This window comes from Klebsiella sp. 10982 (genome assembly GCF_048589245.1).
Taxonomy (GTDB): domain Bacteria; phylum Pseudomonadota; class Gammaproteobacteria; order Enterobacterales; family Enterobacteriaceae; genus Klebsiella; species Klebsiella quasivariicola.
Genome location: NZ_JBMAXV010000003.1, coordinates 113,003 through 224,810 on the forward strand (window position 1 = coordinate 113,003; position 111,808 = coordinate 224,810).

Sequence of the window (111,808 nt, forward strand, 5' to 3'; positions counted from 1 at the left end):
CAATCTGCTCATCGTCTTTTAATTCAATGTTATAGCGCAGGTAGCGCGACAAATTAAAAATAAGCTGGCGCGCGGTGTCTGGATTAAGGCGAATCGAGGAGGAGATCGCGTTGAGAGCATTAAATAAAAAATGCGGGTTAATCTTGCTTTGCAGCGCGCGCAATTCCGCTTTGTTGGCCATCTCCCGCAGCTGTTCGGCGCGGGAGACTTCCAGCTGGGTGGAGATAATTTGCGACAGGCCTATCGCCATCTCCTGCAGCGTCGAAGTGATGCGATGGGCGTGGCAGTAGTAGATTTTTAGCGTGCCGGTCACCACCCCTTTTTCCCACAGCGGGATCACCATCAAGGAGTGGATCTCCGGCGTGCGGTGAGCTTCGTCATTGTTTTTTATGATGATTTTTCCATAACGAATCGCCTGGCGGGTGGTAGGACTGATCATATCGTCGTGGCGTTGATAGTTGGCTTCACCGACGCCCACGTAGGCCAGCACGTGTTCGGTATTAGTGATCGCCACCGCGTCGGCGGTAATATCGCGGCGGATAATCTCGCAAACCTGGCGCAGCGAGTCACTGTTGACATGCCGAAACAGTGGCAAGGTTTTGTTGGCAATGTCGAGCGCCAGTTTCGCCTGCCGCGCTGCGCTGGCCTCCTTTTCCCCTTCCACGCTCTGCACCAGCAACACGATAAAACCGATACAGACGCTGCCGAGGATCATCGGGATACCGATTTTCGAAACAATATCCACGCCGAGGCTCAGGGAAGGTGCCCACACCACCACCAGGATCATGGTCAGGGACTCACATACCATCCCGGCCAGAATGCCGATTTTCCAGCGTTGATCGCGGGCCACTTTGCGGTTAATCAACCCCGACATCAGACCGGCGACAATACTGGTGATAAAGCAGGGTACGGCGGTCACGCCGTCGATATCGATCAGATAGCGGTGTACGCCGGCAATCACCCCGACAATCGCTCCCACCCAGGGGCCAAACAGGATGCCGCCGGACATCACGGCAATAATGCGCACGTTGACCAGTGAACCCTCCACCGGGACGCCGGACCAGGTGCTGAACAGTGCGAACAGCGAGAAAATGGCGGTCACCGCCAGCAGCTCTTTCGGTGTATGGGCTGATTTGTGCAACAGTTCGCGGAACAGGCGCAGGCGAATGAGGAAAAACAGGCAAATAAGCATCAGGGCCGCACGATCATAGACCGCCAGCATCATAGTAAAGATTTCGTGCATGGGTGCGCCGCGTCAGTGGCCAGAAAAGGACATGATAAAAAACCTGACGGCAGAAGGCCAGCCGCAGAAAGATAATGCGGAAAAGGCGTACTTTTTAAAGGGGATTAATGGATGGGCACCGTGATAGCGGCAGTCACGTCTTTTAACGAAAAATATCTGTGAAAATAAAGATATCAACGTGTTATCACACTTATGCAACTCTGCATTATTCCGGCGATGCATTGCCGCATTTACTGCGGCCGAGACCCGTTTTTTCCGCCAGAGATTATTTTTTGTCAGGGCCCTCGACAACATGAATTTTTTCAGGTTATTTTCTAAACGAGCCGCAACAGCGGCAGCGTCGCTCGGACGGTCCGGGCGCTAACGTTAACCAGAGGAACCTATGGCTGAATCCAGTCCTGAACGTCGTTTTACGCGTATCGATCGTCTCCCTCCGTACGTTTTTAACATCACTGCTGAACTCAAAATGGCTGCGCGTCGGCGCGGCGAAGATATTATCGATTTCAGCATGGGCAATCCCGATGGCGCGACGCCGCCGCATATAGTGGAAAAACTCTGCACCGTCGCCCAGCGGCCAGACACCCATGGTTACTCTACCTCGCGGGGGATCCCACGCCTGCGTCGCGCCATTTCGCGCTGGTATGAAGAACGCTATAACGTCGATATCGATCCGGAATCGGAAGCGATTGTCACCATTGGTTCGAAAGAGGGGCTGGCGCACCTGATGCTGGCGACCCTGGATCATGGCGATACCGTCCTGGTGCCAAACCCCAGCTATCCTATCCATATCTATGGTGCGGTGATCGCCGGGGCGCAGGTGCGCTCGGTGCCGCTGGTGGAAGGGGTGGATTTCTTTAACGAGCTGGAACGCGCCATCCGCGAAAGTTATCCGAAGCCGAAGATGATGATCCTTGGCTTTCCCTCGAATCCGACCGCGCAGTGCGTGGAGCTGGATTTCTTTGAAAAGGTCGTTGCCCTGGCTAAGCAGTATGACATCCTGGTCGTCCACGATCTGGCCTATGCCGATATTGTGTATGACGGCTGGAAAGCGCCCTCCATCATGCAGGTGCCCGGCGCGCGGGATGTCGCCGTCGAGTTCTTTACCCTGTCGAAAAGCTATAACATGGCCGGCTGGCGGATTGGCTTTATGGTGGGTAATAAGACCCTGGTGAATGCCCTTGCTCGTATCAAAAGCTATCATGACTACGGCACGTTCACCCCGCTGCAGGTGGCGGCGATCGCGGCACTGGAGGGCGATCAGCAGTGCGTGCGTGATATTGCCGAACAGTATAAGCGCCGTCGTGATGTGCTGGTCAAAGGGCTCCATGAGGCCGGCTGGATGGTGGAGTGTCCGAAAGCGTCCATGTACGTCTGGGCGAAAATACCGGAACCTTATGCCGCGATGGGCTCGCTGGAGTTTGCGAAGAAGCTGCTGAATGAAGCGAAGGTCTGCGTCTCGCCGGGAATTGGCTTCGGCGATTATGGCGACACGCATGTCCGTTTCGCGTTAATCGAGAATCGGGATCGTACGCGTCAGGCGATCCGCGGCATCAAGGCGATGTTCCGCGCAGATGGTCTGCTGCCAGCCGCGAGCTAGCGGTTTGACGAACACGACATAACAAAAACGGGAGCCATCAGGCTCCCGTTTTTTTTGACACGGCTGCAGTCTAGATCATCAGGGCGAAAGTACCGGCCCAAACGATGACCATAAAAGAGAGACCCATAAAGAAGTATTTCACGACTCATCACTCCACGCGCTTATGCGACGTTCAAATGAATTAATTGTTCTGTTTTTCCGGAGCTGTCGCGGATGAAAAATCATGCTGCGGCAGCTCGCAATTCTGTGTGCTTTGTGCTCCAGATGGCGCTAATGTACGCCTAAAAAATGAGGGAGACAAGAGGCATTTTTTTATTAATTTTTAGTTACTTACGAGTGTCGTGATTCGGCGACACATTAATTTCACTCGGTAATAAATTTAGCGCCAGCGACGCGCGGAAAACGGCTTTAACGGGGATAAAGTGGGCGACGCGCGGCATCGGCTTCGCCACGCGCCGGTGCCGGTTCAGTGCAGGTCAGAGGTGCGCTGTTGCCACTCAGAGGGGTAGTGCGCTGGAATAAAACGCAGTGTAAGCGCCATGAGTAGCAGAACGCAGATCGCATGCCAGGACCAGTCAAGCGTGTAGTTCCCGCTCAGGCTACGCAACAGGCCGGAAAGCCAGGGGGAGAGGCCAGCGATGATAAATCCAATACCTTGCATAAAGGCTACCAGCCTGCCGGCTACCGCCGGTTGTCCGGCGTGATCCAGCGCCAGCACCAGACAAAGGGGAAAGGCGCCGCCCAGTCCCACGCCGCAGGCGATAGCCCAGAGTGCAGAGAAGTGCTCTGGCAGCCAGATGAAGCCGCAAAAGCCAGTTAACTGTAGCGCCAGAGCCAACAGAAGAAGCTGACGCCGGTCATCCTGGCGTGCCAGCGCCGGGAGCAGCAGGGCGCCGACAGTTTGCCCAACGGTGAGCAGCGCCAGCAGCGAGCCGCTGTCCTGGGCGCTGTCGCCAAGCTGAATATAGTACGGCGGTAGCCAGGCGATCAGGCTGGCGTAGCCCGCATTGATCAATCCGAAATAAAGTCCCAGCGTCCAGGCGCGGCGTTGTCGAAAAACGGCGACCCGGGGAAGCTCGTCATGCTGATGAGGAGCGCAGGGCAATTGCCGACAAATCGTCAGCCAGCTGACCAGCGCCAGCAGCGCAGGGAGCGCCCACCAGGCCAGCGCCTGGTGCCAGGCTGCGCTGTGTGATGCCATCCAGGGTGTGAGCGCAGCACCTAACCCCCCGCCGCCCATCAGTGCCGCCGACCATAACCCCATCACCAGAGGCGTCCGCCGGGTGAACAGTCGCTTAATCACCGCCGGGATGGCGGCCTGGATAATACCGATGCCAATTCCTCCGGCCAGGGCGCTGCTGAGCAGTAAGGCGCTGTGCGGGGCAATTTCCCGCAGCAGGGCGCCTACCGCGATAATCAGCAGACTCAGTGCAATACTGCGGTTTTGACCGATAAAACGATCGACCCAGCCGCCGGCCAGGGCCAGCACGCCCATCGCGATCACCGGCAGCGCGGTCAGGAGAGCGGCCAGGGTATAGCTCATCCCGCTGGCGGCGCGGATGTCCGGCAGCAAAGGGCCAATGGAGGTAAGCAGCGGCCGCATATTGATTCCAATCAGCACCAGGACTGCCAGCGTCAGGTTTTGTCGCAGCGCTGATTTCATGACTGCTGTTCCGCCCAGCGCTGATAAAGTGCCAGCCCCTCCGGCTGTGGGCGATGATGGATCGGTAATGTCTGTTGCGCCAGCGGTTGCTGCAACTGCTGATAAATCGCGGCGGTTGAGAGCTGAAAGGGTTCTCCATCCTGATTACTGTTGGCGAAAAACACTTCCCGTACGCCGGTTAAATAGAGTGCGCTGAGACACATCGGGCAGGGTTGCCCGCTGGCATAGATGACGCATTCGCGCAGCACCGCGCTTCCCAGCCTGGCGGCAATATCGCGAACAGCATTCAGTTCGGCGTGCGCCGTTGGGTCGCCGTTCAGATGAAAGGTATTGACGGCCTCGGCGACCATCTGGTCATGGCGCACCAGCACGGCACCGAAGGGGCGGCCGCCGTGGGTAACGTTTTGATCTGCCAGCGCTAAGGCGCGCTGGAGATAGCGATCGTGAGCGGACATTGTCACTCCTGCACAAGCTGTGATTGAAAGTGAAAATAAGGGGAATGATGTGGAGAGAGTACGCAACTTGTTTCATAAGTTAAAAGACTTATTTATGATGCACCCTATTGGAATTACTTATAGGTAAGCAAATGCTCTTGCGCCATCTTTCCTACTTCATCGCTGTGGCTGAACATCGCGGCTTTACCCGCGCCGCCGCAGCGCTGCATGTCTCACAGCCCGCGCTGTCACAGCAGATCCGCCAGCTGGAAGCAATGCTTGAGGTTCAGCTCTTCGATCGTTCAGGCCGCCATACCCGCTTAACTGATGCCGGAGAGATCTGGCTGGAGTATGCCCGACGCGCCTTACGCGATCTTGAGGAGGGACGTCGCGCCCTGCATGATGTGCAAGATCTCCAGCGGGGAAGACTACGCATCGCTATGACGCCGACTTTTACCACTTACCTGCTCGGGCCGCTGATGGGAGCATATTATCGACGCTACCCCGGAGTGAAAGTGCTTATTCAGGAAATGAACCAGGAACGGATGGAGGCGATGTTGCTGGAGGATGAAATTGATATAGGGATTGCCTTTGACGAAAGCCTCTCGCGGGATATTGTGGCTCAGCCGTTGCTGACTGAAACCCTCGCGCTGGTGGTGAGTCGTGCGCATCCGCTGGCACGAGAGAGCTACCTGCAGTTGCCGGCTCTCGACGCGCAGCCATTGATTTTACTCAGCAGCGAGTTTGCTACCCGCGAACAGATCGATCGTTATTGCCACCGTCATCGGCTCGAACCAGACGTGCGGATGGAGGCTAATTCGATTGGCGCCGTTCTGTCGATCATTCGATGCACGCCGCTTGCGACGCTGCTGCCGGCGACGATCGCCGGGCAGTATGATGATGTGGTGGCGCTTGAGCTAAGACCTGCGCTGCTACAACGAACGGCCTGTTTATTGCAGCGCCAGGGCGCCTGGCAGAGCGCCGCGTCGCGCGAATTCATCGCCATGGCGCAGCAGATTGCTGCCACGCTGGTTTGATGGTTGGCATCGCTAATAATGCTCACTGGACAGAGTATCTTCCCTGAGCATTCCTTCTTCTTTGAGTCTTTCCAGCACATGACGAAAGAGCTGGGCTTTGTCTGGCTCAGCCATATTCTGCAGCTTTTCATTAAATATGGTAGGAGACTGAATAATATAGTGAATAAACTCCAGTAATACCTCATTTTGCGGCAGCAAGGTTAATTCCTGTTGAATATAAGAGGAATGCTCGAGTAGTGGATTTTTTGTCACATCCATCGGTCGGGCACTAATACTGTGAGCGTATATTTTCTCAATAGCCTGGCTGGTGATATAGATACGGTTTAATGATATGGCGGGACGTTCATCTTCATCCGGAATGAAATGACAATAAACAAACGGTTTATCAGGCAACATCATGCTAAGTTTGCTTTCGCGAATAATATCATCCGGCGCTTCCAGCAAGGCCATTAAATTCCGGCAATGTGGATGCCAGAGTCCTGACGCGGATACCTTTACATTGAACTGCGTCACCGTATTTCCGCGCAGGGTTTCCATCATCGGAATATCTCCTTCAAGCCGCAGAATGCTGCGGATGTGGGAGTGGGGCGACCAGATAGTTTCCGCCGCCTCGGATGAGGAAAGCGGACTGAACGCGGTAGTGACGTCTTTTTCCTGATGAGAAAGGGCGGCGATTTTTAATGTGCCCCGCGTTGGGTTGAGCTTCAGACATAGATTGATCGCGCCAATATCATGCCAGTGAAGAATGTCTTCAAGTTCACAGTTTAATAATTTTTGCGCCCGCGCCAGGGAGCAGTACTCCATGGGCGGTAAATTATTTAGCTTCCAGATGTTCCGTTCTGTTATATTCATAAAATCATATGTCGATGAAAACATAAATGGCCATGGTCAGCAAACCTGAGCTGATTACAATCATTTATTCTTTTCGCTGACTTCCTTTACCTGTTGAATAAATCCATTCACATTGAGAATAATATAATGATTAATTGGCTATTGTTATTGTTTTACTGCTAAACACTTACTTTATCGCGTTATCTTATCATCTCTTAATCGTAGAGAAAAATAGTTTGCTGAATATAACTATTTCTCCACACAGCTGAAAAGTTGAGAACGACCGGTAGCGCGGTATGCAAGTGTTCTGTGTCTGTGGCAGATTTTGCGAACGATTGGGCAAATCAAACAGACGCCTGCGGCGTCCGTTTGATCGTGGCTTTTTATCGCGCAGAAGTTGGGAAACGGTCACCCGGTTGCGCGATGGCATACCATGCCATCATTTCTGCAGTGCCCGGCTGGCCTTCAGCTGGCGCCCAGGCCATGGTGTCCATTTCAGCAAGCGGCTGATAAGCGCCTTGTTTGACTTCAAACACCATTCCGCCAGCGTCCAGTGACAGCACCGTATGCCAGGTGCCAGCCTCCATTTCCAGCGCCGTACAGGTTTCACCCAGCACCACCCGGCTGGTGACCACGCCGTTGTCATCAAAATTCAGTACCACGAATCGGCCTTTCAGCGGCAGTAAAAGTTCGAAGGTATGTCTGTGCCGGTGCGGGCGGATATAGGTGCCAGGTTCCATGGCGATGGCCAGACGCTGTATCGGGTCGCTCAGTTCAGGATGAAAATTGCGATGCGCGCGCAAGCGTGGCGCATGGGCTGCCGCTTCGCTCTGCTGCTGCATATCGCTGAGGGTGATCTGTTTCATATCTACGTCTGGCTCCTGTATCGTCCAGAGAAGGTTACACTGGGGTAGTGGCTTGTGACTGTTTAAGCCAAGGGGCATTGTACGCGGAATTGCGAGACATGTGTCTACATTATCGGTAACAGATGATACCGTCACATCGTTACATCATGAAGGTGGTTGTAGAAATGTGAAAGTAAGTCTTTTTTTGCTGAGTATTAGTGTAAATGCGTTCAATACATCTTTTGTTATAACTCTTCATGCCGCAATATCAATAAATTTATTAATATTGACGCTCTTAATATATCAACCTTGATTTAAAACAAGTTTGTGCTGATTGATTAAGTCATTAAATGATAGTTTTATGGTGTGTAATTTTTTTTAATGTTATGGAATTTTTATCTTTAATGATTGATGTAATTATCATTCATTATTAATATGAATTATTGCTGTATTTGTATTGTAGTTATTACTAATAACTGGTGGCTTGCTGTTTTGTTCAGCGTTGTTTTATCATTGCCCCTAATTAAATATAAGGCGAAAATGCGTATGATAATTAACTAAGGAAAAAGACAAAAGTGGCTGATACGTTCCAGAATGAAGTCCCCAGGGCGCGCATTAATCTTAAATTATCTCTTCATACCGGCGGCGCGCAAAAGAAGGTTGAACTACCGCTCAAGCTGCTTACCATTGGCGATTTTAGTCATGGTAAGGAGAACCGGCCTTTGTCAGAAAGAGAAAAAATCAACGTCAATAAAAATAACTTTAACAGCGTACTTTCGGAATTTAGCCCGGAAGTAAACCTCTCGGTGCCAAATACGCTTGCCGGCAATGGCGAAGAGGAGAACGTCAGACTGCGCTTTACCGACATCAAAGATTTTGAACCGGAGCAGGTTGCCCGGCAAATTCCGCAACTCCGCGCCATGCTGGCGATGCGAAATTTATTACGCGATCTCAAATCCAATCTGCTCGATAACGCCACTTTCAGAAAAGAGCTTGAGGCAATTCTGAAAGATCCGGCGCTGTCCCAGGAATTACGCGACGAAATGAGTGCGCTTGCCCCGAAATAAGTGCAGGGCAAGTCTGTTAATGGATTAACCGGGAAAATGCTAATGTCTGTTACCACAGAAAACGCCCCTGTTCAGGGGCAAACCACGCTGCAGGAAAACAGGGCGGGCGAGGGCGTTTACGCCTCGCTGTTTGAAAAAATTAATCTCGCCCCGGCGTCTTGCCTCGGGGATATCAACGACTTTCTGGACGATGCCGCGCTCTCCGAAGCGCCGGCGGCGGAACGTCTCACCGCGGCGATGCAGGTGTTTATGGAGCGCATCCGTCAGTCCGGCCAGCGGGTGGAAAAGCTCGACAAAACGCTGATTGACCACCATATCGCTGAGCTGGATTTCCAGATAAGCCGTCAGCTGGACGCAGTGATGCACCACCAGGAGTTTCAGCAGGTCGAATCGCTTCCCGAAAATAGTGCTTCCTGAAAGCGATACATTAAACTTAATCATTGGGCGAGAAACCTGGCTCAAAGAAGAGCTTCCAACATCAGTCGAAGAGGCTGAGGTAGATAGCGTGGAAGATATAGAATCACTGGAGCCTGATACTGATTCGGATGATACCGAGACAGTAGAAGATCATACTTCTGCGCTAACAGAATCAATGATCGCAAAACTATTAAATTTAACTACGACAGGGTGATTTATGTTAAAGGAAATTTGGAAGTCTATTTTTTGCTTTATGATCGTGTTTTCTAGCTTTAGTGCATCTGCTACTTGCCTAAAGGAAGGGGATAAAGTAAGTCTGACAGGAGTTGTTAGCGAAAAATTATACTACGGCCCTCCTGGCTGGGGAGAGGATAAAGCGAATGATGAGAAGCTACATGAGTGGATATTGCATTTAAAACAGCCACTCACATGTGTAACAGACGCAGATACTGACAACCAAAATTGGAATCAGGACGTTCAGTTGATAATGCGTGATAGTAATGACTATAAAGCAAATAAAAGTCTTCTAGGAAAAGTTGTCAGTATTGATGGCGTAATATTTCTTGCAGAGACCGGATATCACATGACGCCTGTTTTATTGGATGATGCCAAGTTTGAAGTTGCAGGCAAATAGCAGAGAGGGTTAATTAAAATGCGCTTTATAAATGCTATTTATCATGCATCGACAAAAACGGTAGAATATGAGTCATCGAATGGCACAAGATTGTTAAAAACAGGGGGCTCACTGAATTGGCGATTCAATAACCCAGGAAATCTCATTTCTGTAAAAAACCAGCAAGGAAAAATCGGTATTGGAGTTGTCTACAATCCAGACAAACATTCATTCGCAATATTTTCTAGCATAGAAGCTGGTGATAATGCTAAACGATCTCTGCAAAAGAAAATATAAGGATTTTACTATTCCAGAAATGATGAAAAAATATGCGCCGGGGAATGATGGTAATAACCCTGAAGCTTATGCCAATTTTATCATGTCTGAAAGTGGGGTCGCTCAGGGGGAGAAAGTAGGAGATCTTGACGATACAAAATTCAGTAAGGTAATTAAAGCAATTAGCACAAAGGAAGGTGGCTTGAAGCCGGGCACCGAAAAATGGGTGTATGTGACAAATGTGACTGTTTCTGATGGCTCTCGACCAGTTGCTGATGTGCCATTTAAAGTGACGCTAGGAAACACTAGCTACGAGTGGAAAACAGATGCTTACGGTAAGCTCAAGACAATCATCCATACGAAACAAGGAATGACTATTGTTGTCAAATATATTAATTCTGCTGGAAAAGAGGATGTTGTTTATTCAGCAGTCGCTGGGGATGAAACGAAGAATATACTGCTCACGCGAAATTTTTCGCAATTCTCTGCAAAAACACTTGCCGAGACCCCAAAAACTCCACGTGCGAAGAGCACTCAAAAACCTATTGAGTATATATTCATGTCAGGTGACACTCTCTCGAAAATTGCCGAACGTTATAAGACAAGCGTTGATGAAATAGCCAAAAACAATAATATAAAAGATGTGAGTAAGATCTTTCCAGGTCAGAATTTGATGATATATGGTGTCAATGCTAATAGTCCTTCGATCTATACCGTAGCTCCAGGGGACACTTTGGCGAAGATCGCAGAAAAAAATGGTGTGAATGTTGAAGATATTGCCCGGCAGAATAATATATCAGATCCTAATAAAATATACCCAGGACAATCAATTTCTATAGACAAAAGTGGCAATATTACGTCTGGTCAGACTGAAAGGCCAGTTGAAAATCCGATAGCCTCAAAACCAGTTAATAAAAAAACTGAAAAAATAGTGTAATCAATACGAATAAAAAAGTACTGGATTCAGTCGGAGGGAAAAATTCTGGCAATCCGATTGCATTACTCCCTCATGATCAGAGAGAGGCCCCATGGATGGTGGTTGCAATTAAAGAAGCTCAAAAATGGAAAGGGGCAGATGAATCTATAATAACTAAAAAATCTAATTACCATCAGTTGATAGGTTATGGAAAAATGTTGCCAAACCTCGTTGGCAGCAATCACGCGTGGTGCGCATCATTTGTAAATTATTGTTTGCAAGAAGTGGGGTATGCTAAATCTCATTTTCCATTCAGAGCAAGATCATTCATCGGTGATAGTAATTTTTTCGAGATATCTAAGCCTGTTTACGGGGCTATTGCGACGTCTGGTCATCATGCTACCCTTGTTTATGGAGCTGCAAAGGGTGCCATCATTGGCTTGGGTGGTAACCAAGGCGGGTTATCAATTATAAATGGATCTGTATCTGCAGGGACGATTAAATTTTCCACTTATAAAGGGATGCGATATTTTTTACCTGTAACTTATAAAACATATTATAACGAGGCACAAAAACATAGCCTTCAACAATTTGATGTCAATGAATTGAACTCAAAGATGTTAAGTATGACCGTAAAGTCAAAAGGAAAAGAGAGTACACGATGAATTGGAAACTAGCTATCGCTTTTACGTTTGTATTATCCCAATCATCTTTTGCAAGTTCTGAAGCCTTCCAAAAGGTATGGAATGATAGTTCCGGTAAACATGTTTTAATTATAGATAAAAAACTTGATAGCAAAGACGGTGGAATGACCTTACTTGTCAAACAAGTCACAGGGAATAGTAACGATTGGACCCTCAAAGATTTTGTCCGAAACTGCGGCGAAGATATAAAATTAGATATTGCTCCTGATTCTGTCGAGGTGAATAAAATATTTTCTGATGGCGTAGGAACCGTTTTATTTGCCTACAAAATAGGGTGTGTTGGTGGGATTGACCCTGTAATTGTAAAATATTTTGCTTTTAAAAATGGTGTAAAATATTCGTTAAGGGGAGAAGAGCATATTATTGTCGGTAGTGAGGGTTTCGGTGGGGAGAAGGCTCCAGTGCCTGATTCCAATCTCAAGAATGACAAATCTCTTCTGAAGTACATGATGGGGAAATGGGATTCTATTTCCACAACAAAAATAAATTAAATCGTGTGGTTTCATGCCATAAATCTACTGAAGTTCCATCTAGCTTATAAATATTTTTAAGGAGAAATAGTGAGGTAGTTTATAGCGCTCATTATGCTTTCTGCGATTTCATGTAATGCGTACACTACCAAGATCAGCAGCAGGGTTGTATTCGGCACGTTCTGTAACAATCGCGTAGTGAAAAATCTCACTACAATGCTGGTGTACTTTGCTTGCAAGCTCAGGCGCTCCCCGCTTTTCTATTCGTTGTAATACGGACAAAAGCTCCAGTGGTTTTATTTCATTAACAGGCTGAGATCCTGGATAGGGGAAGACATTATTTATAAAAGCTCGCTTGACGTAATCAGCATAACTCTTTGACCAACCGGATACTTTTGCACTGTACCATTCGAGAGCTATTGCTTCAAATGTGTTGGTAACCGAGAGTTTTTAGCTAATTGCGTGGCTTTTTTGACCTCTCCGGGAGCCTTATCATTCGACAATACCTTTATTGTCTCATCTCGTTTAGTGCGAGCTTCCGCAAGCGAGATGCCCGGGTAGGTTCAGAATGAGAGCTTTTTCTCTTTCCCGGCAAATCGATATTTCATGCGCCAGTACTTTGAACCGTTAGTATTGACCATGAGATAGAGCCCTCTGCCATCAGCGAGCTTATAGGCTTTGTCTCTGGGCTTTGCAGTCTCGACCTGACGCGCATTTAAGGGCATTTGAGGGGGCTCGTGTTTCATTGAACAGGATAAGCCCCCACTAAGGTCCCCAAACGTTTATTGATTCACATTGAGATGGGTAGATATCGGTTGACGTCGCACAGCCAGAGCAGAGGGTTTATTACTGATTATAAGGGGATTTTATTGAATTCGGTAGGCGTCAGGAGAGTTGTATATGGTGTCCCCTGCAGGAATCGAACCTGCAACTAGCCCTTAGGAGGGGCTCGTTATATCCATTTAACTAAGGGGACAAGGCGGCACGAGTATAGCGTTTTTTGTCCGCCTGAGTAAGAGCCATACCGTCTGACTGCTTAAACCCTCGCCACTCAGGGCGCTTTTTTTATGCCCTGTCGGCGTTTTTGGCTTTCTCCTCCGACTGGGTGCGGGCTTCCGCTTTTCGCTTACTGCTCATGTCGTTACGGATCTGCGCATGGCTCAGCAGTGCGAAGATGAAGGTCCCGCCACAGATATTTCCCGCCAGCGTCGGCAGGGCGAACGGCCAGATAAAGTCCGTCCAGGGCAGGTTTCCGTTAAATACCAGATAAAGTATCTCGACCGATCCCACCACGATATGAGTTGTATCCGCCAGGGCGATAAGCCAGGTCATGAGAATAATCACCACGATTTTGGCGGCGCCGGCGACAGGAAACATCCAGACCATGGTGGCAACCAGCCAGCCGGAAATAATCGCATTAGCGAACATCTCTGTCGGGCTATTTTTCATGACGTCTTCGGCGATGCTAACAAAGGCCTGACGGGTTGGCTCATCAAATATAGGCATATAATTGAAGGCCCAGGCGGCCACTGCGGTGCCGATGAGATTGCCCGCCAGTACTACCGACCATAACCGCATCAGTAAACCGACGTTGCCGGGAGTAGGATTGTGCATCACCGGCAGAACGGCGGTGACCGTATTTTCAGTGAACAGCTGCTGGCGAGCCATAATCACAATAATAAAGCCAAAGGTGTATCCGAGGTTTTCCAGTAAAAAACCGCCCGGGATCCCCTCCAGTTTGACGTGAAAAATCCCCTTCGCCAGCAGGGAGGCTCCCATCGACAGACCGGCTGCAATCGCTGACCACAGCAGGGCCAGCGCATCGCGCTCCATCTCTTTTTCTCCTTCCTGGCGAATATGTTCATGGATCGCCATCGCCCGCGAGGGAAGGCGATCTTCATTCACTTCTATCTCTTCACCACGCTGATTTTCCTCACTTTCAACTTCTCGTTCGTCATCCTCTGGCTTTAATTTGTTATTGTCTAGTTCATCCATTTCGTGGTCCTCGCTATCAATCTGTATAGTAATAGCGTAGCGGCTTTCCCTGCCGTCTGGCTGGGTATACTCTGAAATCGCAAAAATGGTAACGTCAGATTTTTGTCGCTCCGGTAGAATAGGAGCCCCGCGATCTCGTTATTCCCAGGCTATGATCAAATCAACAACTTGGGTGATATAGACATCGTTCAACGTGCTGTTACAATCGCTCACATCTTTACGGGCGGAAGCGTTGTCTTTCCGTCATGGATGGCAACTCGCGATAGCCATAAAAACCAGGGAGACATCTATGAATTATCGCCTGTCGGCGCTTGCGCTTGGCGCCACATTGCTGGTGGGATGTGCCAGTTCCAGCTCTGGCGATCGGCCGCAGGGGCGTTCAGACCCGTTAGAAGGGTTTAACCGCACGATGTTCAATTTCAACTTTAACGTGGTTGATCCTTACGTGCTTCGCCCGGTAGCGGTGGCATGGCGTGACTATGTCCCGCAGCCGGCGCGCAATGGGTTAAGCAACTTTACCAGTAACCTGGAAGAGCCAGCGGTGATGGTGAACTACTTCCTGCAGGGCGATCCCTATAAAGGTATGGTGCATTTTACCCGCTTCTTCCTGAACACCATTCTCGGTATGGGTGGGCTTATCGATGTGGCCGGGATGGCGAATCCGCAGCTACAGCGCGTTGAGCCGCATCGTTTCGGCAGTACGCTTGGCCATTATGGCGTTGGCTATGGCCCGTATGTTCAGTTGCCGTTCTATGGAAGCTTTACCCTGCGCGATGAAGGCGGCGATATGGCCGATGGCCTGTATCCGGTGCTCTCCTGGCTGACCTGGCCGATGTCGATCGGTAAATGGGCGGTGGAAGGGATTGAGACGCGTGCTCAGTTGCTGGATTCCGACGGCCTGCTGCGCCAGTCTTCCGATCCTTACATTCTGATGCGTGAAGCCTACTTCCAGCGTCATGATTTTATCGCTAACGGCGGTAAGCTGACCCCGGCGGACAACCCGAATGCCCAGGCTATTCAGGATGAACTGAAAGATATCGATTCACAGTGATCGGCGAATGATAAAAAAAGGGTGAACATCATGTTCACCCTTTTTTGTTGTGCGAGGCTTATCAGAAGCGGTAGTTGAAGTTAGCGCCGTACAGCCAGGCGGTCCCTTCGGAACGGAAGGTATACGGGCCTTCCTTAATTTCAACATGCTGCCCATGCATATAGGATATCCCAACGTCAACTGACGCATCCTGGTTGAAGGCGTAAGTGGTACCCGCGCTCAGCCACAGACGATCCTGATCCGGAATGGAGATGGAGCGATTGCTGGCCGGTACCGGGCTGTCATCGAAGGCAATACCGGTACGGAAGGTCCAGTTATCGTCGTAATAATAGGTGGTCCCCAGCGCAAGACGATAGGCGTCTTTAAAGCCTTCCTCTTTATAGAACAGCGTCTGGCCGTTGCTGCCGGTCGCTTTCAGCTCCTGGAACTGACTCCAGCTGGTGTAGGTCAGGCTGTAGTGGACCGCCCACTGCGGTGCCACACGGTTATAACCCGACAGCTCCCACATTTCCGGCAGGTTAAGCGTCAATGAACCATTGGTGGTCTGACCGTTGGTTCCCGCGGGCAGGCCGAAGTTACCAAGGATCTGGTTATAAGCCGCCGGCAGGCTGCTGCGGTAGTTACCGTCGAAGTCGATCTTCACCTCGGAACGGTAGGTAAAACCGTAGCGGTTGTTCTTATCCAGCTCATAGAGGATACCGGCATTCCAGCCAAAGCCCCAGGCGTTGCCGTTAAGATGGGCGATCTGCGTGTCGGCAGGGATCTTCGCCACCTGGCCTGCCAGCGCCGGCGGCAGTGCGCCAGAACCAGCGACAATCTGACCCAGGTCACCCGCATAGCGCTCGATCTTCGCCTTGGCGTAGACCGCGTCAAAACCTAAGCCAAAGCTCCAGTTGCTGTCGAGACGGTAGGCGCCGCTCAGGTTGAAGTTCGCGGTGGTCAGGTCGGTTTTACCGCCCATGCTGCCAGCCGCATAGTCATCGTTGTATTCCGTTGCCAGGCCATAGTTAGAGGTGATGGACGCCCCCCAACCAAATTGATCGTTAATCGGCGCGACAAAGTGGAAGTTAGGCACCCACGCCGTCGGGGCAATATTGTCCGCATTCAGGCTTTTACCGGTGGGGGAGGTGCCCGAAACATTAACGCCCGGGTCGACAAAAACGGCGCCCGCCGACATGGTCGGGCGGTCAAACATCATAATTAATGCCGGGTTACGACTGGCATTACCAGCATCGTCAGCGATAGCCCCTTCACCGGAATAGGCGCGACCCAGCCCCGATGCAGAGAATTCGTTGAGCTGGAAGCCTGCTGACCAGGCTTGGGTGGAAACAAGTGCGACAGCCACTGCAAGGGCAGATTGGGTAAAGCGGGTTTTCTGGCTCATGCCCATAACCTCATTGAGTTATTTTTTTTTAAACTATGTTACATGCCGTAACAGAAGCGCGGGAGTGTAGGGTCTGCGGTACAACCAAGAAATCAGACCAGTGCGCTGAGTATAGGTCTGACCAGATGAGTTGTTGCAAGTTTGTTTATGAAGTTTTTCAATTGTGATAACAGAAACGCGATCCAGCTGGCAAAAATCCCGGAGAGAGCAAGGGGAACAGAAGGGGATTTTTGTTTTAGATCATTTTTAAGTGTGATTTCTGTCACTTAACGCCGCCAGGGCGATTCTCGGCTGGAGGCTCACCGGGGGCAGGGCTTAAAATAAACACATAATTTGTCTGGCACCGCAGGTGCATCTCCAGAGGAAATCCACGATGAGTAAATGTAGCGCTGATGAAACCCCGGTTTGCTGCTGTATGGATGTTGGCACGATTGTTGACAACACCGACTGCACCGCCTCATACAGTCGCGTATTCGCCAACCGCGCGGAAGCCGAGCAAACGCTCGCCGCGTTAAGCGAAAAAGCCCGCAATGTCGAATCTGAGCCGTGCAAAATTAACCCAACCTTTACTGACGTTGACGGCGGTGTGCAGCTGGATATCGATTTTGTTTTCAGCTGCGAAGCAGAATCGCTGATCTTCCAGCTGGGCTTACGTTAATTCCTCCTCCTGACGCCCCGAATACGGGGCGTTACCTTTTCTCTTCACTGTGTTTTGGCTCGCAATTTTGCGCTTCTCCGATTGGCTTAATGTAAAAAATTAGTTAAGAATGTTATCAGGTCAGACCACTTGGTTGTCTTGGTTAACAGGGGAGAGTTATGAGTCAGGCATTACCGCTTATCACCCGTCAGGGCGATCGCATTGCCATTGTCACGGGGTTACGCACGCCGTTTGCGCGTCAGGCAACGGCTTTTCATGGCGTTCCGGCCGTTGATTTAGGAAAAATGGTGGTTGGCGAGATGCTGGCGCGTAACGACATTCCTGCCGAAGTCATCGAGCAACTGGTCTTTGGCCAGGTGGTGCAGATGCCGGAAGCGCCGAACATCGCCAGAGAAATTGTGCTGGGTACCGGCATGAGCGTTCATACTGACGCCTATAGCGTCAGCCGCGCCTGCGCCACCAGTTTCCAGGCCGTGGCGAACGTCGCTGAAAGCCTGATGGCCGGCACCATCCGCGCCGGTATTGCCGGCGGCGCCGACTCCTCCTCGGTATTGCCCATTGGGGTCAGTAAAACACTGGCCCGCACGCTGGTGGATGCCAATAAGGCCCGCTCGCTGAGTCAGAAACTGAAGCTGTTTTCGCGTCTGCGGCCGCGCGACCTGTTACCGGTTCCTCCGGCGGTGGCGGAATATTCAACCGGTTTGCGGATGGGCGATACCGCCGAGCAGATGGCAAAAAGCTGGGGGATCACCCGGGAACAACAGGATGCACTGGCGCATCGTTCGCACCAGTTGGCGGCCAAAGCCTGGGAAGAGGGAAAGTTGTCGGCAGAGGTAATGACCGCCTATGCTCCCCCTTTTCGCGAGCCGCTGGAGCAGGATAATAACATTCGTAAAAATTCAACACTCGCTGATTATCAGAAGTTACGCCCGGCCTTCGACCGCAAACATGGCACCGTCACCGCCGCCAACAGTACGCCGCTGACGGACGGCGCGGCAGCGGTGATCCTGATGACCGAGTCCAGGGCCAAAGAGCTGGGGCTGAGGCCGCTGGGTTATCTGCGCAGCTACGCCTTTACCGCTATTGATGTCTGGCAGGATATGCTGCTGGGACCAGCGTGGTCCACGCCGCTGGCGCTGGAGAGAGCTGGCCTGACGCTGGCGGATCTGACGCTTATCGATATGCACGAAGCCTTCGCCGCGCAGACCCTGGCCAATCTCCAGTGTCTGGCAAGCGAACGCTTTGCCCGCGAGGTGCTGGGACGCACGCAGGCCACCGGCGAGGTAGAGGAGAGCAAGTTTAACGTCCTCGGCGGCTCTATCGCCTATGGGCACCCCTTTGCCGCCACCGGCGCGCGAATGATCAACCAGACGCTGCATGAACTGCGGCGGCGGGGCGGGGGATTTGGCCTGGTGACGGCCTGCGCGGCAGGTGGTCTGGGTGCGGCGATGATTCTGGAGGCTGAATAATGGATGCTGTTTCCGCTTTTAAGCTTGAGGTCCGTGAGGACAAGGTCGCGGTGATCACCATCGATGCCCCGGGTGAGAAAATGAATACCCTGAAAGCTGAGTTCGGCAATCAGGTGCGCGGCCTGATACGCCAGGTTCGTGATGATAAGTCATTGCGCGGCGTGGTGTTTATCTCCGCCAAAGCGGATAACTTTATCGCTGGCGCAGACATTAACATGATTGCCCGCTGCCAAAGCGTGCAGGAGGCGGAGTCGCTGGCGCGCCAGGGACAGCAGATTATGTCTGAGATCCATGGCTTATCGATCCCGGTGATTGCCGCCATCCACGGCGCCTGCCTTGGCGGTGGTCTGGAACTGGCGCTGGCCTGTCACGCCCGCATCTGTAGCGATGACGAAAAAACCCGACTCGGTTTGCCGGAAGTGCAGCTTGGCCTGCTGCCGGGTTCCGGCGGGACACAGCGTTTACCGCGGCTGATTGGCGTCAGCACCGCGCTGGATATGATGCTCACCGGCAGGCAGCTGCGTGCGCGACAGGCGCTGAAAGCCGGTCTGGTAGACGAGGTGGTGCCGCAGGCGATTTTACTGCAGGCGGCGGTGGAGCTGGCGCTGAAGGGGCGACCGGCCAGCCGGGATATGCCGGTACGCGAACGCGTGCTGGCGGGGCCTTTGGGCCGCCATCTGTTATTCCAGTTTGTCGGCAAACAAACGCAGCGTAAAACCCAGGGGAATTATCCGGCGGTGAAGCGAATTCTGCAGGTTGTCGAGAATGGTCTGGCCCACGGCTGCAGCAGCGGTTACGCCGAAGAAGCTCGCGCGTTTGGTGAACTGGCGATGACCCCGCAATCGCAGGCGCTTCGCTCAATCTTCTTTGCCAGTACCGATCTGAAAAAAGATCGTGGCGCCGAAGCAGAGCCCAGGCCGCTGACGAACATTGCGGTGCTGGGCGGCGGCCTGATGGGCGGGGGAATCGCCTATGTGACCGCCTGTAAGGGCGGGCTGCCGGTGCGCATTAAAGATATCCAGCCGCGTGGCATCAACCACGCCTTAAAGTACAGCTGGGATCTGTTGAATAAACAGGTTCGCCTGCGTCGTCTGCGCCCGGGCGAGCGCGATCGCCAGATGGCGTTGATCTCCGGCGCCACAGACTATCAGGGCTTTGCTCATCGCGACGTGGTGATTGAGGCGGTATTTGAGGACCTGGCTCTCAAACAGCGGATGGTCAGCGAAGTGGAACAATACGGTGGGAAGCAGACCATCTTTGCGTCGAACACCTCATCGTTACCGATCGGCGATATTGCCGCCCACGCCAGCCGTCCGGAGCAGGTAATCGGCCTGCATTTTTTTAGTCCGGTGGAGAAAATGCCGCTGGTGGAAGTGATCCCGCATAAGGGAACTGACCCGCAGACTATCGCCACCGTGGTGCAGCTGGCTAAACGGCAGGGAAAAACGCCGATTGTTGTCGCAGATAAAGCGGGCTTTTATGTGAATCGCATACTGGCGCCGTATATCAATGAAGCGATGCGCCTGCTGGTGGAAGGCGAACCGGTTGAGGTGATTGATAACGCGTTGGTTAAATTCGGTTTTCCGGTGGGGCCGATTCAACTGCTCGATGAGGTGGGTATCGATACCGGCACCAAAATTATCCCCGTGCTGGAGAGCGCGTTTGGAGAACGTTTTAGCCCGCCTGCAAACATCATTGACGCGATTTTGAAGGACGATCGCAAAGGTAGAAAAAATAATCGTGGTTTCTATCTTTATGAGACAAAAGGGCGTAAAAGCAAAAAACGGCCCGACCCGGCAGTCTATCCGCTGCTGGGCATCGACCGCTCCCCGTCGCGGCTCTCCGCGCAGCAGGTGGCGGAGCGCTGTGTGATGATGATGCTTAACGAGGCGGCGCGCTGCTTTGATGAGCAGATTATCCGTAGCGCGCGCGATGGCGATATCGGCGCCGTCTTTGGTATAGGGTTTCCGCCATTTCTTGGCGGCCCGTTCCGGTATATGGATACTATCGGCGCGGGTGAAGTTGCCGCGATCCTGCAGCGCCTGGCCGCCCAGTACGGCCCACGTTTTACACCCTGTGACACTTTATTACGCATGGCCGAACAGGGGACAACCTTTTGGCCAGCGGATGAACGGCTGACCTAAGTTGTGGTCAAAGAAGGTAAATCCGGCTACGGATGACGCTGTTGATTGGCTGTTTTGTAAACAATGATTGACTATACTTACGCCATTGAGGTAAAAAACAGCGTTTCATTCGTGGAATGGATCAGGCACAATGCCCGGCCACCGGGTCGCCTGCGTATTGTCTTCGCAGGCCAAACTACGGTGCTTCTGGTTAACAAAAGCGGTGCAATATGCAAGTTTTTATTATGCGTCACGGCGACGCTGCCCTCGATGCAGCCAGTGACTCGGTTCGTCCATTAACCGTATGCGGTTGTGATGAGTCTCGTCAGATGGCAACCTGGCTGAAAGGTCAAAAAGTGGATATTGAGCGCGTTCTTGTCAGTCCCTATCTGCGTGCAGAACAGACGCTGGATATTGTTGGGGAGTGTATGAACCTGCCAAAACATGTCGACGTGATGCCGGAACTCACGCCGTGCGGCGATGTGGGAATGGTGAGCGCCTATCTTCAGGCGCTGGCGAATGAAGGCGTGGCGACGGCGCTGGTCGTCTCTCACCTGCCGCTGGTGGGGTATCTGGTCTCAGAGCTGTGTCCGGGGGAAACGCCCCCGATGTTCACCACCTCGGCTATCGCCTGCGTGACGCTGGACGCCGACGGCAAAGGTGAGTTCCTCTGGCAGAAAAGCCCCTGCAACCTCAAGATGGCCAACGCCATCTGACGGCCCCCCGGAGCCCGCCGTTACGGCAGCTCCGGCGGTTGCCACTCCTCGACCTCAATCAATATCAGCAGTGCGGCGTCACCGCCGTACTCTTTGGGTGCCTGGTGAAACGCCATAATATGCGGGTGCTGCGCCAGCCACAGCGGGGTTTGCTGTTTGAGAATGTGTTTGCCGTGCCCGTGCATCACGCAGGCGCAAAACACATGTTCGCGACGGCAGGCGGCAATCAGTGCCCCCAGCTCCTGTTTGGCCTGCTGCTGAGTGAGCCCATGCAGATCGAGAAACAGCTCTGGCGAATAATCCCCACGGCGCAGCTTTTTTAACTCAAAATGGCTGACGTCGGCGCGGACATATTTCGTCGAGCCTTCGGTATTCAGCAACGGCTGAAACTCATCAGAGAAATAGTGGCTGTTATCGGCCTGTTCCTGCAGCAAACGCTTAGGAGCAACCTCGGTGATTTTCTTGCGCTGCGGGCGGTGAACGATGGTGTCCTGCTTGATCTTTCGTGTGCCGGTCATCAGCTGACGGAACAGCGCCTGATCCTCCTCGCTAAGCGATGTCTTCTTTTTCATTGTCCGCTCTCATGAATACTTTGCGCTAGTTTACCCGACTCAATATCCCTTCGGGCAAGGAAAACCTGTTTTTTCCCCGGCCACCCCACGCAAGAATGCTGATTTATCGCCGTCTTCATGGCACACTAGCCGCCGAATTTATAGCAGAGTGTGCCCTGGAGGATGTCGTGGATAAAATTTTTGTTGATGAGGCAGTCAATGAGCTGCATACCATTCAGGACATGCTGCGCTGGGCGGTCAGCCGTTTCAGCGCTGCTAACATCTGGTACGGTCACGGCACCGATAACCCGTGGGATGAGGCGGTTCAGCTGGTGCTGCCGTCCCTCTACCTGCCGCTTGATATCCCGGAAGATATGCGCACTGCGCGCCTGACCTCCAGCGAGAAACACCGCATTGTAGAGCGGGTGATCCGCCGCGTGAACGATCGTATTCCCGTCGCCTATCTGACCAACAAAGCGTGGTTCTGCGGTCATGAGTTTTACGTTGATGAGCGGGTGCTGGTGCCGCGCTCCCCGATTGGCGAACTGATCAATAACCAGTTTGCCGGGCTGATTAACCACAAACCGCAGCACATCCTTGATATGTGCACCGGCAGTGGCTGCATCGCCATCGCCTGCGCCTATGCCTTCCCCGAGGCGGAAGTCGATGCGGTGGATATCTCCCCGGACGCGCTGGCTGTCGCCGAGCACAACGTCGAGTCCCATGGCCTGATCCATCACGTGACGCCGATCCGCTCCGACCTGTTCCGCGATTTGCCGAAGCTGCAGTACGATCTGATCGTCACCAATCCGCCGTATGTGGATGAAGAGGACATGGCCGATCTGCCGGAAGAGTATGAGCATGAGCCGGTGCTGGGTCTGGCCTCCGGGAGCGATGGCCTGAAGCTGACGCGCCGCATCCTCGGCAATGCGCCGGATTATCTCAGCGACGACGGGGTTCTGATTTGTGAAGTCGGTAACAGCATGGTACATCTGATGGAGCAGTATCCGGACGTGCCGTTTACCTGGCTTGAGTTTGATAACGGCGGCGACGGTGTCTTTATGCTGACCAAACAGCAGCTAATTGACGCTCGTGCGTACTTCGGTATTTATAAAGACTAAAAAAACAACACGCCAACATAACGACAAAGAATGGAGCCGTGATGGCAGGAAATACAATTGGACAACTCTTTCGCGTCACTACCTTCGGCGAGTCGCACGGCCTGGCGCTGGGCTGCATCGTTGACGGTGTGCCGCCGGGCATCCCGCTGACCGAAGCCGACCTGCAGCACGATCTCGATCGTCGCCGCCCGGGCACCTCGCGTTACACCACGCAGCGTCGCGAGCCGGATCAGGTCAAAATCCTCTCCGGCGTCTTCGAAGGCGTTACCACCGGGACCAGTATCGGTCTGCTGATTGAGAACACCGATCAGCGTTCGCAGGATTACGGCGCGATCAAAGATCTGTTCCGTCCGGGCCACGCCGATTATACCTACGAGCAAAAGTATGGTCTGCGCGACTATCGCGGCGGCGGTCGTTCTTCTGCGCGCGAAACCGCGATGCGCGTGGCGGCCGGGGCGATTGCCAAAAAATTCCTCGCCGCGAAGTTCGGCATTGTCATTCGCGGCTGCCTGACACAGATGGGTGATATTCCGCTGGCTATCAAAGACTGGGATCAGGTTGAGCAGAATCCCTTCTTCTGCCCGGATCCAGATAAAATTGACGCCCTGGACGAGCTGATGCGCGGCCTGAAAAAAGAGGGTGACTCTATAGGCGCCAAAGTTACCGTCGTTGCCGACGGCGTACCGCCGGGTCTCGGCGAGCCGGTCTTCGATCGCCTTGACGCCGACATCGCCCACGCGCTGATGAGTATTAACGCGGTGAAAGGCGTGGAGATTGGCGACGGTTTCGAGGTGGTGAAGCTGCGCGGCAGCGAAAACCGCGATGAAATCACCAAAGCCGGATTCCAGAGCAACCACGCCGGCGGCATTCTTGGCGGCATCAGCAGCGGACAGCAGATCGTTGCCAACATCGCGCTGAAGCCTACCTCCAGTATTACCGTTCCCGGTCATACGATTAACCGCTTTGGCGAAGAGGTGGAGATGATCACCAAAGGGCGTCACGATCCGTGCGTCGGCATTCGCGCCGTACCGATCGCTGAGGCGATGCTGGCGATCGTTCTAATGGATCACTTTATGCGTCAGCGCGCGCAGAATGGCGACGTGACGACGACAATTCCACGCTGGTAACCATGAAAAACACCGTTATCGCCCTGCTGGCGCTGCTGGTCAGCGCCGGTAGCCTGGCCGCCACGCCGTGGCAGAAAATAACCCAGCCGATCGGCGGCAGCGCCCAGTCAATTGGTGCGTTTTCCAATGGCTGTATCGTTGGCGCCGAGGCGCTTCCTCTGAGTGCTACCGGCTATCAGGTGATGCGTACCGATCAGCGTCGTTACTTCGGTCATCCGGATCTGGTGCAGTTCATTCAGCGCCTGAGTAATCAGGTGCACAATAAAGGCATGGGAACCGTGCTGATTGGCGATATGGGGATGCCGGCGGGCGGGCGCTTTAACGGCGGCCACGCCAGTCACCAGACGGGGCTGGATGTCGATATCTTCCTCCAGCTGCCGCAAACGCGCTGGACATCGTCTCAGCTGTTGAAGCCGCAGGCGCTGGACCTGGTCGCCAGCGACGGCAAACGCGTGGTACCGTCGCTGTGGAGTCCACAAATCAGCCAGCTGATCAAGCTGGCGGCGGAAGATAGCGAGGTTACCCGTATTTTCGTCAACCCGGCGATTAAACAGCAGCTGTGCCTGGACGCGGGCAGCGACCGCCAGTGGCTGCGTAAAGTCCGTCCCTGGTTCCAGCATCGCGCCCATATGCATGTCCGTCTACGTTGTCCGGCGGGGAGCCTCGAGTGTGAAGATCAGGCACCGCCACCGCCTGGTGATGGCTGTGGGTCTGAGTTGCAGAGCTGGTTCGAACCTCCTAAACCTGGGTCTACCCCTCCTGTGAAGAAGACGCCGCCGCCGCTGCCGCCTTCCTGCCAGGCGCTACTGGATGAGCATGTGCTGTAATGGATAGTTTTATCGAATTATTTGCCGTATCGCCGCTGGTGCTGGTGGTACTCTTTTTTGTCGCCATCCTGGCCGGTTTTATTGACTCACTGGCGGGGGGCGGGGGCTTACTGACCGTGCCGGCGCTGATGGCGGCCGGAATGCCACCAGCCCAGGCGCTGGCCACTAACAAGCTGCAGGCCTGTGGCGGATCGCTCTCGGCGACCCTCTATTTTGTGCGGCGCAAGGTGGTCAGTCTCGCCGATCAGAAGCTGAATATTCTGATGACCTTTATTGGCTCGACCGCCGGGGCCCTGCTGGTCCAGCACGTCCAGTCCGATATTCTTAAGCAGATCCTGCCGTTGCTGGTGATCGGTATTGGCCTCTATTTCCTGCTGATGCCGAAACTGGGCGAAGCCGACCGGCAGCGTCGCCTGTACGGTTTGCCATTTGCCCTGGTCGCCGGCGGCAGCGTTGGATTTTACGACGGCTTTTTTGGCCCCGGCGCCGGTTCGTTTTATGCACTGGCTTTTGTCACCCTGGCCGGGTTTAATCTGGCGAAGTCGACGGCCCATGCCAAACTGCTGAACGCCACCTCAAACGTCGGCGGCCTGCTGCTGTTTATCATCGGTGGGAAAGTTATCTGGGCCACCGGCTTTGTGATGATGGCCGGACAGTTTATTGGCGCCCGCGCCGGCTCCCGGCTGGTGCTGAGTAAAGGGCAGTCGCTGATCCGGCCGATGATCGTCATCGTCTCGGCGGTGATGAGCGCGAAACTTCTCTTCGACAGCCACGGGGCGGAGATTTTGCAGTGGTTGGGAATTCATTAATGCAACAGCAACACCATTATCAGCAGCTGATTGACCTCTTCGACAGCTGCTTTGCCGAAGATTTTAATACTCGCCTGATTAAAGGCGACGATGAGCCGATCTATCTTCCGGCAGACGATGAAACGCCGTATCACCGTATCGTGTTTGCGCACGGATTTTTTGCCAGCGCCCTGCACGAGATTTCTCACTGGTGTATCGCTGGCAAAGCCCGCCGTGAGCTGGTGGATTTTGGTTACTGGTACTGCCCGGATGGCCGCGATGCGATGACCCAAAGCCAGTTTGAGAACGTTGAGGTCAAACCGCAGGCCTTCGACTGGCTGTTCTGCGTGGCGGCGGGATTTCCGTTTAACGTCAGCTGTGACAATCTGGAAGGGGACGTTGAGCCCGATCGCATCGCCTTCCAGCGCCGGGTGCATGCTCAGGTGATGACCTTGCTTGAACAAGGGATCCCCGAGCGTCCGGCGCGCTTTATTCGCGCATTACAACACTATTATCAAACGCCGCCATTGACGGCGGAACATTTTCCGTGGCCGGAAGACCTGCACTAAGGCCACACATGACATGACAAGAGGTAAGATGATGATCGCGGAGTTTGAATCACGCATTCTGGCGCTGATTGACAACATGGTAGACCACGCCAGTGATGATGAACTGTTTGCCGGCGGTTATCTGCGTGGCCACCTGACGCTGGCGGTGGCTGAGCTGGAAGGAGAGGGCGAGCATTCCGCTGAAGCCGTCAACAGCAAGGTCAGCCAGAGCCTGGAGAAAGCCATCAACGCTGGCGAACTGTCGCCGCCGGACCAAATTCTGGTGCAGGGGATGTGGCATAACCTGTATCAGCAGGCGAAAAATCAGGCCTGAGCCATGTTGTAGCCCGGGTCAGGCGTCAGCCGTACCCGGGAAATTGCCTGTCCTGATGGTTTTATTTCACCGCTTTTCCCTTCAGCAGTTTTCTCACCCACAGCCGATTCGGATTCAGTGCCGCCAGAGTATCGCTATCCAGCGGCAGCGGTTCACTGCTCATTTGCGCCGCCAGCAGCTCAGCGCTTAACGGCGCGGTGCACAGTCCCCGCGATCCGAGCGCGCCAAGCATAAACAGGTTGTGACAGACCGGCGCATTACCGGCGTGATCCTGTTGTTCGTGGAGGCTGGCATATTGCGTCAATGTTGCCTCATAGTCCGGTACATTGCCGACCATTGGCAGGTGATCGCGGGTGGCGCAGCGCACGCCGCAGCGGGCGTCATTGGCGCTGATGTCCACATCCTGTGGCCATTCTGCGCCAGGGAAGCAGTCGATCAACCGTTGCCGGTTGTGCTGCTGATCTTCTTCACTGAAGGTGATGTCGCTCCGCCCGCGATGGTAGCTGGCGCCAATGCAGTGCTGCTGATTGCGCGGATTTTGCGGCGTCAGGTAGCCGTCGTAGCACAGCACCTGGCGCAGGGCGGAAAGCAGCGGGGTGGTGGGAATATGGCTGACCTGGCCGCCAACAGGGTAGACCGGTAGCTGGGCGGTTTGTGCAAAATCCGCAATGCGGTGACCGTTGGCCAGCACCACCGCCTGATGATAGCGCTGCTGATTGAGCAGCCAGCCCTCGCCCTCCGCGCCCAGAGTATTAACCTGATAACCATAGTGCACGTGCAGACCGCGAGTGGCCGCCAGCGCCAGCAGTTCGGCGGTAAGCTGCTGCGGGCAGAGCCAGCCGCCGGCCGGATAGGCGACGCCGCCGCAGCCGGTATCAACGCCGGTCAGCTCGGCGACCTGCTCTGCTGTCACCGAGCAGGCGATCTCAGGGGGTAAATTGAGCGCCAGCATCTGGGCGATTTTGTGCGCGCTTTTCTCATCCCAGCCGAGCTGGGTGACACCGCACCATTCGTGATCGAACATCACCGGCAGCGCGTCATACATTCGGCGGGCGAAGGTAAAGGCAGCCGGGAAAAAGCGTGCCAGCGCCGGATCGTGCTGGCTTAACAGTGGGTACAGTGCGCCCTGGCGATTGCCGGAGGCGCCCTGCGCTGGAGCCTCATCGGCGCAGTAAAGGGTCACCTGCCAGCCGCGGCGCAGCAAGGCGAGTGAGAGCAGGGCGCTGGCGATCCCGCCGCCGATGATGGCTGCCTCGCGGGCATCGCTGCTACTGCGAGCGAACCAGGGGGTCTGCGCAGGAAAGCTCAGCGTTTGCGCCATCTCGCCGGTCAGCATCTCCCGCTTGCGGCCGAAGCCTTTGGTTTTACGCATGGTAAAGCCGGCCTCCTGCAGGCCGCGGCGGACAAAGCCGGCGGAGGTAAAGGTGGCCAGCGTCCCGCCGGGACGCGCCAGGCGCGCCATGGCGTTAAACAGATCCTGGGTCCACATGTCGGGATTTTTCGCCGGGGCAAAACCGTCGAGAAACCAGGCGTCCACCTGCTGGTTTAGCGAATCATCCAGCTCACTGGTCAGCTCATTAATATCGCCAAACCACAGATCGAGCGTCACCCGCCCGCCGTCGAGTAGCAAACGATGGCACCCGGCGAAGGCTGATGGCCATTGCGCCTGCAGCTGTTCCGCCCACGGGGCCAGCTCTGGCCAGCGCTGATGCGCCAGGTGCAGATCCTCAGCCTTCAGCGGAAATTTCTCAAAACTGATGAAATGTAACCTTTGCAGGGTAACGTCCGGGTTATCGCGAACAAAAACGTCAAAGGCCTGCCAGAGGGTGAGGAAATTGAGCCCGGTACCGAAGCCGCTCTCCGCGACGATCATCAACGGGCGAGGGTGGCTGACGAAGCGCTCCGGCAGGCGATTTCCACCGAGAAAAACGTAGCGCGTCTCTTCCAGACCGTTGTCATTGGAAAAGTAAACATCGTCGAAATCTCGGGAAACAGGTGTACCCTCAGCGTTGAATTCCAGGTTGGCTGGTTGTATGGCGTTTTGTTTCACGTAAGTTACTCGAATCACAAGGCGTAGCACGATCTTAACGATGTGTGCCTGAGGGCGCAAATTTATACATAAAATGTCTGATCGGACTTGTTCGGCGTACAAGTGTACGCTATTGTGCGACACGAAACTTAAAATAGTGCGACTTACAGAGGTATTTAATGAAACGTGCAGTGATTACTGGCTTGGGCATCGTTTCCAGCATCGGTAATAACCAGCAGGAAGTCCTGGCATCTCTGCGTGAAGGACGTTCAGGGATCACTTTCTCTCAGGAGCTTAAAGATTCAGGGATGCGCAGCCACGTATGGGGCAACGTCAAACTGGATACCACTGGCCTCATTGACCGCAAAGTAGTGCGCTTCATGAGCGACGCCTCCATCTATGCTTACCTGTCCATGGAACAGGCCGTTGCCGACGCAGGTCTGGCGCCGGAAGCATACCAGAATAACCCGCGTGTCGGTCTGATTGCAGGCTCCGGCGGCGGTTCCCCGAAATTCCAGGTCTTCGGCGCCGATGCCATGCGCAGCCCGCGTGGTCTGAAAGCCGTGGGCCCGTATGTGGTCACGAAAGCGATGGCTTCCGGCGTTTCCGCCTGCCTCGCCACGCCGTTCAAAATTCACGGCGTGAATTACTCCATCAGCTCGGCCTGCGCCACTTCCGCACACTGTATCGGTAACGCGGTAGAGCAGATCCAGCTGGGCAAACAGGACATCGTCTTTGCCGGCGGCGGCGAAGAGCTGTGCTGGGAAATGGCCTGCGAGTTCGACGCCATGGGCGCGCTGTCCACCAAATACAACGACACCCCGGAAAAAGCGTCCCGTACCTATGATGCTAACCGTGACGGCTTCGTTATCGCCGGCGGCGGCGGTATGGTCGTGGTGGAAGAGCTGGAACACGCCCTGGCGCGTGGCGCACATATCTATGCGGAAATCGTCGGCTACGGCGCAACCTCCGATGGCGCTGACATGGTCGCCCCGTCTGGCGAAGGCGCGGTGCGCTGCATGCAGATGGCGATGCACGGCGTTGATACGCCGATCGATTACCTGAACTCCCACGGTACGTCTACTCCGGTCGGCGACGTGAAAGAGCTGGGCGCCATTCGCGAAGTGTTCGGCGACAACAGCCCGGCTATCTCGGCAACCAAAGCGATGACCGGCCACTCGCTGGGCGCGGCGGGCGTACAGGAAGCTATCTACTCCCTGCTGATGCTGGAGCACGGTTTTATCGCGCCGAGCATCAACGTCGAAGAGCTGGACGAGCAGGCTGCCGGCCTGAACATCGTCACCAAACCGACTGACGCTAAGCTGACCACCGTGATGTCCAACAGCTTCGGCTTCGGTGGCACCAACGCCACGCTGGTAATGCGTAAATACCACGCCTAATCAGCACGCGATGCACAGAGGGGAGCCACCGGCTCCCCTTTTTTGTCATCTTGACAGGGTAAAGGCCCGCAGGCACACTGCTGGCGGATCCATTAGTCTCTCCACTAATGCGTAAGCGTTTAACGTCAACCAACGCGCCTTAACCCTGATAGTCAGGTGGAGGGGGCGTGTCGCTTTGCTCGCCTTACTCTGCAAATCTGGAGTAATGCATGTCCGCAGTTACTGAAACAACATCCAATTCATCGGCGAATTTTTCGCTGTTTCGTATTACGTTTGCCGTCTTTTTGACCTATATGACCGTCGGTTTGCCGCTGCCGGTGATCCCGCTGTTTGTCCACCAGGAGCTGGGTTTTGGTAACACCGTGGTCGGCGTAGCGGTGGGGATCCAGTTCCTCGCCACCGTTCTGACCCGCGGTTACGCCGGGCGCCTGGCCGACCAGTACGGCGCCAAACGCTCCGTCCTGCAAGGGATGCTGGCCTGTGCCCTGGCCGGGGCGGCATGGCTGGCCGCCGCGCTGCTGCCGCTGCCGGTGCTCGCCAGACTTGGCCTGCTGCTGTTGGGACGCTTGATCCTCGGGTTTGGCGAAAGTCAGCTGCTGACCGGTAATCTGAGCTGGGGAATGGGGCTTGTGGGACCCGCCCGCTCGGGCAAAGTGATGTCATGGAACGGCATGGCGATGTACGGTTCGCTGGCGGTCGGTGCCCCGCTGGGATTATTAATTTACAGCCAGTTTGGCGTGGCGGTCCTGGCCTGCGTCACCATGGGACTACCGCTCGTCGCCTGGCTTATCAACGGTAGCGTGCGTAAAGTGGCGGCCCACGGTGGCGAGCGACCTTCGCTGTGGGGCGTCATCGGTATGATCTGGCGGCCAGGTCTTGGCCTGGGCCTGCAGGGCGTCGGCTTTGCGGTGATCGGCACCTTCGTTTCGCTCTATTTTGCCAGTCATAGCTGGCCGATGGCCGGCTTTACCCTGACGGCGTTTGGCGGAGCCTTCGTGCTGATGCGGGTGCTGTTCGGCTGGATGCCAGATCGGTTCGGCGGCGTTAAGGTGGCGATGGTCTCGCTGCTGATAGAGGCGGTCGGTCTGACGCTGCTGGGGCTGGCGCCGGGCGTCTGGGTGGCGTTGGCCGGTGCGGCCCTGACCGGATGCGGCTGCTCCCTGATTTTCCCGTCGCTCGGCGTGGAGGTGGTCAAGCGCGTCCCGGCCCAGGTGCGCGGTACCGCGCTCGGCGGCTATGCGGCCTTTCAGGATATCTCCTATGGTCTGACCGGGCCGCTGACCGGTCTGCTGGCCACCTCGCTGGGCTACTCGTCGGTGTTCCTTGCCGGCGCCCTCTGCGCGGCGCTGGGGATCCTCGTCACCCTCATCTCTTTTCGCCGTCAGGGTTAGGTTATGGTCCGGTCTTGCCCGCGGGCAGGCCGGACGCCGTCTGCCGCGGCAGATAATACTTCACCTGGAACTCGAACATATTGGTATACAAAATGGAGTAATCGATAGGCTGGTGGTGTTCATCAATCGCCTGGGTCTGCATGCGAATAATCGGATCTTTAGCGCTGATATGCAGGAGGGTTGCCAGCTCAGGCGTCGGCAGTATCGGCACTATTGATTCGTAACATCCATTTATTCTTACTCCGCATTCGTTTTCTATATATGAAAACTTCGATTTCTTCATATGCGCGATGGTCAGGTCGGGAAAGCGGGTCGCTGACAGCCAGGTTTCCTCTAATTGCATCGCAATATTATCGATAAAACGCAATCTTTTAGCATAATATACCGCTTCACCGTGCTGCAATTGCAGCCCACGGGCAATTTCCTCCGAGGCGGGCTGTAACTCAAATTTTAGGATCTGGCTGGAGGGCGTTTTCCCCTGATTACGGGCAATTTCGGTAAAACTGTCTAAATGCGTCACCGACGCCTGGAAATGCTTATTTCTAATCCATGTGCCTGAGCCATGTCGGCGTTCGATTAAACCATCCTCTTCCAGGGTTTTCAGCGCCTTACGTAACGTATTGCGTGAAACATCATAAAGTTCTGCTAACTCTTTTTCGGCTGGCAGAAGATCGCCAATGTTGTAGAACGGGCTATTAATTTTGTTTTTAAGCAAATTGACGATATTTTTGTAAACCACTTTTGAACCTCCATAATCCCTTTGGAAACATGGGCTTGCTATCGTACGACGTTAAGTACAGGCCAAGACGTTCATTTTTTGCTTTACTTCTGCACCACTTCAGGATGGCTAACTGTGATCAAAACCGCGGTTAAGAAAATTAACAATTATTAAAGTGCTCGTCAATTGAGGTCATAAATTAAAAGGATGAGTTAATGCAAAATATATTGTTAGTGTGTGCAGCAGGAATGTCGACCAGTATGTTAGTGAAGCGAATGCAGGAGCAGGCGGCGAATATTAAGGTTTCGGTGAATATCAATGCTATGGCTATTTCTGAAGCCAAAGAAAAGATTAAGAACAACGAAGTGGATGTTTTGCTTTTAGGCCCGCAGGTGCGTTTTCAAAAAAATGAAATAGAAGAGGTGGCTCAGGGTAAAATGCCGGTAGCGGTGATTGATATGAAATATTATGGGCAGATGGACGGTAAAGCCGTTCTGGATAATGCACTGGCATTACTGGCAAAGCGTTAGTTTCTTCATTATTCCCCGTTATTGTGTGGCTATGTCATTCAGGCCATGGACAGCTGTGGCTAAAACATGGTGACGCTAATTAATTATTATGAATAAGGGTTCGTCATGAGTTTCATGGATACCTTTGAGCGTGGCATGGAAAAAATTCTCGTGCCTGTCGCGATTAAATTAAATTCTCAGATCCACGTTTCAGCGATTCGCGATGCGTTTATTCTTTCGTTTCCCATCGTAATGGCCAGTTCGCTGATTATTCTTATCAACTTTGCTATTTTATCGCCTGACGGATTTATCGCCAGTATTCTGCATTTAGGCTCGATATTCCCCAATCTGGCGGAAGCGCAGCAGATTTTCACCCCGGTAATGAACGGGTCGGTCAATATCATGGCGATATTGATCACCTTTCTGGTGGCGCGCAATATGGCGATCAGCTATCAACAGGACGATCTCCTGTGCGGCCTGACGGCGATCGGCGCCTTTTTTGTCGTCTACACCCCTTACACCATCATTGATGGCCAGGCCTATCTGGCGACTAAATATCTTGGCCCGCAGGGGTTGTTTGTGGCGATTATCGTTGCGCTGATTTCCAGCGAGGTCTTTTGTCGCCTGGCGCGTAACCCAAAAGTGACCATCACTATGCCTGCCGCGGTGCCGCCGGCGGTGGCGCGTTCATTTAAGGTGTTGTTGCCGATTTTCTTCGTGATGATCTTCTTTTCGATCCTCAATTATCTGTTGACGCGTATTTCTCCAAATGGCCTTAACGACCTGATTTATACCCTTATTCAGGCCCCGCTGAAGGATATGGGGACCAACATTGTTACCGTTCTGGTGCTGGGGCTGGTGGCGAATTTCCTCTGGGTACTGGGGATCCATGGGCCGAATACCGTGGCCGCTATCCGGGAGACTATTTTCTCGGAAGCCAATCTCGAAAACCTCTCCTATGCCGCCTCACATGGCAGCACCTGGGGAGCGCCGTATCCCATCACCTGGACCGGTATCAACGATGCGTTTGCTAACTGCGGTGGGTCGGGTATGACGCTGGGGTTGCTGCTGGCCATTTTTATCGCCTCCCGGCGTAAAGATTACCGTGATCTGGCAAAAATGGCCTTCGTGCCGGGCCTGTTTAACATCAATGAGCCGGTGATGTTTGGTCTGCCGATTGTGCTTAACCCCATCCTGGTGATCCCGTTCATTCTGGTGCCGTTTGTGAATTCATTGATTGGCTATTTCTTTATCAGCATGGAGTTTATTCCGCCGATTGCTTATGCCGTCCCGTGGACCACACCCGGGCCGCTTATCGCCTTCTTTGGCACGGGAGGCAACTGGCTGGCGCTGTTTGTCGGCATCCTGTGCCTCGCGGTTTCAACACTGATTTACTTACCGTTTGTGATTGCCGCTAACAAGGTCAATACCGCAGCGGCGGCGGAATAGAGAGGATAGCAATGTTTGCAGATGAAAGTACGGTCATGGAACTGCTGATCTATGCCGGTCAGGCGCGCTCAGACGCCATGGAGACGATAGCCGCGTCCCGACAGCGCGAGTGGGGGCGGGCTACGGAGTTGATGGCCAGCTCCGACGCGGCCTGCCGCGCCGCACATAAGATCCAAACGATGTTGATCGGTGAGGACGAAGGCTGTGGAAAAATAACCGTTAACCTTATTCTGGTACACGCGCAGGACCATTTAATGACGGCCATGCTATGTCAGGATCTCGCTAAAGAAATTATTGCCTTACGCAACGAACTCTCTGCCTGATTTATCCGCCTTCAGCCGTTCTGGCTGAAGGTGAATTATAACAATATGTAAAGGTACCCTATGTATTCAAGTCAATTGAAGGTGAGCTTATTGTCTTTATCGGTACTGCTGGCTATTTCGACAAATGATGTGATGGCGGCTAAATTAACCATTGAACAGCGTCTGGAATTACTGGAGTCAGAACTTTCGGCGAATAAAAAAGAGCTGCAAAAAACACAATCTCAATTATCGACCTATAAAGGCAAGGTAGCCGAATTACAAAAAAGCATTAAGGAGAATGAAAAACGTCAGCTCACTGCGGGTTATTCAACGGCAACGTCACCGGTGGCGGAAAATATTGCCAACGAGAATAATGAACTGAGTAAAAAAGCCGCCCCGGTGCAGGTGAAAGCCAGTCAGCAGGTGGCGGTTATCGATACCGACGGTCAGAAGCCGAAACTGGAAAGCGTCACCCTGAAGGACATCAGTAAATTTGTCAAAGACGATATTGGCTTTAGCTACCAGGGGTACTTCCGTTCCGGCTGGGGGACGTCAAACCATGGATCGTCACAGACCTATGCCCCCGGCTCGCTGGGCCGTTTTGGTAATGAAATGAGTGGCTGGTTCGACTTAACGCTGAATCAGCGGGTCTATAACCAGGATGGCAAAACGGCGAATGCCGTCGTGACATACGACGGCAACGTCGGCGAGCAGTATAACGACGCCTGGTTTGCCGGCCAGGATACCGACAGCATTTTGCAGTTTAGTGATATTTTCCTGACCACCAAAGGTTTCCTGCCGTTCGCGCCCGAGGCGGATTTCTGGGTCGGCAAACATAAACTGCCCGAGTATGAAATTCAGATGCTGGACTGGAAGTCACTGACCACCGACGTTGCGGCCGGGGTCGGGATCCAGAACTGGGCGCTGGGGGTGGGTCAGCTGGATGCTTCCGTCAGCCGGAACGACGTCGACGTGTACTCCCGTGATTTCACGCAAACCACCCAGATGAACACCAACTCCGTCGACCTGCGCTATCGCAATATTCCGCTGTGGCAGTCGGGGTCGCTGTCGTTAATGGGCAAATACGCGTTTGCTAATAAAAATGACGAGCAGGAGAGAAACGAAGATAACAACAGCTACTTCCGGTTCAAAGATACCTGGATGGCCACCGCTATTATTCGTCAGGAGCTGGAGCGTAAAGGCTTCAACGAATTTACGCTGCAGGTGGCGAATAACTCATACGCCAGCAGTTTCGCCAACTTCTCCGGCGCCAGTAACTCCATGGCCAGCGGACGCTATTACTATGGCGATCATACCAACGGCGTGGCCTGGCGTTTGATCTCGCAGGGAGAAATGTATCTTGCCGATCGTATTATCATGGCGAATTCGCTGGTATGGGCCCACGGTAACGATATCTATAGCTATGAAAGCGGGGCGCACAGCGATTTTGACAGCCTGCGCGCGGTGATCCGCCCGGCCTGGATATGGAATACCTGGAACCAGACCGGGGTTGAGCTGGGGTGGTTTACCCAGAAAAATACCACCAGCCAGAGCGGCGATCTGAAAGAGTCGGCGTATAAAACCACGCTGTACCATGCGCTCAAGGTCGGCCCGAGTCTGTTGGGGTCGCGGCCTGAAATTCGCTTCTATGGTACCTATATCAATATTCTTGATAACCAGCTGTCGCAATTCACCTTCAATGACGAAAGTAAAGATGAGTTTATGGTTGGCGTTCAGGCAGAGGTGTGGTGGTAACCGGTAAATCACCTACAGGCGCCCGCGCGATGCGGGCGTTCCGGGCTACAGCAGCCACCATAGCAGAAGCAGCAGGATCAGCACTCCGCCCAGCACCAGCTGCCACGGCTTAGCGGACCACATCCGCTTCGCCGCGGGTTCCTCCAGCGGGATGGCCAGCGTCTCCTGGGCACGGGCTACCCGCAGCACAAACACCTTATTCAGCAACGCCAGGATCTGCGCCGGACTCAGCGTGGTCTGCGGCGTGATCTGCCAGTTGCGACTGGCAAAGTCGACAATCTTTTGCCACTCCGCGGCTTCCAGCGGCTGCTTGAGCGCCCCCTGCAGCGAGGTGAGCGTGGGCGCGCTTTGCGCACTCAGCGTCTGCCGCGCCTGAAGCCAGTACGAAAGCGGCAGGAAGTGCGTCGCCGGGATCAGCTCCCCGGACTTGACGCCGCAAAGCTCCAGCATGGACTGCCAAATCAGTTTGCTTGGTTCACCGGTGGTGGCCGCCAGCTTAGTCACCAGCTGATTAAGCGTGTTGTGCTCGGCCGGCAACAGCGGGCGCAGGGTTGGCGGGCGCTGCTGTGGCTGCGGGATCGACAGCTGACCGCGCTGCAGCAGATGCAGAATATTCTCCAGCTGCGGCTGGCTGAGTGCGTGCAGCGCGGTTTGCCCATAATGCTGACGAATATAATCACTCACCGCCTGGCGGTTATTGCCCTGGCCAAGCAGATCGCTGAGCTGCGCCAGCGTCTGGCGGTGATGATGATTGTCCTGAGCCGTGGCTAAACGCTGATTGAGACTCGCCTCGGCGGCGTTGAAATGGCGGGCCAGCAGGGGCGTATCGCCTTTCAGGCCGAGGTCGTGTTTGACGCAGGCCCACACTTCCGCATTCTGCTGCGAGGTCAGCGCCACCAGGCGCGTGATCAGTCGCTCCAGGACGGTGCGTTGCTGCATGGAAAGTGAAGGTTCGCCGGTGGCGGCAGTGCCTGAAGGACCTCGCCCCGGAGGACGGTCTGGCATATCTGCAAGGGGGTGCGTCATGATTCATCCTTTCGATATCGCGGTGCTGGAACCAGGTGATGAGTATGCCTGGCGGCCAGATTATGGCACACTTCCCCGGTTAACTCTCGTTCTCAGACAGGTACTGAACTGTGAAAATCCTCGTTGATGAAAATATGCCCTATGCCCGTGAGCTTTTTAGCCGTTTAGGCGATGTGCAGGCGATCCCGGGCCGTCCGGTTCCGGCCGATGCCCTGACCGATGCAGACGCCTTAATGGTACGCTCGGTCACCCGGGTCAATGAAGCATTACTCGCCGGCAAGGCCATCAAGTTCGTCGGCACGGCGACCGCAGGCACCGATCACGTTGATCAAGCGTGGCTGCAGCAGGCGGGGATTGGTTTCTCCGCGGCGCCTGGCTGCAACGCCATTGCGGTGGTGGAGTACGTCTTTTCATCGCTGCTGATGCTGGCCGAACGTGACGGCTTTGCGCTGCGCGATCGCACCGTTGGGATCGTTGGCGTCGGCAACGTCGGCGGGCGGCTGCAAAAGCGCCTGGAAGCATTGGGGATCAAAACCCTGCTCTGCGACCCACCGCGCGCCGATCGCGGTGACGAAGGCGACTTCCGCTCCCTCGAGGCGCTGGTTAAGGAAGCCGATGTGCTGACCTTCCACACGCCTCTATATAAAGAAGGGCAATATAAAACCCTGCATCTGGCGGATGAGGCGCTGATTAGCCGCCTGAAGCCAGGAACGATTTTGATCAACGCCTGCCGCGGGCCGGTAGTGGATAACGCCGCGTTGCTGAAACGGCTGGAAGCCGGCCAGCCGCTGAGCGTGGTGCTCGACGTCTGGGAGCCGGAGCCGGATCTCAACGTTGAGCTTCTCAAGCGGGTGGATATCGGTACGGCGCATATCGCCGGTTACACCCTCGAAGGGAAGGCGCGCGGTACGACGCAGGTGTTTGAAGCCTATAGCGCGTTCATTGGCCATCCCCAGCAGGTGGCGCTGGATACTTTGCTGCCGGCCCCGGAGTTTGGCCGCATCACCCTGCATGGGCCGCTCGATCAGCCGACGCTGAAAAGACTGGTCCATTTGGTGTATGATGTGCGCCGCGATGATGCGCCGCTGCGAAAGGTAGCGGGCGTCGCCGGTGAATTCGACAAGCTGCGCAAAAATTATCAGGAACGCCGCGAATGGTCTTCGCTGTACGTACAGTGCAGCGATGCGCAGGCGGCGACGCTGTTGCGCCAGCTCGGTTTTAACGCTGTGCATCATCCTGTTCGTTAATGTCTTCTTAATGCCCCTGCCGGATACTCCGGCAGGGCCGCTTTATTTCTGGAGTAAACCACCATGTCTGAAGGCTGGAATATTGCCGTACTGGGCGCAACGGGCGCCGTAGGCGAAGCCCTGCTCGAAACTCTTGCTGAACGCCAGTTCCCGGTGGGGGAGATTTTTGCTCTGGCACGCAATGAAAGCGCGGGCGAACATCTGCGGTTTGGTGGCAAGTCGGTGATCGTCAGGGACGCCGCCGAATTTGACTGGACCCAGGCCCAGCTGGCCTTTTTCGCTGCCGGCGTCGAAGCCAGTGCAGCGTATATCGAAGACGCTACCAATGCTGGTTGTCTGGTTATCGATCTCAGCGGCCTGTTTGCGCTGGAGCCGGACGTACCGCTGGTGGTGCCGGATGTGAACCCGTTCGTATTAGGCGACTATCGCAACCGCAACCTGATTGCGGTGCCCAACAGCCTGACCAGCCAGCTGCTGACGGCGCTCAAGCCGCTTATCGATCAGGGCGGACTGTCGCGCATCAGCGTCACCAACCTGCTCTCCGCCTCGGGACAGGGGAAAAAAGCGGTGGATGCGCTGGCAGGGCAGAGCGCCAAGCTGCTGAACGGCATCCCTATCGATGAAGATGATTTCTTCGGCCGCCAGCTGGCGTTCAATATGCTGCCGTTGCTGCCGGATCGAGAAGGAAGCGTGCGCGAAGAGCGGCGTATCGTCGATGAAGCGCGCAAAGTTCTCCAGGATGACGGGCTGATGATCTCCGCCAGCGTCGTTCAGTCGCCGGTCTTCTACGGCCATGCGCAGATGGTGAGCTTCGAAGCGATGCGTCCACTGGCGGCAGAAGAGGCGCGCGACGCCTTTACCCGCGGCGAGGATATCGAGCTTTCTGAAGAGGGGGAATTCCCGACCCAGGTTGGCGATGCCTCCGGCAATGCCCGCCTCTCCATCGGCTGCGTGCATAACGATTACGGTATGCCGGAGCAGGTCCAGTTCTGGTCGGTGGCGGATAACGTCCGCTTCGGCGGCGCGCTGATGGCGGTGAAGATCGCCGAGAAGCTGATCGAGGAGTACCTGTACTGATGTCTGAGATGGAGCAACAGCCGGTCTGTAAAATCGCGCTGGGCATCGAGTACGACGGCAGCAAATATTACGGCTGGCAGCGGCAAAACGAAGTGCGCAGCGTGCAGGAGAAGCTGGAAAAGGCGCTCTCGCAGGTGGCGAACGAACCGATTATCGTTTTTTGCGCTGGCCGCACCGACGCCGGTGTTCATGGCACCGGCCAGGTGGTGCATTTCGAAACCCGGGCGCAGCGGAAAGATGCCGCCTGGACGCTGGGGGTAAATGCGAATTTACCTGGTGACATCGCGGTGCGTTGGGTCAAACATGTGCCGGCGGATTTTCACGCCCGGTTCAGCGCCACGGCGCGCCGCTATCGTTACGTTATCTATAATCATCGCCTGCGTCCGGCGGTGTTGAGCCAGGGCGTGACGCATTTTCACCAGCCGCTTGATGCCGCGCGTATGCAGCGCGCCGCGCAGTGTCTGCTGGGAGAGAATGATTTCACCTCGTTTCGCGCGGTGCAGTGTCAGTCGCGCACCCCGTGGCGCAACGTGATGCATATTAACGTTACCCGCTACGGCGCGTATGTGGTGGTGGATATCAAAGCGAATGCCTTTGTACATCATATGGTCAGGAATATCGTAGGCAGCCTGATGGAAGTCGGGGCCGGAAACCAGCCGGAGAGCTGGATGGCAGAACTGCTGGCAGCAAAAGACAGGACGCTCGCTGCGGCGACGGCAAAAGCGGAAGGGTTGTATCTGGTGTCGGTGGATTACCCGGCCCACTATGATTTACCGGTGCTGCCAATGGGCCCGCTGTTTCTGGCGGACTAATAGGGTCATTAAGGGTAAAGACGAATATGGACTTGATTCACTTTTTAATTGATTTCATCCTGCATATTGATGTGCACCTTGCCGAGCTGGTAGCCCAGTACGGCGTCTGGGTTTATGCCATTCTGTTTTTGATTCTGTTCTGCGAAACCGGGCTGGTGGTCACGCCGTTCCTGCCGGGGGATTCACTGCTGTTTGTGGCGGGGGCGCTCTCGGCTTTGCCGACGAACGATCTTAATGTTCACCTGATGGTATTGCTGATGGTCATCGCGGCTATCGTCGGCGATGCGGTCAACTACACCATTGGCCGACTGTTCGGCGAGAAGCTGTTCAGTAATCCGAACTCGAAGATTTTCCGTCGTAGCTATCTGGATAAAACCCATAGCTTCTATGAACGTCACGGCGGAAAAACCATTATCCTGGCGCGCTTTGTGCCGATAGTCCGAACCTTCGCACCGTTTGTGGCGGGAATGGGACATATGTCCTATCGTCATTTTGCGGCCTATAACGTGGTTGGGGCGCTGCTGTGGGTGCTGCTGTTTAGCTACGCTGGCTATCTCTTTGGCGACCTGCCGGTGGTGCAGGAGAACCTGAAGCTGCTGATAGTGGCGATCATCGTTCTCTCGGTTCTGCCGGGCGTGATTGAGATTATTCGCCATAAGCGGGCGGCGGCAAAGCAGGCTAAGTAGCCCGGCCTGCGCTGCGCGCAGCCGCGCATGACGGTCACGCGCAGCGGTTTGACCACTTTTTTATCCCATGTTCCGGGATGATATGATTTAATGTGCAACATTCATGGTCTGTAAGAGGCAAAAATGGCATTATGCGCCCCTTACGACAAAACTGGCATCGACCAGGTTCAGGCAGAAAGGTTATCAATGAGCTGGATTGAACGAATTAAAAGCAACATCACTCCCACCCGTAAGGCGAGCATTCCTGAGGGTGTATGGACCAAGTGCGACAGCTGCGGTCAGGTACTCTACCGCGCCGAGCTGGAGCGCAACCTGGAGGTTTGTCCTAAGTGCGATCACCATATGCGCATGTCGGCGCGTAATCGCCTGCATAGCCTGTTGGATGAAGGTTCTCTGGTAGAACTGGGTAGCGAACTTGAGCCAAAAGATGTGCTGAAGTTCCGCGATTCAAAAAAATACAAAGACCGCCTGGCATCCGCGCAGAAAGAGACGGGCGAGAAAGACGCGCTGGTGGTGATGAAAGGCACGCTGTACGCGATGCCGGTGGTTGCCGCTGCCTTTGAGTTCTCCTTTATGGGTGGCTCGATGGGGTCCGTCGTCGGCGCACGCTTTGTGCGCGCGGTGGAGCAGGCGCTGGAAGACAATTGCCCGCTGATCTGCTTCTCCGCCTCCGGTGGCGCCCGTATGCAGGAAGCGCTGATGTCGCTGATGCAGATGGCGAAAACCTCCGCCGCGCTGGCGAAAATGCAGGAGCGCGGATTACCGTACATCTCCGTGCTGACCGACCCAACGATGGGCGGCGTATCGGCGAGCTTTGCGATGCTGGGCGACCTGAACATTGCCGAGCCGAAAGCGCTGATCGGCTTTGCCGGTCCTCGCGTCATTGAGCAGACCGTACGCGAGAAGCTGCCGCCGGGATTCCAGCGCAGTGAGTTCCTGATTGAAAAAGGGGCGATCGATATGATCGTTCGCCGCCCGGAAATGCGTCTCAAGCTGGCCAGCATTCTGGCGAAGCTGATGAACCTGCCGGCGCCGGTTGCCGTTTCGGAAGCGCCGCATGAAGGCGTGGTGGTGCCGCCGGCACCGGATCAGGAACCCGAGGCCTGATAAAGCAGAGGGCAGGGCCTGGCGGCGCTGCCCTTTTTTATTCATACGCGTTAACCGTCAATTCTTGCGGGCATCATGGAAAAAGATCCTATTCCTCAGGCCACGTCGCCCCTGGCTACGTGGCTTTCTTATCTGGAACATCTGCACAGTAAAACCATCGACCTGGGGCTGGCGCGCGTCAGCGAGGTCGCACGGCAGATGGATATCGTTAAACCGGCGCCGTTTGTCTTTACCGTCGCGGGCACCAATGGCAAAGGCACCACCTGCCGCACGCTGGAAACCGTCCTGATGGCGGCCGGCTATAAAGTGGGGGTCTACAGCTCCCCGCACCTGGTGCGCTACACCGAACGCGTGCGCATTCAGGGGGCTGAACTGCCGGAGGCGGCGCATACGGCTTCGTTTGCTGAAATTGAAGCCGCGCGCGGTGACATCTCGTTGACCTATTTTGAGTACGGCACGCTCTCGGCGCTATGGCTGTTTAAGCAGGCGCAGCTCGATGTGGTGATCCTGGAGGTGGGCCTCGGCGGCCGTCTCGACGCCACCAACATCGTAGATGCCGACGTCGCGGTGGTCACCAGCATTGCGCTCGATCATACCGACTGGCTGGGGCCAGATCGCGAAAGTATTGGCCGGGAGAAAGCGGGTATCTTCCGCGCCGGTAAACCGGCGATAGTGGGTGAGCCGGATATGCCGCACACCATTGCTGACGTGGCGAGCGAGAAGGGCGCGCGGCTTCAGCGCCGCGGCGTCGACTGGCGCTATAAGGTGGAGGGTGAGACATGGTCCTTCCGCGACGCGGCCGGGGCGTTAAGCCACCTGCCGTTGCCTCAGGTGCCGTTGCCGAATGCGGCGACGGCCGTGGCGGCGCTGCGCGCCAGCGGGATTGCCGTGGATGACGCCATCCTGCGCGCGGGGATCCGCGACGCGATGTTGCCGGGGCGTTTTCAGATAATTAGCAACGCCCCGCGGGTGATCCTTGATGTGGCGCATAACCCGCACGCGGCGGCTTATCTCGCCGGGCGTCTCAAAACGTTAGCGAAAACGGGACGTGTGCTGGCGGTTATTGGTATGCTGCACGATAAGGACATTGCCGGTACGCTGGCCAATCTGGCGCCGGAAGTCGACGTCTGGTACTGCGCGCCGCTGGATGGGCCGCGCGGGGCGACGGCGGAACAGCTGGTGGAACATTTGCGTGGCGGCACAGTCTATAGCAGCGTGGCACAGGCGTGGCAGGCGGCCATGGCTGACGCTAAAGTGGAAGATACCGTGCTGGTGTGTGGTTCATTTCATACCGTAGCGCAGGTAATGGAAGAGATAGACGCGGGGAGAATCGGTGGCGAGTAAGTTTCAGAACCGTTTAGTCGGGACAATCATGCTGGTGGCGCTGGGGGTGATTATCCTGCCAGGGCTGCTGGACGGGCAGAAAAAGCATTACCAGGATGAGTTTGCCGCGATCCCGCTGGTGCCGAAACCGGGCGATCGCGATGAACCGGATATGCTGCCAGCGGCGACCCAGGCCCTGCCTTCGCAGCCGCCGGAAGGGGCGGCGGAAGAGGTGCGGGCTGGCGATGCCGCCGCGCCATCGTTAGATCCGTCGCGTATTCCGGTGAACAGCAACAGCTTCGATGATGTTCAGGAACCGGTAGTTGCCGCGAAACCGCAGCCTAAGCCGCAGCCAAAACCACAGCCGCAGCAGCAGGTCGCGACGCCGCCGCCGCCGCCGGCCAAGCCACAGCAGCAACAGCCCCCGCAGCAGCAGGCGGCCCTGCCGGCGCCGACCGGGAAAGCCTATGTGGTTCAGCTGGGTGCGCTGAAGAACGCCGATAAGGTGAATGAGATTGTCGGTAAACTGCGTGCCTCGGGTTTCAAAGTCTATACATCGCCTTCGACGCCGGTACAGGGTAAAATTACCCGCATCCTCGTCGGCCCGGATGCATCAAAAGATAAGCTGAAAGGCCAGCTGGGCGATCTGCAACAGATCTCCGGGCTTAGCGGGGTGGTGATGGGCTTTACCCCGAACTGATGGTTTTTTCCGCCATGCGGAGAGAACCTTGCGGGGCGAAATCCCCCGCAAACCCTGTCTCAGCCGCCCTGAAGAGGCGAAAGGCAGTCTGGCGTTGAATGTTTTTTCAGCGCCATTTTTATTTCTGTAGGGCAAGGAAATCCCTACGCAAACGTTTTCTTTTTCTGTTAGAATGCGCCCCGAACTGGACGACAGGGCGTAAATCGTGGGACGTATATGGTCTGGATTGATTACGCCATTATGGCGGTGCTGGGTCTTTCTTGCCTGGTCAGCCTGATCCGCGGCTTCGTTCGCGAAGCTTTATCGTTAGTCACGTGGGGTTGCGCATTTTATGTCGCCAGCCACTACTACGCTGACCTGTCTGTCTGGTTTACGGGCTTTGAGGATGAACGGGTTCGAAATGGGATTGCTATTGCGGCGCTGTTTATCGTGACGCTCATCGTTGGCGCTATCGTGAACTATGTGATAGGCCAGCTGGTGGAGAAGACCGGTTTGTCAGGAACCGACAGGGTATTGGGGATCTGCTTCGGCGCGCTACGTGGGGTGCTGATCATCGCCGCTATCTTGTTCTTCCTTGATACCTTTACCGGGATGGCGAAGAGCGATGACTGGCATCAGTCGCAGTTTATTCCCTATTTTACCCCCGTCATCAGATGGTTTTTTGAATACCTGCAAAGCTCGTCAAGTTTCTTGCCTAAAGTATAGACTTTGGGTCGTTGCTGAACGAGGAAAAGACGTATGTGCGGTATTGTCGGTATCGCCGGTGTTATGCCGGTTAACCAGTCGATTTATGATGCGCTAACGGTGCTCCAGCACCGTGGACAGGATGCCGCTGGCATCATCACCATTGATGCCAACAACTGCTTCCGGTTGCGTAAGGCTAACGGGCTGGTAAGCGACGTATTCGAAGCCCGCCATATGCAGCGTATGCAGGGCAATATGGGGATTGGCCACGTGCGTTACCCCACGGCGGGCAGCTCCAGCGCCTCCGAGGCGCAGCCGTTTTACGTAAACTCGCCGTATGGCATCACCTTGGCGCATAATGGCAATCTGACCAACGCGCACGAGCTGCGTAAAAAGCTGTTTGAAGAAAAACGCCGCCATATCAATACCACCTCTGATTCCGAAATCCTCCTCAATATTTTCGCCAGTGAGCTGGATAACTTCCGTCACTACCCGCTGGAAGCGGACAACATCTTCGCTGCGATTGCGGCGACCAACCGCCTGATCCGCGGCGCGTACGCGTGCGTGGCGATGATCATCGGTCATGGCATGGTGGCCTTCCGCGACCCCAACGGCATTCGTCCGCTGGTGCTGGGTAAACGCGACGTTGGCGATGGCCGCACCGAGTATATGGTGGCCTCGGAAAGCGTGGCGCTCGATACCCTCGGTTTTGAATTCCTGCGCGATGTCGCGCCGGGCGAAGCGGTCTATATTACCGAGAAAGGCCAGCTGTTTACCCGTCAGTGTGCCGATAATCCGGTCAGCAACCCGTGCCTGTTCGAGTACGTCTATTTTGCCCGTCCAGACTCGTTTATCGACAAAATTTCCGTCTACAGCGCCCGCGTCAATATGGGGACCAAGCTGGGCGAGAAGATTGCCCGCGAGTGGGAAGATCTGGATATTGACGTCGTTATTCCGATCCCGGAGACCTCCTGCGACATCGCTCTGGAAATCGCCCGCATTCTCGACAAGCCTTATCGTCAGGGCTTCGTGAAGAACCGCTACGTCGGCCGGACGTTTATCATGCCGGGCCAGCAGCTGCGTCGTAAATCTGTTCGCCGTAAGCTCAACGCCAACCGCGCGGAATTCCGCGATAAGAATGTGCTGCTGGTCGACGATTCCATTGTACGCGGCACCACCTCTGAGCAGATCATTGAGATGGCGCGCGAAGCCGGGGCGAAAAAAGTTTATCTGGCCTCTGCTGCACCGGAAATTCGCTTCCCGAACGTCTACGGTATCGATATGCCGACCGCCACCGAGCTGATTGCTCATGGCCGCGAAGTGGACGAGATCCGCCAGATCATCGGCGCCGACGGCCTGATTTTCCAGGATCTCAACGATCTGATCGACGCGGTGCGCGCGGAGAACCCGGATATTCAGCAGTTTGAATGCTCGGTGTTCAACGGCGTGTACGTCACACGGGATGTCGACCAGCAGTACCTCGACTACCTTGATTCTCTGCGTAACGATGATGCCAAAGCGGTGCAGCTGCAAAACGAAGTCGAAAACCTCGAGATGCACAACGAGGGCTAACCCGTTTGCGCGTCGCGGGCCCGCCGTTCCTGATGAACGGCGGGCTTTTTTTCGCCCATCAACTGTGCGTCAAAGGTTGCGCCACCGGCTATAATCCGGCAAAGTCTGCGGCACGATGCGCAAGGGGTAACAGAACGTGAAACGACTGATTATTGGCATTTCCGGCGCCAGCGGCGCCATCTATGGCGTGCGGATGCTGCAGGTGCTTCGGGATGTGCCGGATATTGAAACCCATCTTATCCTCAGCCAGGCGGCGCGACAGACGCTGGCCATGGAGACCGACTACTCCGTGCGCGACGTACAGGCGCTGGCCGATGTGGTCCACGACGCCCGCGATATCGCCGCCAGTATCTCTTCCGGTTCGTTTAAAACCGCCGGAATGGTGATTTTACCCTGCTCAATGAAAACGCTCTCTGGCATTGTCCATAGTTATACGGATGGCCTGCTGACGCGGGCCGCAGATGTGGTACTGAAGGAGCGGCGTCCGCTGGTGCTTTGCGTGCGGGAAACGCCGTTCCATCTCGGTCATCTGCGCCTGCTGGTGCAGGCCGCGGAGCTGGGGGCGGTGATTATGCCGCCGGTGCCGGCGTTCTACCACCGGCCGCAAAGCCTGGACGATGTCATCAATCAGACCGTCAACCGGGTGCTCGATCAGTTCGACATTAGCCTGGCAGAAGACTTGTTTACCCGCTGGCAAGGGAGTCCGGATTGCACTAAATAAGTGCATTGCCTGTACGCTCGCGCTGCGATGGTGCAAATTTGTCGTTCCGATCAAATCCTCGACATTTATTTTGTCTTTTTGCGCTCAGGCGCTGCGGTTTCGCCAGTAATGCTGGTATCTTCCCCTTTAAGACAATCCTGCAACTTAATTTTAACAAATTTAACCCTGTTCCCGGCACGCACCGGGAAGGTGGCACAAAAACTGCAGGATTGATCGGCAATCACCATAACAAGCAACGCACCACATCACGACACTTAAGGGTACTGTATGAAGAAGACGATTCTGGCTCTCTCTTTACTCGTGGGAATGAGCAGCACGGCTAGCGTGTTTGCTGCTCTGCCACAGAGCATTCGCATCGGCACTGACGCGACCTATGCGCCGTTTTCGTCGAAAGACGCAAAAGGGGACTTTGTTGGCTTTGATATCGATTTAGGCAATGAACTGTGCTCCCGTATTAAGGTGAAATGTACCTGGGTTGGCAGTGATTTTGACTCCCTGATCCCCTCCCTCAAGGCGAAGAAAATTGACGCCATCATCTCTTCTCTCTCCATCACCGAGAAACGCCAGCAAGAGATCGCCTTCTCTGACAAGCTTTATGCCGCCGACTCGCGCCTGATTGCTGCCAAAGGGTCGCCGATCCAGCCGACGCTGGAGGCGCTGAAAGGTAAGCATGTCGGCGTGCTGCAGGGTTCCACTCAGGAAGCCTATGCTAACGACCGCTGGCGCAGTCAGGGCGTTGACGTGGTGGCCTATCAGAACCAGGACCTGATCTATTCCGACCTCGCGGCTGGTCGTCTGGATGCGGCGCTGCAGGATGAAGTCGCGGCCAGCGAAGGCTTCCTGAAACAGCCTGCCGGAAAAGATTTCGCCTTTGCCGGCCCATCGGTGAAAGATAAAAAGTACTTTGGCGACGGCACCGGTATCGGTCTGCGTAAGGACGACGTCGAACTGAAAGCCGCGTTTGATAAAGCGCTGGGCGAGATGCGTAAAGACGGTACCTACGACAAAATGGCGAAGAAGTACTTCGATTTTAACGTATACGGCGACTAAGACTGCCGCAGGCCCGCACCGCACCGTGGCGTGGGCCTGCAGCCATGTTCGTATTATGCACTGAAAAGGTGCATCAAAGACGCTATGGATCATTTCAGTGCAAATGCAGCCGCTTTTTTGGCTAAAAAATGCATAGTTAAGCGTTTATGATGCAAAAAATCGGCTTTTCTGGTGCATAAATCTTTGCCCTCAAGGGGCGAATAATGGCACGATAACTGGCGTAAATAGTTCTAATAAACCCGTTAGAATGACAGTCTGTCGAGGATAGTTATGAAAAAACTGGCGTTGTCTCTCTCTTTAGCGCTGGCACTTTCCAGCGTTTCCACGGTCTTTGCCGCCATTCCGCAAAAAATTCGTATCGGCACCGATCCGACTTATGCCCCCTTTGAATCGAAGAATGCGCAGGGGGAATTGGTCGGTTTTGATATCGATCTGGCAAAAGAGCTGTGTAAGCGTATTAATACCCAATGTACCTTTGTGGAAAACCCGCTGGATGCGCTGATCCCTTCCTTAAAAGCGAAGAAAATCGACGCGATTATGTCTTCGCTGTCGATTACTGAAAAGCGCCAACAGGAAATCGCTTTCACCGACAAGCTGTACGCGGCGGATTCGCGTCTGGTAGTGAAAAAGGGTAGCCCGGTAACGCCGGATCTCGCCACCCTGAAAGGTAAGCGCGTGGGCGTGCTGCAGGGAACGACTCAGGAAACTTACGGTAACGAGCACTGGGCGCCGAAAGGTATTGAAATTGTCTCCTATCAGGGGCAGGACAATATCTATTCCGACCTGACCGCCGGGCGTATTGACGCCGCGTTCCAGGACGAGGTCGCGGCCAGCGAAGGGTTCCTGAAACAACCTATCGGTAAAGATTACCAGTTTGGCGGTCCGTCAATTAAAGATGAAAAACTGTTTGGCGTCGGCACCGGTATGGGGCTGCGTAAGGAAGATAACGAACTGCGTGAAGCGCTGAATAAGGCGTTTGCAGAGATGCGTAAGGACGGCACCTACGACAAGCTGGCAAAAAAATATTTCGATTTTAACGTATACGGCGAATAATTCTCACGCCTCACCATTGCGTGTGCGTTTCACACGCAATGGTGAATGACAGACAGGGTAGGCAGCATGCTGTATGGGTTTTCACAGGTTATTTTGCAGGGTGCGCTCGTCACTCTGGAGCTTGCGCTCAGCTCGGTCGTTCTCGCCGTTCTGATCGGGCTGGCAGGCGCTGGCGCAAAGCTATCGAGCAATCGTCCACTGGCGCTGGTGTTTGAAGGCTATACCACTCTGATCCGCGGCGTGCCCGATCTGGTGCTAATGCTGCTGATTTTCTACGGTCTGCAAATTGCGCTTAACAGCGTCACCGACGCGCTGGGAATGGCGCAGTTTGATATCGACCCGATGATCGCGGGGATTATTACCCTTGGCTTTATCTATGGCGCCTATTTTACGGAAACGTTCCGCGGCGCCTACCTTGCCGTACCAAAGGGACATATCGAAGCGGCTACCGCCTTTGGCTTTAGCGGCGGGCAAACGTTCCGGCGTATTCTGTTCCCGGCGATGATGCGCTACGCCCTGCCGGGGATCGGCAACAACTGGCAGGTTATCCTCAAGGCGACGGCGCTGGTCTCGCTGCTGGGGCTGGAAGATGTGGTCAAAGCCACGCAGCTGGCGGGGAAAAGCACCTGGCAGCCGTTCTACTTTGCTATCGTCTGCGGCCTGATTTATCTGGTGTTTACCACTCTTTCTAATGGCGTATTGCTGCTGCTCGAACGCCGCTATACCGTTGGCGTGAAGAGGGCTGACCTGTGATTGAAATTATTCAGGAGTACTGGAAATCACTGCTGTGGACCGATGGTTATCGCTTTACCGGCGTGGCGATTACCTTATGGCTGCTGATCGCCTCGGTGGTGATGGGCGGCATCCTGGCGGTGTTTCTGGCAATCGGCCGCGTCTCGAGCAATAAGTTTATCCAGTTTCCCATCTGGCTGTTCACGTACATATTTCGCGGTACGCCGCTGTATGTGCAGCTGCTGGTTTTCTACTCCGGCATGTACACCCTGGAAATTGTTAAAGGGACGGAACTGCTAAATGCCTTCTTCCGCAGTGGGCTTAACTGTACGGTGCTGGCGTTGACCCTCAACACCTGCGCCTATACCACCGAAATTTTCGCTGGCGCGATCCGCTCGGTTCCGGCAGGCGAAATTGAAGCGGCGCGGGCCTATGGCTTCTCTTCCGTCAAACTGTACCGTTGCATTATTCTGCCTTCCGCACTGCGTATTGCGCTGCCGGCCTACAGTAACGAAGTCATCCTGATGCTGCACTCCACTGCGCTGGCGTTTACCGCCACGGTGCCGGATCTGCTGAAAATCGCCCGCGATATCAACTCGGCGACCTATCAGCCCTTCACCGCCTTTGGCATCGCCGCAGTGCTCTATTTAATTATCTCGTATGTGCTGATTAGCTTGTTCCGTAAAGCGGAAAAGCGCTGGTTGCAGCATATCAAACCTTCTTCGACGCATTGAGAACGCCATGTCCGACAATAAATTAAACGTTATCGATCTGCATAAACGCTATGGGGAACATGAGGTGCTGAAGGGCGTTTCGCTGCAGGCGAAAGCCGGGGACGTTATCAGCATCATCGGCTCATCGGGCTCCGGAAAAAGTACTTTTTTGCGCTGCATTAACTTCCTGGAAAAACCGAGCGAAGGCACGATCGTCGTCAGCGGCCAGAATATTGGCCTGGTGCGGGATAAAGACGGCCAGCTAAAGGTGGCTGATAAGAACCAGTTGCGCCTGCTGCGCACCCGCCTGACCATGGTGTTCCAGCATTTCAATCTGTGGAGCCATATGACGGTGCTGGAGAACGTCATGGAGGCGCCGATTCAGGTGCTGGGCTTAAGCAAACAGGAAGCGCGCGAACGGGCGGTGAAATATCTGGCCAAGGTCGGGATTGACGAACGTCAGCAGGTGAAATACCCGGTGCATCTCTCTGGTGGCCAGCAGCAGCGTGTCTCGATTGCCCGCGCGCTGGCGATGGAGCCGGAAGTATTGCTGTTTGATGAACCGACTTCCGCGCTGGATCCCGAGCTGGTGGGCGAAGTGTTACGCATCATGCAGCAACTGGCCGAAGAGGGAAAAACCATGGTGGTGGTGACCCACGAAATGGGCTTTGCCCGCCACGTCTCTTCGCATGTCATTTTCCTGCATCAGGGGAAAATTGAAGAAGAAGGGCATCCGGATGCGTTGTTTGGCGCGCCAAAAAGCCCGCGTTTGCAGCAGTTTCTGAAAGGTTCGCTGAAATAAACGGTTCACCCGACGCCGGGAGGCGTCGGGTATACTTCCCGCTCCAGCCGATAGATCCAGTCATCGTAATCAACACCGTTCAGATGATAGGCTTTCTCCAGCACCTGGGTGCGCACAAAGCCTTGCTTCTCCAGCAGCCGCGATGAGCCATGATTTTCACCCAGCACCCAGGCATTGATGGCCTGCACCCCCAGGGTGCTGAAACCATAATTGCAGATTGCCCGCAGCGCTTCGCTGGCGTAGCCTTTACCCTGAGCCTGCGGCAGCAGCGCATAGCCGACGTCGGCTTCGTGCGGGTTTTTAGGACTGATGCGAAGCCCGATATCACCCAGCGCGACGCCGCGTTTATCACGTAAAACAAACACGCCAGGATCGGCACAGCGACTGACGAAGACGCTGCGCAGCGCCGCCTCGCTTAACACTTCCCCCATAAAACGCATCACCTGCGGATCCTGGCGCAGGCGCAGGAAAAACGGCCAGTCATCGGTAACAAAGCGGGTTAAGGTAAGGCGCGGTGTGGTTATTGTCGTCATAAAGCAGTCAATACGTAGAAAGGAAGGCCCACCTTACCACTTTGCTTCGCCAGGTTACACCGGCGATGGACCCAGGTGTTTCAGGTGTCCCTGTACCCGCTGGTTGCCAGGGATAGTGCGACGCTGCAGCGCCAGGTGGAGGCTATCCGGGCGTTGAGCATGAGCCATCAGAGTGGGATCAGGGGAGCCAATGCTCCCCCGTCTCAGCGATTAACTCAGCACATCCTTAAGCGCTTCGTCGAGATCGTACCAGCGAAAAGCGAACCCGGCGGCTTCCAGCCGTTTAGGCAGCGCGCGCTGGCCGCCAAGCACCAGAACGGCGGATTCCCCCATCAGCAGGCGGATAGCGGCGGCGGGAACGCGGAAAATGGCCGGTCGATTAAGCGCGTGACCCAGCGCGTGGGCGAACTGTTCGTTATGTACCGGATAGGGCGAAACCATATTAAACGGGCCGCGCAGATCGTTATCCAGCAGCCACAAAATACCGTTAACCATATCGTCGATATGGATCCAGGCCAGATACTGTCTGCCACTGCCGATTGGCCCGCCGAGGCCAAGTTTAAAGGCCGGGGTCATTTTACCGAGAATACCGCCCCGCGGGGCCAATACCACACCGGTACGCAGCAGGCAGACGCGGGTGCGCTCGCTTTGCGCTTCGCAGGCAATTTGCTCCCAGCGGGCGCACAGCTTATGGGTAAATTCATTGTGCGGTGGTTCTTCTTCGGTGACCACCACCTCGCCAAGGTCGCCATAATAGCCGGTGGCCGAGCCGCTGATCAGCACGGAAGGCGGGGTATCGCTGGCGCGGATCAGGCCTACCAGCCGCTGAGTGAGATCCCAGCGGCTATGGCATAAGCGCTGTTTCTGTTCGGCCGTCCAGCGTTTATCGGCGATGGGTTCGCCTGCCAGATTAATGACGGCATCAATATCATTGAGGTGGTGATGGCCCTCGAAATCACGCCACAGCGTGACGCGCGGATCGAGGCGCGCGCGTGCGGTATCCGGATGACGCGTGGAGACCGTGACGCTATGCCCAAGTTCCAGCAACCGGGGAATCAGATGTCGGCCAATCAGGCCAGTGCCACCCGTAAGCAGGATCTTCATACCACCTCCCTGACATGATTAGCGCCGCCAGCTCATGGTCATGGATACCGAGTCGGCATAGCGCAGCGCGTGAAGTTTATCGATCTCCACTTCAGCATATGTGACCCAGTGATGTTCGCATGCGATATTCAGCACATCCTGAGTTAATTTTTCCAGCAGTGAGAAACGGTTATTCTCCAGATGGCTGATGATGCGCTTGGTGATGGTGCGGTAGTTCAGCGCATCATTGATGTCTTCGCTATCGCGCGCCTTGTCGGCGGGGTAGTGAATCGCCACATTCACCACCACGTCCTGGCGGTTGGCGATCTCTTCCTCTTTAATACCAATAAAAGTACGCAGGCGCAGGTTCTTAATACGAATAATGGCGTCTGGTTGAGACATTGCAGGCTTCCTCCGTGGTGTTAGTCCCGCAATCATACAACAAAGCGCGACGGGCGAGCAGGGGGTTAATAAGACTGTATTTTTTGCATCGCTGCAATGGTTGCCGGCCGTTGTCGAATCCGCTCATACCAGTTGTGCACCGCCGGATAATTCGCCAGATCGATACGCTGGCGGACATGGTTATTCACCCACGGCCAGGCGGCGATATCGGCAATGCTGTAATGTTCCCCGCCAAGCCACGGGCTGGTTCCCAGGCGGTGATTCAGTACTCCGTACAGACGTTGGGTTTCCACCTGAAAGCGTTCAATAGCGTAGGGCACCGTTTGCGGCGCTGCGTGGGAAAAATGCTGATTTTGTCCCAGCATCGGTCCCAGCCCCCCCACCTGCCAGAACAACCACTGTAATGTGGCGTAGCGCGCCCGAAGCTCACCGCTCAGCAGCTTGCCGCTTTTTTCCGCCAGATAGAGCAGGATGGCGCCGGACTCGAAGACGCTCAACGGCGCGCCACCGTCAACTGGCATGTGGTCGACGATAGCCGGGATTTTGTTATTCGGCGATATCGCGAGAAACTGTGGATGGAACTGCTCTCCTTTGCTGATATCGACGCGGATCAGCCGATAGGCCAGCTGCGCCTCTTCGAGAAACAGGGTGATTTTGTGGCCGTTTGGGGTGGGTGTATAGTAGAGATCGATCATAATATTTCCCGCCGTCGTGGGTCGCAAACTGTTCGAGTATAGGTGAAGCTGCGCGACCCGGGAGAAAATCCGTGACAGCGCCTGCTTTCTGGTTATCGCCAACGGCTTACGCTGGAGAGCAGTGACATCCCCTGCCAGCCAGGCTATGTTGGCGTATTGCCTGTCTATCAATCTTGAGGATGCTATGAATCAGCCCGTGATTACCCTGTGGTCCGATGCGGATTTTTTCTCACCGTACGTGATGTCTGTCTATGTCGCGCTGCAGGAAAAAAGCCTGCCTTTTCGTCTTAAAACCGTTGATCTGAACCGCGGTGAACATCTGCAGGCCGGCTGGACGGGGTATACGGCCACGCGTCGTGTACCGCTACTGGAAGTAGACGATTTCACACTGAGCGAGTCCTCGGCGATAACCGAATATCTTGATGAGCGTTTCGCCCCGCCGGAATGGGAGCGACTTTATCCGCATGACCTGCAAAAACGAGCCCGTGCCCGGCAGATCCAGGCCTGGCTGCGCAGCGATCTGGTGCCCATCCGCGAAGAGCGGTCCACTGCGGTCGTGTTTGGTGGGGAGAAAATGCCGGCGCTCAGCAACGCAGGGAAGCAGTCGGCGGAAAAATTGTTTGCCACTGCCACCACGCTGCTGGCGCACGGCGGGCAAAATTTATTCGGTGAATGGTCTATTGCCGATGCCGACCTGGCGCTGATGCTCAATCGACTGGTCCTCAATGGCGATGACGTACCGGAATCGCTGGCCGATTATGCGACTTTCCAGTGGCAGCGGGCTTCGATCCAGCGTTACGCCGCGCTTTCCGCCAAACGCGCAGGCTGATAACCCGTCGCGCTTCCGTTATCATAGTGGCATCGTAACCTGTGGAGATAAAATCTATGAAGCTCATGTTTGCCTCCGATATTCATGGTTCGCTGCCCGCTACGGAACGCGTGCTTGAACGGTTCGCGCAAAGCGGGGCCAGGTGGCTCGTTGTTCTTGGGGATGTGCTCAATCACGGGCCGCGTAACGCGCTGCCGGAGGGGTATGCGCCGGCTGAGGTGGCTGAGCGGTTAAATAGCGTGGCGGAACGTATCATTGCCGTTCGTGGCAACTGTGACAGCGAAGTGGACCAGATGCTGCTTCGTTTTCCCATCACCGCGCCCTGGCAGCAGGTGCTCAGCGAACGCTACCGCCTGTTTCTGACTCACGGTCATCTGTATAGCCCCGAAAATTTGCCCCCACTTGCCGCTGGCGATGTGCTGGCTTACGGCCATACTCATATACCGGTCGCAGAAAAACGCGGTGAGGTTTACCTCTTTAATCCTGGCTCAGTGAGTATCCCGAAAGGGGGTTATACCGCCAGCTATGGGCTGCTGGATGAGGGACGTCTGCAGGTTTTAGCACTCAATGATAATCAGGTTATTGCAGAGGTCGCAATTTACCCGTAATTTAGCCTTCAATCATAAAGACGCGCCGCGAGAGCGCTTTTAAAGTAAGGTTTCCTGATGGCGGAACAGAATCATTTGGCAAGCACAGAATGGGTCGATATTGTTAATGAAAACAATGAGGTGATAGCGCAGTCCAGCCGCGAACAGATGCGTGCGCAGTGCCTGCGTCACCGGGCGACCTATATCGTCGTTCACGACGGAATGGGGAAAATTCTGGTGCAGCGACGCACCGAGACGAAAGACTTTCATCCTGGGATGCTGGATGCCACCGCCGGTGGTGTCGTTCAGGCTGATGAACAGTTACTGGAGTCGGCCCGTCGCGAGGCCGAAGAAGAGTTAGGCATCGCCGGGGTGCCGTTTGCCGATCACGGCCAGTTCTATTACGAAGATAAATTCTGCCGCGTCTGGGGAAGCCTGTTCAGCTGCGTCTCGCACGGGCCGTTTGCCCTGCAGGAAGAAGAGGTGAGCGAGGTGTGCTGGTTAACGCCGGAAGAGATCACCGCCCGCTGCGATGAGTTCACGCCGGACTCCCTGAAAGCGCTGGCGCTGTGGATGACCCGCAATGCGGGTAACGAATATGATGAGGCAGAAGAGAGCGAGCGCGAGTAATCGCGCCATCACACGGCAGCCACAACGGCTCGCCCGTGACGAAAAAAGGCAGCCTTTGGCTGCCTTTTGTTTTATCTCAGCGGGAGATTACTTCTGCTGCTGAGCAGACTGGATCGCGGTCAGAGCGATGGTGTAGACGATATCATCTACCAGCGCGCCACGAGACAGGTCGTTGACCGGCTTACGCATACCCTGCAGCATCGGCCCGATGGAGATCAGGTCGGCAGAACGCTGTACGGCTTTATAAGTGGTGTTACCGGTGTTCAGATCCGGGAAGATGAACACGGTCGCGCGGCCAGCTACCGGTGAGTTCGGCGCTTTGGACTTCGCTACGTCAGCCATCACCGCGGCGTCATACTGCAGCGGGCCGTCGATCATCAGGTCAGGACGTTTTTCCTGCGCCAGACGCGTTGCTTCACGAACTTTCTCGACATCGCTACCCGCGCCGGAGGTACCGGTGGAGTAGGAGAGCATCGCTACGCGCGGTTCAATACCGAAGGCAATCGCCGAGTCAGCGGACTGAATGGCGATTTCCGCCAGCTGTTCTGCGGTCGGATCCGGGTTGATCGCGCAGTCACCGTAAACGTATACCTGTTCCGGCAGCAGCATGAAGAACACGGAAGAGACCAGCGAGCTGCCCGGAGCGGTTTTGATCAGCTGCAGCGGCGGACGAATGGTGTTGGCGGTGGTGTGAACCGCGCCGGACACCAGGCCGTCAACTTCATCCTGTTCCAGCATCAGGGTGCCGAGAACCACATTGTCTTCCAGCTGTTCGCGGGCGACCGCTTCGGTCATGCCTTTGTTCTTACGCAGTTCGACCAGGCGACCCACATAGCTTTCACGCACTACTTCCGGATCGACGATTTCGATACCCGCGCCCAGCTCAACGCCCTGGGCTGCGGCAACGCGATTGATTTCATCCGGGTTACCCAGCAGGACGCAGGTCGCGATCCCGCGTTCGGCGCAGATTGCGGCCGCTTTCACGGTACGCGGTTCGTCGCCTTCCGGCAGAACGACGCGTTTGCCGGCTTTGCGCGCCAGCTCGGTCAGCTGGTAGCGGAAGGCTGGCGGGGAGAGACGACGGCTGCGCTCGGAGGTCGCGGTCAGCGATTCGATCCAGTCGGCGTTAATGTAGTTGGCTACATATTCCTGAACTTTCTCGATGCGCTCGTGATCGTCAACCGGTACTTCGAGGTTGAAGCTCTGCAGGCTCAGGGAGGTCTGCCAGGTGTTGGTGTTGACCATGAATACCGGCAGGCCGGTCGCGAAAGCACGTTCGCACAGCTTGCTGATACGCGCGTCCATTTCATAGCCGCCGGTCAGCAGGATGGCGCCGATTTCCACGCCGTTCATCGCGGCCAGGCAGGCTGCGACCAGTACGTCAGGACGGTCGGCGGAAGTGACCAGCAGCGAGCCTGCGCGGAAGTGCTCCAGCATGTGCGGGATGCTGCGTGCGCAGAAGGTCACAGATTTCACGCGGCGGGTGTTGATATCGCCTTCGTTGATGATGGTCGCATTCAGGTGATGGGCCATGTCGATCGCACGGGTAGCGATCAGATCAAAGCTCCACGGTACCGCGCCCAGCACCGGCAGAGAACTGCCTTTCTGCAGCTGAGCCGGATCAACCTTCACCACTTTCGCTTTCGAAGAGTCGTCGAAGATTTCCGACAGATCAGGACGGGTGCGGCCCTGATCGTCGACCGGCGCATTCAGTTTGTTGATGATAACGCCAGTGATGCTGGTGTTTTTTGCGCCGCCAAAGCTGTTGCGGGTCAGTTCAATACGCTCGTTCAGCTGTTCTGGCGTATCGGTACCCTGAGACATCACGAAGACGATCTCTGCGTTCAGCGTTTTAGCGATCTCAAAGTTCAGCGCCTGGGCGAACTGATGCTTACGGGTCGGTACCAGACCTTCCACCAGAACCACTTCCGCGTCCTGAGTGTTCGCATGGTAGTTGGCGATGATCTCTTCCATCAGCACATCTTTCTGATTGCTGGAGAGCAGAGATTCCACGTGGCTCATCTTCAGCGGTTCAGCCGCGGTGGTGGTGGAGGAGCTGGCGCGAACGATGGTGGTCGTCTGGTCCGGGGCATCGCCACCGGAGCGCGGCTGGGCGATAGGTTTAAAGACGCTCAGACGAACGCCTTTGCGTTCCATAGCGCGGATCACACCGAGGCTGACGCTGGTCAGGCCTACGCTGGTACCGGTAGGAATTAACATGATAGTACGGGACACGGTATATCCTCTTTCGTTACCGCCAGTATCAGGCGGGATACAAAACAGCACCACCAGCTACCCGTTATATTTCAAGTTGCACGTGCGTTGGCTCTACTTGCTCACCCCGATCGCGTACGCGATGTACGCGCCGGGGATTTGCTGTGTCGCCGCCTTCCTGCAGCTCGAATTATTGCGGGTCAGGGCTGGCGGTGTGGAATTAAGCGGTCAGACGGCTGGCGTCTTGCGCGATGACCAGTTCTTCGTTGGTCGGGATAACCACGGCAGGACGGGTGCCTTCTTTGTTGATGAAGCCAGACTTGCCGAAACGAGCAGCCAGGTTACGTTCATGGTCAACTTCGAAGCCCAGTACGCCCAGTTTGCCCAGCGACAGTTCACGCACCATCGCGGCGTTTTCACCGATACCACCGGTGAAGATAACAGCGTCGAGACGACCGTCCATCAGCGCGGTGTAGGAGCCGATGTATTTCGCCAGGCGGTGGCAGTATACGTCCATCGCGCGTTTAGCGTCGGCTTTTTCCTTGTAGTTGTCTTCTACGTAGCGGCAGTCGCTGGTGACTTCGGTCAGACCCAGCAGGCCGGACTCTTTGGTCAGCATTTTGTTGATGGCGTCAACGCTCATGCCCAGGGTGTCGTGCAGATGGAAGATGATGGCCGGATCGATGTCACCGGAACGGGTACCCATCACCAGGCCTTCCAGCGGGGTCAGACCCATGGAGGTATCAACGCATTTGCCGTTACGGATTGCCGATACAGAACCACCGTTGCCGAGGTGGCAGGTGATGATGTTCAGCTCTTCTACCGGCTTGTTCAGGATTTTAGCGGCTTCCTGGGTCACATAGAAGTGGCTGGTGCCGTGTGCGCCGTAGCGACGAACGCCATGCTCTTTGTACAGGCTGTACGGCAGGGCATAGAGGTAAGATTCTTCCGGCATAGTCTGATGGAACGCCGTATCGAATACCGCCACGTTTTTGTCTTTCAGATGCGGGAAAGATTTCAGCGCTTCAGCGATGCCGATCAGGTGTGCCGGGTTGTGCAGCGGTGCGAAGGACGCAGCGTCTTTAATGCCCTGAATCACAGATTCGTCAATCACCACGGAGCTGGTGTATTTTTCGCCGCCATGGACGATACGGTGGCCGATTGCGGTCAGTTGAGCAGACAGTTCTGGTTTTTGTGCCAGAATAGTGTTAACGATAAAGTTCAGTGCTTCACTGTGCGCAGCGCCCGCGCCTAATTCGGCTTCGTGTTTGCCGCCGTCAATTTTCCATTTGATACGGGCTTCCGGCAGGTGGAAGCATTCCGCTAAACCGGACAGGTATTCGTCGCCGTTAACGGCGTCAAGGATAGCAAATTTCAGAGAGGAGCTACCGCAGTTCAGAACCAGTACTAACTTACTCGACATGGAAGTACCTTTTTATGATACGTGGCTAAAAAAACGTCAGGGTGTCATTAGCGTAGCGCAGGATGACCTCGACATTTATGATTAACATCATGCCTTGTTCTGTTTTCGGGCACGATGAGAGAAGTACATTTGATTTTATGCCATTTTGCATATTTTTCAGCCAATGGCAGAATATGCGATAATTTGACTAGCCTGGCAAAAGAGTCTATCCGCCCTTTCAGGCGGGCACAGGATACCTGATTGCGGCATCCTTTGCCAAAATCTTTTGAACGTTGTCATGCATAGTTGGTGTTTTGCACGAATTTTTTAAGTTTTATATGTAAAGTTGAGGTAAAGCCATGTCGACCCCCGAGAAACGCCCCGTTAGCTTCTTTAGCTTGTTCAACCGTGGGCAGCACTATGCCAGGACCTGGCCTCTCGACAAGCGCCTCGCGCCGGTATTTATTGAAAACCGCATCATTCGAGCTACCCGCTATGCCATCCGCATTATGCCGCCGATCGCTATTTTTACCCTGTGCTGGCAGATAGCCCTTGGCGGACAGCTGGGTCCTGCCGTGGCCACCGCGCTGTTTGCGCTGAGCCTGCCGATGCAAGGATTATGGTGGTTGGGTAAGCGGTCGGTGACGCCGCTGCCGCCGTCCATTCTTAACTGGTTCTATGAAGTGCGTGGCAAACTGCAGGAGGCAGGGCAGGCGTTGGCCCCCGTCGACGGCAAGCCCGATTATCAGGCGCTGGCTGACACGCTTAAGCGCGCCTTCAAACAACTGGATAAAACTTTCCTTGATGATTTGTAATTCACTACGGAAAACGCATATAAAAGAAGGCGCATGATTTATGCGCCTTCTTTATTTCACGCCCTACCGTGCTACAGGAGTCACAACATGGAAATGACCAATGCGCAGCGTCTGATTTTATCCAATCAGTACAAAATGATGACGATGCTCGACCCGGACAACGCGGAACGCTACCGTCGTCTGCAAACCATTATTGAGCGTGGGTATGGGCTGCAGATGCGAGAGCTGGACCGCGAGTTCGGCCAGCTGACGGAAGAAACCTGCCGTACCGTTATCGATATCATGGAGATGTACCATGCGCTACATGTCTCCTGGACTAACCTGAAGGATGCGGCCGGTATCGACGAGCGTCGCGTCACCTTCCTCGGCTTTGATGCCGCTACCGAAGCGCGTTTTCTCGGCTACGTGCGCTTTATGGTCAATGTCGAAGGCCGCTACAGTCATTTTGACGCCGGCACCCATGGCTTTAACTCGCAGACCCCAATGTGGGAGAAATACCAGCGAATGCTGAGCGTCTGGCACGCCTGCCCGCGCCAGTATCACCTGAGCAGTAATGAAATTAACCAAATTATTAATGCCTGAGGGAGGTGCCCGTGCAGTGTAAAGGTTTCCTGTTCGATTTAGACGGGACGCTGGTGGATTCCTTGCCGGTGGTGGAGCGTTCATGGTGTAAGTGGGGGGATCGTTTCGCCATTGATCATGATGAAATACTCAATTTTATTCACGGCAAGCAGGCTATTACCTCCATTCGCCATTTTATGCCGGGTCGCAGCGAGGAAGATATTCAGGCCGAATTTCGCTACCTCGAGCAGATGGAAGCCACTGACATCGAGGGCGTCGTCGCCCTGCCGGGGGCGTTAGCCCTGCTGAATACGCTCAATGAAGCCGGCATCCCGTGGGCGATTGTGACCTCGGGGTCGATTCCGGTTGCCCATGCGCGTCACCGCGCGGCGGGGCTGCCAATGCCGGAGGTGTTTGTCACCGCTGAGCAGGTGAAACACGGCAAGCCAGCGCCGGATGCCTATCTGCTGGGCGCCGAGCGGCTGGGGTTGCCGGCTGAGCAGTGCGCCGTGGTGGAAGACGCGCCTGCGGGACTGCTCTCCGGACTGGCGGCGGGCTGTCGCACCATCGCGGTCAACGTGCCTGCCGATGCTCCTCGTCTGGATGAAGCTGACCTCGTGTTGAGCAGCCTGGAAGATCTGCTGGTAGAACGCCAGGCGAACGGCTTTGTTAATGTGCGTCTTAAAGCGTAAACGTATGATTTCCCCCCGCGTTGTCGGGGCTTTTTTATGCCACTATGTCGACTCCCTCTTCTGACAAGGAAACGTTGTGAACGGTGAATTGATTTGGGTTTTATCCCTCCTGGCCATCGCGGTTGTGCTGTTTGCTACCGGCAAGGTGCGCATGGATGCTATTGCCCTGATGGTTATTGTCGCCTTCGTCCTCAGCGGCACGCTGACGCTGAATGAGGCTTTTTCCGGATTCAGCGATCCTAACGTGATCCTCATTGCCGCCTTGTTTATTATCGGTGACGGCCTGGTGCGCACCGGGGTGGCTACCAAGATGGGGGCCTGGCTGGTGAGCGTGGCTGGCAGCAGCGAAACCAAGATGCTGATCTACCTGATGCTCACCGTCGCCGGGTTGGGCGCCTTCATGAGTTCAACCGGCGTGGTTGCTATTTTCATCCCGGTGGTGCTCAGCGTGTCGGCGCGGATGAATACCTCACCCTCGCGGCTGATGATGCCGCTGAGCTTCGCCGGGCTTATCAGTGGGATGATGACCCTGGTCGCAACGCCGCCCAACCTGGTGGTCAACAGTGAACTGCTGCGCGAAGGGCTGCACGGCTTCATTTTTTTCAGCGTTACGCCGATTGGCCTGGTGGTGCTGATCCTTGGCATCGTCTATATGCTGGCTGTGCGCTTTATGCTGAAAACAGATAATGGCGAATCCGCGCGTGATGGCCGCAAAAGAAGCACATTTCGCGATCTGATCCGCGAATATCACCTCACCGGCCGCGCCCGCCGCCTGGCGATCCGTCCCGGTTCGCCAATGATCGGCCAGCGGCTGGATGATTTAAAACTGCGTGAGCGCTACTGCGCCAACGTCATCGGCGTTGAACGCTGGCGGCGGTTCCGTCGGGTGATTGTTAACGTCAACGGGGTATCGGAATTCCGCGCCCGTGACGTCCTGCTGATCGATATGTCCGCCTCCGATGTCGATTTACGCCAGTTCTGTGGTGAGCAGATGCTCGAGCCGATGGTGCTGCGCGGCGAGTATTTTGCCGATCAGGCGCTGGACGTGGGTATGGCGGAGGTGGCGCTGATCCCGGACTCAGAGATGATGGGTAAAACGGTGCGTGAGATAGCGTTCCGCACCCGGTTTGGTCTCAATATCGTCGGCATGAAACGTGATGGCAAGGCGATGGATGGATCCGTGGTCGATGAGCCGCTGCAGCTCGGCGATATTCTGCTGGTGGTCGGCAACTGGCGGCAAATTGCCCTGCTGGCGAAGCGTGGGCGTGATTTCGTGGTGCTCAATATGCCGGTTGAGGTCGATGACGCTTCGCCGGCACACAGCCAGGCTCCGCACGCGATTTTCTGTCTGGTGCTGATGGTAGCCTTGATGCTCACCGATGAAATTCCCAACCCGATTGCCGCGATCATCGCCTGCCTGCTGATGGGCAAATTCCGCTGCATCAACGCTGAAAGCGCCTATAAGGCGATCCACTGGCCAAGCATTATTCTGATCGTCGGGATGATGCCTTTTGCGCAGGCGCTGCAGAAAACCGGCGGGGTGGATCTGGTGGTCAAGGGGCTGATGGACGTCGCCGGAGGCGAGGGGCCTTATCTGATGCTCGGCTGCCTGTTTGTGATGTGCGCGACGATAGGCCTGTTTATTTCTAATACCGCGACCGCGGTGCTGATGGCGCCTATCGCCTTAGCGGCGGCGAAGTCGATGGGCGTATCGCCGTATCCCTTTGCCATGGTGGTAGCGATGGCGGCATCGGCGGCATTTATGACCCCGGTTTCCTCGCCCGTCAACACCCTGGTGCTTGGCCCGGGTAAGTATTCCTTCAGCGACTTTGTGAAGATTGGCGTCCCTTTCACTGTGCTGGTGATGGTGGTCTGCGTGCTGCTGATTCCGGTACTCTTCCCGTTTTAAGCTATACAGGCAGGCCGGGCAACCGCTGCCCGGCCTGCCTGTTACAGCGGCGAATCCTGGCTAATTTCATCCAGCGATAGCTGGAAGCTTGGGACAAATACCTGCATAAAGTAATCCATCTCCGCGCTGCGCCGTGATTCCAGGGTCTTTTCCAGACGGCCTTTAGCGAGCAGAAATTCGTTGTTGCCTGCAGACAGTTCTTCGAGGCATTTCAGGTAGGCGCAAAGGGCGTCAGCCTGTTTGACGATCGACTGCTCTTCCTCGCTGTAGTGGTGCTCGTCAATCAGCGGTTCGAAAATATCCCGCAGCTCGTCAGGGACCATATCCACCAGTTTTTGCTGCGCAATCTTTTCAATCGCCTTATATTCCTGGGCAATCTGTGAATTGAAGTATTTCACCGGGGTAGGCAGATCGCCGGTGAGCACTTCGGAGGCATCGTGGTACATCGCCAGCAGAGCGATACGTTCGGCGTTGACCTGGCCGCCAAATTTGCGGTTTTTAATCGCCGCCAGCGCGTGGGCAACCATTGCCACCTGCAGACTGTGCTCGGAAACATTTTCGGTGCGCACGTTGCGCATCAGTGGCCAGCGGTTGATAAGTTTCAGGCGGGAGAGGTGGGCAAAGAAATGACTCTGACTCATAGGAACCCTTAATCAGTGACAACATCGGCTTCCATTGTGCGCAGGGAACGCCGCCGGATGCAAATGCCGGCGGCGGAGCGATTAAAGCTGGTGGTAGCCGGAGAGGAAGCGGCCAAAGCGGGAGATCGCCATCTCCAGGTCGTCTTCGCGAGGCAGGGTCACGATGCGCACATGATCCGGCCACGGCCAGTTAAAGGCGGTTCCCTGTACCAACAGGACTTTTTCCTGCAGCAGGAAATCAAGCACCATTTTCTGGTCGTCGTGAATATTAAAGCGCTTCGCGTCGATTTTCGGGAACATATACAGCGCGCCTTTTGGCTTCATGCAGGAAACGCCCGGGATATCGTTGATCAGCTCCCAGGCGCGATTGCGTTGTTCATACAGACGCCCGCCGGGAATAATAAATTCGCTGATACTCTGATAGCCGCCGAGCGCGGTTTGAATGGCATGCTGGGCCGGGACGTTGGCGCACAGGCGCATCGACGCCAGCATCTCCAGCCCTTCAATATAGCCCTTCGCGTGTTTTTTCGGCCCATTCAGCACCATCCAGCCCTGACGGAAGCCGGCAACGCGGTAGGTTTTTGACAGCCCGTTGAAGGTCACGGTCAGCAGGTCAGGCGCGAGAGCGGCAATCGAATGATGCTCGGCGTCGTCGTAGAGGATCTTATCGTAGATTTCATCGGCGAAAATGATCAGGTTATGCTGGCGGGCGATCTCGACGATCTCCTGCAGCAGTTCTTTGGAGTAGACGGCGCCGGTGGGGTTGTTAGGGTTAATGATCACGATCCCGCGCGTGCGCGGGGTGATTTTCGCGCGGATATCGTCAAGATCCGGGAACCAGTCAGAGGATTCGTCGCACAGGTAGTGTACCGCCTTGCCGCTGGAAAGCGACACCGCCGCTGTCCACAGCGGGTAATCGGGGGCGGGAACCAGCATCTCATCGCCGCTGTTTAACAGCGCCTGCATTGCCTGCACAATCAGCTCAGAAACGCCATTACCAATGTAGATATCTTCCACCGTGACATCGCGCATTCCCCGCGCCTGGTAATGCTGCATGATGGCTTTACGCGCCGAGTACAATCCTTTCGAATCGCAGTACCCCTGGGCGGTAGGGAGATTGCGGATGACGTCGACGAGGATCTCGTCGGGGGCCTCGAAGCCGAACGGCGCCGGGTTACCGATGTTCAGTTTCAGAACCTTATTGCCTTCTTCTTCAAGACGTTTCGCTTCTTTCAGAACCGGGCCGCGGATGTCATAACAGACGTTCTCTAACTTGCTGGATTTTTCGATGGGGGACATGAATCTTGACCTTTTTAGCTGTTATTGCCACTCCCTGCCGTGGAAGTCAGCACGGAACAATGTACTCCGCATCCCCGCTGTTTTGAAGGCTTTGCAGGAGAAGATTTTGCTAATACAGGATTTTAAGCGTAATTGATTTATCTATCATGTGGGGATTTAATCTATAGCTTATGCCTGTTTATGTCTATTTTTCGGTCGTATATGTAACCGTAATGTCATTTTAACCAACATTTATCTGGTTTCTTTGTGTGGTAAGAGAGAACGCAAGAAAGAGCGGTAAGCGAAAAAAGCTATCCTTAAGGTAATTAAGCGTTGATTTGTGATTTTGATGTTAAATATTTTTAATAAAAAACAGCACTCGCCCACAATATTCTTATTTTTGACAGGTAATAATCTGAGGTTTGTTAATTTATATAAAATGTTGAAAAAAATTTAAAATTACCTGAGTTAATCCTTATTAAGGCTTATAAAAAGGATGGATATCGGTTAGAATATCGCCGTTAATATCAGCGTTAATCCGCGGTTTTGCGGTGAAATTGATGATTAATATATTGTTATTACAGGATTTTATTGTTCCTTTTCTCTTTAGTAAAAGCACGGCAAAGACAGGCTTTCTGGTAACAACCGCCCGCGTCATTGCAGCGACGCATGAAGGCCGGCAGATCGTGGCAATAAATAACGATGAGAAATACGAGCAATATATTACTCCGTGGTTCTGCGCATTTGCCCAGACGAGTACTTTGACATGTAATAACGTTCGTCCAGTTGTTTATCCGCCATCGAAAGGGTGAGCACGAGGCTCAGGGATTAGCTGGAAACCTGGCGTGAAGCATCAACAAGGCAGGTCGGCGTTAGCTGCCTGTAAGTGAACAACATGATTAATACCAATCGTCCGATACTCAACCTCGATCTCGATCTGCTTCGCACCTTCGTGGCGGTCGCCGATCTGAACACCTTCGCCGCCGCCGCCGCCGCGGTGTGCCGTACCCAGTCCGCAGTCAGCCAGCAAATGCAACGCCTGGAGCAGCTGGTGGGTAAAGAGCTTTTCGCCCGCCATGGGCGCAACAAACTACTGACCGAACAGGGCATCCAGCTGCTGGGTTATGCCCGTAAAATCCTGCGTTTTAACGATGAGGCCTGCCTGTCGTTGATGTATGGCAGCCTGCAGGGAGGGATGACCATTGGTGCGTCGGAAGAGACGGCCGATACCATCCTGCCGTTTCTGTTAAACCGCATCGGTTGCTTCTATCCCCGAATGACGCTGGAGATTAAAGTGCATCCGCATGCCGCGATCATGGAGATGCTCGCCGAAGGGGGAGTGGATCTGGCATTGTCCACGCATCAGCCTGATGGTTTTAGCTCTTTTACTCTGCGAACGTCGCCCACGCTCTGGTACTGTGCGGCGGAATACGTGCTGGCAAAAGGGGAGTCGATTCCCCTTATCCTGCTGGAGGAGCCGGGTCCGTTCCGTCAGGACATTATTACCGCGCTGGAAGCCGCCCATGTCTCGTGGCATCTGGCCCATGCCGCCTCTTCGCTGTCCGGGGTAAAAGCGGCAGTGAAAGCCGGGCTGGGCGTCACGGCGCGGCCGGTTGAAATGATGAGCGCTGACCTGCGGGTGGCTGGCATCAGCGATGGTTTACCCCTTCTACCTGATACCCGATATGTCGTTAGCTGTAATCCGCAGACGGTGAGCGAACTACCGCAGGCGATTTTCCAGTCTCTGAGTCAGGAGAATTCCCCCTGGTGCACCGGGTCAGCGCTTACTCCGGAAGAGGGAGGAAACACCCTGGTTTTGTGAGGGCAATAATGCTAACAAAGATCACAAAAACTAGTAACAGAATGTAAGTTCAAAAAAAGAGCCTCAGAGGTGGTTTTCCCCCCTGCTGGCTCTTTTTTGCCACAATCATTGATGGTTTGAATATTTTTTTTATTTCTTTCAAGAAAAATCAGCAACCTGGCGTGACATAGCGCTCACCTTGTCGACTTTTTACGGCACTTTCAACACTTCCTGCTAATGTTAAAAAACCGGACGGATTGTTGCCGTTTTCCAGATGTAATTAACAAAAGCGTGTCACAGATCAAGAAAATACCCCTCTTTGGGGGGAGGAATCGAGGCTAAATCCTGTCAAAATGGATGGGTACTTTTGATTTACGACGGAAACGGACACGATTCAACAACACTAAAACCGAACAGTATGCAAGGTTATTCCGCATAAAAGGGCATTTAATGTTAATGAAAAGATTCCAATGTAAATTAATGTTGTGAAAACTTTTGTTAAAGTTGACAAAAGGTTAAAGAAAGGGGTAAAAAGCCACGGCATCTGGGCTTCTCACATCTACCAGGGACGCTTTTTTGCACGGTTATTTTTTATTCCTCCCGTGAAACGCTGTGGCGTTCATCTGCCAGTAAGAGCAGAGGGTTTTGGCGCTACACTTTTTTGGTTAAGCAATGCGTATGTCAACATCCACTGAAGTCATCGCTCATCATTGGGCATTCGCTATATTTCTCATCATCGCTATCGGCCTGTGCTGCCTCATGCTCGTTGGCGGCTGGTACCTTGGCGGTCGCGCGCGCGCGCGCAGCAAAAACACGCCGTTTGAATCGGGGATCGACTCCGTTGGTTCGGCCCGCTTACGTCTTTCTGCGAAGTTTTATCTGGTTGCCATGTTCTTCGTTATCTTCGACGTGGAAGCCCTGTATCTCTACGCATGGTCGACTTCTATCCGCGAGAGCGGCTGGGTCGGCTTTGTGGAAGCCGCAATTTTCATTTTAGTGCTACTGGCTGGTCTGGTTTATCTCGTTCGCATCGGCGCACTGGACTGGACGCCCGCGCGTTCCCGTCGCACGCTGGTTAACCCGGAAACAGACAGTCCCACTAACCGTCATATGCAGTAAAAGCGAGGCAATAAGATGGATTATACGCTCACCCGCATAGATCCTAACGGTGAGAACGACCGTTACCCCCTGCAAAAACAGGAGATCGTCACCGACCCCCTGGAGCAGGAAGTCAATAAAAGCGTGTATATGGGGAAACTCGAACACGCGCTGCATGACATGGTGAACTGGGGCCGTAAGAACTCAATTTGGCCGTATAACTTCGGCCTTTCTTGCTGTTATGTGGAAATGGTGACGTCATTCACTGCGGTGCATGACGTTGCGCGTTTTGGTGCAGAAGTTCTGCGTGCCTCCCCGCGTCAGGCGGATCTGATGGTGGTTGCCGGCACCTGCTTTACCAAAATGGCACCGGTTATTCAGCGTCTTTACGATCAGATGCTGGAGCCGAAGTGGGTGATCTCCATGGGGGCCTGTGCAAACTCCGGCGGCATGTACGACATCTATTCGGTGGTGCAGGGTGTGGACAAATTTATTCCGGTCGATGTGTACATCCCGGGTTGTCCGCCGCGTCCGGAGGCCTATATGCAGGCGCTGATGCTGCTGCAGGAGTCCATTGGTAAAGAGCGCCGCCCGCTTTCATGGGTGGTTGGCGATCAGGGCGTTTATCGCGCCAATATGCAGTCGGAACGCGAGCGTAAACGCGGCGAACGTATTGCAGTGACCAATCTGCGGACGCCGGACGAGATTTAATTTGCGCCTGCGGGCGGGATTACCACTTCGCAAATCAATCTACAACAGCGCGAAGTCTCGCCCGGCAGTCACCACGGACCTTTTGCAATGGTGAACAATATGACCGATTTAACCGCGCATGACGCCGCACCAGCCTGGCAAACCCGCGATCACCTCGATGACCCAGTGATCGGCGAACTGCGCAACCGCTTTGGGCCGGATGCCTTTACCGTTCAGCCTACCCGTACCGGCGTACCGGTGGTATGGGTGAAGCGTGAACAGCTGCTTGAGGTGGGGGATTTCCTGAAGAAATTGCCGAAGCCTTACGTGATGCTGTTTGACCTGCACGGCATGGACGAACGTCTGCGCACGCACCGCGATGGCCTGCCCGCCGCGGATTTTTCCGTTTTCTATCATCTGATTTCCATCGACCGCAACCGCGACATCATGCTCAAGGTGGCGCTGTCAGAAAACGATCTGCATCTGCCGACTTTCACCAAACTGTTCCCTAACGCCAACTGGTATGAGCGTGAAACCTGGGAAATGTTTGGCATTACCTTCGATGGTCACCCGAACCTGCGCCGCATCATGATGCCGCCGACCTGGGAAGGCCACCCGCTGCGTAAAGACTACCCGGCGCGCGCCACCGAATTCGATCCGTTTGAGCTGACCAAAGCCAAGCAGGATCTGGAGATGGAAGCGTTAACCTTCAAGCCGGAAGAGTGGGGCATGAAGCGCGGGACCGAAAACGAGGACTTTATGTTCCTCAACCTTGGCCCGAACCACCCCTCCGCCCACGGTGCGTTCCGCATTATCCTGCAGCTGGACGGCGAAGAGATCGTCGACTGCGTGCCGGATATCGGCTATCACCATCGCGGCGCCGAGAAGATGGGCGAGCGTCAGTCCTGGCACAGCTATATCCCGTACACTGATCGTATCGAATACCTCGGCGGCTGCGTCAACGAGATGCCGTACGTGCTGGCGGTGGAAAAACTGGCCGGGATCACCGTGCCGGATCGCGTCAACGTGATCCGCGTGATGCTCTCCGAACTGTTCCGTATTAACAGCCACCTGCTGTATATCTCGACCTTTATTCAGGACGTCGGCGCGATGACGCCGGTCTTCTTCGCCTTTACCGACCGTCAGAAAATCTACGATCTGGTGGAAGCGATTACCGGTTTCCGTATGCACCCGGCGTGGTTCCGCATCGGCGGCGTCGCCCACGATCTGCCGCGTGGCTGGGATCGTCTGCTGCGTGAATTCCTCGAGAGGATGCCGAAGCGTCTCGACTCTTATGAGAAAGCCGCCCTGCGCAACACCATTCTGAAAGGCCGTTCCGTCGGCGTGGCCGCCTACACCGCGAAAGAAGCGCTGGAATGGGGCACCACCGGCGCAGGCCTGCGCGCCACCGGTATCGGCTTCGACGTGCGTAAATGGCGTCCTTACTCTGGTTATGAAAACTTCGACTTCGAAGTCCCGACCGGCGGTGGCGTTTCTGACTGCTACACCCGCGTGATGCTGAAAGTCGAAGAACTGCGCCAGAGCCTGCGCATTCTTCAGCAGTGCCTCGACAATATGCCGGAAGGCCCGTTCAAAGCGGATCACCCGCTGACGACGCCGCCGCCGAAAGAGCGCACGCTGCAGCATATCGAAACCCTGATCACCCACTTCCTGCAGGTATCGTGGGGCCCGGTGATGCCGGCCAACGAGTCCTTCCAGATGATTGAGGCGACCAAAGGGATTAACAGTTACTACCTGACCAGCGACGGCAGCACCATGAGCTACCGTACCCGCGTCCGTACGCCGAGCTTTGCGCACCTGCAGCAAATCCCGTCGGCTATTCGCGGCAGCCTGGTATCCGACCTGATTGTCTATCTGGGTAGTATCGATTTTGTTATGTCAGACGTGGACCGCTAATTATGCACGAGAATCAACAACCACAAACCGAGGCTTTTGAGCTGAGTGCGGCAGAACGTGAGGCTATTGAGCACGAGAAGCACCACTACGAAGACCCGCGTGCGGCGTCCATCGAAGCGCTGAAAATCGTTCAGAAACAGCGCGGCTGGGTGCCGGATGGCGCGATCTATGCGATCGCCGATGTGCTGGGGATCCCGGCGAGCGACGTCGAAGGCGTGGCAACATTTTACAGCCAGATTTTCCGTCAGCCGGTTGGCCGTCACGTGATCCGCTACTGCGACAGCGTGGTGTGCCACATCACCGGTTATCAGGGTATTCAGGCTGCGATTGAGAAGAAGCTGAATATTAAGCCAGGGCAGACCACCTTTGACGGCCGCTTCACGCTGCTGCCGACCTGCTGCCTGGGCAACTGCGACAAGGGACCGACCATGATGATCGATGAGGACACTCACAGTCATCTGACGCCGGAGGCAATTCCTGACCTGCTGGAGCAGTACAAATGAAAACCGTAATTCGTACTGCGGAAACGCATCCACTCACCTGGCGTCTGCGCGACGACAAGCAGCCGGTATGGCTGGACGAGTATCGCAGCAAAAATGGCTACGAAGGGGCGCGTAAAGCCCTGACCGGGATGGCGCCGGATGAAATCGTCACGGCGGTAAAAGACGCTGGCCTGAAAGGGCGCGGCGGCGCAGGCTTCTCCACGGGTCTGAAGTGGAGCCTGATGCCGAAAGACGAATCCATGAACATCCGTTACCTGCTGTGTAACGCCGATGAAATGGAGCCGGGTACCTATAAAGACCGTCTGCTGATGGAGCAGCTGCCGCACCTGCTGGTGGAAGGCATGCTGATCTCCGCGTTTGCGCTGAAAGCGTACCGCGGCTACATCTTCCTGCGCGGCGAATATATTGAAGCGGCACAGCATCTGCGTCGCGCGATTGCCGAAGCCACTGAAGCGGGCCTGTTGGGCAAAAACATCCTCGGCACCGGGTTTGACTTCGAACTGTTTGTCCACACCGGGGCAGGGCGCTATATCTGTGGTGAAGAGACAGCGCTGATCAACTCCCTCGAAGGCCGCCGCGCCAACCCGCGCTCCAAGCCGCCGTTCCCGGCGAGCTCCGGCGTGTGGGGCAAGCCGACCTGCGTCAACAACGTGGAAACCCTGTGCAACGTGCCGGCGATCCTCGCCAACGGCGTCGAGTGGTACCAGAACATTTCCACCAGCAAAGATGCTGGCACCAAGCTGATGGGCTTCTCCGGCCGGGTGAAGAATCCGGGCGTCTGGGAGCTGCCGTTCGGCACCACCGCGCGTGAGATCCTCGAAGATTACGCCGGCGGCATGCGCGATGGCCTGAAGTTTAAAGCCTGGCAACCGGGCGGGGCAGGGACCGACTTCCTCACCGAAGCGCACCTCGATCTGCCGATGGAGTTTGAAAGCATTGGTAAAGCGGGCAGCCGTCTGGGCACCTCGCTGGCGATGGCCGTTGACCACGAGATCAACATGGTCTCGCTGGTGCGCAACCTTGAAGAGTTCTTTGCCCGCGAGTCCTGCGGCTGGTGTACGCCGTGCCGCGATGGTCTGCCGTGGAGCGTGAAGATCCTGCGCGCCCTGGAGCGCGGCGAAGGCCAGCCTGGCGATATCGAAACGCTTGAGCAACTGTGTCGATTCCTGGGCCCGGGTAAAACCTTCTGCGCGCACGCGCCGGGTGCGGTCGAACCGCTACAGAGCGCGATTAAATATTTCCGCGAAGAATTCGAGGCTGGCATTAAGCAGCAGTTCAGCAATACCCATGCAATCAACGGGATTCAGCCGAACCTGCTTAAGACGCGCTGGTAATCAAAGGTTTTTTATTTTTGGAAGCACGCAAATGGCTACGATTCATGTAGACGGCAAAGAATACGAGGTCAACGGGGCGGACAACCTGCTAGAGGCTTGTCTCTCTCTTGGTCTTGATATTCCCTACTTTTGCTGGCACCCGGCGCTAGGGAGCGTCGGTGCTTGCCGCCAGTGTGCGGTGAAGCAATATCAGAACGCGGAAGACACGCGTGGTCGCCTGGTGATGTCCTGTATGACTCCGGCATCCGACGGCACCTTTATTTCTATCGACGACGGCGAAGCGAAGCAGTTCCGCGAAAGCGTGGTGGAGTGGTTGATGACTAACCACCCGCACGATTGCCCGGTCTGCGAAGAGGGTGGCAACTGCCACCTGCAGGATATGACGGTGATGACCGGCCATAGCTTCCGCCGCTATCGTTTCACCAAACGTACCCACCGTAATCAGGATCTGGGGCCGTTTATTTCGCACGAAATGAACCGCTGCATCGCCTGCTACCGCTGCGTGCGCTACTACAAAGATTATGCCGACGGCACCGATCTGGGCGTCTATGGCGCGCACGACAACGTCTACTTCGGCCGCCCGGAAGATGGCACGCTGGAAAGCGAGTTCTCCGGTAACCTGGTGGAAGTCTGCCCGACCGGCGTCTTCACCGACAAAACGCACTCCGAGCGTTATAACCGTAAGTGGGACATGCAGTTTGCGCCGAGCATCTGCCAGCAGTGCTCCATCGGCTGTAACATCAGCCCTGGCGAACGCTATGGCGAGCTGCGTCGTATCGAAAACCGCTATAACGGGACCGTTAACCGCTACTTCCTCTGCGACCGCGGCCGTTTCGGCTATGGCTACGTCAACCTGAAAGACCGTCCGCGTCAGCCGGTTCAGCGCCGCGGCGACGATCTGATTGCGCTCAACGCCGAGCAGGCGATGCAGGGGGCGGCAGATATTCTGCGCCAGTCGAAGAAAGTGATCGGTATCGGTTCCCCGCGCGCCAGTATTGAAAGCAACTTCGCGCTGCGCGAGCTGGTGGGCGCCGACAACTTCTATACCGGCATCGCTAAAGGCGAACAAGCGCGCCTGCAGATGATGCTCAAAGTGCTGCGCGAAGGTGGGATCCATACCCCGACGCTGCGAGATATCGAATCCTACGATGCGGTACTGGTGCTGGGCGAAGACATTACCCAGACCGGCGCGCGCGTGGCCCTGGCGGTACGCCAGGCGGTGAAAGGGAAAGCACGCGAAATGGCGGCGGCGCAGAAAGTGGCCGACTGGCAGATTGCGGCCATTCTCAACATCGGCCAGCGCGCCAAGCACCCGCTATTCGTCACCAACATCGATGACACCCGCCTCGATGACATCGCGGCGTGGACCTACCGCGCGCCGGTGGAAGATCAGGCGCGTCTGGGCTTTGCTATCGCCCATGCGCTGGATGATAGCGCGCCGGCGGTTGACGGCCTGAGTCAGGATCTGCAGGGCAAAGTCGATGTCATCGTTCAGGCGCTGGCCGGGGCGAAAAAACCGCTGATTATCTCCGGCACTAACGCCGGCAGCATGGAAATCATTCAGGCTGCCGCTAACGTGGCGAAAGCGTTGAAGGGCCGCGGCGCCGATGTTGGCATCACGATGGTTGCCCGCGCGGTGAACAGCGTCGGTCTGGGCATGATCGGCGGCGGCTCGCTTGAAGAGGCGCTGGACGAACTGGAAAGCGGCGCCGCCGACGCGGTTATCGTGCTGGAAAACGACCTTCACCGTCATGCTTCCGCCGCGCGCGTTGACGCTGCGCTGGCGAAAGCCCCGCTGGTGATGGTGGTTGACCATCAGCGCACCGCGATTATGGACAAAGCGCACCTGGTGCTCTCTGCCGCAAGCTTTGCGGAAAGCGACGGGACTGTGGTGAACAACGAAGGCCGCGCCCAGCGTTTCTTCCAGGTTTACGATCCGGCTTACTACGATGCGAAAACCGTGATGCTGGAGAGCTGGCGCTGGCTGCATTCGCTGCACAGCACCGTCAACAACCGTCAGGTTGACTGGACGCAGCTGGACCACGTCATCGATGCGGCGATTGCCGCGCTGCCGCAGCTGGCGGGCATTAAAGATGCCGCGCCGGATGCGACCTTCCGCATCCGCGGTCAGAAGCTGGCGCGTGAACCACACCGCTACAGCGGCCGCACGGCGATGCGCGCCAACATCAGCGTGCACGAGCCGCGTCAGCCGCAGGATAAAGACACCATGTTCGCCTTCTCCATGGAAGGGAACAACCAGCCGTCCGCCCCGCGTTCGCAGATCCCGTTCGCCTGGGCGCCGGGCTGGAACTCCCCGCAGGCATGGAACAAGTTCCAGGATGAAGTGGGCGGCAAACTGCGCCACGGCGATCCGGGTGTTCGACTGTTTGAAGCGTCCGCCAACGGGCTGGAGTATTTCACCGCGGTGCCGGCCAGCTTCCAGGCGGAAGAGGGCAAATGGCGTATCGCGCCGTATTACCACCTGTTTGGTAGCGATGAGCTGTCACAGCGCGCGCCGGTGTTCCAGAGCCGGATGCCTGAGCCGTACATCAAGCTGAACCCGGCGGATGCCGCGAAGCTTGGCGTTAACGCCGGGGCAATGCTCTCCTTTAGCGTGGAAGGCCAGACCCTGCGTTTGCCGCTGGTTATCTCTGAAGGGCTGACCGCAGGACAGGTTGGCTTACCGATGGGCATGCCGGGCATTGCGCCGGTGCTGACCGGATCGCGTATTGATTCACTGCAGGAGGCGAAAGCATGAGCTGGTTAACACCGGATCTTATCGACATTCTGTTAAGCATCCTGAAGGCCGTGGTCATTCTGCTGGTGGTCGTCACCTGTGGCGCGTTCATGAGCTTCGGCGAGCGTCGTCTGCTCGGTCTGTTCCAGAACCGCTACGGGCCTAACCGCGTGGGCTGGGGCGGTTCGCTGCAGCTGGTCGCCGACATGATCAAGATGTTCTTTAAAGAGGACTGGATCCCGCGCTTCTCCGATCGGGTGATCTTTACTCTGGCGCCGGTTATCGCCTTTACCTCGCTGCTGCTGGCTTTCGCTATTGTACCAGTGAGCCCGACCTGGGTGGTCGCTGACCTGAACATCGGCATCCTGTTCTTCCTGATGATGGCAGGCCTGGCGGTTTACGCAGTCCTGTTCGCCGGTTGGTCGAGCAACAACAAATACTCACTGCTGGGGGCGATGCGTGCATCTGCGCAGACCCTGAGCTACGAAGTGTTTCTCGGTCTCTCCCTGATGGGCGTGGTGGCGCAGGCGGGGTCATTCAACATGACCGATATCGTCAACAACCAGGCGCATCTGTGGAACGTCATCCCGCAGTTCTTTGGCTTCGTGACTTTCGCCATCGCCGGCGTGGCGGTGTGCCACCGTCACCCGTTCGACCAGCCGGAAGCGGAGCAGGAGCTGGCCGATGGTTACCACATTGAATATTCCGGTATGAAATTCGGTCTGTTCTTCGTCGGTGAATACATCGGTATCGTCACCGTTTCAGCGCTGATCGTCACGCTGTTCTTCGGCGGCTGGAATGGCCCGTGGTTACCTCCTTTCATCTGGTTCGCGCTGAAAACCGCGTTCTTCATGATGATGTTCATTTTGATCCGCGCATCATTACCGCGTCCGCGCTATGACCAGGTAATGTCCTTTGGCTGGAAGGTATGCCTGCCGTTAACGCTGGTCAACTTGTTGGTAACGGCGGCTGTCATTCTCTGGCAGGCGCAATAAGGGGTGAATTGAACATGACCTTAAAAGAATTATTGGTGGGGTTCGGCACCCAGGTCCGCAGTATCTGGATGATTGGCCTGCATGCCTTCGCCAAACGTGAAACCCGGATGTACCCGGAAGAGCCGGTCTATCTGCCGCCGCGCTATCGCGGCCGCATCGTGCTGACCCGCGATCCGGACGGTGCAGAGCGCTGCGTCGCCTGTAACCTGTGTGCGGTAGCCTGCCCGGTGGGCTGTATCTCGCTGCAGAAAGCAGAGACGGTAGACGGGCGCTGGTACCCGGAGTTCTTCCGCATCAACTTCTCACGCTGCATTTTCTGCGGCCTGTGCGAAGAGGCGTGCCCGACCACGGCGATCCAGTTGACCCCGGACTTCGAGCTGGGTGAATACAAGCGTCAGGATCTGGTGTACGAAAAAGAGGATCTGCTGATTTCCGGTCCGGGCAAATACCCGGAATATAACTTCTACCGGATGGCGGGTATGGCAATCGACGGCAAAGATAAGGGCGAAGCGGAAAACGAAGCTAAGCCAATCGACGTCAAGAGCCTGTTACCGTAAGGAGAGGGGCAATGGAATTCGCTTTTTATATCTGTGGCCTGATAGCCATCCTCGCAACCTTGCGGGTCGTCACCCACACCAATCCGGTGCACGCGCTGCTGTACCTGATTATTTCGCTGCTGGCGATTGCCGGGGTGTTCTTCTCGCTGGGCGCGTACTTCGCCGGTGCGCTGGAAATCATCGTTTACGCCGGGGCCATCATGGTGCTGTTCGTGTTCGTGGTGATGATGCTCAACCTGGGCGGCACCGAGATCGAACAGGAACGCAAATGGCTGCAGCCGGGGATCTGGATTGGCCCGGCCATCCTCTCCGCGGTGCTGCTGGTGGTTATCGTTTACGCCATCCTGGGCATCAATGACCAGGGTATCGACGGCGCGGCGATCAACGCTAAAGAAGTCGGTATTGCGCTGTTTGGGCCGTACGTCCTGGCGGTGGAGCTGGCCTCCATGCTGCTGCTGGCGGGCCTGGTGGTCGCCTTCCACATTGGCCGCGAAGAGCGCGCCGGCGAGGTGCTGAGCAACCGCGTGAACGACAGCGACAAACGAAAAACGGAGGAACACGCATGATCCCCTTAACACATGGACTGATCCTCGCGGCCATCCTGTTTGTGCTTGGTCTCACGGGGCTGGTGATCCGCCGCAATCTGCTGTTTATGTTGATTAGCCTGGAAATCATGATTAACGCCGCCGCGCTGGCCTTTGTGGTGGCGGGTAGCTACTGGGGCCAGGCAGATGGTCAGATAATGTATATCCTCGCCATCAGCCTCGCGGCTGCGGAAGCGAGTATCGGCCTGGCGCTGCTGCTGCAGCTCCATCGTCGCCGCCAGAACCTGAACATCGATTCAGTAAGTGAGTTGCGTGGATGAACATGCTTGCCTTAACCATTCTTTTGCCATTGATTGGCTTTGTGCTGCTGGCCTTCTCCCGCGGACGCTGGTCGGAAAACCTTTCCGCCACCGTTGGCATGGGGTCGGTAGGCCTGGCGGCGCTGGTCACCGCGTACGTTGGCGTTGACTTTTTCGCTAACGGCAAACAGGCGGTCAGCGTACCGCTGTGGACCTGGATGTCGGTCGGAGATTTCAATATCGGTTTCAACCTGGTGCTGGACGGCCTGTCGCTGACCATGCTCTCCGTGGTGACCGGCGTCGGCTTCCTGATCCACATGTTCGCCTCCTGGTACATGCGCGGCGAAGAGGGCTACTCCCGCTTCTTCGCTTACACCAACCTGTTTATCGCCAGCATGGTGGTTCTGGTTCTGGCCGATAACCTGCTGCTGATGTACCTGGGTTGGGAAGGGGTAGGTCTCTGTTCGTACCTGCTGATCGGTTTCTACTACACCGATCCGAAGAACGGCGCCGCAGCGATGAAAGCGTTTGTGGTGACCCGCGTCGGCGACGTGTTCCTCGCCTTCGCGCTGTTCATTCTTTATAACGAACTCGGTACCCTTAACTTCCGCGAAATGGTTGAGCTGGCGCCGCAGCACTTCGCTAACGGCAGCACCACGCTGCAGTGGGCGACGCTGATGCTGCTCGGCGGCGCGGTCGGTAAATCTGCTCAGCTGCCGCTGCAAACGTGGCTTGCCGATGCGATGGCGGGCCCGACGCCGGTCTCCGCGCTGATCCACGCCGCGACCATGGTCACCGCGGGCGTATACCTGATCGCCCGTACCCACGGCCTGTTCCTGATGACGCCGGAAGTACTGCATCTGGTGGGTATCGTCGGGGCGGTCACCCTGGTGCTGGCGGGCTTCGCCGCGCTGGTGCAGACCGATATCAAACGCGTGCTGGCTTACTCGACCATGAGCCAGATTGGCTACATGTTCCTCGCGCTGGGCGTGCAGGCCTGGGATGCGGCTATTTTCCACCTGATGACTCACGCGTTCTTTAAAGCGCTGCTGTTCCTGTCGTCTGGTTCGGTGATTCTGGCCTGCCATCACGAACAGAACATCTTCAAGATGGGCGGCCTGCGTAAATCCATTCCACTGGTATACGTCTGCTTCCTGGTGGGGGGCGCGGCGCTGTCCGCTCTGCCGCTTATCACCGCAGGCTTCTTCAGTAAGGATGAGATTCTGGCAGGGGCGATGGCCAACGGCCATATCAATCTGATGGTGGCGGGCCTGGTCGGTGCCTTTATGACCTCGCTCTATACTTTCCGGATGATTTTCATCGTATTCCACGGTAAAGAGCAAATTCACGCGCACGCAGGGAAGGGGATCACCCACCATCTGCCGCTGATTGTGCTGCTGGTGTTGTCCACCTTCGTTGGCGCGCTGATTGTGCCGCCGCTGGAAGGGGTGCTGCCGCAGACCACTGAGCTGGCGCACGGTAGCGTGATGACGCTGGAGATTGCCTCCGGGATCATCGCCATTGCCGGTATTCTGATCGCCGCCTGGCTGTGGCTGGGCAAACGCACGCTGGTGACCTCCATCGCCAACAGCGCGCCTGGCCGCTTCTTCGGTACCTGGTGGTTCCATGCCTGGGGCTTCGACTGGTTATACGACAAAGTATTCGTGAAACCATTCCTCGGGATTGCCTGGCTGTTGAAGCGCGATCCGCTGAACGCGTTGATGAATATCCCGGCGATCCTCTCCCGCTTTGCAGGTAAAGGCCTGCTGGTGAGCGAGAACGGCTATCTGCGCTGGTATGTGGCTTCAATGAGCATCGGCGCGGTGGTGGTGCTGGCGCTGTTGATGATATTGCGTTGATTTGATCGCGCGGTTTTGCCCGGTGGCGCTTCGCTTACCGGGCCTACGAGACCGTAGGTCGGGTAAGCGAAGCGCCACCCGACACAACAAACCGCACTCAAACGTGAATGTAGTCGAATTCGTTGAAAATCGGTCCTGAACGGGACTTTAACAAGGAATAAAAATCGCCATGTTACTACCCTGGCTAATATTAATTCCCTTCATCGGCGGCTTCCTGTGCTGGCAGACCGAACGCTTTGGCGTGAAAGTGCCGCGCTGGATCGCGCTGATTACCATGGGACTGACGCTGGTGCTTGGCCTGCAGCTGTGGATGCAGGGCGGCTATTCTCTGACGCAATCCGCGGGTATTCCGCAATGGCAGTCGGAATTCGTGCTGCCGTGGATCCCACGCTTTGGCATTAGCATCCATCTGGCGATTGACGGCCTGTCACTGCTGATGGTGGTGCTGACCGGCCTGCTCGGCGTGCTGGCGGTGCTCTGTTCGTGGCGTGAAATCGAAAAATACCAGGGCTTTTTCCACCTCAACCTGATGTGGATCCTGGGCGGCGTCATCGGAGTGTTCCTCGCCATCGACATGTTCCTGTTCTTCTTCTTCTGGGAAATGATGTTGGTGCCGATGTACTTCCTGATCGCGCTGTGGGGTCACAAAGCCTCTGACGGTAAAACGCGTATCACGGCAGCCACCAAGTTCTTCATCTATACCCAGGCGAGCGGCCTGGTGATGCTGATCGCTATTCTGGCGCTGGCCTTCGTCCACTTCAACGCCACCGGCGTGTGGACCTTCAACTATGAAGATCTGCTGAAAACCCCAATGTCTCACGGCGTGGAATACCTGCTGATGCTCGGCTTCTTCATCGCTTTCGCGGTGAAAATGCCGGTGGTCCCGCTGCACGGCTGGCTGCCGGACGCCCACTCCCAGGCACCGACTGCTGGTTCCGTCGACCTCGCGGGCATCTTGCTGAAAACCGCGGCCTACGGTCTGCTGCGCTTTGCGCTGCCGTTGTTCCCGAACGCCTCCGCTGAGTTTGCGCCCATCGCCATGTGGCTGGGTGTGATCGGTATCTTCTACGGCGCGTGGATGGCCTTCGCCCAGACCGATATCAAACGCCTGATCGCCTACACCTCTGTGTCCCACATGGGCTTCGTGCTGATTGCAATCTACACCGGTAGCCAGCTGGCGTATCAAGGCGCGGTGATCCAGATGATTGCCCACGGTCTGTCCGCGGCGGGTCTGTTTATTCTGTGCGGTCAGCTGTACGAACGTCTGCACACCCGCGATATGCGCCAGATGGGCGGCTTGTGGAGCAAAATTAAATGGCTGCCGGCGATGTCGATGTTCTTCGCTGTCGCCACCCTGGGGATGCCGGGTACCGGTAACTTCGTCGGCGAATTTATGATCCTGTTCGGCAGCTATAAAGTGGTGCCGGTGATCACCATTATCTCGACATTTGGTCTGGTATTCGCGTCTGTTTACTCGCTGTCGATGCTGCATCGCGCCTACTTCGGTAAAGCGAAAAGCGAAGTGGCGGCGAAAGAGTTGCCGGGGATGTCCCTGCGTGAACTGTCTATCATCCTGCTGCTGGTGGTGCTGCTGGTGCTGTTGGGCTTCTTCCCGCAGCCGATCCTCGACACCTCGCATGCTGCGATGAGCAACATTCAGCAGTGGTTTGTTAATTCTGTTTCTACTACAAGGCCGTAATTCGCCATGACAATAACTCCACAACAACTGATCGCACTGCTACCGCTGCTGATCGTCGGCTTGACGGTGGTGGTTGTGATGCTCTCCATTGCGTGGCGACGCAATCATTTTCTCAATGCCACGCTGTCGGTCATCGGACTTAACGCCGCGCTGGTCTCGCTCTGGTTTGTTGGCCAGAACGGGGCCATGGACGTCACCCCGCTGATCCGCGTTGACGGCTACGCCATGCTCTATACCGGGCTGGTGCTGCTGGCGAGCCTCGCGACCTGTACTTTCGCCTACCCATGGCTTGAGGGTTACAAGGACAATAAAGAAGAGTTCTACCTGCTGGTGCTGATCGCCGCCCTGGGTGGCATTCTGCTGGCCGGCGCCAATCATCTGGCTGCGCTGTTCCTCGGCATCGAGTTGATCTCGCTGCCGCTGTTCGGCCTGGTCGGCTACGCCTTCCGCCAGAAGCGTTCGCTGGAAGCGAGCATCAAATACACTATCCTCTCCGCCGCAGCGTCTTCTTTCCTGCTGTTCGGTATGGCGCTGGTGTATGCGAACTCCGGCAACCTGTCCTTCCTCGCGCTGGGCAAAAGCCTGGCGGACAACATGCTGCACGAGCCGCTGCTGCTGGCGGGTCTTGGCCTGATGATTGTCGGTCTTGGCTTTAAACTGTCGCTGGTGCCGTTCCACCTGTGGACGCCGGACGTTTACCAGGGGGCGCCTGCGCCGGTCTCCACCTTCCTGGCGACCGCCAGCAAGATCGCTATCTTCGGCGTAGTGATGCGTCTGTTCCTGTACATGCCGGTGGGCAACAGCGAAGCGGTACGCGTGGTGCTGGGCCTGATCGCCTTCGCCTCTATCATCTTCGGTAACCTGATGGCGCTGAGCCAGACCAACATTAAGCGCCTGCTCGGTTACTCTTCCATCTCCCATCTCGGCTATCTGCTGGTGGCGCTGATTGCCCTGCAGAGCGGTGAAATGTCGATGGAAGCCGTGGGCGTCTACCTGGCCGGTTACCTGTTCAGCAGCCTCGGCGCGTTCGGCGTGGTCAGCCTGATGTCCAGCCCGTACCGCGGCCCGGATGCTGACTCGCTGTTCTCCTACCGCGGCCTGTTCTGGCACCGTCCGATCCTGTCGGCTGTGATGACGGTGATGATGCTCTCCCTGGCCGGCATCCCGATGACCCTCGGCTTTATCGGTAAGTTCTACGTGCTGGCCGTCGGTGTGCATGCGCATCTGTGGTGGCTGGTTGCCGCGGTGGTTGTCGGCTCGGCGATCGGTCTCTACTACTACCTGCGCGTGGCAGTGAGCCTGTACCTGAGCGCGCCGGAGCAACTGAATCGCGATGCGCCGTCCAACTGGCAGTACAGCGCCGGCGGTATCGTGGTGCTGATCTCCGCGCTGCTGGTGCTGGTGCTCGGTATCTGGCCGCAGCCGCTGATTAGCATCGTGCAGCTGGCGACGCCGCTGATGTAATCAAATTGCTGGTGAACTGAATTAACCGCCGACTTGTCGGCGGTTTTTTTATGCCTGCGGTTTACGCCAGCCGATAGACCATAAAATCCTCCGCCAGTAGCGTATTGGCGAAAACTTCCCGGCATTCCGCCAGCATGCGCAGGCAGCCTTCGGCATCGTAGCGCGAGCTAAAGTGGGTGGCGATTAGCGTGCCGACCCCCGCTTCTTTGGCAAGCGTCGCGGTCTGCTGGCTGGAGGAGTGGCCGCGGCTATTGGCTTTCTCCGCCATCGCCTGTTCAAGGGTGGTCTCGTGGACCATCACATCCGCGCCGCGCGCCATCTCCAGCGCCTGCGGGCAAGGGGCGGTATCGCCAAAAATGGCCAGCGTTTTACCCGGCGTGGCGGGGCCCAGATAGCGGCTGCCGTCGATGATCCGACCATCTTCCAGCGTGACGCGCTGGCCGCGCTTGAGCTGATGAAACAGCGGTCCTGAAGGCACGCCGTCGGCAATCAGCCGGGCGGCGTCCAGGGTGCCGGGCTTATCATGCTGCTCAATGCGATAGCCGTAACACTCCACCGGATGGCTGAGCGGGAACGCCGTCACCCGATAGCCCTCTTCGTCGAAGAGCAGGCCGGGGCCGACTTCGATGATGGTGAGCGGATAGTCGGTCCACGAACCGCTCAGGCGCAGCGCGGTCTCAACAAACTCTTTGAGCCCTTTTGGCCCGTAGAGGGTGAGGGGCAGAGAGTTCCCCTGCATTGAACGGCTGCACAGCAGGCCGGGCAGGCCGAACAGGTGGTCACCGTGCAGATGGGTAATAAAAATTTTATTGAGTTTGCCGGGATGATAGGGCGTGTGCAGAAACTGATGCTGGGTCCCTTCGCCGCAGTCAAACAACCACATTTCGGCGCGGGTCGGCTGTTGCAAATTGAGTATTATCGACGTCATATTACGCGTGCGGGTCGGCACCCCGGCGGATGTCCCCAAAAAAGTTAATTCCATCGTCCAGTGTCCTCAGGGCGAGTCGCAAAGTATCAGTATATCAATAAGGAGCAGCAGATGATGACCTGGCAGGATCTCCACCATAGTGAACTCACCGTTCCCCAGCTGTATGCGCTGCTGAAATTGCGCAGCGAAGTTTTTGTCGTGGAGCAGCAGTGCGTTTATCAGGATGTCGACGGCGATGATTTAGTCGGCGAAAATCGCCATCTGCTCGGCTGGCGCGATGGCGAACTGCTGGCCTACGCGCGGATCCTCAAAAGCGAAGAAGAGTTTGCGCCGGTGGTGATTGGCCGGGTCATCGTCAGCCCCGCCGCGCGCGGTGAGAAGCTCGGCTATCAGCTGATGGAGCAGGCGCTGGCCAGCTGTCAGCAACACTGGCCCCAAAAGGCGATTTACCTCGGCGCCCAGGCGCACCTGCAATCTTTTTACGCACACTTCGGTTTTACGCCAGTGACCGAGGTCTATGATGAGGATGGCATCCCGCACATCGGGATGGCGCGGGAAAACCATGCTGTCTGATTTTTAAGCACTTCAGTCCGGGCGCTGGCAGCGGGTAAGGAAAACCCGCTCCCTCGTCATGGGTACTGCTATTCCGCCGTCGAACCCCTTATAATGTGGGGTTTTACTACCGTGGAGGTTTGCGTGCTGTCTGTTTCCACTGCGCTGGCCCGTTTATCTGACGGCCTGGATGAGTCCTTTCCTGACTCGCCCGGCACGCGAATTATCGATATTGCCTTTCCGCTGAATGATGCCTTCGATCCGCTGCTGTGGTGTGGCCAGCAGCCGCAATGGCCGCAGTTTTACTGGCAGCAGCGTAATGGCGATGAGGAACTGGCGACGCTGGGGGCGGTAAAAACCTTTTCCTCGCTCGACGCGGCGAACCGCTTTTTACGCCAGGCCGGGCAGCAGGATCTGCGTATCTGCGGCCTGAATGCGTTCGAACCGCAGCAGGGTTGCCTGGTGCTGCCGCGACTGGAGTGGCGTCGGTGCGGCGGCAGGGCCGTGCTGCGGCTGGTGCTCCATAGCGACCTTTCCCTGCGCGACGATGCCGCGGCGGCGCGCGTGTTTCTCGCCAGCCTGAGCACCGCTCAGGCGACCCCTGGCGCCATCCCGTCTCCGCTGAGCGAGCGCCACTCATCCGATTATCCTCAGTGGCAGGCAATGATTGCGCGGGCCACCGAGGCAATTAGCGCCGGTGAAATGGATAAAGTGGTGCTGGCGCGGGCAACTGACCTGCAGTTTGCCGCCCCGTTAGATGCCGTGAGCATTATGGCGGCCAGCCGCAGCAGCAATCTCAACTGTTTTCATTTCCTGATGGCGTTCAATGCCCGGCAGGCGTTTTTCGGCTCCACGCCGGAGCGGCTGTTGCGCCGGCGCGGCACACTGCTGCGCACCGAAGCGCTGGCGGGAACCGTTGCAAACCATCTGGACGACGCGAAGGCGCAGCAGCTGGCCGACTGGTTAATGAAAGACGACAAAAACCAACGGGAAAACATGCTGGTGGTGGAGGATATTTGCCAGCGCCTGCAGAGTGAGGCCTCGACGCTGGACGTCCTGCCACCGCAGGTGGTGAGGCTGCGTAAGGTGCAGCATCTCCGACGCTGCATCTGGACCGAGCTGGCGGAGCCCGACGACAGCCGCTGTCTGCTGCAGCTGCAGCCCACCGCCGCGGTGGCAGGCCTGCCACGCCGGGCGGCGCTGGCGTTCATTCAGCGCCATGAACCGTTTTCCCGCGAATGGTATGCCGGTTCCGCTGGCTATTTGTCGCTGGCGCAAAGCGAGTTTTGCGTGGCGCTGCGTTCGGCGAAAGTTGAGAACGACACCCTGCGACTGTATGCCGGGGCGGGGATCGTCAGCGGCTCCGATGCGCAGCAGGAGTGGCAGGAGATTGACAACAAAGCGGCCGGGCTGCGCTCGCTGCTCTGTCCATAAGCCGGGAATGACGATACATATCAAAACGACGTCACTTTGCCTTATCTATACTTAGCATCAATATTTGATAGCGGACAATTTCATGTCAGTAAGCGCATTTAACCGACGCTGGGCGGCGGTGATTCTGGAAGCTTTAACGCGCCACGGCGTACAGCATATCTGCATCGCGCCGGGCTCGCGTTCGACACCCTTAACCCTGGCGGCGGCGGAAAACCGCGCCTTTATCCATCATACCCATTTTGACGAAAGCGGCCTCGGCCACCTGGCGCTCGGTCTGGCGAAGGCCAGCCGGCAGCCGGTGGCGGTGATTGTTACCTCCGGGACTGCCACTGCGAACCTCTATCCGGCGCTGATTGAGGCGGGCCTCACCGGGGAAAAGCTGATCCTGCTAACCGCCGACCGCCCGCCGGAGCTGATCGACTGCGGCGCGAACCAGGCCATCCGCCAGCCGGGGATGTTTGCCTCCCATCCGTCGCAGACGATTTCCCTGCCGCGTCCCTCACAGGATATTTCCGCCCGCTGGCTGGTCTCGACCATTGACCAGGCGCTGGGGGCGCTGCACGCCGGTGGGGTGCATATTAACTGCCCGTTCGCTGAGCCGCTATATGGCGATATGGACGATACCGGGCTGGAGTGGCAACAGCAGCTCGGTAACTGGTGGCAGAGCGATAAACCCTGGCTGCGCCAGGCGCTGCAGATGGAGAGTGAGAAACAGCGCGACTGGTTCTTCTGGCGGCAAAAGCGCGGCGTCGTGGTCGCGGGCAGGATGAGCGCCGCGGAAGGTAAAAAAGTGGCTGAATGGGCGCAGACCCTCGGCTGGCCGCTGATCGGCGATGTCCTGTCGCAGACCGGGCAGCCGCTGCCGTGCGCCGATCTGTGGCTGGGTAACGGCAAAGCGGTCAGCGAGCTGGCGCAGGCGCAAATCATCGTCCAGCTCGGCAGCAGCCTGACCGGCAAACGCGTGCTGCAGTGGCAGGCCACCTGTGAGCCGGATGAGTACTGGCTGGTGGATAATCTGCCCGGTCGCCTCGATCCGGCGCAGCACCGCGGTCGTCGTCTGTTCTCAAGCGTTGAGCGCTGGCTTGAACTGCATCCGGCGGAGAAACGCCAGCCGTGGGCGACGGACATTCCTGAGCTCTCCCGCCAGGCGTGGCAGGCCGCGGTCGCCAGCAGCGAACCTTTTGGCGAAGCGCAGCTGGCGCAGCGTATTCGGCGCTACCTACCGGAGCAGGGGCAACTTTTCGTCGGCAACAGCCTGGTAGTACGCCTGATCGACGCCCTGGGGCAACTACCGGCCGGGTATCCGGTCTACAGCAACCGCGGCGCCAGCGGGATTGATGGCTTGATCGCCACTGCCGCCGGCGTACAGCGCGCCAGCGCGCGGCCGACGTTAGCGATCGTCGGCGATCTGTCGGCGTTATACGATCTCAACTCGCTGGCCCTGCTGCGTCAGGTATCGGCGCCGCTGGTGCTGATCGTAGTGAACAACAACGGTGGGCAGATCTTCTCCATGCTGCCGACGCCGCAGGACGAGCGTCGGCAGTTCTATTTAATGCCGCAGGACGTCGATTTTAGCCACGCGGCGGCGATGTTCGGCCTGGCCTATCATCGCCCTGATGACTGGCAGTCGCTGGATGAGGCGCTGGCCGGCGCCTGGCGCCGCGCCGGGGCGACGGTGATTGAGCTGGCGGTCAATGAGACCGACGGCACGCAGACGCTCCAGCAACTGCTGGCGCAGGTAAGCCGCCTGTGATCCTTAGCGCTACTGTCGAAAACGGCCAGCCGGGCTATCCCTGGTTGGTGTTCCTGCACGGTTTTTCCGGTGACCGCAATGAGTGGCGGGAAGTAGGTGACGCTTTTCCTGCCTGGCCGCGGCTGTATCTGGATCTGCCGGGCCACGGCGGCTCCGCGGATATCGCGGTACAGGATTTTTCCGCAGTCAATGCCCTGCTGCAGGCTACGCTTGATAGTTACAACATACATAAGTATTGGCTGATCGGCTACTCGCTGGGCGGCCGGGTGGCGATGAACTTTGCCTGCCAGCCGCGCGCGGGCCTGCGCGGGCTGATTGTCGAGGGCGGACATCCGGGCCTGCAGGATGAAGAGGCCCGGCAGGCGAGACGCAGCAATGACAGCGCCTGGGCGGCGCGTCTCCGCCGCGAGCCGTTAACCCAGGTCTTTACCGACTGGTATCAGCAACCGGTCTTCGCTTCGCTGAATGCCGCGCAGCGTGAGTCTTTGGTCGCCTTACGTAGCCGCAATAACGGCGCGACGCTGGCGGCGATGCTAGAGGCGACCTCCCTTGCCCGGCAGGCCGATCTGCGCACCTCTCTGCAGGCGCGCAATTTTTGTTTTCACTACCTGTGCGGCGAACGCGACGCAAAGTTTTGCGCCATCGCCCAGGCGCTCGCGGCGGATCTCCATCTTATTCACCATGCCGGACACAACGCGCACCGGGACAATCCCGCGGCGGTGATTGCCTGTCTGGCGCAGATTCTGGCAAGTTAACTGAAGGACATTTTATGATCTCTCTTGATGAAGCAATGCTCTATGCCCCCGTTGAATGGCACGATTGTTCCGAAGGCTACACCGATATCCGCTATCACAAATCGGCTGACGGCATTGCCAAAATCACCATCAATCGCCCGCAGGTGCGCAACGCCTTCCGCCCGCTGACCGTCAAGGAGATGATTCAGGCGCTGGCGGATGCGCGCTATGACGATAATATCGGCGTCATTGTGCTGACCGGTGAAGGCGAGAAAGCCTTCTGCGCCGGCGGTGACCAGAAAGTCCGTGGCGACTACGGCGGCTATCAGGACGACTCCGGCGTTCACCACCTTAACGTACTCGACTTCCAGCGCCAGATCCGTACCTGCCCGAAACCGGTGGTGGCGATGGTGGCCGGCTACTCTATCGGCGGCGGCCACGTGCTGCACATGATGTGCGATCTGACCATTGCGGCGGATAATGCCATCTTCGGCCAGACCGGACCGAAAGTCGGCTCTTTCGATGGCGGCTGGGGCGCTTCCTATATGGCGCGGATCGTCGGGCAGAAAAAAGCGCGCGAAATCTGGTTCCTGTGCCGTCAGTACGACGCCCAGCAGGCGCTGGATATGGGGCTGGTGAACACCGTGGTCCCGTTGGCAGAACTGGAAAAAGAGACCGTGCGCTGGTGTCGTGAAATGCTGCAAAACAGCCCGATGGCGCTGCGTTGCCTGAAAGCGGCGCTGAACGCCGACTGCGATGGCCAGGCCGGGCTGCAGGAGCTAGCGGGTAACGCCACCATGCTGTTCTACATGACGGAAGAAGGGCAGGAAGGACGTAACGCCTTCAACCAGAAACGTCAGCCAGACTTCAGCAAATTTAAACGGAATCCATAATGCGCGTTTCGCAGGTTTACCGCTGGCAGATACCGATGGACGCGGGCGTGGTGTTGCGCGAGCGGCGGTTAAAAACCCGCGATGGGCTGTTCATCCGCCTGCAGGAGGGGGAACACGAAGGCTGGGGGGAAATTTCTCCCCTGCCGGGATTCAGTGACGAAACACTGGAAGCGGCGCAAGTGGCGCTGCTGGCGTGGGCGCGGGCCTGGCGCGACGGCGCCGAGCCGCCGCTTCCCATGCAGCCCTCCGTCGCTTTTGGTATTAGCTGCGCGCAGGCGGAGCTTGGTGGCGAACTACCGCAGGCGGCGGATTATCGCGCGGCGCCGCTCTGTTCCGGCGACCCGGATGAACTGTTCGCCAGGCTGGCGGCGATGCCCGGCGAGAAAGTCGCTAAGGTGAAAGTGGGGCTGTGGGAGGCGGTACGCGACGGCATGGTGGTGAATCTGCTGCTGGAAGCGATCCCCGACCTGCAGCTGCGGCTGGATGCCAACCGGGCGTGGACGCCGCTTAAAGCGCAGCAGTTCGCCAAATACGTTAACCCGGCGTATCGTCAGCGCATTGCGTTTCTTGAGGAACCCTGCAAAACGCGGGAGGACTCGCGGGCCTTTAGCCGCGAGACGGGGATCGCAATCGCCTGGGATGAAAGCCTGCGCGAGGCGGATTTCCGCTTTGTCGCCGAGCCCGGCGTGCGCGCAGTGGTGATCAAACCGACGCTGACCGGCAGCTTGCAAAAGGTTCAGCAACAGGTCGCCGCGGCGCATGCGCTGGGGCTGAGCGCGGTGATCAGCTCGTCGATCGAGTCCAGCCTCGGGTTAACCCAGCTGGCGCGGGTTGCCGCCTGGCTGACGCCGCAGACTATCCCGGGGCTGGATACGCTGTCACTGATGGGGGCGCAGCTGGTACGGCCGTGGCCGGAAAGCACGCTGCCGTTGATCAACGTTGATGGGCTGGAGCCGCTGCTGTGACTTTTAACGACTGGCCATGGCGCCACTGGCGCCAGCGGCGCGGTGAGACGCAGACCTTACGCCTGAATGACCAGGCGCTGAACTGGCGTGAGCTATGCGCGCGGATTGACGCACTGGCGTCTGGTTTTACCGCGCAGGGCGTAATGGAAGGTCAGGGCGTGGCGCTACGGGCCTACAACCAGCCGGAGACGCTGCTCGCCTGGCTGGCGCTGCTGCAGTGCGGGGCGCGGGTGCTGCCGCTTAATCCGCAGCTGCCTACGACCTTGCTGCAGGAACTGCTGCCTGCGTTAACCGTCCAGCATCAACTGGTGCTGAATGGCGATGTGCTGCCGGGGGATTTACCGGCGTTAACGCTGCAGGCGGCAGAGGGCGAGCATGCCGCTTGCTGGCATGGCGATCGGCTGGCATCGATGACCTTGACCTCCGGCTCAACCGGCCTGCCGAAGGCGGCGGTACATAGCGCCAGCGCCCATCTGGCCAGCGCTGCTGGCGTGCTGGTGCTGATGCCGTTTGCCGGGGAGGACGACTGGCTGCTGTCGCTGCCGCTGTTCCATGTCTCCGGCCAGGGGATTATGTGGCGCTGGCTGCTGGCTGGCGCGCGGCTCACGGTGCGTGATAAACAGCCGCTGGAGCAAGCGCTGCTGGGCTGTACCCACGCTTCACTGGTACCGACTCAGCTGTGGCGCCTGCTGAATGCTGATGCCAGCGTTACGCTCAATGCGGTACTGCTTGGCGGCGCGGCGATCCCGGTTGAATTGACCGAACGGGCGCGGGCGCAGGGGATACGCACATTTTGCGGCTACGGTCTGACTGAGTTTGCCTCCACGGTCTGTGCCAAAGAGGCCGATGGCGCGCCGGATGTGGGGGCGCCGTTGCCGGGGCGGGAGGTGAAAATTGTCGCTGGCGAGATCTGGCTGCGGGCGTCGAGTATGGCGGCGGGTTACTGGCGCGACGGTCAGTTATTGCCATTAACCAACGCTGAAGGGTGGTTTGCGACGCGCGATCGCGGGGAATTACACAATGGTCGGCTGACGGTTGTTGGGCGACTGGATAATCTCTTTTTTAGCGGTGGGGAAGGTATTCAACCAGAAGAGGTCGAGCGTGTGATACTTGCCCACCCACAAGTACAGCAGGTGTTTATCGTGCCGCTGGATGACGCGGAATACGGCCAGCGCCCGGTAGCGGTGGTGGAATGCGATGCGTGCTGCGAGATGAGCGCGCTGGCGGCATGGAGCGCTGAACGGTTAGCGCGTTTCCAGCAGCCGATCCAGTGGCTGCGGCTGCCGGAAACGTTGAAGAACGGCGGGATTAAAATTTCGCGCCGGGCGCTGCGCGAGTGGGTCAGGCAGCAGACGTATGCGACCGTATCGTAGCCACCCGCATTATCCCACGGCATCATGCCGGGTGGGTTGAACGCGGTATGCTGGACTAAAGCAGCCCTTTCAGGCTGAGAGTAACGCGGGTGGCGGCATTGAGATCGTAGTTTTTAAGCTCATCCGCTTTCACCCAGGCATAATCGTCAAACTCCTCGTTGATCGTCACATCGCGATTGGCGCTGACGCAGTCGAAGATGAGATAGATCATGTAGATCGTTTCCTGATGCCCGTCGGGGTAGGTTTTGACGCGGATATCGTCGCGAAAGCGCCACGGCGTGATATGGGTGAGAATGAGTTTTTCGCCGAGCTCTTCGCGAATTTCCCGCCGCAGCGCCTCTTCAATACGTTCCCCTGGCTCCACGCCACCGCCGGATAATGCCCATTGCCCGGGAAAAACGCCGCGGTCGGGGGCCATCTTACACAGCAGATAATGGCCTTCATTCTGAATAAGCGGGCAAACAATCGTCCTTTGGCGCATGGGTTTTCTCCTTCAGGGGGATGGTCGGTATGCTGATGAAATAGTTTGCGAGCCGCCTCGGTAAACCGCAAGCGAAATACATTTCGGGCCTTGTTGAGTGCTACGTTAAGCGAAAATGATGGCATGGAGCACCGCCATGGAAAAGGCGACGAATTCCCCCCACGACGCTGTATTTAAACACCTGCTGTCGCATCGGGCGACGGCCAGGGATTTTCTGGACATTCACCTCCCCGCTCCGCTGCGCGCGTTATGTAACCTGAACACGCTGCAGCTGGAATCCGGGAGCTTTATCGACGACGAACTGCGGGCGAGTCATTCCGATATCCTTTACTCGCTGCAAACGCAGGCGGGAGAGGGCTATATCTACCTGCTGATTGAGCACCAAAGCTCGGCGGATCGCCATATGGCATTTCGCCTAATGCGCTATGCGATAGCCGCGATGCAGCGTCATCTGGATAAAGGGCATACGCAGCTGCCGCTGGTTATCCCGCTGCTGTTTTATCATGGTCGCATTTCTCCCTGGCCTTACCCAATGTGCTGGCTGGCAGGCTTTGCCGATCCGGATATCGCGCGGCGGATCTATGGTGAAGATTTTCCCTTAATTGATATCACTACCACCCCGGACGATGAAATCATGCGCCACCGGCGCGTGGCGATGCTGGAGCTGTTGCAGAAGCATATTCGCCAGCGGGATTTGATGGACCTGCATGAGCAACTGGTCAGGCTCCTGGCGCTGGGATACACTAGCCGCAGACAGCTTAAGACGCTGTTGCACTATTTATTACAGGCAGGAAACGCCGCCGATCCGGTCGCTTTTTTGCGCCATCTTGCGCAAAACGTTCCCCGGCGGCCGCATAAGGAGACGCTAATGAATATTGCCCAGTTTCTGGAAGATCGCGGCCATCAGCAAGGGTTAAAGCAAGGTCTTGAACAAGGTCTCGAACAAGGCCTACAGCAGGGTATCGAGCAGGGTGAGCAGCAGACCGCGGAACGTATCGCCCGGGCGATGCTCGCTAATGGGCTTGACCTGCTCCTGGTGGCGAAACTGACCGGTCTGGCACCTGAGCGCCTGGCTCTGCTGCAGCATTAATTATTTCCTTTTCCACCCGCGCCGCGTCGCGCCGATTATGCGGCGTCAGTTCTCTTTTTTCGTCAATGTACCAGCGTTAATCATATTAACCATGAATATTCATGGCGCTGAATGGGCGGTTCGTTATTCTGGCAACGCCCGATGCCGTAAAAAAACGCAACTGGTTACACTCTTGGGAAAAATCATTTCGCCAGGTCATTGATTCCTGACGGGTGCGCAGTAGAATTTTCAGGTTTTTTCGGGACTTCTTTGATTTTAATTTTCTGGATAGAGTAAATAATGAAAAAAAGCATTTTCATGGCGCTGGCTGGCGTCATGCTGGTTTCTTCCGCGGCCCATGCGATCAGCGTTACCGGCGAAGCAGGCGAGCATTACACCAACCTTGGCGTCGGCTTCGGCACGGAGTCTACCGGTCTGGCTGTTTCCGGTAACTGGCTGCACAGCGATAACGACGGCGATGCCGCGGGTTTAGGCCTGGGTCTGAATATTCCGCTGGGGCCGTTCCTTGCGACCGTGGGCGGTAAAGGCGTATACACTAACCCGAAACAGGGCGATGAAGGCTATGCGGCCGCGGTTGGCGGTGGCCTGCAGTGGAAAATCGGCGACAGCTTCCGCCTGTACGGCGACTACTACTACTCTCCGGATTCCCTCTCCAGCGGCATTGACAGCTATCAGGAAGCTAACGTCGGCGCCAGCTGGACTATCATGCGTCCGCTCAGCATCCAGGCAGGCTATCGCTATCTGAACCTGGCGGGCAAAGATGGCAACCGCGATAACACCATCGCCGACGGCCCATACATCGGCGCCAGCGCCAGCTTCTAATCCCCTCCGGCGCGGTATCTTCTTGCCGCGCCTGATTTTCCTCCTCGTCAGCATCCCGCTTTGCGTTATAGTATTTCTCACCTGGCAGGCAAGGAGTGAGCAATGTTGAATGTGGAAATGCTGTCCACTGGCGATGAAGTGTTGCATGGTCAAATCGTTGATACCAATGCGGCATGGCTGGCGGATTTCTTTTTTAATCAGGGTTTACCGTTAACGCGCCGCAATACCGTTGGCGACGATCTCGATGCGCTGGTGGCGATTCTGCGCGAACGCAGCGAACAGGCGGATGTGCTGATCGTTAACGGCGGCCTCGGCCCAACCAGCGACGACCTGAGCGCGCTGGCCGCCGCCACGGCAAAAGGCGAAGGGCTAATTTTGCACCCCGAGTGGCTGGAGACGATGACCCGTTTCTTTGCCGAGCGCGGACGGCCGATGGCGGAAAGCAACCGTAAGCAGGCGGAAATCCCCGCCAGCGCCGAGATGATCAATAACCCGGTCGGCACGGCCTGTGGCTTTGCCGTTCAGCTCAACCGCTGCCTGATGTTTTTCACCCCCGGTGTACCTTCTGAATTTAAGGTGATGGTCGAGCAGGAGATTTTACCGCGTCTGCGCCAGCGCTTTACGCTGCCGGACCCGCCGGTATGCCTGCGTCTGACCACGTTTGGCCGCTCGGAGAGCGAGCTGGCGCAAAGTCTTAATCCGCTGACGCTGCCCGCGGGCGTGGTGATGGGTTACCGCTCGTCGATGCCGATTATTGAACTGAAGCTGACCGGACCGGCCGACCAGCGCGACGCCATGCTGGCCCTGTGGCCGGCGGTGCGTAAGGTCGCTGGCGACAGCCTGATTTTCGAAGGTACGGAAGGGTTACCGGCGCAGATCGCCCGCTGTCTGCAGGAGCGGCAGCTGAGCCTGACGCTCAGCGAGCAGTTTACCGGCGGCCTGCTGGCGCTCCAGCTGTCCCGCGCCGGTGCGCCGCTGCTGGCCAGCGAAGTGGTCCCGGCGCAGGAGGAGACGCTGGCGCAGGCGGCCCGCTGGACGGCTGAGCGGCGAATAAACCATTTTGCCGGTCTGGCTCTGGCGGTGAGCGGCCAGGAGAACGATCATCTCAACGTGGCCCTGGCCACCCCGGACGGTACCTTCGCGCTGCGGGTGAAGTTTAGCGTCACCCGCCATAGCCTGGCGGTGCGCCAGGAAGTCTGCGCCATGATGGCATTAAACATGCTGCGTCGCTGGCTGAAGGGTCAACCGCTGGCCAGCGAACATGGTTGGATTAACGTGGTGGATTCCCTCTCGCTGTAAGTCATTTCCCCGGCGCACCGTCATCCCCGGAGCGCCGGTTGTCCAGCCTGTTGTACTCTCCTGAAAAAATTCTGTGCGTTAAGTCGCATTTTCCTGCTGCGCACGGTCCAGCATACGGGAAAACGATTGCCTCGCGATATCGCTCACACTTTACCGCCCGCACAATCGCAACACTGATTCCAGTATTCAGGATTGGAGTCCAGTATGTTGGAATCAACAAAAGTCCCGGCGCTGACCCGCGCCATTGAGATCCTCAATTTAATCAGCCGCATTGGTCCCTGCAGCGCAGCCACCATCATTGCCGAACTGGGGATCCCGAAAAGCACGGTTTATCTGCTGCTGGGCGAGCTAAAAAAACAGCGCTTCATCAGTATGGATAATCAGGATAACTACTGCCTGTGGACCAAGCTGGTGGAGCTGGCCGGGCAGGCGTTGAGCAAAATGGACCTGCGCGAGCTGGCGCGTCCACGCCTCACCCGGCTGATGGATGAGTGCGGCCTGCTTTGCCATCTGGGCATCATCGATCAGGGTAACGCCTACTACATTCTGAAAATTGAGTCTCCCGCCACCATTAGCGTGCGTTCGCATGAAGGTAAGAGCCTGTCGCTTTACCGCTCCGGGATCGGCAAATGTTTGCTGGCCTGGCAGCCCGCCAGCGTTCAGGCGTCGATTATCGACGACCTGCAGTGGGAGCGGGCCACGCCAACGACCATCACCGATGCTCAACAGCTGCGGGAGGAGCTGGAGCGGATCCGCGCCCGAGGCTGGAGCTTTGATAATGGTGAGGACTATCCGGATGTGCGCTGCGTCGCCGCGCCGGTGTTTAACGCCAATAACGACCTGACCGCCGCCATCTCGGTGGTGGGCACCCGTCTGCAAATCAATGAAGACAATCGCGATTATCTGGCCGGTAAGGCGATTGCCTGCGCGAAAGATATTTCCCGTCTGCTGGGGTGGAAAAGCCCCTTCGAACAACTCGCCTCATCATAAGGAGAACATCATGACCCTACCGAAAATTAAACACGTCCGTGCCTGGTTCATCGGCGGCGCCACAGCAGAGCAGGGCGCCGGCGGTGGCGATTATCACGATCAGGGGGCTAACCACTGGATTGACGATCATATCGCCACCCCGATGAGCAAATATAAACAGTATGAGCAGTCCCGCCAGTCATTTGGTATCAACGTGCTGGGCACGTTGATTGTGGAGGTGGAAGCTGAGAATGGACAGACCGGCTTTGCGGTGTCGACGGCCGGTGAGATGGGCTGTTTTATCGTGGAAAAACATCTCAATCGCTTTATCGAAGGCAAATGCGTCAGCGATATCAAACTGATCCATGACCAGATGCTTAACGCCACCCTCTACTATGCGGGATCCGGCGGCCTGGTGATGAATACCCTCTCCTGTGTCGACCTGGCGCTGTGGGATCTGTTCGGTAAAGTGGTTGGCCTGCCGGTCTACAAACTGCTGGGCGGGGCAGTGCGCGACGAAATCCAGTTCTATGCCACTGGCGCCCGTCCGGACCTGGCGCAGGAGATGGGCTTTATCGGCGGTAAAATGCCTACCCACTGGGGACCGCACGATGGCGATGCCGGGATCCGCAAAGACGTCGCCATGGTGGCGGATATGCGTGAAAAATGCGGTCCGGATTTCTGGTTAATGCTGGACTGCTGGATGAGCCAGGACGTTAATTACGCCACCAAACTTGCCCATGCCTGCGCGCCTTACAACCTCAAATGGATCGAAGAGTGCCTGCCGCCGCAGCAGTATGAAGGCTATCGTGAGCTGAAGCGTCAGGCCCCAGCCGGGATGATGGTAACCAGCGGCGAGCACCACGGTACGCTGCAGTCCTTCCGCACCCTGTCGGAGACCGGTATCGATATTATGCAGCCCGACGTTGGCTGGTGCGGCGGCTTAACCACCCTGGTGGAGATCGCGGCCATCGCCAAAGCGCGCGGGCAGCTGGTGGTGCCCCACGGCTCGTCGGTTTACTCGCATCATGCGGTGATCACCTTCACCAACACACCGTTCAGCGAGTTTCTGATGACCAGTCCGGACTGCGCCACGCTGCGTCCGCAGTTTGACCCGATCCTGCTCGGCGAGCCAGTGCCGGAGCAAGGGCGCATTCATAAATCGGTCCTGGATAAACCCGGCTTTGGCGTCGAGCTCAATCGCGACTGCAACCTGAAGCGTCCTTATCAACACTGATCCCCCGGGCCGCCCGGCGGCCCACGCCTGAGGATAATATGATGAGCAACTCTCTGCTGGAGAGCGTGGTTAAGAAAAACCGCGCTCGCTTAATCCCCTTTATGCTGGCCCTGTATGTGCTGGCGTTTCTTGACCGCTCCAATATCGGTTTTGCCAAGGAGACGTATCAGCTTGATACCGGGCTCAGCAATGAAGCCTACGCCCTGGGGGCCGGTATTTTCTTTGTGGTCTACGCCTTTCTCGGGGTACCGGCCAATCTGCTGATGCGTAAATTTGGCGCCAGAAAATGGATCGGCTGCACCACTCTGCTGTGGGGCGTGCTGTCGGCGGCAATGGCCTGGGCGGACAGCGAAGCGAAATTTCTTCTGGTGCGTACCCTGCTTGGTGCGGCGGAGGCGGGTTTCTTTCCCGGGATGATCTACCTCACCTCACAGTGGTTTCCCCAGCAAAACCGCGCCAGCATCATGGGGCTGTTTTATATGGGGGCGCCGCTGGCCCTGACGCTGGGATCGCCTTTATCCGGCGCCCTGCTGGAGATGCATGGGTTAATGGGCCACCCCGGCTGGTTCTGGATGTTTGTCATTGAAGGCCTGCTCGCTATCGCCGCGGGAGCGTTCACCTTCTTCTGGCTGGACGACTCGCCGCAGCAAGCTCGCTTCCTGAGCGCTGAGGAAAAACAAGTGCTGATCGGCGAGCTGGCGCGTGAGGAGGAGAAAAAGATCGCCTCGCGCCTGTCCGATGCGCTGCGTAACGGGCGGGTCTGGCAGCTGGCGCTGATTTACCTGACCATACAGGTGGCGGTCTATGGCCTGATTTTCTTCCTGCCCACTCAGGTCGCTGCGCTGCTGGGCACCAAAGTCGGCTTCGTTGCCTCGGTGGTGACGGCTATTCCTTGGGTGGCGGCGCTGTTCGGCACCTGGCTTATCCCTCGCTACTCCGATCGCACCGGCGAGCGGCGCAATATTGCCGCGCTGACGCTGCTGGCGGCGGCGGTTGGGATTGCGGTGTCCGGGCTGGTGGCGCCGGTGCTGGCTATCATCGCGCTGTGTGTGGCGGCGGTTGGTGTCATTGCCGTGCAGCCGGTCTTCTGGACGATGCCGACGCAGCTGCTGTCCGGCACGGCGCTGGCCGCCGGGATTGGCTTCGTTAACCTGTTTGGCGCCATCGGCGGCTTTCTGGCGCCGATCGTGCGCGTGCAGGCCGAAACCCTGTTCGCCAGTAGCGCCGCCGGACTGTTAACCCTGGCCGGCGTCGCTATCGTCGGGGTGATTATCATCTTCTCATTAAGCCTCACCCGCGCGGTACCCCAGCGCGGCAGCGTACAGCATTAATTAAAGGAATCGCGATGAACGCACTGTTATCTAACCCCTTCAAACGGGGATTATTACGCGGCGAGACGCAAATCGGCCTGTGGTTAAGCTCGACTTCCTCTTACATGGCGGAGATCGCCGCGACCTCGGGATACGACTGGCTGCTGATCGACGGCGAGCATGCCCCGAACACCATTCAGGACCTTTATCATCAGCTGCAGGCGATTGCCCCCTACGCCAGCCAGCCGGTCATTCGTCCGGTCGAGGGCAACCGCAGCCTGATAAAACAGGTGCTGGATATTGGCGCCAGAACGTTGCTGGTGCCGATGGTCGATACCGCCGAGCAGGCGCGGGAGGTGGTGTCGGCGACCCGTTACCCTCCCGTCGGGAGCCGCGGCGTTGGCGCCGGCGTGGCGAGAGCGGCGCGCTGGGGCAGGGTGGAGAATTATATGGCGGAGGCGAATGACGAACTCTGTCTGCTGATTCAGGTCGAGAGCCGAACCGCGCTGGAGAATCTGGATGCTATTCTCGAGGTGGAGGGCATTGACGGGGTGTTTATCGGTCCGGCCGATCTCTCCGCTTCGTTGGGCCATCCGGACGATGCTGGCCATCCGGAGGTGCAGCGGGTGATCGAGCAGAGCATCCGGCGCATTCGCGCGGCGGGGAAAGCGGCCGGATTTCTGGCGGTCGACCCGGCGATGGCGGAAAAATGTCTTGCCTGGGGGGCCAACTTCGTCGCCGTCGGGGTGGATACCATGCTGTATACCCAGGCGCTGGACCGCCGGCTGGCGATGTTTAAATCGGCCAGCGCCCGGCCGCAGGAGAAAGCGAGCTATTGACGGCACAGGCTGGCGCCGGGCTCAGACGAGCGCCTGCGCCAGCAGAGTAATGGGATGTTCGCAGCGCTTGCGGGTGGACATCTCAATCTGCCATTTGCAGGTCTCGCAGTCGGTAACGACGATGTCGGCGCCGCTCTCCTCAATCTGCTTGAACAGCGGGGCGCCGATAGCCTGGGATACCGCGTAATTCTCAGTTTTAAACCCGTAGGTGCCCGCGATGCCACAGCACTGTGAATCCAGCACCTCCAGCTGCAGACCGGGGATCAGCCGCAGCAGCTCGAGGGTATACAGCGACCAGCCCATCTTCTCCATATGACACGGGGTGTGATAGACCACCTTCAGCGGCAGCTGGCGCAGCGGTAGCGTCTTGCTGGCATCCAGCTGTTTCCAGATCCAGCGGGTGGCCAGCTCGACCCGATCGCGAAGATCGCTGTTGTCGACATCAAGGAGATGCGGGTATTCATCACGTAGCGTAAAGGTGCAGGTTGAGGAGGTGGCAATGATCGGCAGCGCGTTTTCCCGCATGGCGGCGACGTTGCTCTGCGCCTGCTTACGCGCCTTGTCGAAAAAGCCGTTGGCGATCAGCGGCACGCCGCAGCATTTTTCCTTTGATAACAACTGCACACCGGTACCCAGCGCGTTGACGACGCGGATCAGATCCTTACCCAGCTGCGGGTGGTTATAGTTGACGTAGCAACCATGAAAGAAGGATACCTGCTCAGGGTACTGCGCCTGTCTGACGGCGAGCTGGCGGTAAGCGTGGCGGAAGGTGCCGAAGCCATATTTCGGCAGCGTGCGGCGATGGTCGATTTTCAGCGCCGCGTCCAGCAGGCGGCGCACCGGTTTTAAGCCGGTGGTGGCGTTGACCAGCGGGGCAACAGGGGTGGAAAGAGTGCCCATCAGGTCAGTATGGCTGAGGATGGCGTCGCGCAGGGTTGGCTTTTGCTGGCCGTACTGTGCCCGGGCGCGTTGAATGATATCGCCAATTTTCACATCCGACGGGCAGGCAACCTCGCAGCGCTTGCAGTTAATGCAGTACTTCAGTGCCTCATCGTACAGCGCGCCATCCTTCAGACGCAGACGTTCGCCGTCCGGTCCCGCCTGCTTGGGACCAGGATAGCGTGGATTGACCCGACTTACCGGGCAGGCGGTAGTGCACACGGTACACTTAATGCAGCTTTCAAAACGGGTATCGTTCATGGCCGGCCTCCGGCAAGAGCGTGGATTTGTCTGGCGGCGTGCAGCGCGGTGACGGCGCAGACGCCGCCGCCGCAGCCGAGCTGAATGGCATCAAACCCGCCGAGCAGTGAACCGATGGCGAAAAGATTGCGGAACGACTGGCCGTCCAGTTGAGGGCGCAGCAGGGCGTCGGTTTTCACGCCGAAACGCTGCCACGGCTGGGAGGCAAAGAAGTCGCGCTGGTACCAGTCGTCGCGCGCCAGGGTCTGCTGCAGATCGAGGCCGAGGATCGGCTCGCGCACGCTATCGCGAGTGGCGACAAGACCGTTGCTGAAAAAGCTGCCGCTGGCCAGCACGGTAAAACGTGGACGCAACGCAATATCACCGTGATTTCGCGTCCAAACGGCCTCGACGATGCCCTGCTGATGGCTGATTTTCACTACCTCATCGCCGGCAAGCCAGGTGCCGCCGCTGCGAACGAACTGGCGTTGCAGCTGAGAATGCAATCGCATCCCGGGAACCGAGGGCGGCAGCGTCGGCAGCAGATGCAGCGGGCAAGGGAGACGCGCCTGCAGCCAGTGGTACAGGCGATCGTCGGCGAGGCCAAAACAGGCGGGCATGATTAAGAGGTCGTGCTGCTGCGCCAGCGGCAGCAGCGCTGCATGCAGGGCCGGCCACAGGTTCTCATCATCCAGCACACGGGCAATATTGACGGCACGAAACTCGGTAGGGTTGTCGCGCAATACATCCAGCAGCGGTAACTCGATTTCCGCCGCCGCGGCGGTGACTCCGCGTTGACCAAGCGCGGCGGCGGCGAGATACGGCTGAAAATCAGCAAAGCCGCTGATCCCTACCAGACAAACGCCCTGCGACGGCAGGGGAGCGACAGGAACCTCCTGAGGTGACAGCCATGCCGGACGCAGCGTTCCCAGCGGCGTCACTCGTTGATGCGGCTGGCGCGCATTGCCCTGCATCACCGCGCCACAGGCGGCCAGCAATGCTTCGGCTTGCGTCGCCCAGGCAAGCACCGCGTCGGCGCCGAGCCGGGAATAAGGGTGCTCGGGCAACTGAACTGCGAGCTGGTGAAGGCCTTGTTCGATGTCAGCCACGGGATCGCCGTTCGGCAGCGCCGAGAGCAGATCTAACGAGGCGGAAGAAAAATGCAGCGCGCTTTGCCCGCGGCTGACGATAACGCTGCGCAGACCGTACTGATTCAGCGCCAGCCCGCACAGCAGGCCGGCCAGTCCACCGCCAATAATCGCGCAATCAAATTTCATCCTGATGCTCCTCTTGCAGCCCGCACAGGCCGAGGTAGACCCAGCGGGTGAATTCGCTTTCGCGCAGCGCGTCGCCCCAGGCGATGGGCTGCACGCCCTTCCAGCGTTCATTGAGAAATTCCGATAGCTGGGTTAACGACTGTGCGGGCGTGGTGACGTTAAAGCGCTGCAGCAGCCCGGCGGCGCGGCAGGCGCAGAGCTCACCCTGGCAGGTTCCCATCCCAATCCGGGTGCGGCGTCGCAGGTCGAGAAGGGTGTTGACCGCCAGATTTTCCACCGCGTATTTCACCTCGCCGGCGGTGACGGCTTCGCATTCGCAGACCAGGCTGCGGTGCTGGCGGCTGTCGCCAAGCCAGGCCGGGGTGCGATCGCCATGACGATAGACGGCGGATCCGCGCAGCGGAGAAGGGAGGGAGATAATTTTTTGCAGGGTACGTTCCGTTGGCTCCTGCGAACCGGGCAGCGGGACCTCGGCCGTGGTACAGGGAGTGGTGTTTCCCAGCTTACGACAGACGGCGTCGCTGGCCCATTCGGCCATCAGACGGTAGGTCATGAGCTTGCCGCCGGTGATGGTAATGAAACCTTCCATACCGTCACGCCGGGCATGGTCGAGCAGGACGATGCCGCGGCTAACGCTGCGTCCGCTGGGATCGTTATCGCTGGCCACCAGCGGGCGGACGCCGGAGTAGGCGCGCAGGATCCGGGTGCGGCCCATGACCGGGGCCAGCTTTTCGCCTTCGCGCAGCAGGGTATCGACTTCTGCCGTCGTTACCCGGTTGTCGTCAATCTGGTCATAAGGGATATGCATCGAGGTGGTGCCAATCAGGGAGATGGTATCGCCGGGCACCAGAATATCGGCGTCGGCCGGCTTGCGGCAGCGGTTGATCACCAGGTTGTTTATCCGGTGGTCGAGGATCAATAGCGATCCCTTCGCCGGGAACATGGTGATGCGCAGGTCGGCATATTCCGCAATGCGCTGCCCCCAGATCCCGGCGGCATTAACCACTACCCCAGCGTTCAGGGTGCGAGCCTGGTGAAGTTGATGGTCGTATACCTGGACGCCACAAACGCGATCGCCCTGGCGCAGCAGGCCCGTCACTTCGCAGCCGGTGAGGATCTGTGCCCCGTGTTCGCGGGCATCGAGCATATTAGCGGCGGTAAGGCGAAACGGGTCGATGGTGCCATCCGGGACCTGCACCGCGCCCAGCAGCGTTGGGTTGACAGCGGGCTCCCGGCGCAGCGCTTCCTGTGGTGAGAGCGGCGTGGCCTCTATGCCAGCCTGCTGACAGGCGTCGATAAAGGTTTGCTGCCAGGCCATGTCATCTTCAGGCAGGGTGATAAACAGCCCATTGGTCGGTTCAATGCAGTGGCGGGCGATGCGGCGCAGGATGCGGTTCTCACTGATGCATTCGCGGGCGGATTCGTTGTCGGTCACCGCATAGCGGGCGCCGCTGTGCAGCAGCCCATGATTACGGCCGGTGGCCCCGGTGGCGATATCATGGCGCTCAATGAGCAGCGTCCGTAATCCGCGCCGGGCGCAGTCGCGGGCGATGCCAGCGCCGGTTGCTCCGCCGCCGATGATAATGACCTCGCTTTCGTCTGACTGGGCGCTGTTCATTTCATCTCCTTTATGTTCGGTTTATCCCCATTAAGTCATGGGTTAGCGATAATTTGTTTGATATCGAACAAAATCGAGCATAAATCGAAAATGAAATGTTTGTTATGTGGTCAAAGTCGCTTTTGGTCCACCAGCTGACGCAGGCAATCATGCAGCAACTGAATCGGGCTGCCGCTAACCGGTGAGGTGCTGGTGATAAGCGATACGTGACGATAAAAGGCAGGTTCCAGAGGCACGGAGTACAGCGGTTGTTCCAGCGTTTTTAGCGTGAGTTCCGGCAGCAAAGCGATACCTAATCCCAGACGAATAAAACTCATGGCAGTGCCTGGGTGGTTAAATTCATATTTTATATTAGGTGTAATATTCCTGTTCGCAAACAGCGACATAATGCTCATTTCGTACCGCCCTTTGCTGATAATTAATGGCTCATCGTACAGTGCTTCGAGAGGAATACTGCTCCGGCGGGCAAAAGGATGCGATTGAGGAACGACAACCATAAATCTGTCTTTATAAAATGGTGTGGCAAACAGGCCGTTAACGGAAATATGGGTGAATCCGGCGTCGATATTATTCTCCCGAATGGCTTCAATAATCTCCGTACTGTTTGCTTCATAAGGCACTATTTTAATATGCGGATGATGTTGCTCGAAGTAGTGAACGACCTGGGGCAGGATACTGGCACAAATGCCGGGGAAGCAGCCGATGCGCAGCAGGCGCAGCGGTGTTTTCTTTTCCTGTTCGGCTATTTCCTTTATGACGCTCACTTCACTCATGAGTCGTCGCATCGCCGGAACAAGGCGTTCTCCTGCCGCCGTCAGCTTGAGCGCTTTTCGCCGTTCTCGTTCGACTATCGCCACGCCAAGCTCCTCTTCCAGTCCGGCAATGGCCTGGCTGACCGCCGATTGGGTCATATAGAGACGTCTGGCGGCCTCAGTAAAACCGCCGTATTTCAGCACGGTAAGCAGAGCGTGGATCTGCGTTAATGTCATAAGTTTTCTCTAATGAAATTAATTAAAATGATTAATTTTACTAATTTACACAGGTTGCTTATGATTTTCCTGAAACTTAATCACACAATCACGCACGCAATTATTGGTATTCACAATGTATTTCTGAAATTATATATTCGTTATGAATGTGGTAATGCGCGCCGTTACAGTAAGGTGCAATTAGATGAAAGAAAAACTGTGGACGAAAGATTTTTGGGCCATCACGATTGTTAGTTTTATTATTTTCTTCGTATTTTATGTTCTTCTGACGCTCCTGCCTATTTATATTGCTGACAATTTGCATGCGACTGCGGATAAGGCTGGGTTGCTGGTGACCTTCTTCCTGGTTGCCGCGATTATTGTCCGCCCCTTCGCCGGTCAGTGGGTGGGTAAATATTCCAACAAAGGCATTTTGCTGATTTCCTCTTTAGCCTTTTTGGTGGTTACGGCTCTGTACCCCTTTTGCCATACCATTGAAGGACTGCTGTTCATTAGGGTTCTTCACGGCATCACCTTCGGTGTGATCACCACCGTCAAGGGCACCATCTCTGCGCGCTTAATTCCCGCCTCGCGGCGAGGAGAGGGAATTAGCTTTTTCTCCTTAGCAATGGGACTGGCAATGGTAGTGGGACCATGGATTGGTCTGAATATGGCGCGCCACAGCGCGTATATTCCCGCATTCTGGATGTGTACGGTGGTGTCTGCTATCGCGATTGTACTGTCGATGATGATCTGCGTGCCGCCGGTTATTCGTCATGCCGATGGTTCGCAACCAAAGCTTGGTTTTTCCGCTATGTTCGATCGCGCGGCCATGCCTTTTGCCCTGGTCACCTTCTTTATGACGTTCTCTTACGCCGGGGTTTCCGCCTTTCTTGCCCTCTATGCTCGCGAACTGGATCTGATGGCGGCAGCCAGTAACTTTCTGTTGTGCTATGCGATTTTTCTCATGATCTGCCGGGCGTTTACCGGGAATGTGTGTGATAAAAAAGGGCCGAAGTATGTGGTTTATCCGTGCCTGCTCGCCTTTACCATTGGTTTAGTGGTGCTGGGTTATACGCACGGTAGCGTTTCAATGATCCTGTCCGGTGCGCTGATTGGTATTGGATATGGCTCAGTAACGCCTGTTTTCCAGACGCAGATCATCAGTTCTGTTGAAACGCATAAAATTGGCGTCGCGAACTCACTGTTCTTTAATGCCATGGATGCGGGCCTGGCGATAGGGGCGTTCGTGATGGGGATCATGGTCGACGGCGTGGGTTACCGTGCTATTTATCTGGTGGGGGCGCTGTTGGTGGTGGTAGCGGGGCTAATTTATGTCTTGCAGATGAAACGCCATGGCACAATGCAATTAGTCAGTGCACACGAAGTGCACTAACCGTTACATCTCAATTTCGATATCCCCTTTTGCCCGGCAGCAGCAGGGCAAAATTTCCCCCGGCTGGATAAAGGCCAGCGGCTCGGTCAGCCAGTCGACCTGGCCGGAAACCAGACGGGTGCGGCAGGAGCCGCAATAGCCTTCGCGGCACTGATACTCGACGTCGATGTTATGCGACTCCAGCGCCGCCAGCAGGGAAGGGTGTTCATCCTGACACTCAAGGCGAGTGTCAGAGATTTTCAGGAAAATCCGCTTCATTACAGCTGGAAGTTGCTCAGGTCGTCGGCATCGACTTCAGAATCGATCTGGCCGACGAGATACGAGCTGACTTCCACTTCCTGCGGCGCCACCTGGACGTTATCGGAAACCAGCCAGGTGTTGATCCATGGGATCGGGTTGGAGCGGGTCTGGAACGGCAGATCGAGGCCCACCGCCTGCATGCGAATATTGGTGATGTACTCGACGTACTGGCAGAGAATATCTTTGTTCAGGCCGATCATCGAGCCGTCGCGGAACAGATAGTCCGCCCACTCTTTCTCCTGCTGTGCCGCCAGCACGAACAGGTCATAGCACTCCTGCTTGCACTCTTCGGCGATTTCCGCCATCTCCGGATCGTCGCTGCCGGAGCGCAGCAGGTTCAGCATATGCTGAGTGCCGGTCAGGTGCAGCGCTTCATCGCGGGCAATCAGGCGAATAATTTTGGCGTTACCTTCCATCAGCTTGCGTTCGGCAAAGGCGAAGGAGCAGGCGAAGCTGACGTAGAAGCGGATCGCTTCCAGGGCATTAACGCTCATCAGGCACAGATACAGTTTCTTTTTCAGCTCGCGCAGATTCACGGTCACGGTTTTGCCGTTGACGGTGTGGGTGCCTTCGCCCAGCAGATGCCAGTAGCTGGTCATTTCGATCAGCGAGTCGTAATAGTGAGAGATGCCTTCCGCACGCTTCTGGATCTGTTCGTTGGTGACGATATCGTCGAACACCGTCGCCGGGTCGTTGACGATGTTGCGGATGATATGGGTGTACGAGCGCGAATGGATGGTCTCGGAAAACGCCCAGGTTTCCACCCAGGTTTCCAGCTCCGGGATAGAGATCAGCGGCAGCAGGGCGACGTTCGGGCTGCGGCCCTGAATGGAATCGAGCAGCGTCTGGTACTTCAGGTTGCTGATGAAAATGTGTTTTTCGTGTTCCGGCAGCGCCTGGTAGTCAATGCGATCGCGGGAGACGTCAACCTCTTCCGGACGCCAGAAGAAGGAGAGCTGCTTTTCAATCAGCTTTTCGAAGATGTCATATTTTTGCTGATCGTAGCGGGCCACGTTAACCGGCTGGCCAAAAAACATCGGTTCCAGCAGCTGATCGTTTTTCGTCTGTGAAAAAGTGGTGTATGCCATTGAAGTGAGTCCTGTTGAAATGTATTGCCCGGCCGCACTGCATTGGCCGGGCCTACACAATCGTAGGCCGGGTAAGCATCGCGCCACCCGGCAAAAATAACTTAGATCTTACACGCGCCGCTTTCGCAGCCGTCGTCCTGGATGGACGGCGCCAGGTCATCCTGCGCGTCTTCTGCGCCATCACGGGTGTTGTGATAGTACAGCGTTTTGACGCCGAATTTATAGGCGTTGAGCAGATCTTTGAGCAACTGCTGCATCGGCACTTTTCCGGACGGGAAACGCGTCGGATCGTAGTTAGTGTTGGCAGAGATCGACTGGTCGATAAACTTCTGCATGATACCCACCAGCTGTAGATAACCGTCGTTGTTCGGCATCTCCCACAGCAGCTCATAGGCGTTCTGCAGGTTTTCGTAATCCGGCACCACCTGGCGCAGGATACCGTCCTTCGACGCTTTGATGCTCACGTGGCCGCGCGGCGGCTCAATGCCGTTGGTGGCGTTGGAGATCTGCGACGAGGTCTCGGACGGCATCAGCGCGGAGAGCGTGGAGTTACGCAGACCGTGGGTTTTAATGGATTCGCGCAATGCTTCCCAGTCGAAGTGCAGAGACTCGCTGACGATGCCGTCCAGGTCTTTCTTATAGGTATCGATCGGCAGGATACCCTGCGCATAGGTGGTTTCATTGAACCACGGGCAGGCGCCCTGCTCGATAGCCAGCTCGTTGGAGGCTTTCAGCAGATAGTACTGAATCGCTTCGAACGTTTTGTGCGTCAGGTTGTTGGCGCTGCCGTCGGAGTAGCGTTTGCCATGCTTCGCCAGATAGTAGGCGAAGTTGATCACGCCGATGCCCAGGGTGCGACGGCCCATTGCGCCGCGTTTGGCGGCCGGGATCGGGTAATCTTGATAATCGAGCAGCGCATCCAGGGCTCGTACTGCCAGCACCGCCAGCTCTTCCAGCTCGTCGAGGCTGTCGATAGCGCCGAGGTTGAAGGCCGACAGAGTACACAGCGCGATTTCGCCGTTTTCGTCGTTGACGTCTTCCAGTGGTTTGGTCGGCAGAGCAATCTCCAGACACAGGTTAGACTGACGCACCGGGGCGACTACCGGATCGAACGGGCTGTGGGTGTTGCAGTGGTCGACGTTCTGGATGTAGATACGACCGGTAGAGGCGCGCTCCTGCATCATCAGCGAGAACAGCTCAACGGCTTTAATACGCTGCTTGCGAATGCTGTCGTCCTGCTCGTACTGGGTGTACAGGCGCTCAAACTCGTCCTGATCGGCGAAGAAAGCGTCATACAGGCCCGGGACGTCGGACGGGCTGAACAGGGTAATGTCGCCACCCTTCAGCAGACGGGTATACATTAGCTTGTTGATCTGCACCCCGTAGTCCATGTGACGAACGCGGTTGGCGTCGGTACCACGGTTGTTTTTCAGCACCAGCAGGCTTTCCACTTCCAGATGCCACATTGGATAGAAGAGGGTCGCCGCACCGCCACGAACGCCGCCCTGCGAGCAGGATTTCACTGCGGTCTGGAAATGTTTGTAGAACGGAATGCAGCCGGTGTGGAAGGCTTCGCCGCCGCGGATCGGGCTGCCCAGCGCGCGAATGCGCCCGGCGTTGATGCCGATGCCGGCGCGCTGGGAAACGTATTTCACAATCGCGCTGGAGGTGGCGTTGATGGAGTCCAGGCTGTCGCCGCACTCGATCAGCACGCAGGAGCTGAACTGACGGGTCGGGGTACGCACGCCGGACATGATTGGCGTCGGCAGCGAGATTTTAAAGGTGGACACTGCGTCATAGAAACGCTTGATGTAGTCCAGACGCGTTTCGCGTGGGTAGTTCGAGAACAGGCAGGCAGCCACCAGAATATAGAGGAACTGCGCGCTCTCGTAAATTTCGCCGGTGACGCGGTTTTGTACCAGATACTTGCCTTCCAGCTGCTTAACGGCCGCGTAGGAGAAGTTCATGTCGCGCCAGTGGTCGAGGAAACCGTCCATCTGCTGGAACTCTTCTTCCGTGTAGTCTTCCAGCAGATGATGATCGTATTTACCCTTCTCGACCATCTTCACCACGTGATCGTAAAGCGCTGGCGGCTCAAACTGGCCGAAGGCTTTTTTACGCAAATGGAAGATCGCCAGACGCGCAGCAAGGTACTGGTAATCCGGCGCATCGCGGGAGATCAGATCCGCGGCGGCTTTAATAATGGTTTCGTGGATGTCCGCGGTTTTAATGCCGTCATAGAACTGGATATGCGAGCGCAGTTCAACCTGGGAAATGGAAACGTTATTCAGTCCTTCTGCCGCCCAATCCAGTACGCGATGGATTTTGTCGAGATTGATGCGCTCGGTGGTCCCGTCGCGCTTTGTCACCAGCAGACTCTGATTCATGTGGATTTTACCTGTCCGTGAAAGAAAATATCCCCCGTTTATCCACAGATGGCCATTGTGACTAACTCTGTGGATAAATACTATATGTAGGGGGTTGTCGATAAAAGGAACGCTATATGGTGAGTATTTTAGTAAGGAATCTTTTGAGTACAAGGGTTGATTTTGACGTTAAATTGAGGTTGCGGAAGGGTAATAATCCGCAAGTCCACGTCGCATAAGGCCTGGAGAAGAAGTCAATAAAACAGAAAAAAAAATGAAAATTTGATCGAGTGCTGATTTCTTCATCGGAAGAAATAATTACGCGGCTTGATGCCGCGCAATCATCATAAGCGCAGGTGCTGACCTCAGTCCTTTTTAGCGGTGGTATGCAACATATAATTAACATCAACGCCCGGCGCTAACTTGAAGGTGTTGGTCAGCGGGTTGTAATGCAGACCGATGATATGCTGCTCTTTCAGAGTAGTCTGATCTACCCAGCCCAGCAGTTCAGCCGGCTTGATAAACTTCTTCACATCGTGGGTGCCCTTGGGCACCATCTTCATGACGTATTCCGCGCCCACCACCGCCATCAGCCACGCCTTGCCGTTGCGGTTGATGGTGGAGAAGAAGACCTGGCCGCCGGGCTTGACCAGCCGCGCGCAGGCATGCACCACCGACTGCGGGTCGGGGACGTGCTCCAGCATCTCCATGCAGGTGACGACGTCGTACTGCTGCGGATGCTTCGCGGCATGTTCTTCAACCGTTTCCTGAACATAGTCCACCTGAATACCGCTCTCCAGCGCGTGCAGCTTCGCCACCTGCAGCGGTTCGGCGCCCATGTCCAGCCCGGTGACCGTCGCGCCTTCGCGCGCCATACTTTCGGCGAGGATACCGCCGCCGCAGCCGACATCGAGGGCTTTTTTACCGAACAAGCCGCCGGAGCGTTCGGCGATATAGCCCAGCCGCAGCGGGTTAATGCGGTGGAGCGGTTTGAACTCGCCCTCCAGATCCCACCAGCGTGAGGCGACGGCTTCGAATTTGGCGATTTCAGCATGATCGACGTTAGGGGCTACCGACGTTTTTTCGGTATTCATGGGCGCTTTTACTCCTTTTCTGTTCAGACCTGCGAGTATATCAGCAGCGCGCCATGAATAAACCGTATTGCTTTACCTCTATTAGCGCGGCTGTGTTATAATTTGCGACCTTTGAATCCGGGATACAGTAGAGGGATAGCGGTTAGATGAGCGACCTTGCGAGAGAAATTACACCGGTCAACATTGAGGAAGAGCTTAAGAACTCTTATCTGGATTATGCGATGTCGGTCATTGTTGGCCGTGCGCTGCCGGATGTCCGAGATGGCCTGAAGCCGGTACACCGTCGCGTACTTTACGCCATGAACGTATTGGGCAATGACTGGAACAAAGCCTATAAAAAATCAGCCCGTGTCGTTGGTGACGTAATCGGTAAATACCACCCGCACGGCGACTCCGCGGTATACGACACCA

At 56.4% G+C, this 111,808-nt stretch carries 110 protein-coding genes, 1 tRNA gene and 3 pseudogenes (2 of these 114 cut by a window edge); 81 read left to right on the forward strand and 33 right to left on the reverse strand.

Annotated features, from left to right (window positions below; all coding sequences use genetic code 11):
• Positions 1 to 1,243, reverse strand: the 5' portion of a protein-coding gene (locus ACKLKD_RS03665; RefSeq protein WP_087806155.1) for a sensor histidine kinase. The gene continues 455 nt to the left of window position 1, outside the view; the window shows 1,243 of its 1,698 coding nt (coding positions 1-1,243); it begins with the start codon at positions 1,241 to 1,243; its stop codon lies off the left edge, out of view.
• Here ACKLKD_RS03665 and ACKLKD_RS03670 point away from each other — a divergent pair.
• Together ACKLKD_RS03670 and alaC are read left to right on the forward strand one after the other, a co-directional pair.
• The gene (locus tag ACKLKD_RS03670; protein WP_042929107.1) at positions 1,242 to 1,367 is read left to right on the forward strand and encodes a hypothetical protein; all 126 of its coding nucleotides are present in this window, start codon (positions 1,242 to 1,244) and stop codon (positions 1,365 to 1,367) included. The two genes, ACKLKD_RS03665 and ACKLKD_RS03670, sit on opposite strands and share 2 nt — an antisense overlap.
• Positions 1,368 to 1,625: 258 nt before the next feature.
• A complete protein-coding gene (alaC, locus tag ACKLKD_RS03675) occupies positions 1,626 to 2,840 on the forward strand; it encodes an alanine transaminase (RefSeq protein ID WP_025711417.1) in 1,215 nt (404 codons plus the stop codon).
• 70 nt (positions 2,841 to 2,910) lie between these two features.
• Here alaC and ypdK read toward each other — a convergent pair whose 3' ends face one another.
• The 3 genes from ypdK to ACKLKD_RS03690 form a co-directional block, all read right to left on the reverse strand.
• Positions 2,911 to 2,982, reverse strand: a complete 72-nt coding sequence (gene ypdK, locus ACKLKD_RS03680) for a membrane protein YpdK (protein ID WP_099119320.1) — start codon at positions 2,980 to 2,982, stop codon at positions 2,911 to 2,913.
• 324 nt (positions 2,983 to 3,306) lie between these two features.
• Entirely contained in the window at positions 3,307 to 4,503 is a 1,197-nt protein-coding gene (locus tag ACKLKD_RS03685) for a CynX/NimT family MFS transporter (protein ID WP_080896883.1), read from the reverse strand.
• Positions 4,500 to 4,958: a nucleoside deaminase gene (locus ACKLKD_RS03690; protein WP_025711415.1), complete on the reverse strand. Its 459-nt coding sequence runs from the start codon at positions 4,956 to 4,958 to the stop codon at positions 4,500 to 4,502. Before ACKLKD_RS03690 ends, ACKLKD_RS03685 begins: the two co-directional genes overlap by 4 nt.
• A 131-nt stretch (positions 4,959 to 5,089) precedes the next feature.
• Here ACKLKD_RS03690 and cynR point away from each other — a divergent pair, with 131 nt between their 5' ends.
• Positions 5,090 to 5,974, forward strand: a complete 885-nt coding sequence (gene cynR, locus ACKLKD_RS03695) for a transcriptional regulator CynR (RefSeq protein ID WP_080896884.1) — start codon at positions 5,090 to 5,092, stop codon at positions 5,972 to 5,974.
• Positions 5,975 to 5,986: 12 nt separating this feature from the next.
• On the opposite strand, the gene ACKLKD_RS03700 is transcribed toward cynR, so the two are convergent.
• Together ACKLKD_RS03700 and ACKLKD_RS03705 are read right to left on the reverse strand one after the other, a co-directional pair.
• A complete protein-coding gene (locus ACKLKD_RS03700) occupies positions 5,987 to 6,826 on the reverse strand; it encodes a hypothetical protein (RefSeq protein WP_087806205.1) in 840 nt (279 codons plus the stop codon).
• Positions 6,827 to 7,188: 362 nt separating this feature from the next.
• On the reverse strand, positions 7,189 to 7,671 hold the full coding sequence (locus ACKLKD_RS03705) for a WbuC family cupin fold metalloprotein (RefSeq protein WP_025711412.1): 483 nt from the start codon (positions 7,669 to 7,671) through the stop codon (positions 7,189 to 7,191).
• Positions 7,672 to 8,225: 554 nt separating this feature from the next.
• On the opposite strand from ACKLKD_RS03705, the gene tssB reads away from it, so the two are divergent.
• From tssB to ACKLKD_RS03740, 7 genes and pseudogenes are all read left to right on the forward strand, one after another.
• Positions 8,226 to 8,717: a type VI secretion system contractile sheath small subunit gene (gene tssB / locus ACKLKD_RS03710; protein WP_004176434.1), complete on the forward strand. Its 492-nt coding sequence runs from the start codon at positions 8,226 to 8,228 to the stop codon at positions 8,715 to 8,717.
• 42 nt (positions 8,718 to 8,759) lie between these two features.
• Positions 8,760 to 9,113, forward strand: a pseudogene (locus ACKLKD_RS03715) (type VI secretion system contractile sheath large subunit); the annotation flags it as partial.
• A 238-nt stretch (positions 9,114 to 9,351) separates the two neighbouring features.
• Positions 9,352 to 9,768 (forward strand): DUF4431 domain-containing protein, encoded by a 417-nt coding sequence (locus ACKLKD_RS03720; RefSeq protein ID WP_025711410.1) that lies wholly within the window; start codon positions 9,352 to 9,354, stop codon positions 9,766 to 9,768.
• Between the two features lie 18 nt (positions 9,769 to 9,786).
• Positions 9,787 to 10,044: a hypothetical protein gene (locus tag ACKLKD_RS03725; RefSeq protein ID WP_223862114.1), complete on the forward strand. Its 258-nt coding sequence runs from the start codon at positions 9,787 to 9,789 to the stop codon at positions 10,042 to 10,044.
• Entirely contained in the window at positions 10,013 to 10,960 is a 948-nt protein-coding gene (locus ACKLKD_RS03730) for a LysM peptidoglycan-binding domain-containing protein (RefSeq protein ID WP_223862113.1), read from the forward strand. The genes ACKLKD_RS03725 and ACKLKD_RS03730 overlap by 32 nt, the downstream gene beginning before the upstream one ends.
• A gap of 95 nt (positions 10,961 to 11,055) precedes the next feature.
• On the forward strand, positions 11,056 to 11,604 hold the full coding sequence (locus tag ACKLKD_RS03735; protein WP_223862112.1) for a hypothetical protein: 549 nt from the start codon (positions 11,056 to 11,058) through the stop codon (positions 11,602 to 11,604).
• Complete coding sequence (locus tag ACKLKD_RS03740; RefSeq protein ID WP_025711409.1) at positions 11,601 to 12,134, forward strand: M949_RS01915 family surface polysaccharide biosynthesis protein; 534 nt, start codon at positions 11,601 to 11,603, stop codon at positions 12,132 to 12,134. Before ACKLKD_RS03735 ends, ACKLKD_RS03740 begins: the two co-directional genes overlap by 4 nt.
• 123 nt (positions 12,135 to 12,257) lie before the next feature.
• Here the strand turns inward: ACKLKD_RS03740 and ACKLKD_RS03745 are convergent.
• From ACKLKD_RS03745 to ACKLKD_RS03755, 3 genes and pseudogenes are all read right to left on the reverse strand, one after another.
• Positions 12,258 to 12,838 (reverse strand): annotated as a pseudogene (locus ACKLKD_RS03745) (tyrosine-type recombinase/integrase); the annotation flags it as partial.
• A 176-nt stretch (positions 12,839 to 13,014) separates the two neighbouring features.
• Positions 13,015 to 13,089: transfer RNA gene (locus tag ACKLKD_RS03750), tRNA-Arg, on the reverse strand.
• Between the two features lie 89 nt (positions 13,090 to 13,178).
• On the reverse strand, positions 13,179 to 14,108 hold the full coding sequence (locus tag ACKLKD_RS03755; protein ID WP_025714533.1) for a formate/nitrite transporter family protein: 930 nt from the start codon (positions 14,106 to 14,108) through the stop codon (positions 13,179 to 13,181).
• Between the two features lie 289 nt (positions 14,109 to 14,397).
• On the opposite strand from ACKLKD_RS03755, the gene mlaA reads away from it, so the two are divergent.
• Positions 14,398 to 15,159, forward strand: coding sequence for a phospholipid-binding lipoprotein MlaA (gene mlaA / locus ACKLKD_RS03760; RefSeq protein ID WP_002913362.1), 762 nt, complete (start codon positions 14,398 to 14,400; stop codon positions 15,157 to 15,159).
• A 61-nt stretch (positions 15,160 to 15,220) separates the two neighbouring features.
• Here mlaA and fadL read toward each other — a convergent pair whose 3' ends face one another.
• Complete coding sequence (fadL, locus tag ACKLKD_RS03765; RefSeq protein WP_165931774.1) at positions 15,221 to 16,543, reverse strand: long-chain fatty acid transporter FadL; 1,323 nt, start codon at positions 16,541 to 16,543, stop codon at positions 15,221 to 15,223.
• A 373-nt stretch (positions 16,544 to 16,916) separates the two neighbouring features.
• Here fadL and ACKLKD_RS03770 point away from each other — a divergent pair, with 373 nt between their 5' ends.
• The 4 genes from ACKLKD_RS03770 to sixA all read left to right on the forward strand — a co-directional run bounded on the left by ACKLKD_RS03770 (position 16,917) and on the right by sixA (position 21,509).
• Positions 16,917 to 17,201 carry a YfcZ/YiiS family protein gene (locus ACKLKD_RS03770; RefSeq protein ID WP_025714531.1) on the forward strand — a complete coding sequence of 95 codons (285 nt, stop codon included), beginning with the start codon at positions 16,917 to 16,919 and terminating at the stop codon, positions 17,199 to 17,201.
• A 158-nt stretch (positions 17,202 to 17,359) separates the two neighbouring features.
• Complete coding sequence (gene fadI / locus ACKLKD_RS03775; protein WP_025714530.1) at positions 17,360 to 18,670, forward strand: acetyl-CoA C-acyltransferase FadI; 1,311 nt, start codon at positions 17,360 to 17,362, stop codon at positions 18,668 to 18,670.
• Positions 18,670 to 20,814 carry a fatty acid oxidation complex subunit alpha FadJ gene (fadJ, locus tag ACKLKD_RS03780; protein ID WP_087806159.1) on the forward strand — a complete coding sequence of 715 codons (2,145 nt, stop codon included), beginning with the start codon at positions 18,670 to 18,672 and terminating at the stop codon, positions 20,812 to 20,814. Before fadI ends, fadJ begins: the two co-directional genes overlap by 1 nt.
• A gap of 209 nt (positions 20,815 to 21,023) precedes the next feature.
• A complete protein-coding gene (gene sixA / locus ACKLKD_RS03785) occupies positions 21,024 to 21,509 on the forward strand; it encodes a phosphohistidine phosphatase SixA (protein ID WP_002913355.1) in 486 nt (161 codons plus the stop codon).
• A gap of 20 nt (positions 21,510 to 21,529) precedes the next feature.
• On the opposite strand, the gene smrB is transcribed toward sixA, so the two are convergent.
• Positions 21,530 to 22,081 carry an endonuclease SmrB gene (smrB, locus tag ACKLKD_RS03790; protein ID WP_004201792.1) on the reverse strand — a complete coding sequence of 184 codons (552 nt, stop codon included), beginning with the start codon at positions 22,079 to 22,081 and terminating at the stop codon, positions 21,530 to 21,532.
• A gap of 167 nt (positions 22,082 to 22,248) precedes the next feature.
• Here smrB and prmB point away from each other — a divergent pair, with 167 nt between their 5' ends.
• Genes prmB through ACKLKD_RS03820 form a run of 6 tightly spaced genes read left to right on the forward strand, consistent with a single transcriptional unit; the run spans position 22,249 to position 26,805 of the window.
• On the forward strand, positions 22,249 to 23,181 hold the full coding sequence (gene prmB, locus ACKLKD_RS03795; RefSeq protein ID WP_025713436.1) for a 50S ribosomal protein L3 N(5)-glutamine methyltransferase: 933 nt from the start codon (positions 22,249 to 22,251) through the stop codon (positions 23,179 to 23,181).
• Between the two features lie 41 nt (positions 23,182 to 23,222).
• Complete coding sequence (aroC, locus tag ACKLKD_RS03800; RefSeq protein WP_025713435.1) at positions 23,223 to 24,308, forward strand: chorismate synthase; 1,086 nt, start codon at positions 23,223 to 23,225, stop codon at positions 24,306 to 24,308.
• Between the two features lie 2 nt (positions 24,309 to 24,310).
• Entirely contained in the window at positions 24,311 to 25,135 is an 825-nt protein-coding gene (gene mepA / locus ACKLKD_RS03805; RefSeq protein ID WP_025713434.1) for a penicillin-insensitive murein endopeptidase, read from the forward strand.
• Complete coding sequence (locus ACKLKD_RS03810; protein WP_025713433.1) at positions 25,135 to 25,944, forward strand: sulfite exporter TauE/SafE family protein; 810 nt, start codon at positions 25,135 to 25,137, stop codon at positions 25,942 to 25,944. Before mepA ends, ACKLKD_RS03810 begins: the two co-directional genes overlap by 1 nt.
• Positions 25,944 to 26,492: an elongation factor P hydroxylase gene (locus ACKLKD_RS03815; RefSeq protein WP_025713432.1), complete on the forward strand. Its 549-nt coding sequence runs from the start codon at positions 25,944 to 25,946 to the stop codon at positions 26,490 to 26,492. Before ACKLKD_RS03810 ends, ACKLKD_RS03815 begins: the two co-directional genes overlap by 1 nt.
• A 31-nt stretch (positions 26,493 to 26,523) precedes the next feature.
• Positions 26,524 to 26,805 carry a YfcL family protein gene (locus tag ACKLKD_RS03820; protein ID WP_025713431.1) on the forward strand — a complete coding sequence of 94 codons (282 nt, stop codon included), beginning with the start codon at positions 26,524 to 26,526 and terminating at the stop codon, positions 26,803 to 26,805.
• 61 nt (positions 26,806 to 26,866) lie between these two features.
• Here ACKLKD_RS03820 and mnmC read toward each other — a convergent pair whose 3' ends face one another.
• Positions 26,867 to 28,855, reverse strand: coding sequence for a bifunctional tRNA (5-methylaminomethyl-2-thiouridine)(34)-methyltransferase MnmD/FAD-dependent 5-carboxymethylaminomethyl-2-thiouridine(34) oxidoreductase MnmC (gene mnmC / locus ACKLKD_RS03825; protein WP_087806207.1), 1,989 nt, complete (start codon positions 28,853 to 28,855; stop codon positions 26,867 to 26,869).
• 158 nt (positions 28,856 to 29,013) lie between these two features.
• On the opposite strand from mnmC, the gene fabB reads away from it, so the two are divergent.
• Entirely contained in the window at positions 29,014 to 30,234 is a 1,221-nt protein-coding gene (gene fabB, locus ACKLKD_RS03830) for a beta-ketoacyl-ACP synthase I (RefSeq protein ID WP_025713429.1), read from the forward strand.
• A 209-nt stretch (positions 30,235 to 30,443) separates the two neighbouring features.
• On the forward strand, positions 30,444 to 31,625 hold the full coding sequence (locus tag ACKLKD_RS03835) for an MFS transporter (protein WP_025713428.1): 1,182 nt from the start codon (positions 30,444 to 30,446) through the stop codon (positions 31,623 to 31,625).
• 1 nt (position 31,626) lies between these two features.
• Here the strand turns inward: ACKLKD_RS03835 and ACKLKD_RS03840 are convergent, their stop codons facing one another.
• A complete protein-coding gene (locus ACKLKD_RS03840) occupies positions 31,627 to 32,364 on the reverse strand; it encodes a GntR family transcriptional regulator (RefSeq protein ID WP_025713427.1) in 738 nt (245 codons plus the stop codon).
• A gap of 194 nt (positions 32,365 to 32,558) precedes the next feature.
• Between ACKLKD_RS03840 and ACKLKD_RS03845 the strand changes: the two genes are divergently transcribed.
• The 4 genes from ACKLKD_RS03845 (at position 32,559) to ACKLKD_RS03860 (ending at position 36,358) form a co-directional block, all read left to right on the forward strand.
• On the forward strand, positions 32,559 to 32,873 hold the full coding sequence (locus tag ACKLKD_RS03845; protein ID WP_087806161.1) for a PTS sugar transporter subunit IIB: 315 nt from the start codon (positions 32,559 to 32,561) through the stop codon (positions 32,871 to 32,873).
• Between the two features lie 105 nt (positions 32,874 to 32,978).
• Positions 32,979 to 34,301, forward strand: a complete 1,323-nt coding sequence (locus tag ACKLKD_RS03850; RefSeq protein WP_025713425.1) for a PTS sugar transporter subunit IIC — start codon at positions 32,979 to 32,981, stop codon at positions 34,299 to 34,301.
• 11 nt (positions 34,302 to 34,312) lie between these two features.
• Positions 34,313 to 34,624 (forward strand): PTS lactose/cellobiose transporter subunit IIA, encoded by a 312-nt coding sequence (locus ACKLKD_RS03855; protein ID WP_025713424.1) that lies wholly within the window; start codon positions 34,313 to 34,315, stop codon positions 34,622 to 34,624.
• A 60-nt stretch (positions 34,625 to 34,684) separates the two neighbouring features.
• Positions 34,685 to 36,358, forward strand: a complete 1,674-nt coding sequence (locus tag ACKLKD_RS03860; RefSeq protein WP_087806163.1) for a carbohydrate porin — start codon at positions 34,685 to 34,687, stop codon at positions 36,356 to 36,358.
• 45 nt (positions 36,359 to 36,403) lie between these two features.
• Here the strand turns inward: ACKLKD_RS03860 and flk are convergent, their stop codons facing one another.
• Entirely contained in the window at positions 36,404 to 37,384 is a 981-nt protein-coding gene (gene flk / locus ACKLKD_RS03865; protein ID WP_087806165.1) for a flagella biosynthesis regulator Flk, read from the reverse strand.
• A gap of 110 nt (positions 37,385 to 37,494) precedes the next feature.
• Here flk and pdxB point away from each other — a divergent pair, with 110 nt between their 5' ends.
• From pdxB to ACKLKD_RS03915, 10 genes are all read left to right on the forward strand, one after another.
• Positions 37,495 to 38,631 (forward strand): 4-phosphoerythronate dehydrogenase PdxB, encoded by a 1,137-nt coding sequence (gene pdxB, locus ACKLKD_RS03870; RefSeq protein WP_025713421.1) that lies wholly within the window; start codon positions 37,495 to 37,497, stop codon positions 38,629 to 38,631.
• Between the two features lie 63 nt (positions 38,632 to 38,694).
• A complete protein-coding gene (locus ACKLKD_RS03875; RefSeq protein WP_025713420.1) occupies positions 38,695 to 39,708 on the forward strand; it encodes an aspartate-semialdehyde dehydrogenase in 1,014 nt (337 codons plus the stop codon).
• Positions 39,708 to 40,520, forward strand: coding sequence for a tRNA pseudouridine(38-40) synthase TruA (truA, locus tag ACKLKD_RS03880; RefSeq protein WP_025713419.1), 813 nt, complete (start codon positions 39,708 to 39,710; stop codon positions 40,518 to 40,520). Before ACKLKD_RS03875 ends, truA begins: the two co-directional genes overlap by 1 nt.
• Positions 40,521 to 40,546: 26 nt before the next feature.
• Positions 40,547 to 41,206: a DedA family protein gene (locus ACKLKD_RS03885; RefSeq protein ID WP_025713418.1), complete on the forward strand. Its 660-nt coding sequence runs from the start codon at positions 40,547 to 40,549 to the stop codon at positions 41,204 to 41,206.
• A 186-nt stretch (positions 41,207 to 41,392) separates the two neighbouring features.
• Positions 41,393 to 42,313, forward strand: coding sequence for an acetyl-CoA carboxylase, carboxyltransferase subunit beta (accD, locus tag ACKLKD_RS03890; RefSeq protein ID WP_002913220.1), 921 nt, complete (start codon positions 41,393 to 41,395; stop codon positions 42,311 to 42,313).
• 75 nt (positions 42,314 to 42,388) lie between these two features.
• On the forward strand, positions 42,389 to 43,657 hold the full coding sequence (gene folC / locus ACKLKD_RS03895) for a bifunctional tetrahydrofolate synthase/dihydrofolate synthase (protein ID WP_087806167.1): 1,269 nt from the start codon (positions 42,389 to 42,391) through the stop codon (positions 43,655 to 43,657).
• Positions 43,647 to 44,336, forward strand: a complete 690-nt coding sequence (gene dedD / locus ACKLKD_RS03900) for a cell division protein DedD (RefSeq protein WP_087806169.1) — start codon at positions 43,647 to 43,649, stop codon at positions 44,334 to 44,336. The genes folC and dedD overlap by 11 nt, the downstream gene beginning before the upstream one ends.
• A gap of 216 nt (positions 44,337 to 44,552) precedes the next feature.
• Entirely contained in the window at positions 44,553 to 45,041 is a 489-nt protein-coding gene (gene cvpA, locus ACKLKD_RS03905; RefSeq protein ID WP_002913214.1) for a colicin V production protein, read from the forward strand.
• Between the two features lie 33 nt (positions 45,042 to 45,074).
• Positions 45,075 to 46,592 carry an amidophosphoribosyltransferase gene (gene purF, locus ACKLKD_RS03910; RefSeq protein ID WP_080896896.1) on the forward strand — a complete coding sequence of 506 codons (1,518 nt, stop codon included), beginning with the start codon at positions 45,075 to 45,077 and terminating at the stop codon, positions 46,590 to 46,592.
• 136 nt (positions 46,593 to 46,728) lie between these two features.
• Positions 46,729 to 47,313 (forward strand): UbiX family flavin prenyltransferase, encoded by a 585-nt coding sequence (locus ACKLKD_RS03915; protein ID WP_025714145.1) that lies wholly within the window; start codon positions 46,729 to 46,731, stop codon positions 47,311 to 47,313.
• Between the two features lie 65 nt (positions 47,314 to 47,378).
• On the opposite strand, the gene ACKLKD_RS03920 is transcribed toward ACKLKD_RS03915, so the two are convergent.
• A complete protein-coding gene (locus ACKLKD_RS03920) occupies positions 47,379 to 47,540 on the reverse strand; it encodes a hypothetical protein (protein WP_042929783.1) in 162 nt (53 codons plus the stop codon).
• Positions 47,541 to 47,580: 40 nt separating this feature from the next.
• Between ACKLKD_RS03920 and argT the strand changes: the two genes are divergently transcribed.
• The 5 genes from argT to hisP all read left to right on the forward strand — a co-directional run bounded on the left by argT (position 47,581) and on the right by hisP (position 51,663).
• Complete coding sequence (argT, locus tag ACKLKD_RS03925) at positions 47,581 to 48,363, forward strand: lysine/arginine/ornithine ABC transporter substrate-binding protein ArgT (protein WP_025714144.1); 783 nt, start codon at positions 47,581 to 47,583, stop codon at positions 48,361 to 48,363.
• 270 nt (positions 48,364 to 48,633) lie between these two features.
• Complete coding sequence (hisJ, locus tag ACKLKD_RS03930; protein WP_002913209.1) at positions 48,634 to 49,416, forward strand: histidine ABC transporter substrate-binding protein HisJ; 783 nt, start codon at positions 48,634 to 48,636, stop codon at positions 49,414 to 49,416.
• Between the two features lie 66 nt (positions 49,417 to 49,482).
• Positions 49,483 to 50,169 (forward strand): histidine ABC transporter permease HisQ, encoded by a 687-nt coding sequence (locus ACKLKD_RS03935; protein ID WP_004201769.1) that lies wholly within the window; start codon positions 49,483 to 49,485, stop codon positions 50,167 to 50,169.
• Entirely contained in the window at positions 50,166 to 50,882 is a 717-nt protein-coding gene (gene hisM, locus ACKLKD_RS03940) for a histidine ABC transporter permease HisM (RefSeq protein WP_025714142.1), read from the forward strand. Before ACKLKD_RS03935 ends, hisM begins: the two co-directional genes overlap by 4 nt.
• Before the next feature lie 7 nt (positions 50,883 to 50,889).
• On the forward strand, positions 50,890 to 51,663 hold the full coding sequence (gene hisP / locus ACKLKD_RS03945; protein ID WP_025714141.1) for a histidine ABC transporter ATP-binding protein HisP: 774 nt from the start codon (positions 50,890 to 50,892) through the stop codon (positions 51,661 to 51,663).
• Positions 51,664 to 51,668: 5 nt separating this feature from the next.
• Here the strand turns inward: hisP and ACKLKD_RS03950 are convergent, their stop codons facing one another.
• Positions 51,669 to 52,196 carry a GNAT family N-acetyltransferase gene (locus ACKLKD_RS03950; RefSeq protein ID WP_080896900.1) on the reverse strand — a complete coding sequence of 176 codons (528 nt, stop codon included), beginning with the start codon at positions 52,194 to 52,196 and terminating at the stop codon, positions 51,669 to 51,671.
• A gap of 123 nt (positions 52,197 to 52,319) precedes the next feature.
• On the opposite strand from ACKLKD_RS03950, the pseudogene ACKLKD_RS03955 reads away from it, so the two are divergent.
• Positions 52,320 to 52,424: pseudogene (locus ACKLKD_RS03955) on the forward strand (hypothetical protein); the annotation flags it as partial.
• Here the strand turns inward: ACKLKD_RS03955 and ACKLKD_RS03960 are convergent.
• The 3 genes from ACKLKD_RS03960 to yfcG all read right to left on the reverse strand — a co-directional run bounded on the left by ACKLKD_RS03960 (position 52,407) and on the right by yfcG (position 54,376).
• The gene (locus tag ACKLKD_RS03960; protein ID WP_025714139.1) at positions 52,407 to 53,300 is read right to left on the reverse strand and encodes a TIGR01777 family oxidoreductase; all 894 of its coding nucleotides are present in this window, start codon (positions 53,298 to 53,300) and stop codon (positions 52,407 to 52,409) included. The pseudogene ACKLKD_RS03955 and the gene ACKLKD_RS03960 sit on opposite strands and share 18 nt — an antisense overlap.
• Positions 53,301 to 53,318: 18 nt before the next feature.
• Complete coding sequence (gene folX / locus ACKLKD_RS03965) at positions 53,319 to 53,681, reverse strand: dihydroneopterin triphosphate 2'-epimerase (protein ID WP_025714138.1); 363 nt, start codon at positions 53,679 to 53,681, stop codon at positions 53,319 to 53,321.
• A 65-nt stretch (positions 53,682 to 53,746) separates the two neighbouring features.
• Positions 53,747 to 54,376, reverse strand: a complete 630-nt coding sequence (gene yfcG / locus ACKLKD_RS03970; protein ID WP_080896901.1) for a GSH-dependent disulfide bond oxidoreductase — start codon at positions 54,374 to 54,376, stop codon at positions 53,747 to 53,749.
• 184 nt (positions 54,377 to 54,560) lie between these two features.
• Here yfcG and yfcF point away from each other — a divergent pair, with 184 nt between their 5' ends.
• Genes yfcF through yfcD form a run of 3 tightly spaced genes read left to right on the forward strand, consistent with a single transcriptional unit; the run spans position 54,561 to position 56,422 of the window.
• Complete coding sequence (yfcF, locus tag ACKLKD_RS03975) at positions 54,561 to 55,205, forward strand: glutathione transferase (RefSeq protein WP_080896902.1); 645 nt, start codon at positions 54,561 to 54,563, stop codon at positions 55,203 to 55,205.
• Between the two features lie 56 nt (positions 55,206 to 55,261).
• The gene (gene yfcE, locus ACKLKD_RS03980; RefSeq protein ID WP_025714135.1) at positions 55,262 to 55,813 is read left to right on the forward strand and encodes a phosphodiesterase; all 552 of its coding nucleotides are present in this window, start codon (positions 55,262 to 55,264) and stop codon (positions 55,811 to 55,813) included.
• Positions 55,814 to 55,870: 57 nt separating this feature from the next.
• On the forward strand, positions 55,871 to 56,422 hold the full coding sequence (yfcD, locus tag ACKLKD_RS03985; RefSeq protein ID WP_025714134.1) for an NUDIX hydrolase YfcD: 552 nt from the start codon (positions 55,871 to 55,873) through the stop codon (positions 56,420 to 56,422).
• A gap of 87 nt (positions 56,423 to 56,509) precedes the next feature.
• On the opposite strand, the gene pta is transcribed toward yfcD, so the two are convergent.
• Together pta and ackA are read right to left on the reverse strand one after the other, a co-directional pair.
• Positions 56,510 to 58,657, reverse strand: coding sequence for a phosphate acetyltransferase (gene pta, locus ACKLKD_RS03990; protein ID WP_080896903.1), 2,148 nt, complete (start codon positions 58,655 to 58,657; stop codon positions 56,510 to 56,512).
• 199 nt (positions 58,658 to 58,856) lie between these two features.
• On the reverse strand, positions 58,857 to 60,059 hold the full coding sequence (gene ackA / locus ACKLKD_RS03995; RefSeq protein ID WP_080896904.1) for an acetate kinase: 1,203 nt from the start codon (positions 60,057 to 60,059) through the stop codon (positions 58,857 to 58,859).
• Positions 60,060 to 60,397: 338 nt separating this feature from the next.
• On the opposite strand from ackA, the gene yfbV reads away from it, so the two are divergent.
• The 4 genes from yfbV (at position 60,398) to ACKLKD_RS04015 (ending at position 64,015) form a co-directional block, all read left to right on the forward strand.
• Positions 60,398 to 60,853, forward strand: a complete 456-nt coding sequence (yfbV, locus tag ACKLKD_RS04000; protein ID WP_025714131.1) for a terminus macrodomain insulation protein YfbV — start codon at positions 60,398 to 60,400, stop codon at positions 60,851 to 60,853.
• 87 nt (positions 60,854 to 60,940) lie between these two features.
• On the forward strand, positions 60,941 to 61,435 hold the full coding sequence (locus ACKLKD_RS04005) for a YfbU family protein (RefSeq protein WP_004201754.1): 495 nt from the start codon (positions 60,941 to 60,943) through the stop codon (positions 61,433 to 61,435).
• Between the two features lie 11 nt (positions 61,436 to 61,446).
• Entirely contained in the window at positions 61,447 to 62,106 is a 660-nt protein-coding gene (locus ACKLKD_RS04010) for a sugar phosphatase (protein ID WP_025714130.1), read from the forward strand.
• Positions 62,107 to 62,182: 76 nt separating this feature from the next.
• On the forward strand, positions 62,183 to 64,015 hold the full coding sequence (locus ACKLKD_RS04015; RefSeq protein WP_025714129.1) for an SLC13 family permease: 1,833 nt from the start codon (positions 62,183 to 62,185) through the stop codon (positions 64,013 to 64,015).
• Positions 64,016 to 64,056: 41 nt separating this feature from the next.
• On the opposite strand, the gene yfbR is transcribed toward ACKLKD_RS04015, so the two are convergent.
• The gene (gene yfbR, locus ACKLKD_RS04020) at positions 64,057 to 64,656 is read right to left on the reverse strand and encodes a 5'-deoxynucleotidase (protein ID WP_025711575.1); all 600 of its coding nucleotides are present in this window, start codon (positions 64,654 to 64,656) and stop codon (positions 64,057 to 64,059) included.
• Positions 64,657 to 64,737: 81 nt separating this feature from the next.
• Positions 64,738 to 65,955, reverse strand: coding sequence for an alanine transaminase AlaA (gene alaA, locus ACKLKD_RS04025; RefSeq protein WP_025711576.1), 1,218 nt, complete (start codon positions 65,953 to 65,955; stop codon positions 64,738 to 64,740).
• A gap of 539 nt (positions 65,956 to 66,494) precedes the next feature.
• Here alaA and ACKLKD_RS04030 point away from each other — a divergent pair.
• The 15 genes from ACKLKD_RS04030 (at position 66,495) to nuoN (ending at position 83,432) form a co-directional block, all read left to right on the forward strand.
• On the forward strand, positions 66,495 to 66,746 hold the full coding sequence (locus ACKLKD_RS04030) for a hypothetical protein (protein WP_165931752.1): 252 nt from the start codon (positions 66,495 to 66,497) through the stop codon (positions 66,744 to 66,746).
• A gap of 83 nt (positions 66,747 to 66,829) precedes the next feature.
• A complete protein-coding gene (locus ACKLKD_RS04035) occupies positions 66,830 to 67,756 on the forward strand; it encodes a LysR family transcriptional regulator (RefSeq protein ID WP_025711577.1) in 927 nt (308 codons plus the stop codon).
• Positions 67,757 to 68,407: 651 nt separating this feature from the next.
• Positions 68,408 to 68,854 (forward strand): NADH-quinone oxidoreductase subunit NuoA, encoded by a 447-nt coding sequence (gene nuoA, locus ACKLKD_RS04040; protein WP_002913181.1) that lies wholly within the window; start codon positions 68,408 to 68,410, stop codon positions 68,852 to 68,854.
• Positions 68,855 to 68,869: 15 nt separating this feature from the next.
• The gene (gene nuoB, locus ACKLKD_RS04045; RefSeq protein WP_002913178.1) at positions 68,870 to 69,544 is read left to right on the forward strand and encodes an NADH-quinone oxidoreductase subunit NuoB; all 675 of its coding nucleotides are present in this window, start codon (positions 68,870 to 68,872) and stop codon (positions 69,542 to 69,544) included.
• An 87-nt stretch (positions 69,545 to 69,631) separates the two neighbouring features.
• A complete protein-coding gene (nuoC, locus tag ACKLKD_RS04050; protein WP_087806171.1) occupies positions 69,632 to 71,440 on the forward strand; it encodes an NADH-quinone oxidoreductase subunit C/D in 1,809 nt (602 codons plus the stop codon).
• A 2-nt stretch (positions 71,441 to 71,442) separates the two neighbouring features.
• On the forward strand, positions 71,443 to 71,943 hold the full coding sequence (gene nuoE, locus ACKLKD_RS04055; protein WP_002913160.1) for an NADH-quinone oxidoreductase subunit NuoE: 501 nt from the start codon (positions 71,443 to 71,445) through the stop codon (positions 71,941 to 71,943).
• The gene (gene nuoF, locus ACKLKD_RS04060) at positions 71,940 to 73,277 is read left to right on the forward strand and encodes an NADH-quinone oxidoreductase subunit NuoF (RefSeq protein WP_002913158.1); all 1,338 of its coding nucleotides are present in this window, start codon (positions 71,940 to 71,942) and stop codon (positions 73,275 to 73,277) included. Before nuoE ends, nuoF begins: the two co-directional genes overlap by 4 nt.
• 31 nt (positions 73,278 to 73,308) lie before the next feature.
• Positions 73,309 to 76,035 carry an NADH-quinone oxidoreductase subunit NuoG gene (gene nuoG / locus ACKLKD_RS04065; RefSeq protein WP_080896905.1) on the forward strand — a complete coding sequence of 909 codons (2,727 nt, stop codon included), beginning with the start codon at positions 73,309 to 73,311 and terminating at the stop codon, positions 76,033 to 76,035.
• On the forward strand, positions 76,032 to 77,009 hold the full coding sequence (gene nuoH / locus ACKLKD_RS04070; RefSeq protein WP_002913156.1) for an NADH-quinone oxidoreductase subunit NuoH: 978 nt from the start codon (positions 76,032 to 76,034) through the stop codon (positions 77,007 to 77,009). The genes nuoG and nuoH overlap by 4 nt, the downstream gene beginning before the upstream one ends.
• Before the next feature lie 14 nt (positions 77,010 to 77,023).
• Positions 77,024 to 77,566 carry an NADH-quinone oxidoreductase subunit NuoI gene (gene nuoI, locus ACKLKD_RS04075; RefSeq protein WP_002913152.1) on the forward strand — a complete coding sequence of 181 codons (543 nt, stop codon included), beginning with the start codon at positions 77,024 to 77,026 and terminating at the stop codon, positions 77,564 to 77,566.
• An 11-nt stretch (positions 77,567 to 77,577) separates the two neighbouring features.
• Positions 77,578 to 78,132 carry an NADH-quinone oxidoreductase subunit J gene (gene nuoJ, locus ACKLKD_RS04080; protein ID WP_015365591.1) on the forward strand — a complete coding sequence of 185 codons (555 nt, stop codon included), beginning with the start codon at positions 77,578 to 77,580 and terminating at the stop codon, positions 78,130 to 78,132.
• Positions 78,129 to 78,431 carry an NADH-quinone oxidoreductase subunit NuoK gene (gene nuoK / locus ACKLKD_RS04085; protein WP_002913148.1) on the forward strand — a complete coding sequence of 101 codons (303 nt, stop codon included), beginning with the start codon at positions 78,129 to 78,131 and terminating at the stop codon, positions 78,429 to 78,431. The genes nuoJ and nuoK overlap by 4 nt, the downstream gene beginning before the upstream one ends.
• Positions 78,428 to 80,269 (forward strand): NADH-quinone oxidoreductase subunit L, encoded by a 1,842-nt coding sequence (gene nuoL, locus ACKLKD_RS04090; RefSeq protein ID WP_087806173.1) that lies wholly within the window; start codon positions 78,428 to 78,430, stop codon positions 80,267 to 80,269. Before nuoK ends, nuoL begins: the two co-directional genes overlap by 4 nt.
• 169 nt (positions 80,270 to 80,438) lie before the next feature.
• Positions 80,439 to 81,968, forward strand: a complete 1,530-nt coding sequence (gene nuoM, locus ACKLKD_RS04095; protein ID WP_087806175.1) for an NADH-quinone oxidoreductase subunit M — start codon at positions 80,439 to 80,441, stop codon at positions 81,966 to 81,968.
• A 6-nt stretch (positions 81,969 to 81,974) separates the two neighbouring features.
• Positions 81,975 to 83,432, forward strand: a complete 1,458-nt coding sequence (nuoN, locus tag ACKLKD_RS04100) for an NADH-quinone oxidoreductase subunit NuoN (protein ID WP_080924254.1) — start codon at positions 81,975 to 81,977, stop codon at positions 83,430 to 83,432.
• Between the two features lie 61 nt (positions 83,433 to 83,493).
• On the opposite strand, the gene rnz is transcribed toward nuoN, so the two are convergent.
• On the reverse strand, positions 83,494 to 84,414 hold the full coding sequence (gene rnz / locus ACKLKD_RS04105) for a ribonuclease Z (RefSeq protein WP_080924253.1): 921 nt from the start codon (positions 84,412 to 84,414) through the stop codon (positions 83,494 to 83,496).
• 57 nt (positions 84,415 to 84,471) lie between these two features.
• On the opposite strand from rnz, the gene ACKLKD_RS04110 reads away from it, so the two are divergent.
• From ACKLKD_RS04110 to menE, 7 genes are all read left to right on the forward strand, one after another.
• Positions 84,472 to 84,933: a GNAT family N-acetyltransferase gene (locus tag ACKLKD_RS04110; protein ID WP_025711584.1), complete on the forward strand. Its 462-nt coding sequence runs from the start codon at positions 84,472 to 84,474 to the stop codon at positions 84,931 to 84,933.
• A gap of 123 nt (positions 84,934 to 85,056) precedes the next feature.
• Entirely contained in the window at positions 85,057 to 86,346 is a 1,290-nt protein-coding gene (menF, locus tag ACKLKD_RS04115; protein ID WP_080924252.1) for an isochorismate synthase MenF, read from the forward strand.
• A gap of 82 nt (positions 86,347 to 86,428) precedes the next feature.
• Positions 86,429 to 88,099, forward strand: coding sequence for a 2-succinyl-5-enolpyruvyl-6-hydroxy-3-cyclohexene-1-carboxylic-acid synthase (gene menD / locus ACKLKD_RS04120; protein ID WP_087806177.1), 1,671 nt, complete (start codon positions 86,429 to 86,431; stop codon positions 88,097 to 88,099).
• Entirely contained in the window at positions 88,096 to 88,854 is a 759-nt protein-coding gene (gene menH / locus ACKLKD_RS04125) for a 2-succinyl-6-hydroxy-2,4-cyclohexadiene-1-carboxylate synthase (RefSeq protein ID WP_025711587.1), read from the forward strand. Before menD ends, menH begins: the two co-directional genes overlap by 4 nt.
• Positions 88,855 to 88,868: 14 nt before the next feature.
• The gene (gene menB, locus ACKLKD_RS04130) at positions 88,869 to 89,726 is read left to right on the forward strand and encodes a 1,4-dihydroxy-2-naphthoyl-CoA synthase (protein ID WP_008803957.1); all 858 of its coding nucleotides are present in this window, start codon (positions 88,869 to 88,871) and stop codon (positions 89,724 to 89,726) included.
• Positions 89,726 to 90,691, forward strand: coding sequence for an o-succinylbenzoate synthase (gene menC / locus ACKLKD_RS04135; RefSeq protein WP_087806179.1), 966 nt, complete (start codon positions 89,726 to 89,728; stop codon positions 90,689 to 90,691). Before menB ends, menC begins: the two co-directional genes overlap by 1 nt.
• A complete protein-coding gene (gene menE / locus ACKLKD_RS04140; protein ID WP_087806181.1) occupies positions 90,688 to 92,064 on the forward strand; it encodes an o-succinylbenzoate--CoA ligase in 1,377 nt (458 codons plus the stop codon). The genes menC and menE overlap by 4 nt, the downstream gene beginning before the upstream one ends.
• 55 nt (positions 92,065 to 92,119) lie before the next feature.
• Here the strand turns inward: menE and nudI are convergent, their stop codons facing one another.
• Positions 92,120 to 92,545 (reverse strand): nucleoside triphosphatase NudI, encoded by a 426-nt coding sequence (gene nudI / locus ACKLKD_RS04145; protein WP_087806183.1) that lies wholly within the window; start codon positions 92,543 to 92,545, stop codon positions 92,120 to 92,122.
• Between the two features lie 136 nt (positions 92,546 to 92,681).
• Here nudI and ACKLKD_RS04150 point away from each other — a divergent pair, with 136 nt between their 5' ends.
• From ACKLKD_RS04150 to yfaU, 7 genes are all read left to right on the forward strand, one after another.
• Entirely contained in the window at positions 92,682 to 93,635 is a 954-nt protein-coding gene (locus ACKLKD_RS04150; RefSeq protein WP_087806185.1) for an Rpn family recombination-promoting nuclease/putative transposase, read from the forward strand.
• Between the two features lie 279 nt (positions 93,636 to 93,914).
• Entirely contained in the window at positions 93,915 to 94,457 is a 543-nt protein-coding gene (locus ACKLKD_RS04155) for a YfaZ family outer membrane protein (RefSeq protein WP_004201712.1), read from the forward strand.
• 102 nt (positions 94,458 to 94,559) lie between these two features.
• Positions 94,560 to 95,756: a nicotinamide mononucleotide deamidase-related protein YfaY gene (locus tag ACKLKD_RS04160; RefSeq protein WP_080896914.1), complete on the forward strand. Its 1,197-nt coding sequence runs from the start codon at positions 94,560 to 94,562 to the stop codon at positions 95,754 to 95,756.
• 204 nt (positions 95,757 to 95,960) lie between these two features.
• Entirely contained in the window at positions 95,961 to 96,746 is a 786-nt protein-coding gene (locus ACKLKD_RS04165; RefSeq protein ID WP_025711594.1) for an IclR family transcriptional regulator, read from the forward strand.
• Positions 96,747 to 96,756: 10 nt separating this feature from the next.
• Complete coding sequence (gene rhmD, locus ACKLKD_RS04170) at positions 96,757 to 97,962, forward strand: L-rhamnonate dehydratase (protein WP_025711595.1); 1,206 nt, start codon at positions 96,757 to 96,759, stop codon at positions 97,960 to 97,962.
• A 41-nt stretch (positions 97,963 to 98,003) separates the two neighbouring features.
• Positions 98,004 to 99,293 (forward strand): MFS transporter, encoded by a 1,290-nt coding sequence (locus tag ACKLKD_RS04175; RefSeq protein WP_025711596.1) that lies wholly within the window; start codon positions 98,004 to 98,006, stop codon positions 99,291 to 99,293.
• Positions 99,294 to 99,307: 14 nt separating this feature from the next.
• Positions 99,308 to 100,111, forward strand: coding sequence for a 2-keto-3-deoxy-L-rhamnonate aldolase (gene yfaU / locus ACKLKD_RS04180; RefSeq protein WP_080896915.1), 804 nt, complete (start codon positions 99,308 to 99,310; stop codon positions 100,109 to 100,111).
• A gap of 21 nt (positions 100,112 to 100,132) precedes the next feature.
• Here the strand turns inward: yfaU and glpC are convergent, their stop codons facing one another.
• The 4 genes from glpC to ACKLKD_RS04200 form a co-directional block, all read right to left on the reverse strand.
• Entirely contained in the window at positions 100,133 to 101,311 is a 1,179-nt protein-coding gene (gene glpC, locus ACKLKD_RS04185; RefSeq protein WP_087806187.1) for an anaerobic glycerol-3-phosphate dehydrogenase subunit GlpC, read from the reverse strand.
• Positions 101,308 to 102,567: a glycerol-3-phosphate dehydrogenase subunit GlpB gene (glpB, locus tag ACKLKD_RS04190; protein ID WP_025711599.1), complete on the reverse strand. Its 1,260-nt coding sequence runs from the start codon at positions 102,565 to 102,567 to the stop codon at positions 101,308 to 101,310. Before glpB ends, glpC begins: the two co-directional genes overlap by 4 nt.
• Positions 102,557 to 104,185 (reverse strand): anaerobic glycerol-3-phosphate dehydrogenase subunit A, encoded by a 1,629-nt coding sequence (gene glpA / locus ACKLKD_RS04195; RefSeq protein ID WP_025711600.1) that lies wholly within the window; start codon positions 104,183 to 104,185, stop codon positions 102,557 to 102,559. Before glpA ends, glpB begins: the two co-directional genes overlap by 11 nt.
• Positions 104,186 to 104,295: 110 nt before the next feature.
• Positions 104,296 to 105,174 carry a LysR family transcriptional regulator gene (locus tag ACKLKD_RS04200; protein WP_025711601.1) on the reverse strand — a complete coding sequence of 293 codons (879 nt, stop codon included), beginning with the start codon at positions 105,172 to 105,174 and terminating at the stop codon, positions 104,296 to 104,298.
• Between the two features lie 184 nt (positions 105,175 to 105,358).
• Between ACKLKD_RS04200 and ACKLKD_RS04205 the strand changes: the two genes are divergently transcribed.
• Complete coding sequence (locus ACKLKD_RS04205; protein ID WP_080896920.1) at positions 105,359 to 106,549, forward strand: MFS transporter; 1,191 nt, start codon at positions 105,359 to 105,361, stop codon at positions 106,547 to 106,549.
• A 3-nt stretch (positions 106,550 to 106,552) separates the two neighbouring features.
• On the opposite strand, the gene yfaE is transcribed toward ACKLKD_RS04205, so the two are convergent.
• The 4 genes from yfaE to ubiG all read right to left on the reverse strand — a co-directional run bounded on the left by yfaE (position 106,553) and on the right by ubiG (position 111,397).
• Complete coding sequence (yfaE, locus tag ACKLKD_RS04210; protein ID WP_002913017.1) at positions 106,553 to 106,807, reverse strand: class I ribonucleotide reductase maintenance protein YfaE; 255 nt, start codon at positions 106,805 to 106,807, stop codon at positions 106,553 to 106,555.
• Positions 106,807 to 107,937, reverse strand: a complete 1,131-nt coding sequence (gene nrdB / locus ACKLKD_RS04215; protein WP_004140835.1) for a class Ia ribonucleoside-diphosphate reductase subunit beta — start codon at positions 107,935 to 107,937, stop codon at positions 106,807 to 106,809. The genes yfaE and nrdB overlap by 1 nt, the downstream gene beginning before the upstream one ends.
• A 101-nt stretch (positions 107,938 to 108,038) precedes the next feature.
• Complete coding sequence (gene nrdA / locus ACKLKD_RS04220) at positions 108,039 to 110,324, reverse strand: class 1a ribonucleoside-diphosphate reductase subunit alpha (RefSeq protein ID WP_008803972.1); 2,286 nt, start codon at positions 110,322 to 110,324, stop codon at positions 108,039 to 108,041.
• Between the two features lie 344 nt (positions 110,325 to 110,668).
• Positions 110,669 to 111,397: a bifunctional 2-polyprenyl-6-hydroxyphenol methylase/3-demethylubiquinol 3-O-methyltransferase UbiG gene (gene ubiG, locus ACKLKD_RS04225; RefSeq protein WP_025711605.1), complete on the reverse strand. Its 729-nt coding sequence runs from the start codon at positions 111,395 to 111,397 to the stop codon at positions 110,669 to 110,671.
• A gap of 146 nt (positions 111,398 to 111,543) precedes the next feature.
• Here ubiG and gyrA point away from each other — a divergent pair, with 146 nt between their 5' ends.
• Positions 111,544 to 111,808, forward strand: partial view of a DNA topoisomerase (ATP-hydrolyzing) subunit A gene (gene gyrA, locus ACKLKD_RS04230; protein WP_025711606.1) — the start only. 2,369 nt of this gene lie beyond the right edge of the window; the window shows 265 of its 2,634 coding nt (coding positions 1-265); the start codon lies at positions 111,544 to 111,546; its stop codon lies off the right edge, out of view.

What these genes read in the sequence shown, in the direction of transcription:
- ACKLKD_RS03670 (WP_042929107.1), top strand. Translation starts at nt 1,242, where the DNA reads ATGGGTGCGCCGCGTCAGTGGCCAGAAAAGGACATGATAAAAAACCTG.
- alaC (WP_025711417.1), top strand. Translation starts at nt 1,626, where the DNA reads ATGGCTGAATCCAGTCCTGAACGTCGTTTTACGCGTATCGATCGTCTC.
- ACKLKD_RS03685 (WP_080896883.1), bottom strand. Translation starts at nt 4,503, where the DNA reads ATGAAATCAGCGCTGCGACAAAACCTGACGCTGGCAGTCCTGGTGCTG.
- ACKLKD_RS03690 (WP_025711415.1), bottom strand. Translation starts at nt 4,958, where the DNA reads ATGTCCGCTCACGATCGCTATCTCCAGCGCGCCTTAGCGCTGGCAGAT.
- cynR (WP_080896884.1), top strand. Translation starts at nt 5,090, where the DNA reads ATGCTCTTGCGCCATCTTTCCTACTTCATCGCTGTGGCTGAACATCGC.
- ACKLKD_RS03700 (WP_087806205.1), bottom strand. Translation starts at nt 6,826, where the DNA reads ATGAATATAACAGAACGGAACATCTGGAAGCTAAATAATTTACCGCCC.
- ACKLKD_RS03705 (WP_025711412.1), bottom strand. Translation starts at nt 7,671, where the DNA reads ATGAAACAGATCACCCTCAGCGATATGCAGCAGCAGAGCGAAGCGGCA.
- ACKLKD_RS03720 (WP_025711410.1), top strand. Translation starts at nt 9,352, where the DNA reads ATGTTAAAGGAAATTTGGAAGTCTATTTTTTGCTTTATGATCGTGTTT.
- ACKLKD_RS03725 (WP_223862114.1), top strand. Translation starts at nt 9,787, where the DNA reads ATGCGCTTTATAAATGCTATTTATCATGCATCGACAAAAACGGTAGAA.
- ACKLKD_RS03730 (WP_223862113.1), top strand. Translation starts at nt 10,013, where the DNA reads ATGCTAAACGATCTCTGCAAAAGAAAATATAAGGATTTTACTATTCCA.
- ACKLKD_RS03735 (WP_223862112.1), top strand. Translation starts at nt 11,056, where the DNA reads ATGGTGGTTGCAATTAAAGAAGCTCAAAAATGGAAAGGGGCAGATGAA.
- ACKLKD_RS03740 (WP_025711409.1), top strand. Translation starts at nt 11,601, where the DNA reads ATGAATTGGAAACTAGCTATCGCTTTTACGTTTGTATTATCCCAATCA.
- ACKLKD_RS03755 (WP_025714533.1), bottom strand. Translation starts at nt 14,108, where the DNA reads ATGGATGAACTAGACAATAACAAATTAAAGCCAGAGGATGACGAACGA.
- mlaA (WP_002913362.1), top strand. Translation starts at nt 14,398, where the DNA reads ATGAATTATCGCCTGTCGGCGCTTGCGCTTGGCGCCACATTGCTGGTG.
- fadL (WP_165931774.1), bottom strand. Translation starts at nt 16,543, where the DNA reads ATGAGCCAGAAAACCCGCTTTACCCAATCTGCCCTTGCAGTGGCTGTC.
- ACKLKD_RS03770 (WP_025714531.1), top strand. Translation starts at nt 16,917, where the DNA reads ATGAGTAAATGTAGCGCTGATGAAACCCCGGTTTGCTGCTGTATGGAT.
- fadI (WP_025714530.1), top strand. Translation starts at nt 17,360, where the DNA reads ATGAGTCAGGCATTACCGCTTATCACCCGTCAGGGCGATCGCATTGCC.
- fadJ (WP_087806159.1), top strand. Translation starts at nt 18,670, where the DNA reads ATGGATGCTGTTTCCGCTTTTAAGCTTGAGGTCCGTGAGGACAAGGTC.
- sixA (WP_002913355.1), top strand. Translation starts at nt 21,024, where the DNA reads ATGCAAGTTTTTATTATGCGTCACGGCGACGCTGCCCTCGATGCAGCC.
- smrB (WP_004201792.1), bottom strand. Translation starts at nt 22,081, where the DNA reads ATGAAAAAGAAGACATCGCTTAGCGAGGAGGATCAGGCGCTGTTCCGT.
- aroC (WP_025713435.1), top strand. Translation starts at nt 23,223, where the DNA reads ATGGCAGGAAATACAATTGGACAACTCTTTCGCGTCACTACCTTCGGC.
- mepA (WP_025713434.1), top strand. Translation starts at nt 24,311, where the DNA reads ATGAAAAACACCGTTATCGCCCTGCTGGCGCTGCTGGTCAGCGCCGGT.
- ACKLKD_RS03810 (WP_025713433.1), top strand. Translation starts at nt 25,135, where the DNA reads ATGGATAGTTTTATCGAATTATTTGCCGTATCGCCGCTGGTGCTGGTG.
- ACKLKD_RS03815 (WP_025713432.1), top strand. Translation starts at nt 25,944, where the DNA reads ATGCAACAGCAACACCATTATCAGCAGCTGATTGACCTCTTCGACAGC.
- ACKLKD_RS03820 (WP_025713431.1), top strand. Translation starts at nt 26,524, where the DNA reads ATGATCGCGGAGTTTGAATCACGCATTCTGGCGCTGATTGACAACATG.
- fabB (WP_025713429.1), top strand. Translation starts at nt 29,014, where the DNA reads ATGAAACGTGCAGTGATTACTGGCTTGGGCATCGTTTCCAGCATCGGT.
- ACKLKD_RS03835 (WP_025713428.1), top strand. Translation starts at nt 30,444, where the DNA reads ATGTCCGCAGTTACTGAAACAACATCCAATTCATCGGCGAATTTTTCG.
- ACKLKD_RS03845 (WP_087806161.1), top strand. Translation starts at nt 32,559, where the DNA reads ATGCAAAATATATTGTTAGTGTGTGCAGCAGGAATGTCGACCAGTATG.
- ACKLKD_RS03850 (WP_025713425.1), top strand. Translation starts at nt 32,979, where the DNA reads ATGAGTTTCATGGATACCTTTGAGCGTGGCATGGAAAAAATTCTCGTG.
- ACKLKD_RS03855 (WP_025713424.1), top strand. Translation starts at nt 34,313, where the DNA reads ATGTTTGCAGATGAAAGTACGGTCATGGAACTGCTGATCTATGCCGGT.
- ACKLKD_RS03860 (WP_087806163.1), top strand. Translation starts at nt 34,685, where the DNA reads ATGTATTCAAGTCAATTGAAGGTGAGCTTATTGTCTTTATCGGTACTG.
- flk (WP_087806165.1), bottom strand. Translation starts at nt 37,384, where the DNA reads ATGACGCACCCCCTTGCAGATATGCCAGACCGTCCTCCGGGGCGAGGT.
- ACKLKD_RS03875 (WP_025713420.1), top strand. Translation starts at nt 38,695, where the DNA reads ATGTCTGAAGGCTGGAATATTGCCGTACTGGGCGCAACGGGCGCCGTA.
- truA (WP_025713419.1), top strand. Translation starts at nt 39,708, where the DNA reads ATGTCTGAGATGGAGCAACAGCCGGTCTGTAAAATCGCGCTGGGCATC.
- ACKLKD_RS03885 (WP_025713418.1), top strand. Translation starts at nt 40,547, where the DNA reads ATGGACTTGATTCACTTTTTAATTGATTTCATCCTGCATATTGATGTG.
- accD (WP_002913220.1), top strand. Translation starts at nt 41,393, where the DNA reads ATGAGCTGGATTGAACGAATTAAAAGCAACATCACTCCCACCCGTAAG.
- folC (WP_087806167.1), top strand. Translation starts at nt 42,389, where the DNA reads ATGGAAAAAGATCCTATTCCTCAGGCCACGTCGCCCCTGGCTACGTGG.
- cvpA (WP_002913214.1), top strand. Translation starts at nt 44,553, where the DNA reads ATGGTCTGGATTGATTACGCCATTATGGCGGTGCTGGGTCTTTCTTGC.
- purF (WP_080896896.1), top strand. Translation starts at nt 45,075, where the DNA reads ATGTGCGGTATTGTCGGTATCGCCGGTGTTATGCCGGTTAACCAGTCG.
- ACKLKD_RS03920 (WP_042929783.1), bottom strand. Translation starts at nt 47,540, where the DNA reads ATGGTGATTGCCGATCAATCCTGCAGTTTTTGTGCCACCTTCCCGGTG.
- argT (WP_025714144.1), top strand. Translation starts at nt 47,581, where the DNA reads ATGAAGAAGACGATTCTGGCTCTCTCTTTACTCGTGGGAATGAGCAGC.
- hisJ (WP_002913209.1), top strand. Translation starts at nt 48,634, where the DNA reads ATGAAAAAACTGGCGTTGTCTCTCTCTTTAGCGCTGGCACTTTCCAGC.
- ACKLKD_RS03935 (WP_004201769.1), top strand. Translation starts at nt 49,483, where the DNA reads ATGCTGTATGGGTTTTCACAGGTTATTTTGCAGGGTGCGCTCGTCACT.
- hisP (WP_025714141.1), top strand. Translation starts at nt 50,890, where the DNA reads ATGTCCGACAATAAATTAAACGTTATCGATCTGCATAAACGCTATGGG.
- ACKLKD_RS03950 (WP_080896900.1), bottom strand. Translation starts at nt 52,196, where the DNA reads ATGACGACAATAACCACACCGCGCCTTACCTTAACCCGCTTTGTTACC.
- ACKLKD_RS03960 (WP_025714139.1), bottom strand. Translation starts at nt 53,300, where the DNA reads ATGAAGATCCTGCTTACGGGTGGCACTGGCCTGATTGGCCGACATCTG.
- folX (WP_025714138.1), bottom strand. Translation starts at nt 53,681, where the DNA reads ATGTCTCAACCAGACGCCATTATTCGTATTAAGAACCTGCGCCTGCGT.
- yfcG (WP_080896901.1), bottom strand. Translation starts at nt 54,376, where the DNA reads ATGATCGATCTCTACTATACACCCACCCCAAACGGCCACAAAATCACC.
- yfcF (WP_080896902.1), top strand. Translation starts at nt 54,561, where the DNA reads ATGAATCAGCCCGTGATTACCCTGTGGTCCGATGCGGATTTTTTCTCA.
- yfcE (WP_025714135.1), top strand. Translation starts at nt 55,262, where the DNA reads ATGAAGCTCATGTTTGCCTCCGATATTCATGGTTCGCTGCCCGCTACG.
- yfcD (WP_025714134.1), top strand. Translation starts at nt 55,871, where the DNA reads ATGGCGGAACAGAATCATTTGGCAAGCACAGAATGGGTCGATATTGTT.
- ackA (WP_080896904.1), bottom strand. Translation starts at nt 60,059, where the DNA reads ATGTCGAGTAAGTTAGTACTGGTTCTGAACTGCGGTAGCTCCTCTCTG.
- yfbV (WP_025714131.1), top strand. Translation starts at nt 60,398, where the DNA reads ATGTCGACCCCCGAGAAACGCCCCGTTAGCTTCTTTAGCTTGTTCAAC.
- ACKLKD_RS04005 (WP_004201754.1), top strand. Translation starts at nt 60,941, where the DNA reads ATGGAAATGACCAATGCGCAGCGTCTGATTTTATCCAATCAGTACAAA.
- yfbR (WP_025711575.1), bottom strand. Translation starts at nt 64,656, where the DNA reads ATGAGTCAGAGTCATTTCTTTGCCCACCTCTCCCGCCTGAAACTTATC.
- alaA (WP_025711576.1), bottom strand. Translation starts at nt 65,955, where the DNA reads ATGTCCCCCATCGAAAAATCCAGCAAGTTAGAGAACGTCTGTTATGAC.
- ACKLKD_RS04030 (WP_165931752.1), top strand. Translation starts at nt 66,495, where the DNA reads ATGATTAATATATTGTTATTACAGGATTTTATTGTTCCTTTTCTCTTT.
- ACKLKD_RS04035 (WP_025711577.1), top strand. Translation starts at nt 66,830, where the DNA reads ATGATTAATACCAATCGTCCGATACTCAACCTCGATCTCGATCTGCTT.
- nuoA (WP_002913181.1), top strand. Translation starts at nt 68,408, where the DNA reads ATGCGTATGTCAACATCCACTGAAGTCATCGCTCATCATTGGGCATTC.
- nuoB (WP_002913178.1), top strand. Translation starts at nt 68,870, where the DNA reads ATGGATTATACGCTCACCCGCATAGATCCTAACGGTGAGAACGACCGT.
- nuoC (WP_087806171.1), top strand. Translation starts at nt 69,632, where the DNA reads ATGGTGAACAATATGACCGATTTAACCGCGCATGACGCCGCACCAGCC.
- nuoE (WP_002913160.1), top strand. Translation starts at nt 71,443, where the DNA reads ATGCACGAGAATCAACAACCACAAACCGAGGCTTTTGAGCTGAGTGCG.
- nuoF (WP_002913158.1), top strand. Translation starts at nt 71,940, where the DNA reads ATGAAAACCGTAATTCGTACTGCGGAAACGCATCCACTCACCTGGCGT.
- nuoG (WP_080896905.1), top strand. Translation starts at nt 73,309, where the DNA reads ATGGCTACGATTCATGTAGACGGCAAAGAATACGAGGTCAACGGGGCG.
- nuoH (WP_002913156.1), top strand. Translation starts at nt 76,032, where the DNA reads ATGAGCTGGTTAACACCGGATCTTATCGACATTCTGTTAAGCATCCTG.
- nuoI (WP_002913152.1), top strand. Translation starts at nt 77,024, where the DNA reads ATGACCTTAAAAGAATTATTGGTGGGGTTCGGCACCCAGGTCCGCAGT.
- nuoJ (WP_015365591.1), top strand. Translation starts at nt 77,578, where the DNA reads ATGGAATTCGCTTTTTATATCTGTGGCCTGATAGCCATCCTCGCAACC.
- nuoK (WP_002913148.1), top strand. Translation starts at nt 78,129, where the DNA reads ATGATCCCCTTAACACATGGACTGATCCTCGCGGCCATCCTGTTTGTG.
- nuoL (WP_087806173.1), top strand. Translation starts at nt 78,428, where the DNA reads ATGAACATGCTTGCCTTAACCATTCTTTTGCCATTGATTGGCTTTGTG.
- nuoM (WP_087806175.1), top strand. Translation starts at nt 80,439, where the DNA reads ATGTTACTACCCTGGCTAATATTAATTCCCTTCATCGGCGGCTTCCTG.
- nuoN (WP_080924254.1), top strand. Translation starts at nt 81,975, where the DNA reads ATGACAATAACTCCACAACAACTGATCGCACTGCTACCGCTGCTGATC.
- rnz (WP_080924253.1), bottom strand. Translation starts at nt 84,414, where the DNA reads ATGGAATTAACTTTTTTGGGGACATCCGCCGGGGTGCCGACCCGCACG.
- ACKLKD_RS04110 (WP_025711584.1), top strand. Translation starts at nt 84,472, where the DNA reads ATGATGACCTGGCAGGATCTCCACCATAGTGAACTCACCGTTCCCCAG.
- menD (WP_087806177.1), top strand. Translation starts at nt 86,429, where the DNA reads ATGTCAGTAAGCGCATTTAACCGACGCTGGGCGGCGGTGATTCTGGAA.
- menB (WP_008803957.1), top strand. Translation starts at nt 88,869, where the DNA reads ATGATCTCTCTTGATGAAGCAATGCTCTATGCCCCCGTTGAATGGCAC.
- menC (WP_087806179.1), top strand. Translation starts at nt 89,726, where the DNA reads ATGCGCGTTTCGCAGGTTTACCGCTGGCAGATACCGATGGACGCGGGC.
- nudI (WP_087806183.1), bottom strand. Translation starts at nt 92,545, where the DNA reads ATGCGCCAAAGGACGATTGTTTGCCCGCTTATTCAGAATGAAGGCCAT.
- ACKLKD_RS04150 (WP_087806185.1), top strand. Translation starts at nt 92,682, where the DNA reads ATGGAAAAGGCGACGAATTCCCCCCACGACGCTGTATTTAAACACCTG.
- ACKLKD_RS04155 (WP_004201712.1), top strand. Translation starts at nt 93,915, where the DNA reads ATGAAAAAAAGCATTTTCATGGCGCTGGCTGGCGTCATGCTGGTTTCT.
- ACKLKD_RS04160 (WP_080896914.1), top strand. Translation starts at nt 94,560, where the DNA reads ATGTTGAATGTGGAAATGCTGTCCACTGGCGATGAAGTGTTGCATGGT.
- ACKLKD_RS04165 (WP_025711594.1), top strand. Translation starts at nt 95,961, where the DNA reads ATGTTGGAATCAACAAAAGTCCCGGCGCTGACCCGCGCCATTGAGATC.
- rhmD (WP_025711595.1), top strand. Translation starts at nt 96,757, where the DNA reads ATGACCCTACCGAAAATTAAACACGTCCGTGCCTGGTTCATCGGCGGC.
- ACKLKD_RS04175 (WP_025711596.1), top strand. Translation starts at nt 98,004, where the DNA reads ATGAGCAACTCTCTGCTGGAGAGCGTGGTTAAGAAAAACCGCGCTCGC.
- yfaU (WP_080896915.1), top strand. Translation starts at nt 99,308, where the DNA reads ATGAACGCACTGTTATCTAACCCCTTCAAACGGGGATTATTACGCGGC.
- glpC (WP_087806187.1), bottom strand. Translation starts at nt 101,311, where the DNA reads ATGAACGATACCCGTTTTGAAAGCTGCATTAAGTGTACCGTGTGCACT.
- glpB (WP_025711599.1), bottom strand. Translation starts at nt 102,567, where the DNA reads ATGAAATTTGATTGCGCGATTATTGGCGGTGGACTGGCCGGCCTGCTG.
- glpA (WP_025711600.1), bottom strand. Translation starts at nt 104,185, where the DNA reads ATGAACAGCGCCCAGTCAGACGAAAGCGAGGTCATTATCATCGGCGGC.
- ACKLKD_RS04200 (WP_025711601.1), bottom strand. Translation starts at nt 105,174, where the DNA reads ATGACATTAACGCAGATCCACGCTCTGCTTACCGTGCTGAAATACGGC.
- ACKLKD_RS04205 (WP_080896920.1), top strand. Translation starts at nt 105,359, where the DNA reads ATGAAAGAAAAACTGTGGACGAAAGATTTTTGGGCCATCACGATTGTT.
- yfaE (WP_002913017.1), bottom strand. Translation starts at nt 106,807, where the DNA reads ATGAAGCGGATTTTCCTGAAAATCTCTGACACTCGCCTTGAGTGTCAG.
- nrdB (WP_004140835.1), bottom strand. Translation starts at nt 107,937, where the DNA reads ATGGCATACACCACTTTTTCACAGACGAAAAACGATCAGCTGCTGGAA.
- nrdA (WP_008803972.1), bottom strand. Translation starts at nt 110,324, where the DNA reads ATGAATCAGAGTCTGCTGGTGACAAAGCGCGACGGGACCACCGAGCGC.
- ubiG (WP_025711605.1), bottom strand. Translation starts at nt 111,397, where the DNA reads ATGAATACCGAAAAAACGTCGGTAGCCCCTAACGTCGATCATGCTGAA.